This is a genomic window from Pseudomonas sp. NPDC086112 (assembly GCF_044746425.1).
Taxonomy (GTDB): Bacteria; Pseudomonadota; Gammaproteobacteria; order Pseudomonadales; family Pseudomonadaceae; genus Aquipseudomonas.
On sequence record NZ_JBIVCD010000002.1, the window covers coordinates 173015 to 275189 of the forward strand.

The 102175-nt window shown below is 60.1% G+C and carries 86 protein-coding genes, 1 tRNA gene and 3 riboswitches (1 of these 90 only partly in view); of the genes, 42 read left to right on the forward strand and 45 right to left on the reverse strand.

Annotated elements, in window-relative coordinates; genetic code table 11:
* A protein-coding gene (locus tag ACIPLA_RS02725) for a transporter substrate-binding domain-containing protein (protein ID WP_218395943.1) crosses the window boundary here: on the reverse strand, positions 1–667 show its 5' portion. Its footprint begins 182 nt before the window's first position; the window shows 667 of its 849 coding nt (coding positions 1–667); its start codon is at positions 665–667; its stop codon lies beyond the left edge, outside the window.
* Positions 668–1009: 342 nt separating this feature from the next.
* Here ACIPLA_RS02725 and ACIPLA_RS02730 point away from each other — a divergent pair, with 342 nt between their 5' ends.
* Positions 1010–1459 carry a co-chaperone YbbN gene (locus tag ACIPLA_RS02730; RefSeq protein ID WP_218395945.1) on the forward strand — a complete coding sequence of 150 codons (450 nt, stop codon included), beginning with the start codon at positions 1010–1012 and terminating at the stop codon, positions 1457–1459.
* A 66-nt stretch (positions 1460–1525) separates the two neighbouring features.
* Here the strand turns inward: ACIPLA_RS02730 and ACIPLA_RS02735 are convergent, their stop codons facing one another.
* Positions 1526–1942 carry a MerR family transcriptional regulator gene (locus ACIPLA_RS02735; RefSeq protein ID WP_401171235.1) on the reverse strand — a complete coding sequence of 139 codons (417 nt, stop codon included), beginning with the start codon at positions 1940–1942 and terminating at the stop codon, positions 1526–1528.
* A 77-nt stretch (positions 1943–2019) separates the two neighbouring features.
* Here ACIPLA_RS02735 and ACIPLA_RS02740 point away from each other — a divergent pair, with 77 nt between their 5' ends.
* Entirely contained in the window at positions 2020–3243 is a 1224-nt protein-coding gene (locus ACIPLA_RS02740) for an NADH:flavin oxidoreductase/NADH oxidase family protein (protein WP_218395949.1), read from the forward strand.
* Between the two features lie 131 nt (positions 3244–3374).
* Here ACIPLA_RS02740 and ACIPLA_RS02745 read toward each other — a convergent pair whose 3' ends face one another.
* The 5 genes from ACIPLA_RS02745 to cobW form a co-directional block, all read right to left on the reverse strand.
* Positions 3375–5021 (reverse strand): phospholipase D-like domain-containing protein, encoded by a 1647-nt coding sequence (locus tag ACIPLA_RS02745; protein ID WP_401171238.1) that lies wholly within the window; start codon positions 5019–5021, stop codon positions 3375–3377.
* A gap of 184 nt (positions 5022–5205) precedes the next feature.
* Positions 5206–5751: a VWA domain-containing protein gene (locus tag ACIPLA_RS02750; RefSeq protein WP_218395953.1), complete on the reverse strand. Its 546-nt coding sequence runs from the start codon at positions 5749–5751 to the stop codon at positions 5206–5208.
* Between the two features lie 119 nt (positions 5752–5870).
* A complete protein-coding gene (locus tag ACIPLA_RS02755) occupies positions 5871–6878 on the reverse strand; it encodes an ATP-binding protein (protein ID WP_401171242.1) in 1008 nt (335 codons plus the stop codon).
* A gap of 136 nt (positions 6879–7014) precedes the next feature.
* On the reverse strand, positions 7015–10881 hold the full coding sequence (gene cobN, locus ACIPLA_RS02760; RefSeq protein WP_401171245.1) for a cobaltochelatase subunit CobN: 3867 nt from the start codon (positions 10879–10881) through the stop codon (positions 7015–7017).
* A gap of 3 nt (positions 10882–10884) precedes the next feature.
* Positions 10885–11952, reverse strand: coding sequence for a cobalamin biosynthesis protein CobW (cobW, locus tag ACIPLA_RS02765; RefSeq protein WP_401171248.1), 1068 nt, complete (start codon positions 11950–11952; stop codon positions 10885–10887).
* Positions 11953–12052: 100 nt separating this feature from the next.
* A riboswitch (cobalamin riboswitch) is annotated at positions 12053–12267 on the reverse strand.
* 187 nt (positions 12268–12454) lie between these two features.
* Positions 12455–12683: riboswitch (cobalamin riboswitch) on the forward strand.
* A gap of 120 nt (positions 12684–12803) precedes the next feature.
* On the opposite strand from cobW, the gene ACIPLA_RS02770 reads away from it, so the two are divergent.
* The 4 genes from ACIPLA_RS02770 (at position 12804) to cobM (ending at position 14968) form a co-directional block, all read left to right on the forward strand.
* Complete coding sequence (locus ACIPLA_RS02770; protein ID WP_063340162.1) at positions 12804–13010, forward strand: CbtB domain-containing protein; 207 nt, start codon at positions 12804–12806, stop codon at positions 13008–13010.
* Positions 13011–13021: 11 nt separating this feature from the next.
* A complete protein-coding gene (locus ACIPLA_RS02775; protein WP_401171251.1) occupies positions 13022–13729 on the forward strand; it encodes a CbtA family protein in 708 nt (235 codons plus the stop codon).
* Positions 13726–14139, forward strand: coding sequence for a cobalamin biosynthesis protein (locus ACIPLA_RS02780; protein ID WP_007898224.1), 414 nt, complete (start codon positions 13726–13728; stop codon positions 14137–14139). Before ACIPLA_RS02775 ends, ACIPLA_RS02780 begins: the two co-directional genes overlap by 4 nt.
* Positions 14140–14221: 82 nt before the next feature.
* Positions 14222–14968: a precorrin-4 C(11)-methyltransferase gene (cobM, locus tag ACIPLA_RS02785; RefSeq protein ID WP_063340164.1), complete on the forward strand. Its 747-nt coding sequence runs from the start codon at positions 14222–14224 to the stop codon at positions 14966–14968.
* Between the two features lie 172 nt (positions 14969–15140).
* Here the strand turns inward: cobM and nfuA are convergent, their stop codons facing one another.
* Both nfuA and ACIPLA_RS02795 read right to left on the reverse strand, forming a co-directional pair.
* Entirely contained in the window at positions 15141–15725 is a 585-nt protein-coding gene (gene nfuA, locus ACIPLA_RS02790; RefSeq protein ID WP_007946504.1) for a Fe-S biogenesis protein NfuA, read from the reverse strand.
* Between the two features lie 198 nt (positions 15726–15923).
* Positions 15924–18209: a fatty acid cis/trans isomerase gene (locus tag ACIPLA_RS02795; protein WP_218395965.1), complete on the reverse strand. Its 2286-nt coding sequence runs from the start codon at positions 18207–18209 to the stop codon at positions 15924–15926.
* 155 nt (positions 18210–18364) lie between these two features.
* Between ACIPLA_RS02795 and metH the strand changes: the two genes are divergently transcribed.
* Both metH and ACIPLA_RS02805 read left to right on the forward strand, forming a co-directional pair.
* Complete coding sequence (gene metH / locus ACIPLA_RS02800) at positions 18365–22075, forward strand: methionine synthase (protein ID WP_401171256.1); 3711 nt, start codon at positions 18365–18367, stop codon at positions 22073–22075.
* A 155-nt stretch (positions 22076–22230) separates the two neighbouring features.
* A complete protein-coding gene (locus ACIPLA_RS02805) occupies positions 22231–22452 on the forward strand; it encodes a DUF2970 domain-containing protein (protein WP_123356846.1) in 222 nt (73 codons plus the stop codon).
* 6 nt (positions 22453–22458) lie between these two features.
* Here the strand turns inward: ACIPLA_RS02805 and ACIPLA_RS02810 are convergent, their stop codons facing one another.
* Positions 22459–23544: an ABC transporter substrate-binding protein gene (locus tag ACIPLA_RS02810; protein ID WP_218395969.1), complete on the reverse strand. Its 1086-nt coding sequence runs from the start codon at positions 23542–23544 to the stop codon at positions 22459–22461.
* A 520-nt stretch (positions 23545–24064) separates the two neighbouring features.
* Here ACIPLA_RS02810 and ACIPLA_RS02815 point away from each other — a divergent pair.
* Together ACIPLA_RS02815 and ACIPLA_RS02820 are read left to right on the forward strand one after the other, a co-directional pair.
* Positions 24065–25723 carry a nitrite/sulfite reductase gene (locus ACIPLA_RS02815; protein ID WP_123495034.1) on the forward strand — a complete coding sequence of 553 codons (1659 nt, stop codon included), beginning with the start codon at positions 24065–24067 and terminating at the stop codon, positions 25721–25723.
* Positions 25707–26201, forward strand: a complete 495-nt coding sequence (locus tag ACIPLA_RS02820; RefSeq protein ID WP_401171260.1) for a DUF934 domain-containing protein — start codon at positions 25707–25709, stop codon at positions 26199–26201. Before ACIPLA_RS02815 ends, ACIPLA_RS02820 begins: the two co-directional genes overlap by 17 nt.
* A 44-nt stretch (positions 26202–26245) precedes the next feature.
* Here the strand turns inward: ACIPLA_RS02820 and ACIPLA_RS02825 are convergent, their stop codons facing one another.
* Complete coding sequence (locus ACIPLA_RS02825; protein WP_401171263.1) at positions 26246–30187, reverse strand: dermonecrotic toxin domain-containing protein; 3942 nt, start codon at positions 30185–30187, stop codon at positions 26246–26248.
* Positions 30188–30377: 190 nt separating this feature from the next.
* The gene (gene sohB, locus ACIPLA_RS02830) at positions 30378–31400 is read right to left on the reverse strand and encodes a protease SohB (RefSeq protein ID WP_218395973.1); all 1023 of its coding nucleotides are present in this window, start codon (positions 31398–31400) and stop codon (positions 30378–30380) included.
* A gap of 202 nt (positions 31401–31602) precedes the next feature.
* On the opposite strand from sohB, the gene ACIPLA_RS02835 reads away from it, so the two are divergent.
* From ACIPLA_RS02835 to ACIPLA_RS02865, 7 genes are all read left to right on the forward strand, one after another.
* A complete protein-coding gene (locus ACIPLA_RS02835) occupies positions 31603–32313 on the forward strand; it encodes a histidine phosphatase family protein (RefSeq protein ID WP_123495038.1) in 711 nt (236 codons plus the stop codon).
* A gap of 64 nt (positions 32314–32377) precedes the next feature.
* Positions 32378–32692, forward strand: a complete 315-nt coding sequence (locus ACIPLA_RS02840) for an SCP2 sterol-binding domain-containing protein (protein WP_123495039.1) — start codon at positions 32378–32380, stop codon at positions 32690–32692.
* Between the two features lie 304 nt (positions 32693–32996).
* On the forward strand, positions 32997–34844 hold the full coding sequence (locus ACIPLA_RS02845) for an amidohydrolase (protein WP_401171381.1): 1848 nt from the start codon (positions 32997–32999) through the stop codon (positions 34842–34844).
* Positions 34845–35126: 282 nt separating this feature from the next.
* Positions 35127–36845 (forward strand): hydrogenase maturation protein, encoded by a 1719-nt coding sequence (locus ACIPLA_RS02850; protein ID WP_401171268.1) that lies wholly within the window; start codon positions 35127–35129, stop codon positions 36843–36845.
* 186 nt (positions 36846–37031) lie between these two features.
* Positions 37032–37895: a LysR family transcriptional regulator gene (locus ACIPLA_RS02855; RefSeq protein WP_008066951.1), complete on the forward strand. Its 864-nt coding sequence runs from the start codon at positions 37032–37034 to the stop codon at positions 37893–37895.
* Between the two features lie 110 nt (positions 37896–38005).
* On the forward strand, positions 38006–39148 hold the full coding sequence (locus ACIPLA_RS02860; RefSeq protein ID WP_401171271.1) for an SRPBCC family protein: 1143 nt from the start codon (positions 38006–38008) through the stop codon (positions 39146–39148).
* Positions 39145–40233: an SMP-30/gluconolactonase/LRE family protein gene (locus ACIPLA_RS02865; protein ID WP_401171274.1), complete on the forward strand. Its 1089-nt coding sequence runs from the start codon at positions 39145–39147 to the stop codon at positions 40231–40233. The genes ACIPLA_RS02860 and ACIPLA_RS02865 overlap by 4 nt, the downstream gene beginning before the upstream one ends.
* Before the next feature lie 148 nt (positions 40234–40381).
* Here the strand turns inward: ACIPLA_RS02865 and ACIPLA_RS02870 are convergent, their stop codons facing one another.
* Both ACIPLA_RS02870 and ACIPLA_RS02875 read right to left on the reverse strand, forming a co-directional pair.
* Positions 40382–40642 carry a hypothetical protein gene (locus ACIPLA_RS02870; protein WP_401171277.1) on the reverse strand — a complete coding sequence of 87 codons (261 nt, stop codon included), beginning with the start codon at positions 40640–40642 and terminating at the stop codon, positions 40382–40384.
* Between the two features lie 110 nt (positions 40643–40752).
* Complete coding sequence (locus ACIPLA_RS02875; RefSeq protein WP_401171279.1) at positions 40753–40995, reverse strand: hypothetical protein; 243 nt, start codon at positions 40993–40995, stop codon at positions 40753–40755.
* 218 nt (positions 40996–41213) lie between these two features.
* On the opposite strand from ACIPLA_RS02875, the gene ACIPLA_RS02880 reads away from it, so the two are divergent.
* Complete coding sequence (locus ACIPLA_RS02880) at positions 41214–41735, forward strand: DUF4142 domain-containing protein (protein ID WP_007898201.1); 522 nt, start codon at positions 41214–41216, stop codon at positions 41733–41735.
* Between the two features lie 179 nt (positions 41736–41914).
* Here ACIPLA_RS02880 and ACIPLA_RS02885 read toward each other — a convergent pair whose 3' ends face one another.
* The 6 genes from ACIPLA_RS02885 to ACIPLA_RS02910 form a co-directional block, all read right to left on the reverse strand.
* A complete protein-coding gene (locus tag ACIPLA_RS02885) occupies positions 41915–44026 on the reverse strand; it encodes an ATP-binding protein (protein WP_401171282.1) in 2112 nt (703 codons plus the stop codon).
* Between the two features lie 131 nt (positions 44027–44157).
* Positions 44158–47256 (reverse strand): error-prone DNA polymerase, encoded by a 3099-nt coding sequence (locus ACIPLA_RS02890; protein ID WP_401171285.1) that lies wholly within the window; start codon positions 47254–47256, stop codon positions 44158–44160.
* Positions 47232–48647 carry a Y-family DNA polymerase gene (locus ACIPLA_RS02895; protein ID WP_401171288.1) on the reverse strand — a complete coding sequence of 472 codons (1416 nt, stop codon included), beginning with the start codon at positions 48645–48647 and terminating at the stop codon, positions 47232–47234. The genes ACIPLA_RS02890 and ACIPLA_RS02895 overlap by 25 nt, the downstream gene beginning before the upstream one ends.
* 7 nt (positions 48648–48654) lie before the next feature.
* Entirely contained in the window at positions 48655–49272 is a 618-nt protein-coding gene (gene imuA / locus ACIPLA_RS02900) for a translesion DNA synthesis-associated protein ImuA (protein WP_401171290.1), read from the reverse strand.
* On the reverse strand, positions 49272–49889 hold the full coding sequence (gene lexA, locus ACIPLA_RS02905; RefSeq protein ID WP_218395991.1) for a transcriptional repressor LexA: 618 nt from the start codon (positions 49887–49889) through the stop codon (positions 49272–49274). Before lexA ends, imuA begins: the two co-directional genes overlap by 1 nt.
* Positions 49890–50084: 195 nt before the next feature.
* Positions 50085–50972: a Dyp-type peroxidase gene (locus ACIPLA_RS02910; protein ID WP_218395993.1), complete on the reverse strand. Its 888-nt coding sequence runs from the start codon at positions 50970–50972 to the stop codon at positions 50085–50087.
* A 212-nt stretch (positions 50973–51184) separates the two neighbouring features.
* Here ACIPLA_RS02910 and ACIPLA_RS02915 point away from each other — a divergent pair, with 212 nt between their 5' ends.
* Entirely contained in the window at positions 51185–52810 is a 1626-nt protein-coding gene (locus ACIPLA_RS02915) for an NADP-dependent glyceraldehyde-3-phosphate dehydrogenase (RefSeq protein ID WP_401171293.1), read from the forward strand.
* Between the two features lie 7 nt (positions 52811–52817).
* Here ACIPLA_RS02915 and ACIPLA_RS02920 read toward each other — a convergent pair whose 3' ends face one another.
* On the reverse strand, positions 52818–53711 hold the full coding sequence (locus tag ACIPLA_RS02920; protein WP_192343720.1) for a DMT family transporter: 894 nt from the start codon (positions 53709–53711) through the stop codon (positions 52818–52820).
* A gap of 135 nt (positions 53712–53846) precedes the next feature.
* On the opposite strand from ACIPLA_RS02920, the gene ACIPLA_RS02925 reads away from it, so the two are divergent.
* From ACIPLA_RS02925 to ACIPLA_RS02935, 3 genes are read left to right on the forward strand one after another with little or no spacing between them, the layout of a single operon-like run.
* Entirely contained in the window at positions 53847–54284 is a 438-nt protein-coding gene (locus ACIPLA_RS02925; RefSeq protein WP_008006559.1) for an Lrp/AsnC family transcriptional regulator, read from the forward strand.
* A 57-nt stretch (positions 54285–54341) separates the two neighbouring features.
* The gene (locus ACIPLA_RS02930) at positions 54342–54671 is read left to right on the forward strand and encodes a YceK/YidQ family lipoprotein (RefSeq protein ID WP_218395997.1); all 330 of its coding nucleotides are present in this window, start codon (positions 54342–54344) and stop codon (positions 54669–54671) included.
* Between the two features lie 11 nt (positions 54672–54682).
* Positions 54683–55087 (forward strand): VOC family protein, encoded by a 405-nt coding sequence (locus tag ACIPLA_RS02935; protein ID WP_401171298.1) that lies wholly within the window; start codon positions 54683–54685, stop codon positions 55085–55087.
* Positions 55088–55145: 58 nt separating this feature from the next.
* Here ACIPLA_RS02935 and ACIPLA_RS02940 read toward each other — a convergent pair whose 3' ends face one another.
* The gene (locus tag ACIPLA_RS02940) at positions 55146–55817 is read right to left on the reverse strand and encodes a Bax inhibitor-1/YccA family protein (RefSeq protein ID WP_007898177.1); all 672 of its coding nucleotides are present in this window, start codon (positions 55815–55817) and stop codon (positions 55146–55148) included.
* A 124-nt stretch (positions 55818–55941) separates the two neighbouring features.
* Between ACIPLA_RS02940 and ACIPLA_RS02945 the strand changes: the two genes are divergently transcribed.
* Positions 55942–56029, forward strand: a tRNA-Ser gene (locus tag ACIPLA_RS02945).
* Between the two features lie 279 nt (positions 56030–56308).
* Here the strand turns inward: ACIPLA_RS02945 and ACIPLA_RS02950 are convergent.
* The 3 genes from ACIPLA_RS02950 to ACIPLA_RS02960 all read right to left on the reverse strand — a co-directional run bounded on the left by ACIPLA_RS02950 (position 56309) and on the right by ACIPLA_RS02960 (position 58585).
* Positions 56309–56650: a DUF190 domain-containing protein gene (locus tag ACIPLA_RS02950; RefSeq protein ID WP_401171301.1), complete on the reverse strand. Its 342-nt coding sequence runs from the start codon at positions 56648–56650 to the stop codon at positions 56309–56311.
* 14 nt (positions 56651–56664) lie between these two features.
* Positions 56665–57048, reverse strand: a complete 384-nt coding sequence (crcB, locus tag ACIPLA_RS02955) for a fluoride efflux transporter CrcB (protein WP_401171304.1) — start codon at positions 57046–57048, stop codon at positions 56665–56667.
* Positions 57049–57190: 142 nt separating this feature from the next.
* Positions 57191–57251: riboswitch (Fluoride riboswitch) on the reverse strand.
* Between the two features lie 392 nt (positions 57252–57643).
* Complete coding sequence (locus tag ACIPLA_RS02960) at positions 57644–58585, reverse strand: LysR family transcriptional regulator (RefSeq protein ID WP_401171307.1); 942 nt, start codon at positions 58583–58585, stop codon at positions 57644–57646.
* Between the two features lie 127 nt (positions 58586–58712).
* Between ACIPLA_RS02960 and ACIPLA_RS02965 the strand changes: the two genes are divergently transcribed.
* From ACIPLA_RS02965 to ACIPLA_RS02990, 6 genes are all read left to right on the forward strand, one after another.
* Entirely contained in the window at positions 58713–60008 is a 1296-nt protein-coding gene (locus ACIPLA_RS02965; protein ID WP_401171310.1) for an MFS transporter, read from the forward strand.
* Between the two features lie 17 nt (positions 60009–60025).
* A complete protein-coding gene (rhmD, locus tag ACIPLA_RS02970; protein WP_401171312.1) occupies positions 60026–61210 on the forward strand; it encodes an L-rhamnonate dehydratase in 1185 nt (394 codons plus the stop codon).
* Between the two features lie 14 nt (positions 61211–61224).
* On the forward strand, positions 61225–62025 hold the full coding sequence (locus ACIPLA_RS02975) for an aldolase/citrate lyase family protein (RefSeq protein ID WP_401171313.1): 801 nt from the start codon (positions 61225–61227) through the stop codon (positions 62023–62025).
* 20 nt (positions 62026–62045) lie between these two features.
* Positions 62046–63479, forward strand: coding sequence for an aldehyde dehydrogenase (gene aldA / locus ACIPLA_RS02980; RefSeq protein ID WP_401171316.1), 1434 nt, complete (start codon positions 62046–62048; stop codon positions 63477–63479).
* A 565-nt stretch (positions 63480–64044) separates the two neighbouring features.
* Positions 64045–64611, forward strand: a complete 567-nt coding sequence (locus ACIPLA_RS02985; protein ID WP_401171319.1) for a hypothetical protein — start codon at positions 64045–64047, stop codon at positions 64609–64611.
* 49 nt (positions 64612–64660) lie between these two features.
* Positions 64661–65335, forward strand: coding sequence for a MarC family NAAT transporter (locus ACIPLA_RS02990; RefSeq protein WP_401171322.1), 675 nt, complete (start codon positions 64661–64663; stop codon positions 65333–65335).
* A 142-nt stretch (positions 65336–65477) separates the two neighbouring features.
* Here ACIPLA_RS02990 and ACIPLA_RS02995 read toward each other — a convergent pair whose 3' ends face one another.
* The 3 genes from ACIPLA_RS02995 to ACIPLA_RS03005 all read right to left on the reverse strand — a co-directional run bounded on the left by ACIPLA_RS02995 (position 65478) and on the right by ACIPLA_RS03005 (position 67253).
* Positions 65478–66080 (reverse strand): DUF4157 domain-containing protein, encoded by a 603-nt coding sequence (locus ACIPLA_RS02995; RefSeq protein ID WP_401171325.1) that lies wholly within the window; start codon positions 66078–66080, stop codon positions 65478–65480.
* Between the two features lie 164 nt (positions 66081–66244).
* Positions 66245–66940 carry a tRNA (adenine(22)-N(1))-methyltransferase TrmK gene (locus tag ACIPLA_RS03000; protein WP_305729665.1) on the reverse strand — a complete coding sequence of 232 codons (696 nt, stop codon included), beginning with the start codon at positions 66938–66940 and terminating at the stop codon, positions 66245–66247.
* Positions 66941–67091: 151 nt separating this feature from the next.
* On the reverse strand, positions 67092–67253 hold the full coding sequence (locus ACIPLA_RS03005) for a DUF2986 domain-containing protein (protein WP_218396186.1): 162 nt from the start codon (positions 67251–67253) through the stop codon (positions 67092–67094).
* Between the two features lie 153 nt (positions 67254–67406).
* Here ACIPLA_RS03005 and ACIPLA_RS03010 point away from each other — a divergent pair, with 153 nt between their 5' ends.
* Positions 67407–68117 carry a class I SAM-dependent methyltransferase gene (locus tag ACIPLA_RS03010; RefSeq protein WP_401171328.1) on the forward strand — a complete coding sequence of 237 codons (711 nt, stop codon included), beginning with the start codon at positions 67407–67409 and terminating at the stop codon, positions 68115–68117.
* An 82-nt stretch (positions 68118–68199) separates the two neighbouring features.
* Here the strand turns inward: ACIPLA_RS03010 and ACIPLA_RS03015 are convergent, their stop codons facing one another.
* From ACIPLA_RS03015 to ACIPLA_RS03035, 5 genes are all read right to left on the reverse strand, one after another.
* Positions 68200–69519 (reverse strand): outer membrane protein transport protein, encoded by a 1320-nt coding sequence (locus ACIPLA_RS03015; protein WP_123495065.1) that lies wholly within the window; start codon positions 69517–69519, stop codon positions 68200–68202.
* Between the two features lie 162 nt (positions 69520–69681).
* On the reverse strand, positions 69682–71583 hold the full coding sequence (locus ACIPLA_RS03020) for an acyl-CoA synthetase (RefSeq protein ID WP_401171331.1): 1902 nt from the start codon (positions 71581–71583) through the stop codon (positions 69682–69684).
* The gene (locus ACIPLA_RS03025; RefSeq protein ID WP_401171332.1) at positions 71583–72539 is read right to left on the reverse strand and encodes a fumarylacetoacetate hydrolase family protein; all 957 of its coding nucleotides are present in this window, start codon (positions 72537–72539) and stop codon (positions 71583–71585) included. The genes ACIPLA_RS03020 and ACIPLA_RS03025 overlap by 1 nt, the downstream gene beginning before the upstream one ends.
* 175 nt (positions 72540–72714) lie before the next feature.
* Positions 72715–73806 carry a VOC family protein gene (locus tag ACIPLA_RS03030; protein ID WP_218396197.1) on the reverse strand — a complete coding sequence of 364 codons (1092 nt, stop codon included), beginning with the start codon at positions 73804–73806 and terminating at the stop codon, positions 72715–72717.
* A gap of 84 nt (positions 73807–73890) precedes the next feature.
* Positions 73891–74505, reverse strand: a complete 615-nt coding sequence (locus tag ACIPLA_RS03035; protein ID WP_192343706.1) for a TetR/AcrR family transcriptional regulator — start codon at positions 74503–74505, stop codon at positions 73891–73893.
* Between the two features lie 354 nt (positions 74506–74859).
* Between ACIPLA_RS03035 and ACIPLA_RS03040 the strand changes: the two genes are divergently transcribed.
* On the forward strand, positions 74860–76095 hold the full coding sequence (locus ACIPLA_RS03040) for an NADH:flavin oxidoreductase/NADH oxidase family protein (protein WP_401171335.1): 1236 nt from the start codon (positions 74860–74862) through the stop codon (positions 76093–76095).
* Between the two features lie 22 nt (positions 76096–76117).
* Here ACIPLA_RS03040 and ACIPLA_RS03045 read toward each other — a convergent pair whose 3' ends face one another.
* On the reverse strand, positions 76118–76762 hold the full coding sequence (locus ACIPLA_RS03045) for a TetR/AcrR family transcriptional regulator (protein WP_192343704.1): 645 nt from the start codon (positions 76760–76762) through the stop codon (positions 76118–76120).
* 2 nt (positions 76763–76764) lie between these two features.
* Positions 76765–78423 carry a bifunctional 3-(3-hydroxy-phenyl)propionate/3-hydroxycinnamic acid hydroxylase gene (locus tag ACIPLA_RS03050; protein WP_401171337.1) on the reverse strand — a complete coding sequence of 553 codons (1659 nt, stop codon included), beginning with the start codon at positions 78421–78423 and terminating at the stop codon, positions 76765–76767.
* Positions 78424–78759: 336 nt separating this feature from the next.
* Here ACIPLA_RS03050 and ACIPLA_RS03055 point away from each other — a divergent pair, with 336 nt between their 5' ends.
* From ACIPLA_RS03055 to ACIPLA_RS03085, 7 genes are all read left to right on the forward strand, one after another.
* A complete protein-coding gene (locus ACIPLA_RS03055) occupies positions 78760–81657 on the forward strand; it encodes an AAA family ATPase (RefSeq protein ID WP_401171340.1) in 2898 nt (965 codons plus the stop codon).
* A gap of 255 nt (positions 81658–81912) precedes the next feature.
* Positions 81913–82128 carry a hypothetical protein gene (locus tag ACIPLA_RS03060; protein WP_123495075.1) on the forward strand — a complete coding sequence of 72 codons (216 nt, stop codon included), beginning with the start codon at positions 81913–81915 and terminating at the stop codon, positions 82126–82128.
* A gap of 117 nt (positions 82129–82245) precedes the next feature.
* Positions 82246–83760: an efflux transporter outer membrane subunit gene (locus tag ACIPLA_RS03065; protein WP_401171384.1), complete on the forward strand. Its 1515-nt coding sequence runs from the start codon at positions 82246–82248 to the stop codon at positions 83758–83760.
* Between the two features lie 30 nt (positions 83761–83790).
* Positions 83791–84903 carry an efflux RND transporter periplasmic adaptor subunit gene (locus ACIPLA_RS03070; RefSeq protein WP_123495076.1) on the forward strand — a complete coding sequence of 371 codons (1113 nt, stop codon included), beginning with the start codon at positions 83791–83793 and terminating at the stop codon, positions 84901–84903.
* Complete coding sequence (locus tag ACIPLA_RS03075) at positions 84900–87995, forward strand: efflux RND transporter permease subunit (RefSeq protein WP_401171343.1); 3096 nt, start codon at positions 84900–84902, stop codon at positions 87993–87995. The genes ACIPLA_RS03070 and ACIPLA_RS03075 overlap by 4 nt, the downstream gene beginning before the upstream one ends.
* A gap of 312 nt (positions 87996–88307) precedes the next feature.
* Positions 88308–89099: an XRE family transcriptional regulator gene (locus ACIPLA_RS03080; protein ID WP_401171345.1), complete on the forward strand. Its 792-nt coding sequence runs from the start codon at positions 88308–88310 to the stop codon at positions 89097–89099.
* Between the two features lie 354 nt (positions 89100–89453).
* Positions 89454–90128, forward strand: coding sequence for a polysaccharide lyase family 7 protein (locus ACIPLA_RS03085; RefSeq protein ID WP_401171346.1), 675 nt, complete (start codon positions 89454–89456; stop codon positions 90126–90128).
* 110 nt (positions 90129–90238) lie between these two features.
* Here the strand turns inward: ACIPLA_RS03085 and ACIPLA_RS03090 are convergent, their stop codons facing one another.
* Positions 90239–90484, reverse strand: a complete 246-nt coding sequence (locus ACIPLA_RS03090; RefSeq protein WP_401171348.1) for a DUF3079 domain-containing protein — start codon at positions 90482–90484, stop codon at positions 90239–90241.
* A 206-nt stretch (positions 90485–90690) separates the two neighbouring features.
* On the opposite strand from ACIPLA_RS03090, the gene ACIPLA_RS03095 reads away from it, so the two are divergent.
* Genes ACIPLA_RS03095 through ACIPLA_RS03110 form a run of 4 tightly spaced genes read left to right on the forward strand, consistent with a single transcriptional unit; the run spans position 90691 to position 93798 of the window.
* On the forward strand, positions 90691–91221 hold the full coding sequence (locus tag ACIPLA_RS03095) for an iron transporter (RefSeq protein ID WP_401171351.1): 531 nt from the start codon (positions 90691–90693) through the stop codon (positions 91219–91221).
* On the forward strand, positions 91222–91554 hold the full coding sequence (locus ACIPLA_RS03100; protein WP_218396222.1) for a cupredoxin domain-containing protein: 333 nt from the start codon (positions 91222–91224) through the stop codon (positions 91552–91554).
* A 22-nt stretch (positions 91555–91576) separates the two neighbouring features.
* Positions 91577–92431, forward strand: coding sequence for an FTR1 family protein (locus tag ACIPLA_RS03105; RefSeq protein WP_401171354.1), 855 nt, complete (start codon positions 91577–91579; stop codon positions 92429–92431).
* The gene (locus ACIPLA_RS03110; protein WP_401171357.1) at positions 92419–93798 is read left to right on the forward strand and encodes a 4Fe-4S binding protein; all 1380 of its coding nucleotides are present in this window, start codon (positions 92419–92421) and stop codon (positions 93796–93798) included. The genes ACIPLA_RS03105 and ACIPLA_RS03110 overlap by 13 nt, the downstream gene beginning before the upstream one ends.
* Positions 93799–93813: 15 nt before the next feature.
* On the opposite strand, the gene ACIPLA_RS03115 is transcribed toward ACIPLA_RS03110, so the two are convergent.
* The 9 genes from ACIPLA_RS03115 to ACIPLA_RS03155 form a co-directional block, all read right to left on the reverse strand.
* Positions 93814–94509 carry an anaerobic ribonucleoside-triphosphate reductase activating protein gene (locus tag ACIPLA_RS03115; RefSeq protein ID WP_176466953.1) on the reverse strand — a complete coding sequence of 232 codons (696 nt, stop codon included), beginning with the start codon at positions 94507–94509 and terminating at the stop codon, positions 93814–93816.
* The gene (gene nrdD, locus ACIPLA_RS03120; protein WP_017338867.1) at positions 94506–94673 is read right to left on the reverse strand and encodes an anaerobic ribonucleoside-triphosphate reductase; all 168 of its coding nucleotides are present in this window, start codon (positions 94671–94673) and stop codon (positions 94506–94508) included. Before nrdD ends, ACIPLA_RS03115 begins: the two co-directional genes overlap by 4 nt.
* Before the next feature lie 32 nt (positions 94674–94705).
* Positions 94706–96721, reverse strand: coding sequence for a ribonucleoside triphosphate reductase (locus tag ACIPLA_RS03125; protein WP_218396230.1), 2016 nt, complete (start codon positions 96719–96721; stop codon positions 94706–94708).
* Positions 96722–97010: 289 nt separating this feature from the next.
* On the reverse strand, positions 97011–98003 hold the full coding sequence (gene moaA / locus ACIPLA_RS03130; protein WP_123495087.1) for a GTP 3',8-cyclase MoaA: 993 nt from the start codon (positions 98001–98003) through the stop codon (positions 97011–97013).
* A 25-nt stretch (positions 98004–98028) separates the two neighbouring features.
* Positions 98029–98988, reverse strand: coding sequence for a peptidylprolyl isomerase (locus ACIPLA_RS03135; protein WP_401171363.1), 960 nt, complete (start codon positions 98986–98988; stop codon positions 98029–98031).
* 10 nt (positions 98989–98998) lie between these two features.
* Positions 98999–99679 carry a respiratory nitrate reductase subunit gamma gene (gene narI, locus ACIPLA_RS03140; RefSeq protein ID WP_192343689.1) on the reverse strand — a complete coding sequence of 227 codons (681 nt, stop codon included), beginning with the start codon at positions 99677–99679 and terminating at the stop codon, positions 98999–99001.
* Positions 99672–100427 (reverse strand): nitrate reductase molybdenum cofactor assembly chaperone, encoded by a 756-nt coding sequence (gene narJ / locus ACIPLA_RS03145; protein ID WP_192343688.1) that lies wholly within the window; start codon positions 100425–100427, stop codon positions 99672–99674. The genes narI and narJ overlap by 8 nt, the downstream gene beginning before the upstream one ends.
* Positions 100428–100429: 2 nt before the next feature.
* Positions 100430–101968: a nitrate reductase subunit beta gene (gene narH, locus ACIPLA_RS03150; RefSeq protein WP_038982852.1), complete on the reverse strand. Its 1539-nt coding sequence runs from the start codon at positions 101966–101968 to the stop codon at positions 100430–100432.
* 1 nt (position 101969) lies between these two features.
* On the reverse strand, positions 101970–102175 hold a 206-nt coding region (locus tag ACIPLA_RS03155; protein WP_401171368.1), incomplete at its 5' end, for a hypothetical protein.

A 102175-nucleotide genomic window follows, 5' to 3' on the forward strand; every position in this document is an offset into this window, starting at 1 on the left:
TCCAGGCATAAGCCGGGCTACGATAGCGACCAGGGTTCTGCACCATCAGGTATTTCACCGACGACTGATCGGTGGCCGCCGCGTCGGCACGGCCGGAGTTCACGGCCTGATACATCAAGTCCACGCTGTCGTACTGATCGACCTTGGCCTTGGGCAACGCCTGATGCACCAGTTCCTCGGCGTACACGTTCTGCAGGACCGCCACGATGACGCCATCGCCGGCGGCCTTCAGGTCGTCGATTTCCTTGTACTTGCTGTTGGCCGGCAACAACAGGCCGACGCCTTCGCGGTAGTACGGCAGGGTGAACGCCACTTGCTGTGCGCGGCTGGCGGTCACGGTGATGAACTGGCAACTCATGTCGACCTTGTCGGTCAGCAGATTGGGAATCCGCGCATCGGACGACTGCACCACGAACTCGACCTTGCTCGGGTCGTTGAACAACCCTTTGGCCACCATGCGCGCGATATCAATATCGAATCCCTGCAACTTGCCATCCGCGCCCTGGAAGTGCCACGGCGCATTGGTACTGCCCGTGCCCACGATCAATTTCCCACGGGCCAGCACGCTGTCGAGCTTGCTGTCTGCCGCTTGGGCGACACCCATGACAACGGCCGAAGCCGCGAACAGAAAAACACACGCTTTAAACAACGAAGGTCGGCGATGCATGGCAAGCACTCCAGGGTGATGTTTATTCCGCTATACCGGAAACAGGTATGTAACAACGGAATAGACAGCAGAAAGTGTGCCACAGGTTGTGGGCGGAATCTCGGGGAGTCTGGAAAGTGTTTTGAATCAGATGGATGCGCGTGAGCGCGAGGAAGGCGTTACGAAACGCACAAATAAGAGAACGCTACCGTGGGACACAACGCTCGAGTACTTGCACCACATCTGAAGCCATAGCGATTCAAAATGAAGCAGAGCCCTACCTGTAATTTCTGACAGTAGACCCACCTGCTTGCCTCCTTTAACGTCAACAGGCCTTCGATAGTCTTTGAAAAGGAGATTTCAATGAGTTCGATGACTCACCCATCAACGCTGGCTCCGGCCTATCGCAAAGCCCTGAAAACCTGGCGCCCGGTCATTCTGTATTTCGGCAATAAAAACTGTTACGCCTGCGAAATGGCCGAGCCGGTTTTCCGCACGATTGCCGAGCAGTATAAGGAGCATGCGCAGGTCTACATGCTGAGCACGAGCGAGTCCCCTCGGCATCCGGAAGTCACCGGCACACCCACTGTGCTGTTCTACAAGGAGGGGAAGTTGCTGAAGAAGCTCAAGGGAATTGGAACCCGGGAAACCCTGGAAGAAAATTTCAAAAAGCACATCGGCAAGCTCAGGCCCAAACAGGTTGCCCGCAAACCTCACCATGACTTGCCGTGGTTGCAGAAAACCCTTCGATCGTTATGCACCGCGCCTCGGGCACGAGAGCTGTTGAATGTACGTTCAATGAGTACCCTGTAGGAGCGAGGCTTGCCCGCGAAGAACGATGACGCGTAACGCCTGAAAAACCACGGGCAAGCCTCGCTCCTACAGGTTCTGCGAATGCTTGAGCGACGCCAGCACCCGCTCGGCATTCGCACCGCACCCCATGCCCTCGGGTCGCACCTGGATATTCTCGATCACCTCCAGTAACTGCGCCTTGCTCTGGGCCAGGTGCAGTTGCATCGCTTCGATCTGTTCGACCTTGCGTCCAAGGCTCGCCACCAGTTCGTCGTGATTGACCTCACCCGTCGTGGCATCCGGTAGCAGCAACTTCAGCTCTTCGAGGGTGAAACCGGCCTGTTGGGCGCACTGGATGATTTTCAGGGTTTGCAACACTTGCGGCGGGTAACGCCGATAGCCGTTGGCCTGCCGCTCGACCTGGCGGATCAGGCCCTGAGCCTCGTAAAAACGAATGCGCGAGGCGTTCAACCCGCTCTGTTGCGCCAATTCACCAATCTTCATCACGGCCTCGTTTGCACGCTTGACATTAAAGTTAACTTTAAGCTTAGCCTCTACGCTTCACTGATGAGGAGTCAAGCATGTCGCCCTTCCAAGCGTTGAATTTGCCCAACGGCCAGACCATCGGCAATCGTATCGCCAAAGCCGCGATGGAAGAGAACCTCGCCGATACCGGGCAGGCGCCTTCCGGCGAGTTGTTTCGGCTGTATCAAGCCTGGGCCGACGGCGAAGCCGGGTTGTTGCTGACCGGCAACGTGATGATCGACCGCCGCGCCATGACCGGCCCCGGTGGCGTGGTGCTGGAAGACGAGCGAGACCTGGAACGCTTTCGTCAGTGGGCAACCATCGGCCGGGCCGGTGGCGCGCAGTTCTGGGTGCAACTCAATCATCCCGGCCGCCAGACCATGGCCAACCTCGGCCAGCAAGCCTGGGCACCTTCGGCGGTCGCGCTGGATCTGGGCGGGTTTTCGAAGATGTTTGCCGAACCCAAACCCATGGGCGAAAACGACATTGCAGAGGTCATTCAACGCTTCGCCACCAGCGCCTCCCTGGCGGAAAAGGCCGGCTTTACCGGGGTGCAGATCCATGCCGCGCACGGGTATCTGATCAGCCAGTTTCTCTCACCATTGACCAATCGCCGCACCGACCGCTGGGGCGGTTCTCTGGAAAATCGCGCGCGCCTGCTGCTGGAAGTGCTCAGCGCTGTTCGCAAGTGCGTATCGCCGCAGTTTTGTGTGGGGGTGAAGCTCAATTCCGCGGACTTCCAGCGCGGCGGTTTCGACGCCGACGACGCCCGGCAAGTGATCCAGTGGCTCAACGACCAGCAAATCGATTTGCTGGAACTCTCCGGCGGCAGTTACGAAGCCCCGGCCATGCAAGGCGAGGCACGCGACGGTCGGACCCTGGCGCGAGAAGCGTACTTTCTGGAAATGGCCGGTGAACTGGCCAGTGTGGCGAGCATGCCGGTCATGGTGACTGGCGGCATACGGCGATTGGCGATCGTCGAACAAGTGCTCGACAGCGGTATCGCCATGGCCGGCATCGGCACGGCAATGGCCATCGAACCTAACCTGGTCAAACGCTGGCGTGAAGGCCAGAACAGTCACCCGCAGTTGCCACCGATTCGCTGGAAACGCAAACCTCTGGCGGCGCTGGCAAACATGGCCGTGGTGAAGTTTCAGCTTCATCGATTGAGCCGCGGGCACAAGCCCAGGCCGCAAGTCTCGGCGGTATGGGCATTGATCCTCGATCAGTTGTACATCGCTCGACGTACCCGTCAGTACCGCCAGGCGATGGGTAAATAGTCAGTTAGATGCAATCCCTGTGGGAGCGGGCTTGCTCGCGAAGACGGCGGCACAGTCACCATTAATGTCGTCTGACACACCGCTTTCGCGAGCAAGCCCGCTCCCACAGGTACCATTCCTTGCCAAGTTGTTTATCGTCCGGCAAAGCGCAACCGCGACAACATGCGCAGATCGCCCTCGCGGTAATAGTCATCGGTCCAGCTGTCATCCGGCGCCAACGGTCGGACCTGCTTGAGCGCCAGTTTTTTTGCGAAGTAGCGGAACCGGTAATGCTCGTAAAAGCGCAGCAGTTCCAACCCGTAACGATCGGCCAGGTCGGTGTCGCCACGGATGATCAGAAAGTTCTCATCATTGCCGTTACTGGCCGCCTCACTCAGGTTGTGGCTGCCGCTGATGATCGTCGGTGCGTCGCTGGTGAAGTCGACGACGATGGCTTTGGTGTGCACCAGCAGTCTGCCCTTCTGGCCTTTCATGTTTTCCTTGAGCCAGCCTTCCAGGCCGGTATTGAGCAGCGCGGTGGCGGCAAATTGAGCGGTGCGGTCGGCGTGGAAACCGGTGATGCTGCTGACGGTGTTTTGCAGGCCGTAACGCAAGATGTCGTCGTGGGGCAGGCCGAGCAACGCGTTGAGCACTTCGTCCGGCAAGGCGAACGCGGTGACAAACAGCAGGTCTTTTTTGGCGGCGTTGATGATGTCGACGAACTCACGCAAGTCGCCCTGGCCCGAGCGCGGTGAGAAGCCGGCGAACAGTGCCTGTTCCGGTTGCATCGGATTGTTTTCCGTGAGCCATTCCCGTGTGGCGCCGACATCCGTCGGGTCGGCCCAGACCTGCTCGAAGGTTTGCAGATAACTGGCGCCGATCCGGGCGTCGTCCAGCACATGCACCACGTTGGCCTGACGATAAACACCGTTGGGAGTGAAGTTGGTGCTGCCACAGAGCACCGCTTCGGGCTGATGCTGCCCCGCTGCGTCGAGCCGGCTGAGGACCATGAACTTGTTGTGGAATATGTTATGCGTGACTCGCCCGCGCTTGTTCGCCGCCGGGATTTTTTCCAGGCTGGCTTCGTTCATCGCCGTGGTGTCTTCGTCGGGTTGGGCGTGGTACAGGACCCGAACCTTTACGCCGCGCTCAAACGCAGCGTTCACCGCATCGACAATCACCTTCAACTGATATTCATAGATCGCGATGTCCAGCGCCCACCGGCCATCCTCGGCCCGTTCGATGAACCCCAGCAAGCGTGCGAGCAGACCGTTTTCCAGCCATTGCCGTGGAGCGTCGGGCCATTCTTCGATGGGCAGTTTTTTGTTGGCGCTGAGCTGCGCATCGAGGTCGGCGAATTTGCGCTGGAAGGCCTGACTCGCCGCCACCGCCCGGTTGAAGATGACGCTCTGGCCCGCTGGAAGGCCATTGTCGGTGGTGAGCGTCACTTCCAGAAACTCACCCAGCTGCGGTGCATCGGCGGTGCCGTAGGCCAGGTGAACCCGATAATGGATCGTCACGCCCGGATTGACCGCGTAATCGGCCCAGCGAAATTTTTGCAATGGCGCGGTATCGCTGGGGGTAGCGTGAAACTGGGGGAACGTATGAGCCTTGCCGGGGAAGGTCAGGCTGTTGAACAGAAACAGCCAGGGTTTGCTGCCTTGCTTTTTTTCGATGGCGAAACCCAGCAGGCCTTTGCGGCGGGGTTCGGCCAGGTCGATCGCCAGCAACACGCCGTTGGTGCCCGCGTAGGCTTTGACGCGGAAATCGTCCTGATCGTTGCGGGCTAGAACGCGCATGGGTCACTCCTGTGATTGTCTTGCTTACAGAGCATAGGGCAGCGATGCGGACTAACCGCACTTATCCGATTCCGAGGTGATGCCTTCGCGAGCAAGCCCGCTCCCACATGGGATTTGTGAACGCAACAGATTAAATGTGGGAGCGGGCTTGCTCGCAAAGGGGCCAGCACTATCAATACCAAACTCAACCTGAAATCAGCTCATCGATATGTCGATAATCAACCTGCAACTGCGTCGCCAACACCTTTGCCCGACCAAGATGAATCGGCCCGCGCTCGATGTCGATCAGCAGCCCGGGGCAATCCAGTGTTGGCAGCGCTGACCATTCCTTCACCCGTCCATCCGTCACCAGCAACAGCCTTTGCTGTTCAGCAGGAAAACGTTTTTGCCGAGCCGCCAACCAGCGCCCTGCCTCGCCCAACGCCGCCAGCATCGGCGTACCGCCGCCAGCCCCGAGCCCGTCGAGCCAGTCGCGCAAGCCAGCGGAGGCTTTCAACCCTTGCACTTGCCACTTCGGCACATGACCACTGGCGGTCAGCAACGCCAGGCGCGCACGCTGTCGATAGGCATCGTCGAATAGTTGCGCCAACAAGCCCTTGGCATCGCTCAACGCTTGATGACGTCGGGTCGAGGCCGAGGCATCGACGATCACCAGCCATAATTCATGAGGGCTGCGGGTGCGCAGGTGAAACAGCACATCGTCGCGTTGACGCGGTCGGCCATTGAGCAAGGTGCCGGGCCAATTGATCGATCCGCTCAGGGCTGCGTGACGCTTGCCCTGTTTACCGTGATCCAGCCGTCCTGCACGGGGTCTGGCATTCGCCCCCGCGTCCGATCGAGGGCGAATGCCTAGGGCTTTTTTGGCCAGCTCGGCACTTCACGTCGTGCGCCGACCGGCAGCGCTTGGGCGGGCATTTCGCCCCACTGGCCCTGACCTTCGCTCGGGTTGGCGTTCTGATTGGAAGGCGGCTGCGCTGCGGGTGATTGGTGCGGCGCCGGTGGCGAGTGTTCGCGACGACGATGGCGCAAGGCAAACTCGGCGACCGCGTCGATATCTTCTTCGCCAATGGCATTCGCTCCGCGCCAGGCGGCATGAGCCCGAGCTGCACGTAGCCAGACCAGATCGGCTCGCAGGCCATCGACGCCGGCAGCAAAGCAGCGCTCGGTGATCTGCGCCAGCGCGGCATCGTCGAGGGGAATGTTCGCCAGTGCCGAACGCGCCTTTTGGCAGCGCTCGCGCAGTGCGTGTTGCTGGCTTTCCCACTCGGCGCAGAACCCTTGCGGGTCGCTGTCGAAATCCAGTCGGCGACGGATGATCTGACCGCGCTCGGCGGGTGCGGTGTGGCCACTGAGGGCGACGTTCAGGCCAAAGCGGTCGAGCAATTGCGGACGCAGCTCACCCTCTTCGGGGTTCATGGTGCCGATCAGCACAAACTTCGCCGAATGCCGATGGGAAATCCCGTCGCGCTCGATCAGGTTGGTGCCGCTGGCGGCCACGTCGAGCAGCAAGTCCACGAGGTGATCGGGCAGCAGATTGACTTCATCGACATACAACACGCCGCCGTCGGCCTTGGCCAGTACGCCGGGGGAAAACTGTGCGCGACCTTCGCTCAAGGCCGCATCGAGATCGAGGGTGCCCACCAATCGTTCTTCGGTGGCGCCCAGGGGCAAGGTGACGAATTGACCGCTGGCCAACAGGTCCGCCAAGCCTCGGGCCAGGGTCGATTTGGCCATGCCGCGCGGGCCTTCGATCAGTACGCCACCGATTTTTGGATCGATGGCGGTCAGGTACAGCGCGAGCTTCAAGTCATCGGCGCCGACCACGGCGGAGAGCGGGAAATGGGGGGTGTCGGTCATGTGGCATTACTCATTGTGGTCGGTGGTGTTTGTCAGTACGTCTTCGCGGGCAAGCCTCGCTCCTACAAGTGCGCCGCCGTCCTGTAGGAGCGAGGCTTGCCCGCGATCGAGGACGAAGTCCTCGCACCTCTTATGGTTACCCGTCTTCTTCTATGTCCAGCAACAAATTTTCCAGCGCCTCGCGGTACTCGCCCGGCTCTTTCCACAGACCCCGCTGCTGCGCCTCCAGCATGCGTTCGGTCATGTCGCGCAAGGCATGGGGATTGTGTTCGCGGACAAACTCCCGGGTCGCTGGATCGAGCAAATAGGCGTCCGCCAGCAACGCATATTGGTGATCGTCGATCAACTGAGTCGTCGCGTCGAACGCAAACAGGTTGTCGACCGTCGCCGCCAATTCGAACGCGCCTTTATAGCCATGGCGCTTGACCCCGTCGATCCATTTCGGGTTGGCCGCACGGGAACGAATCACCCGGTTAAGCTCTTCCTTCAACGTGCGAATCTTGGGCAAGTCCGGCTGACTGTGGTCGCCGTGATAACTGGCCGCCGCTTCACCGCTGAGGCTTTCGACGGCTGCCAGCATGCCTCCCTGGAACTGGTAATAGTCGTTGGAATCGAGCAAGTCGTGCTCGCGGTTGTCCTGGTTTTGCAGCACTGCCTGCACCTGGCTCAGACGCTGGGCGAACTGTTCGCGGGCGGCGGTGCCTTCGTCAGAGCCGCCGTAAGCGTAGCCGCCCCAGTTCAGGTAAACCTCGGCCAAATCTTCACGGCTTTGCCACAAACGACCGTCGATGGCGCCCTGCACGCCCGCTCCGTAAGCACCCGGTTTGGCCCCGAAGATGCGCCAGCCGGCTTGCCGCCGCGCAGCGTCTTCATCCAGACCGGATTCCAGCAACGCTTGCCGCTCGGCGCGGACCTTGGCCGCCAACGGGTTGAGATCATCCGGCTCATCCAGTGCGGCGACCGCTTGCACGGCGGCGTCGAACAGCCGGATCAGGTTGGCAAAGGCATCGCGGAAAAATCCGGAGACGCGCAAGGTCACGTCCACCCGTGGACGGTCCAGCAAACTCAACGGCAGAATCTCGAAATCGTCGACCCGCTGGCTGCCCGTCGCCCAGACCGGACGCACGCCCATCAGCGCCATAGCCTGGGCGATGTCATCGCCGCCGGTGCGCATGGTCGCGGTGCCCCAAACCGACAGACCGAGCTGACGCAGGTGATCGCCGTGGTCCTGCAAGTGACGCTCAAGAATCAGGTTCGCGGACTGGAAACCGATGCGCCACGCGGTGGTGGTTGGCAGGTTGCGCACATCCACCGAATAGAAATTGCGCCCGGTGGGCAGCACGTCCAGACGGCCGCGACTCGGCGCGCCGCTAGGCCCGGCGGGGACGAATCGACCACTGAGGGCGTCCAGCAGGCCGCGCATTTCCGCCGGGCCGCAGGCGTCCAGGCGTGGGGCAACGACTTCGCGCAGGCTGTCGATGATGGCGTTCACTTCAGACCAACCTGCCTCCTGTGGGAGCGGGCTTGCTCGCGAAAGCGGAGTGCCAGTCGACATTGATTTGCCTGACACACCGCTTTCGCGAGCAAGCCCGCTCCCACAGGGGCCGGGTTGGGCTTGAGGCTGGTCTAACGTGTATGAAATCAGTTGAGTGGCGAACAGCTCCAGACGTTCACGGGTATCCCCCGCCGTACGCCACAGTTCATCGCTGACCGACAGCAATGCCTCCGGTCGAGGTCCGCTCCAAGGCTCGGCCAAAACGCAATCCAGCGGGTCGAAACCCAACGCAAACGCCTTGGCCAGCGCCCGCAACAAACTCGATTGCGCCCCACGACCATCGCCGCGAGGAATACGCAGCAAAGCTAACAAAGTGTCGATGCGCAACCGCCCCACTGGCGACTCGCCAAACACGTGCAGGCCGTCGCGGATCTGCGACTCCTTCAAGTCGCACAGGTACGTGTCCAGGCGCGGCAACCAGATCGCCGCATCGGCATCGCTGTCGAGTCTCTCGTCCAGTTGCAGTTCACGGTCGATGTGCGTGTCACGCACCAATTGCAGAATGTCGCGCTGCAGTTCCCGGGCGCGGCGCGGATCGAGCAATTGTGCTTCGTAATATTCGTCGGCCAACAATTCGAGATTGCGCAGCGGACCGTAGGTTTCGGCGCGGGTCAGCGGCGGCATCAGGTGATCGATGATCACCGCTTGGGTGCGGCGCTTGGCCTGGGCGCCCTCACCCGGGTCGTTGACGATGAACGGATAGATGTTCGGCAGCGGCCCGAGCAACGCATCCGGCCAGCAGTTTTCCGACAGCCCGACGCCCTTGCCCGGCAGCCATTCGAGGTTGCCGTGCTTGCCCACATGGATCACGCCGTGAGCGCCATAGGTGTTGCGCAACCAGAAGTAGAACGCCAGATAACCGTGAGGAGGCACCAGGTCCGGGTCGTGATAGACAGCACTTGGATCGACCTGATACCCCCGGGCCGGCTGAATGCCAACAAAGGTCAGGCCGAAGCGCAGACCGGCAATCATCATTCGTCCGCCACGGAACATCGGATCGTTTTCGGCCGAGCCCCAACGCTCCAGCACCGCCTGACGATTGGCCTCGGGCAGCGCGTTGAACATCAGGTTGTAGTCGTCCAGCGCGAGGCTTTGATGACAGGGACGCTGATCGAGGGTGTCGAGGTCGTTGCTGACGCCGCCGAGCAATTGCTGGATCAGCGCGGTGCCGCTGTCCGGCAACTCGGCCGGCAGCGGATAACCTTCGGCGCGCAGCGCGCGGAGGATGTTCAATGCCGCAGCCGGAGTATCAAGGCCAACGCCATTGCCGATGCGCCCATCGCGAGTCGGGTAGTTGGCGAGGATCAGGGCGATGCGTTTTTCGCCGTTGGGCACCCGCGCCAGATCGATCCAGCGCCGCGCCAGTTCGGCGACAAAATCCATGCGCTCAGGTTGCGGCCGGTAGCAGACCACGTCTGACTGACTGCGCTCACTGCGCCAGGCCAGGTCCTTGAAACTGATCGGCCGGCTGATGATCCGCCCGTCCAGCTCCGGCAGCGCGATGTGCATCGCCAGGTCGCGGGGACCGAGGCCTTGTTCGCTGGCGCGCCAACCGGGTTCATTGTCTTGGGCGCAGATCGCCTGGATCACTGGAATGTTGCGGCGAAACGGTCGCAGATGCGGCGCTTCGGGGCTGGACTGGGCGAAACCGGTGGTGTTGAGAATCACCCCCGCTTCGACTTCATCCAGCAAGTCCTCGACCATCGTCAGGCAGCCGGGCTCTTTCAAACTGGCCAGCGCAATCGGCAACGGGTTCAACCCCGCCGCCTGCAAACGCTGGCAGAAAATATCGATGAAACCGGTGTTCGCCGCCTGCAAATGCGAGCGGTAAAACAGCACCGCCGCCACCGGCTGATCAGCTTGCCAGTCGGCTTGCCAATCACTCAACTCAGCGGGGCTTTTGTGCGGGTGGTAGATCGCCGTGCGTGGCAGGGTTTGCGGCTCGGACCATGAGTAGTCGCGATCCAGCCAACGACTGGCGAGGCAGCGAAACAGGTCGAGCGCGTTGGCCATGCCGCCCTGACGCAGGAAGTGCCAGAGCCGGTCGCGGTCTTGCGCGGTTACGGTGCTCAGGTCACTGAGTTCCGGGTCCGGGCGATCGTCCCCCGGCACCAGAATCAGCTGCACACCGCGCTCGGACAATTCCACCAGCCGCTCAATGCCGTAACGCCAATAGGCGATGCCGCCGTGCAGCGAGATCAGAATCACCTTGGCGTGGCGCAGCACTTCGTCGACGTAGAGATCGACCGAGGCGTGATTCTGCACCTGCATCGGGTTGGCCAGGCGTACGCTCGGGTAATCGTCGGGCAACTGCTGCGCCGCTTCGGCAAGCAACGCCAGGCTGGAATCGCCGCTGCACAGAATCACCAGCTCGGCGGGGGTTTGTCCAAGGTCGGCAATGTTGTCATCCGACACGAAACCGCCGGGCTGGGTCCTGAGCAGGTGCATGGTTTAAACGCTGAGCGCAGCGCGCAATTGCGCTTCGAGCGCCGCAGCATCCAGCGCCTGACCGATCAACACCAGACGGGTGGTGCGCGCTTCTTCAGCGCCCCACTGACGGTCGAAGTGCTTGTCGAAACGCGTGCCCACACCCTGGATCAACAGGCGCATCGGCTTGTTCGGTACCGCCGCGAAACCTTTGACCCGCAGGATGCCGTGCTGGACCACCAGTTGCGTCAGCGCGTCCATCAGCAGGCTTTCGTCGGCTTGTGGCAGCTCGATGGAGATGGAATCGAACGCGTCATGGTCATGATCGTGATCGTCTTCGCCTTCATGGTGATGATCGTGATGGCTGTGGCGGCTGTCGATGTGTTCTTCGGAGCCGGCACCGAGGCCGATCAGCACGTCCAGTGGCAGACGACCGCTGCTGGCCTCGATCACTTTCACCGCTGGCGGCAGTTCTTCGGCGACTTCCAGGCGCACGCGGGCCAGGTCTGCGGCGCTGATCAGGTCGGCCTTGTTGAGGATCACCAGATCGGCGCTGGCCAGTTGGTCGGCGAACAGCTCGTGCAGCGGCGATTCGTGGTCCAGGTTCGGGTCGAGTTTGCGCTGGGCATCGACCTGGTCCGGGAACGCCGCGAAGGTACCAGCAGCGACGGCCGGGCTGTCGACCACGGTGATCACCGCGTCAACCGTGCAGGCGCTGCGGATTTCTGGCCACTGGAAGGCTTGAACCAAAGGCTTCGGCAGGGCCAGGCCGGACGTTTCGATCAGGATGTGGTCGAGGTCGCCACGACGGGCCACCAGTTGGCGCATCACCGGGAAGAATTCTTCCTGAACCGTGCAGCATAGGCAGCCGTTGGCCAGTTCGTAAACGCGTCCGTTGGCTTCTTCTTCGGTGCAGCCGATCGAGCACTGTTTGAGGATTTCACCGTCGATGCCCAGCTCGCCGAACTCGTTGACGATCACCGCGATACGGCGGCCCTGGGCGTTGTCGAGCATGTGGCGCAGCAAGGTGGTTTTGCCCGAGCCGAGGAAGCCGGTAACGATGGTGACGGGGAGTTTGGCCAGTGTTTTCATCGGATGCCCTTTGGCAAGGTGGCGGGCATACGGGACGACAATCGCAGCGGCGGATGCACGCGCGCAAGAGTTCCGCCACCGGATCACCCCGCCCGGTTGTAGTGAGAATCTGTATCGAGGCAGGTCTCCTGGCTGACGGTGTGCCAATCGTTCGACTGGCGTTTGCTGCGCCTTCCCGCGAACCTGATAGATCAGTGTTTGCAGTGGCGTGGCAGCGAACATCACCGTTCACAGTTGCGGGGGCAGCCGCGGCATCGACCGCGTTCCCTTCTTAGCTTCGGCAGACGCCGAAGAACCTCGAAAGCGCAAGGCTACGCATCGTGTGGGGGCGGGTCAATGTCCACCTGAGTTCTGTGGCGCCTGAGCCGACGCCTTCGCGAGCAAGCCCGCTCCCACATTTGAAATGCGTTCCCCTGTGGGAGCGGGCTTGCTCGCGAAAGGAGCGACTCGGTATCCAAGTGAGAACCCATGCCAATTGACGCCCAACCCCCGCCCATGCTCTCCTACACGCCTTGTTACGGGTGCCCTTCACAGGGTGAAACGGGAAACCGGTGAATCATGTGCTTTACTCTAAAGCCATGTCAGTCCGGTGCTGCCCCCGCAACGGTAAGCGAGTGAAGCGTCAAATCCACTGTGCCCGTCATACGGCATGGGAAGGTGATGCTTGCAGGTTTGGGCACAAGCCCTGCCCCTCGCGAGCCCGGAGACCGGCCCGCAACACAAAGTGACTTTTACGTTCACTGAATAACAAACCCGCGGTGGGCGGGCGCTGTTCGAAATCTCTGCGTGCCACGGCGTACGGAGGTTTTCATGCGCTCTATTCACCCGCTGACAGACCAGAGGGAAGCGCCATGTCGATCATCAGCAGCACCGCCAGCAACACCGATAAAAAGAGCACGATCAGCACCACCACTACCCTGAGCCAACGCCTGACCGCCGCTTTTTGTGCGTCGATTCTTGGCGCCAGCCTTGTGTATTTCGCCGGTTTCTCGCACATCGAAGCGGTACACAACGCCGCGCACGATACCCGTCACAGCGCCGCATTCCCGTGCCATTGAGACCTGCTGACATGATCAAGCGTATTGCGCAAACCGCAGGTTTCACCGGGCTGCTGGCCGCCCTGCTGCTGACCCTGCTGCAAAGCTTCTGGGTGGCTCCGCTGATTCTGCAGGCCGAGACCTACGAAAAATCCGAGCCGGCCGCGGTTGAAATCCACGAGCACGCCGCGGGAGCTGTCACCGCTCACACCCACGATGCCGAAGCCTGGGAGCCGGAAGACGGCTGGCAGCGCGTGCTGTCGACCACCGGCGGCAATCTGGTGGTAGCGGTGGGTTTCGCCCTGATGCTCGCGGGCCTCTACACCTTGCGCGCTCCACGCCGCACCTCTCAGGGCCTGCTCTGGGGTCTGGCCGGTTACGCGACGTTCGTGCTGGCGCCCACCCTCGGCCTGCCACCTGAGCTGCCGGGCACTGCCGCGGCGGATCTGGCGCAACGGCAGATCTGGTGGATTGGCACTGCCGCCTCCACCGCTGTCGGCATCGCGCTGATCGTGTTCAGCCGCCACTGGCTGATGAAGATCCTTGGTGTGGCGATCCTGGCCGTGCCTCATGTGATTGGCGCGCCGCAACCGGAAGTCCATTCGATGCTCGCGCCGCAAGCCCTGGAAGCGCAGTTCAAAATCGCTTCGCAGCTGACCAACATGGCGTTCTGGCTGGCCTTGGGCCTGATCAGCGCCTGGTTGTTCCGCCGCAAAAGCGATGGCCAATACTGCGCATGACTGACGTCAGCGCAGCGCCGACCCTGGTGGTCGGCCTGGGCTGCCAGCGCGGCTGCCCCGTCAGCACGCTGCGGGCGCTGCTTGATCAAGCGTTACAGGCCCATCAAATCGAGCTCCGTGAGATCAAGGCCCTGGCCAGTATCGACCTGAAGCGCGAAGAACCCGCCCTGATCGAACTGGCCGAACAGCTGGCATTGCCGTTGATGTATTTCAGCAGCGAACAATTGGCCGGTTATGAACCGCAACTCAGCCACCACTCGGACATCGCGTTCGAACGCACCGGCTGTTACGGCGTAGCGGAAAGTGCCGCGCTGGCACTGGCCGAACAATTGGCTCAGGCACCGGCAAAGTTGCTGATTCCGCGACAAAAATACGCCCAGGCCACCCTCGCATTGGCCAGCGCCGCGTAAAATCCCCGATAATCCCCGCCTTCGATCATGAGCAATCTTCATCTGAAGCGTGCCCATACCCTTTTTCTGACAGGAAACGACGATGACCGTCTACTTCATTGGCGCAGGCCCCGGCGACCCGGAACTGATCACCGTCAAAGGCCAGCGGCTGATTCGTAGCTGCCCGGTCATCATCTATGCAGGCTCCCTGGTCCCCGCCGCTGTACTGGACGGCCACCGCGCCGAACAGGTGGTCAACAGCGCCGAATTGCACCTGGAACAGATCATCGAGCTGATCAAGACCGCCCATGCCAACGGCCAGGACGTAGCCCGGGTGCACTCCGGCGATCCGAGCCTGTACGGGGCGATTGGCGAGCAGATTCGCTACTTGCGTGAACTCGACATCCCTTTCGAGATCATTCCCGGCGTCACCGCCACCGCCGCCTGCGCGGCGCTTTTGGGTGCTGAACTGACCCTGCCGGACGTGTCACAAAGCGTGATTCTGACCCGCTACGCCGACAAGACCGCGATGCCGGCCGGTGAAGAACTGGGCAGTCTGGCGCAGCATGGGGCGACCATGGCGATCCACTTGGGGGTCAATCATCTGGAGAAAATCCTTGCTGAATTGCTGCCGCACTACGGCGCCGATTGCCCGATCGCGGTGATTCATCGGGCGACCTGGCCGGATCAGGATTGGGTGGTGGGGACGCTGGCGGATATTGCCGGGAAGGTTCAAGCCAAGGGATTTCGCCGGACGGCGCTGATTCTGGTGGGCCGGGTGTTGGGCAGCGATCACTTCAGTGAATCATCGTTGTATCGCGCGGGGCATGCGCATTTGTATCGCCCATAGGCCCTATTCGCGAGCAAGCCCGCTCCCACAGTGGATCTGCTTCGAACACCAATACTGTGTCCAGTGAAGATCTAATGTGGGAGCGGGCTTGCTCGCGAAGGCGTCAGTGAACTTCACCCCAAAAAAAAACGGTGCTCACGGGCACCGTTTTTTTAGGTTTGCAGCGAACACCTTAGTAGTAGGCGTTTTCTTTCTGCGTATGGTCGGTCACGTCACGAACGCCCTTGAGCTCAGGAATACGCTCAAGCAAGGTGCGCTCGATGCCTTCCTTCAAGGTGACGTCTGCCTGGCCGCAGCCCTGGCAACCGCCGCCGAATTTCAGCACAGCGATGCCGTCTTCGACCACATCGATCAGGCTGACCTGACCGCCGTGACTGGCCAGCCCCGGGTTGATTTCGGTTTGCAGATAGTAGTTGATGCGCTCGTTGACCGGGCTGTCGGCGTTGACCATCGGTACTTTGGCGTTTGGCGCCTTGATGGTCAGTTGGCCGCCCATGCGGTCGGTGGCGTAGTCGACTACCGCATCGTCCAGAAATGCTTCGCTGAACGAGTCGATGTAAGCGGTGAAGCTTTTGAGCCCCAGCGCCGTGTCTTCAGGTTTTTCTTCGCCCGGCTTGCAGTAGGCAATGCAGGTTTCGGCGTACTGGGTGCCAGGCTGGGTGATAAAGACGCGGATGCCGATACCCGGGGTGTTCTGCTTGGAGAGCAGATCAGCCAGATAATCGTGGGCGGCGTCGGTAATGGTAATAGCGGTCATGGAAACTCCTCGCAGGCTTGGACGCAGTTTACGCCAATCATCGCGCCGGACAAAGTCCTAGTATTTTTGTCGGGAAAGATGCGCTGATCCAATGTGGGAGCGGGCTTGCTCGCGAAGGCGACGGCACCGTCAACATTGATGTTGCCTGACACACCGCTTTCGCGAGCAAGCCCGCTCCCACACTGAATCGCAGGCACCTCAGAGATTCTCATAGCGGTTCATGTCCAGCACGCCCTCTTCCACCGGGTCGGTGTCGTGGATGTAGCGGCTCAGATCATGGAAATATTGCCAGAACTGCGGATGACTGCGGCGAATGCCCCAGCGTTCGACGATTTTCTCGAAACTGGCAGCGTCCTTCGCGGTTTCCATCGCATCAACGAAAGCGGGCACTTGGCCGGCCGGAATGTTGAACATGAAGTTCGGGTAGCTGCTGAGTACACCCGGATAAATCGTCAACGTATCGAGCCCCGGCTGATAGCGCCGCGACTCACCCAGCAGGAACGCCACGTTGCTGTGGGCCCGGTTGCGCAGCAGGCTATAGACCCCGCGCTTGCCGCTTTGAGTCTCGATGCGCAGCATCGTGGCTTCTGGCAATTGATCGATGACCTTCAGCCCCGCAGACGGACGTGAAGTCAGGCGGCTCAAGGCCTGTTCGGCGTTCTGCAAGGCCAGATCGATGTTCGGCCGCGAGCAGTAGGCACCGTCGCAGCGGTTGATCGGGTCGGGGTTGGCGTTGAGTTCGCCGTACCGGGCCAGCAATTGCAGGGCGAAATCGCGTTTCGGGTCCTTTTCGTCCAGCGTCAGTGCCGTGGGTTTGTCGTTGTCGATGTACTCGTAATCCAGCCACATCTTGAGCTTGCCGCCGTTCTGGTACCAATCGTCGAGGTAGCCGTCCCGCGAGTCGGCTGGCATCAAGCGCAAGAAGTTCTGCTCGGCACCGTTGCGAATCAGGTCGAAGTACAACCGGGTCTGGGCCTGATGGGATACATTGCCGAACACATCGAAGTTGACTGCCAACTGGTAATACGTGCGTTCCAGCAACGGGAAATCGAACAGCCAAATGGTTTGCGGGACGTCACCGATCAGGCCTTTGTTCACCGAGGCGCTGTCGAAATGCCGGAAAATACTCAGCAAAGCGTTGTCATTGCCGGCCCACAGGGTCGACCAGCTCGGTGCCGGCAGGTCGGCGTAGCTGTCCCGGCGCAAGGCTTCGTATTCGTTGCGTTTGTCACGGTAGTCGCGCCATAGGCTCAGGACACTGCCAACATCATCGTTCTGCCCTGGCATCGCCAGCAACGGCGTGGCCTGGCCGCGATAATTCGGGTCGGTGATATAGAGGTCATGCTCCGGGGCCTGGAACAACGCCCAGAAGTTGTCGCGAATCACGTCGGTGGCGATCTGGCCGCGGCAGACCGGGCCACGAATAAAGGTGCGCACAAAGTATTCGGCGTTATCGAGCATGAACTGGTAACGCGCCTGAGCCGGGATAGCCTCAAAGGTCGTGAACGGATTGGCCCGTCGCTCCGGCCCATAACCTGGCAGCGCGTTGACCTGCCAGTTGCCGCTGTAGAACAGGCTTTTGATCCGCGCCATCTTCGCCGCGCTGAGCGGATAGGTGATGTGGGTCTTGTGCACGATCACGCCTTGCACCGGCCACAAACGGTAGTAGACCTGAGTGCCCGGATCGTCATTCGGGCGGCGAGTGTTGATCAAGTCAATGGGCTGTCCCGTCGGTGTGCGCGAACGTACCCACTGAAAGAAATGCCCCGGCTCGCCGTCCTTGAAATAGAGGTGCGCCAAAAACCAGTGCTCGAACAGCCAGCGCCCGACCAGACTCTCCCGGGCACCCGGCGCGTTGAGCAGGTTTTCCCACTGCACCACCTGCAAGGCTTCCTTGGCGCTGGGCACCAGGCCCTGTTCATCGATTGGCGCGCCGGAGGCCAGCCAACGTTGCAACGTCTGGTATTGCTGATCGGTCAGGCCGGTGACCGCCAACGGCATGCCTTCTTTCGGGTGGGAGCTGGCGTAGCCGTCGAACTCCGCCGGCATGGCGCACATATTTTCCCTATTCAGGCCAAGGACGATGTCTTCCGGCAATTTGGCGTTGGGTTGCAACGGCGTTTTGTGGCCCAGTTCGAGCATGCGCGCCATCAGCGCCGCCTGGCTGCCTTGGGCGTCGAGCACAGAATAAAAGCCTTTTTGCTGCCAGGCGCGTTTGCCAAAGGCGTCATAAAACAGCCGGGTCGGCGCTGCGGCCTGTCTGCGTTCGCCATCATAAACGGGCGCCTTGGTTGCACCTCGGGCCGCCCCTTCACCACTGCCCAGATTGAGCTGACAGGCGGAGTCGTAGCAGGCATGGCAGGCCACGCACTTTTCAGTGAAGATCGGTTGGATGTCCCGGGCGTAGGAAATGTCCGGACCTTGCGCAGCGGCGCCCCCGCTTAAAAACAGCATCAATAGGCTGGTGACGACGCGATACGACATATCCCTGGTCCTGATCATGAGAAAACGCCGCGATTCTACCGGTCTGGCCTGCGCACCAACATGAACGATATTCATGCAAAACCCGTACATGCTCCAAAAGCGCACAGGTTTGTTATCATTCCGGCCCTTCGTCATGGCCTTACCGAGTAGTCCAAATGTCCGATCGCAGCGTTCGCCTTCAAGCTCTCAAGCACGCCCTCAAAGAGCGCATCCTGATTCTCGATGGCGGCATGGGTACGATGATCCAGAGCTACAAGCTCGAGGAGCAGGATTACCGTGGCAAACGCTTCGCCGACTGGCCGAGCGATGTCAAAGGCAACAACGACTTGTTGGTGCTGACACGTCCTGACGTGATTGGCGGCATCGAGAAGGCCTATCTGGACGCCGGCGCCGACATACTGGAAACCAACACCTTCAACGCCACCCGGATTTCCATGGCCGATTACGGCATGGAAGAACTCGCCTACGAATTGAACGTAGAAGGCGCTCGCCTGGCCCGCAAGATTGCCGATGCGAAAACTCTCGAGAACCCGGACAAGCCGCGTTTCGTCGCTGGCGTACTCGGCCCGACCAGCCGCACCTGCTCGCTGTCGCCGGACGTGAACAACCCTGGCTACCGCAACGTGACCTTCGATGAGCTGGTGGAGAACTACACCGAAGCCACCAAAGGCCTGATCGAAGGCGGCGCCGACCTGATCCTGATCGAAACCATCTTCGATACCCTCAACGCCAAAGCGGCGATCTTCGCCGTGCAAGGCGTGTTCGAAGAACTGGGCGTCGAGTTGCCGATCATGATCTCCGGCACCATCACCGATGCCTCCGGCCGCACCCTGTCGGGCCAGACCACCGAAGCGTTCTGGAACTCCGTGGCCCACGCCAAACCGATTTCGGTCGGCCTGAACTGCGCCCTCGGGGCCAGCGAGTTGCGCCCGTACCTGGAAGAACTGTCGAACAAGGCCAACACCCACGTTTCCGCGCACCCGAACGCCGGCCTGCCAAACGAATTCGGCGAGTACGACGAGCTGCCGGCCCAAACCGCCAAGGTCATCGAAGAATTCGCCCAAAGCGGCTTCCTGAACATCGTCGGCGGCTGCTGCGGCACCACGCCGGGGCACATCGAAGCCATCGCCAAAGCGGTGGCCGGCTATGCGCCGCGCGAGATTCCGGACATTCCCAAGGCTTGCCGCCTGTCGGGCCTGGAACCGTTCACCATTGATCGCAGCTCGTTGTTCGTCAACGTCGGCGAGCGGACCAACATCACCGGTTCCGCCAAGTTCGCCCGTCTGATCCGTGAAGACAACTACACCGAAGCCCTGGAAGTCGCCCTGCAGCAGGTCGAAGCCGGCGCCCAGGTGATCGACATCTACATGGTCGAAGGTATGCTCGTTTCGAAGATGGCCATGGTGACCTTCCTCAATCTGATTGCCGGTGAACCGGACATCTCCCGCGTGCCGATCATGATCGACTCCTCCAAATGGGAAGTGATCGAAGCCGGCCTCAAGTGCATCCAGGGCAAGGGCATCGTCAACTCGATCAGCATGAAAGAAGGCGTCGAGCAGTTCATTCATCACGCCAAACTGTGCAAACGCTACGGCGCCGCGGTGGTGGTGATGGCCTTCGACGAAGCTGGCCAGGCCGACACCGAAGCGCGCAAGAAAGAAATCTGCAAACGCTCCTACGATATTCTGGTCAACGAAGTCGGCTTCCCGCCGGAAGACATCATCTTCGACCCGAACATCTTCGCCGTGGCCACTGGTATCGAAGAACACAACAACTACGCTGTGGACTTCATCAACGCCTGCGCCTACATCCGCGACGAACTGCCGTACGCCCTGACTTCCGGCGGCGTGTCGAACGTGTCGTTCTCGTTCCGTGGCAACAACCCGGTGCGCGAGGCAATTCACTCGGTGTTCCTGCTGTATGCGATCCGTAATGGCCTGACCATGGGTATCGTCAACGCCGGCCAACTGGAGATCTACGACCAGATCCCTGCCGAGCTGCGCGACGCCGTCGAAGACGTGATCCTCAACCGCACTCCGGAAGGCACCGACGCCCTCCTCGCCATCGCCGACAAGTACAAGGGCGACGGCAGCGTCAAGGAAGCCGAGACCGAAGAGTGGCGCAACTGGGACGTCAACAAGCGTCTGGAACATGCACTGGTCAAAGGCATTACCACCCACATCGTCGAAGACACCGAAGAGTCGCGTCAGTCCTTTGCACGCCCGATCGAAGTGATCGAAGGGCCGCTGATGTCCGGTATGAACATCGTCGGCGACCTGTTCGGTGCCGGTAAAATGTTCCTGCCGCAGGTAGTGAAGTCCGCCCGCGTGATGAAGCAGGCCGTGGCCCACTTGATCCCGTTCATCGAGCTGGAAAAAGGTGACAAGCCGGAAGCCAAGGGCAAGATCCTGATGGCCACGGTCAAGGGCGACGTACACGACATCGGCAAGAACATCGTCGGCGTGGTGCTGGGCTGCAACGGCTACGACATCGTCGACCTTGGCGTGATGGTGCCGGCGGAGAAGATCCTGCAAGTCGCCAAAGAACAGAAATGCGACATCATCGGCCTGTCCGGCTTGATCACGCCTTCACTGGACGAGATGGTTCACGTGGCCCGCGAGATGCAGCGTCAGGACTTCCATTTGCCGCTGATGATCGGTGGCGCGACCACGTCCAAGGCGCACACGGCGGTGAAGATCGAGCCCAAGTACAGCAACGACGCGGTGATCTACGTCACCGACGCCTCCCGCGCTGTGGGCGTGGCGACGCAACTGCTGTCCAAGGAATTGAAGGCCGGTTTCGTCGAGAAGACTCGCCTGGAATACATCGACGTTCGCGAGCGCACCGCCAACCGCAGCGCCCGCACCGAACGCCTGAGCTACCCGGTGGCCATCGCCAAGAAGCCGCAGTTCGACTGGGGCAGCTACGAACCTGTCAAACCGACGTTCACCGGCGCCAAGGTGCTGGATAACATCGACCTGAAGGTGCTGGCCGAGTACATCGACTGGACACCGTTCTTCATCTCCTGGGACCTGGCCGGTAAATTCCCGCGCATCCTCAAGGATGAAGTGGTCGGTGAAGCCGCCACCGCGCTGTACGCCGATGCCCAGGAAATGCTCGCCAAGCTGATCGACGAAAAACTCATCAGCGCCCGTGCGGTGTTCGGTTTCTGGCCGGCCAATCAGGTGCGCGACGATGACATCGAAGTCTACGGCGATGACGGCAAGCCATTGGCCAAGCTGCACCACTTGCGCCAGCAGATCATCAAGACCGACGGCAAACCGAACTTCTCCCTGGCCGACTTCGTTGCGCCCAAGGACAGCGGCGTGACCGACTACGTGGGGGGCTTCATCACCACCGCCGGGATCGGCGCCGAAGAAGTGGCCAAGGCCTATCAGGATGCGGGCGACGACTACAACTCGATCATGGTCAAGGCCCTGGCCGACCGCCTGGCCGAGGCCTGTGCCGAGTGGCTGCACCAACAGGTGCGTAAAGATTACTGGGGCTACGCCAAGGACGAGACGCTGGACAACGAGGCGCTGATCAAAGAGCAATACACCGGCATCCGCCCTGCTCCAGGCTACCCGGCCTGCCCGGATCACACCGAGAAAGCCACGCTGTTCAAACTGCTGGACCCGGAAGCGGAAGAACTCAAAGCCGGCCGCAGCGGCGTGTTCCTCACCGAGCACTACGCCATGTTCCCGGCGGCAGCGGTCAGCGGCTGGTACTTCGCTCACCCGCAGGCGCAGTATTTCGCCGTGGGCAAGATCGACAAGGATCAGGTGCAGAGCTACACCTCGCGCAAAGGCCAGGAGCTGAGCGTGACCGAGCGTTGGCTGGCGCCTAACCTGGGTTACGACAACTAACCCCCCATCCCCTGTAGGAGCGAGGCTTGCCCGCGAAGAACGATAACGCGGTCTCACAGGGAACCGCATTATCGTTCTTCGCGGGCAAGCCTCGCTCCTACAGGACTGCGTGGATTGTCTATGCTTGCTTTACATGCATGCGTGACGGGGGATTTATGGACGATCCAGTCGACAACAACAAGCCACCGACCTTCTGGCAGATGCTGCACAGCGTCTTGGCGGCGGCGTTCGGGGTGCAGAGCGGGAAGAACCGGGCCCGGGATTTCACCCACGGTAAGCCGAGTCATTTCGTGATTTTGGGGATTCTGTTCACGGCAGTGTTCGCGTTGACGCTGTTTGGCATCGTCAAACTGGTGGTGTACCTGGCGGGTATCTGAACCGGCTCAGTGCATCAGGGCTTGCAAGCTGAACGGGTAGCGATACGACGTCGGTCGCCCCTTGGCGGAGAGCTTCTGGAAATCCACGCCATAATCCTGAGTCGCACTCAACGCCAGCAACCGCTTGGCTTGTGCGTGATTGATCAGCTGCAACAATGGAATCTGCCGGTCGCGCCCGCCGTACTGGCTGACGTCCACGCCCTGCTCGTAGTCATGCAGTTGCACCAAGGCCCAACCACCCAGAGTGAAGTGCCCGCCCAACAGCACACTCAACCGCCCTTCCAACAGCGCCTGTAACGCAGTCGGTGAATTGTTGACGGCGCTGAACAGCGCGTCCTTGCCGGGTTGGCCGCCCGTTTCGGCGTAGGCCTGCATGGCACCAAAGGCCATTTCATCGTTGGCCGACCAGACCAGCGACGTTTGCGGATAACGCTTGAACAATAACCGGGCCTGTTCATAGGCGCGCTCGCGGGTCCAGCCGCCATAGACCAACTGGCGCAACCGCACTTCAGGGTGTTCGGCCAATGCCCGCATCATGCCCTTCTCACGCTGTTGCGCGGCTGGCGTGATCTTCAGGCCGGAGAAGGCCACGAGATCAATGACCTGACCGGGCGCGACCGGTCGATGCAGGCGAATCAGCTCCTTGAGCATCAAGTAGCCGCCCTCCTCATTGTTGGGCACCAGGCTGCCCAACCAGTCGGGATACTTCTGCGGCTGGGCGCCGAGCAAGCGCATCTGGTCTGCGGTCAGGCCGTTGTTGACCAAAAACAGCTTCACACCGCTGCCTTGAGCCAGGCGCAGGATTTCGGGCGCAACATACAGTTCGTTGACGAACACCAGATAATCCGGTCGATTCGGCCCTTGCAGGGCTTCGCGGGCTTGCTTGAGTGTGGTTTCAGCGTTTCGCTCGGAATACTGGATGCGCAAATCCATGCCCAGGTTCTTGGCTGCGGCCTGCATGAACTGCGAGTAACTGACCCAGAACACCTCTTGGGTAGTCCCGGGATTGAGGAACAATACGGACGCGGCCTGGGCACACGGTCCCAAGACCGTACCAAGCGCCAGCACTACACCACAGAAGAACTTCAACATTAATCGTCCGAGCCCCGAAAATCCGCTGCGCATTATAGCCAGCGAATTCCCTTGGAACGGCGCTTATTCCGGCTTCTGTCCGACAATCGTCGGCGCCGGGCCCGGACGGGGTCGTTTATTGATGACTGACCCAGAACACCGCTGTGCCCACGACCAGGATGATCAGGAACAAAATCGCCCAGGCATCGACCGTGCTATCGCTTTTCCCTGCTTTGGTTGGGTTGCTCATTGCATCGCCTCTTGTCGGTTTTATCGGTGATTGCATAAAGACTCGACCACAGTTAAGACGATGATTGCCCGCACCACAAATGTGGGTTTTACCCCCATGAGTTTCATTAGTCGTTTTGGTTCTTTGCATATACTCAAACATCACTTTTGCGCATAACTGCAAACTGGTATCTTGCGTCGGCTCCGTTGGGAGTGCGCGGCCGTGCGCGCAGAATTGCCGAGGCTGTATCGGATGAAAGCTAGCGAAAACGCAGCTGTATCCAACCGGCCCAAGCCTGAGAACAGGACTTATATGTACGTATACGACGAGTACGATCAGCGGATCATCGAGGACCGCGTCAAGCAGTTCCGTGATCAGACCCGACGCTATCTGGCAGGCGAGCTGAGCGAAGAAGAATTCCGCCCCCTGCGCCTGCAAAATGGCCTTTACATCCAGCGCTTTGCCCCGATGCTGCGGGTGGCGGTGCCTTATGGCCAACTGACTTCGCGCCAGACGCGAATGATGGCCAAAATTGCCCGCGACTACGACAAGGGCTACGCCCACATCAGTACCCGGCAAAACGTGCAGTTCAACTGGCCGGCCCTGGAAGATATCCCGGACATCCTGGCTGAACTGGCGACCGTGCAGATGCATGCGATCCAGACCAGCGGCAACTGCCTGCGCAACGTCACCACCGACCAGTTCGCCGGTGTCGCGGCCGACGAATTGATCGACCCGCGTCCATGGTGCGAAATCGTCCGCCAGTGGACCACGTTCCACCCGGAATTCGCCTACCTGCCGCGTAAATTCAAAATCGCCATCAACGGTTCGACGTCCGACCGTGCGGCCATTGAAGTCCATGACATTGGCCTTGAACCAGTGCACAACGCCGCGGGCGAACTGGGGTTCCGTGTGCTGGTCGGTGGCGGCCTGGGCCGTACGCCGGTGGTGGGCGCGTTCATCAACGAGTTCCTGCCGTGGCAGGACTTGCTGAGCTATCTCGACGCCATCCTGCGGGTTTACAACCGCTACGGCCGTCGCGACAACAAATACAAGGCGCGGATCAAGATTCTGGTCAAGGCCCTGACGCCTGAAGTGTTCGCGCAGAAAGTCGACGCGGAAATGGAACACCTTCGCGGTGGCCAGACCACGCTGACCGAGGCCGAAGTGCATCGCGTGGCCAAACACTTCGTTGATCCGGAGTACAAGGCGCTGGACAACCAGACCTTGGCGTTGGCCGAACTCGATAAAGAACACCCGGGCTTCGCGCGCTGGCGCACCCGCAACACCCTGACCCACAAGAAACCGGGTTACGTAGCCGTGACCCTGTCCCTGAAGCCGACCGGTGTTGCACCGGGCGACATCACCGACAAGCAGCTCGACGCCGTTGCCGACCTGGCCGATCGTTACAGCTTCGGTCAGCTGCGCACTTCCCACGAGCAGAACATTATTCTGGCCGACGTTGAACAGTCCCAACTGTTCGCGATGTGGGGCGAGTTGCGCGAGCAAGGTTTCGCCACACCGAACATCGGCTTGCTGACCGACATCATCTGCTGCCCTGGCGGTGATTTCTGCTCGCTGGCCAACGCCAAATCGATCCCGATCGCAGAGTCGATCCAGCGCCGTTTCGACGACCTGGACTACCTGTTCGACATTGGCGAACTGGACCTGAACATCTCTGGGTGCATGAACGCCTGTGGTCACCACCACGTCGGCCACATCGGCATTCTCGGGGTCGACAAGAAAGGCGAAGAGTTCTACCAGGTGTCCCTGGGTGGCAGCGCCAGTCGCGATGCAAGCCTGGGCAAGATCCTCGGCCCGTCCTTCGCACAGGAAGCCATGCCTGACGTGATCGAGAAGCTGATCGACGTGTACATCGAACAACGTACCGAAGACGAACGCTTCATCGACACCTATCAGCGTATCGGCATCGACCTCTTCAAGGAGCGCGTCTATGCAGCGAATAATTAAGAACAACGAAGTCGTCGACGAAACCTGGCACTTGCTGCCGAAAGATTTCAACATCGACGAGATCAGCAACTGCGACGACCTGATCGTCCCGCTGCAACTGTGGCGCGAACACAGCCGTATGCTCAAGGCTCGCGATGGCGGCCTGGGTGTGTGGCTGGATGCCGATGAAGAAGCCGAAGAAATCGGTGACGACGTAGATAATTTCCAGGTCATCGCCTTGAACTTTCCGGCCTTCACTGATGGGCGCAACTACTCCAACGCTCGCTTGCTGCGTGACCGTTACGGTTTCAAAGGCGAATTGAGGGCGATTGGCGATGTGCTGCGTGACCAGTTGTTCTACCTGCACCGCTGCGGTTTTGACGCGTTTGCGATTCGCGCCGATAAAGACCCGTACGAAGCCCTTGAAGGCCTCAAGGACTTCTCTGTGACCTATCAGGCCGCCACCGACGAACCGCTGCCGCTGTTCCGTCGCCGTTGATGTCCTGGCCTTGAACCCTTTGCGGGGTTCAAGGCCATCCTCTTCTAGGCCTGCTCGGTGATCACCGGAAAGGGCCGCCCCATCGCTACCCAATCGCGATAAAGCCTGGCCCGATCCTCCAGCGACATGAAAATCCCCAACGGATTTTCAGCATCGACCTCTGTGACCTCGACCACCCGGTTCAGCCAGTTCCACAACTCGTCCGATGCCTGCGCCTCGCTCAACAGTTGCCAGACCCTCGCTTGCAACGCCAGATAGTCGATCTGAAAGTCCGCCGTCAGGCTGAGCCCGTCGATGAGCCTCAGGAAACGATTGCCTGACGGCTTGACCGCCAGTTGCTGCCAGATCGTTCGCCTGACCTGCTGCAGCGCTTCTTCCCCCTGTTGTAACCACGCCTCTGGATTGCCATAACCGGGACCCGGCGCGTTCAACCACAGGTTGATCCCTGTGCGCTGTCGATGGCTGATCAGGCGCCGCAATGTGTCTTCGTCCGTTAACGGGCTGCCCCAAAGCTGCACTCGCCCCCGAACAATGGCCTGGCTCAACACCGCCGACGGAACCCGGGTGATCCGGTTGTCACGCAGGTCCAGCGACGTCAGGTAGGGCTCGTCCCTAATCCCGATCGGGCACGTACTGATCCCTGTTTTCCTCAAATTCACCTCGCGCAGGTTGTCCATCCCTAACAACACAGGCGAAACACTCAGGGGGTTTTCACTCAGGTCCAGTGATTGCAAGTTAATCAAGTCACTCAGTTGCGACGCCGTGTTCTCCCTGAATTTGAGAAACGTGTCTTTCAGATTCAGCGTTGTGAGATGGCTCATTCGCGGGATCGCAGGCGGCAAAACACTCTCCAGCTCCCCCATGGCGTTAGATAGCCGCAGATCGACTTTCTCCAGATTCAATACCCGCAGATTGGGGAAAGACTCCAGGAACCCGTTCAAGCTCTCACGCTCCGTCAGCTGAAATCCGCGCATCGACAACTCGATCACCTCGTTGAACTTGATGTTCATGATCGGCAAGCGGTGGTAGTCCTCGAAATCCAGATCCAGTTTGTATCCCGCTAACGCTTCGCCGGAATAAAGGCGATTGGCCTGCGGCGGACACTTTTGCCAGATTGAGATCAGCTCGTCAGCCAGTTCTATCCGGGTGTCGCGCTCGAGTTCCATCGTGTGCTGCACCAGCGCGACGTTATGCTCCGCGATTTGCGCATGAGTCATGCCCACAGCGTCCTCGTCGCCAGCGGCCAGAAAGTCGATGTCCATGTCATCGATATCCTGCAGGGACCGGTCGATCCAACTGGTCAAATCCGTACTCAATTGCTCAGACTGTTGCTTCAGACCATCGAGGCGTGATTGAGCGCTTGCTCCGGCATGTTGCAGCCATTCATCGGCCTGCGCGTTGCCGAAGTCGGGATAGAGGTCCTTGACTTGCAGTCTCATCGTCTCGTGAGTCAACGCTGCAGCCTGGAGGGTCGTCGGAAAGCCGCCGCCCCTCAAACCCTGCATTTCGAAAGGCAGCCCCCCGTCCATTCTGCCCAGGCCCAGGCCGAACTCGGCGCGCGATAGCGTCCGGTCACGAAGGTTGAGCTTCAGTTCGTTGGCCGGGCTCAGCGACTGCAACTGCAGCGCCGCCCGTTCATCCGCAGACAACACCCCGATGACGGCCCCGTAAAAGTCCGTGCGAGCGATGGCCTGGGCGGCCACATCGACGTATTGATAGTGGTCGCCGATTTTGATCAAGCGACGACAATCAGCCGCATCAAGCGAACCGCAACGATCCAGCAGCCGACCTTGCAGCGAGCCGTCTAGCACCTCGATTCGCAGGCCTTTTGGCCATCCGGGCAAGTTTCTCAGCGAATGCAAGGCCAGCGTGTCCGAATCGGAATGGGCCACGGATCGCAGATAAAGGCCTTCGTAAGCACGGGTCAGCCTCACATGCTGCTGATACTGGCGGGCCTTGCCATCCAGCTGCCTGAATACCCCCTTGATCTCGATCGCATCCGGCGTCTCTGTGAACGCTATGCCACAGCGATCAAGCATCTGCTCCACCGCACTTTTCGGCAGGCCGGGATATTGCTGTTGAAACAATCGGACCCATTCATGCTCCGAGTGCTGGAGTGCCTGATAACGCGTGTTGAACAACTCCACTCGCCGGGCCTGCAATGCCTCGTTCCCGTCAGCCTGCGCTTTATCGATGGCCTCCACGACGTCCTGATCGATTTTGAAGCGGCTGATAGTGTCGGCCAACACAGGCGTGGGTTGACGACCGGCCTGCATCATTCGCAGCAGATCGTCATCAACGGCGCTGACCTTGCCGATTTGCGTCAGCACTTCGTCGCTGAAGGCGTCCACCGGGGCGCCGATCCCTCGCAGCAGGCTCAGACGGGTCGGCATCTGCGCGGCCGACTCCAGAGGGGCGACATGAACGGGTGGAGCGTCCACCGGCATACCATCGAGCTGCACAGCGGGCTCCTCGGCCCCGTGCTCGGCCCTGGCCAGCGCGGCGGCCTCGGCGCCTTCGCCTTTTAACGAAGCGCCAGCCCCGGCCAGCGGCAGTGCATTGAGCAAGCCGAACACGGTTCGCGTCACGCCTTCAGAACGCTCACTGGCCGTTTTCCCCTCGATGGCCTCATCCAGACCGTAACCGGCGTCAATAAGCCCGGCCAGCACCAACAATCCCTCACCTCCGGGCACAAACAACGCCAATGGCCCGAACCGGTTGATCCATTGCACGATCGGCTCGACGAAAGCGCTCAGATTGTCACGGTTGACCTGGGCATCGTCGCGGATGGTCTTGACGCTGTCCTGGGCGGCCTGCTTCATGGAACTCACCAACTGCGCAAAAGGGTCGGATGCGCTGGGTGAGCGATCAAAATTGATGTAGTCGTCCGGATCCCAATGTCCATCATCGTTGAAGAACCCGGCATTCTTCGTCAGCTTGTGCATCCTGGGATAAACCGCCATGCCCTCCAGCGCGGTCAGTACCCCCGCATGAAAGGTGCCGTCCTCGCGATCCTCTTCGCAAAAGTGAGCCGCCAGTGCCTGTTTCGTATCGGCCTCCCTGCCCTGAGCCACGATCCATTGACGCAACTGCCGGCTATCGGTGAATTCGTGCAGCGGTGAAGAATTGCCGGGGATGTACAGCAGCACCCTGGCGCCTGATCGCGCTCGAAAACACCAGATATCGGTTGCCGTATAACGGTACAGTTTCAACCGACTCGCCTCGACGCTCGAAGGCATCCTTGTAGGCGCTTGCAGTTGCTCGATTGTCAGCGTTTCCCAAGTCTGCGCGGCAGGCAACCCGGCGGCTTGCATGGCGAGTTCCAGCCCCTTTCGGGACAGGCACCGTTCTTGATATTGCAGCCGGGCCGCCATGACGAAAGCCGCCTTGACTGATGTCCTCAGGGCATAAGGACCGGGAGCAGCAATGACCGCGTCCGACGGCCAGGCCTGATCAAGATAAGCCTGGTATCGACGGGAAAGAAACAACCCCCAGACCCACTGCTTGAAATCGGCAGGCCGCAGATTGATTTGCGTGTGCGGGCCATAGGATTGCGGAACCGTGGCGCGGTAAATGCCTTCATAGGTGTCGTGATTGCCGTTGCCTACATAGGCAAACTCATCGACCTTCTCGACAATGCGCACCGATGGCCCGATGTCGGGCGGTGTGTACAGCCCAAACGCGGTTTCGACGAAGCGCCCGTCGCCCACCGTCTGATAATTGCCAAGCAGCGCCTGGATCAGGGTGCGAGAACTTCCCACCCGCCCCTGGTGGACGCCGTTCTCAGGAGGATGCCCATGGTAGTTATAGTCGAGCGTTACCAGCAGGGCTGTCTGCGGATCAATGTCGGCTCCCCACTTCTCCTTGATCAAGCGCTCACCAAACTGAGCGGGGGTTTGCGCAAGTGCAGTCTCCACCGCGGCCTTCAGTTCGTTACGCATCAGGACATTGCGCGTTGGGGCGTCGCCATGGGCGTGATCATTCATGTACATTCCATTGCAAACTATTGGGAGCCACCAGAATATCCAGCCGCAACTCAAGCGTAAGTCGGAATGATCGGCAGGCCAGTTAGGACGTTTCGCAGAGTCCGCAGGAAAGTGAACAGTCTGAAATGCCGGACAAAAAAAACCGCGGAAATCCGCGGTTTGATTTTTTCCGGAGACGCCTGCCAGAGGCTTACCAGAAGCGTTGCTGAGTCAAGCGGCTCCACCAGCTCAGCAATACACGATCGACCGAACCGCTGGCCGCGATACCGATGCGCTCCTGCAGGCTTTTGCGTTCGGCGTAATGCAAGTGATAGAGCTCGGACTGTTTGGCGCGTTCGGCAAGGTATTCATCGCTGGTCTTGAGTTCATCCACCAGTTGCTTGTCGAGCGCCGCAATGCCCAGCCAGATTTCACCGGTGGCCACTTCGTCGATGGCCAATTGCGGGCGATAGCGGGAAACGAAATTCTTGAACAGCTGGTGGGTGATGTCCAGGTCTTCCTGGAATTTCTCCCGGCCCTTCTCGGTGTTTTCGCCAAACACTGTCAGGGTGCGCTTGTACTCGCCAGCCGTCAGTACTTCGAAGTCGATGTCGTGTTTTTTCAGCAGGCGATTGACGTTGGGCAACTGCGCCACAACACCGATCGAGCCGAGGATCGCGAATGGCGCACTGATAATCTTCTCGCCGATGCACGCCATCATGTAGCCGCCGCTGGCCGCGACCTTGTCGATGCACACGGTCAACGGCACGCCGGCTTCACGAATCCGCGCCAGTTGCGAAGACGCCAGGCCATAGCTGTGGACCATGCCGCCGCCGCTTTCCAGGCGCAGCACCACTTCATCCTTGGGCGTGGCGAGGGTCAGCAGCGCGGTGATTTCGTGGCGCAGGCTCTCAGTGGCTGACGCCCTGATGTCACCATCGAAATCCAGCACGAACACCCGTGGTTTGACCTCGGGTTTCTTCTTTTGCTTTTTCTCGGTTTTAGCCTGGGACTTGCGCAAGGCCTTGAGCTGATCCTTGTCGAGCAAGGTTTGCTCCAGGCGTTCGCGCAGCCCTTTGTAGAAATCATTGAGTTTGCTGACCTGCAGCTGACCGGCCGACTTGCGCCGACCTTTGCTGCGCAACGCCGCAAAACTGGCCAGGACCACCAGGATGGCAATCACCAGAGTCACGGTCTTGGCCAGAAAAATGGCGTACTCGAACAAAAGCTCCACAGGGACTCCTTCAATCAATGCGCGGGGTAAACACACGCGGGATACCTCCAGCATACCCATCCGCCGGCCCGACGGCCAGCCGTGAAACCTCTGGCAACAGGCCTGTAACGGGCATTTCAAACAAGCGTATGTTTTTTCATTGACAGCTCACCGCCATCCTCATAACCTCGCCAAACCTTCAACGTACCGGGATGACGCGGACGTGGGCAGCATCTACTTGATTCGACATGGCCAGGCCTCCTTTGGTGCAGACGACTATGACGTCCTGTCGCCGACCGGTATTCGCCAGGCAGAACTCCTCGGCCAGCACTTGGCCGAACTCGGTGTCAGCTTTGATCGCTGCCTGTCGGGTGACCTGCGCCGCCAGCAACACACCGCCAACAGCGCGCTGGAACAATTCGCCGCCGTCGGGATGCCGGTGCCGGCCCTGGAAATCGATTCCGCTTTCAATGAATTCGATGCCGACGCGGTGATCCGTGCCCTGCTGCCGGCGATGCTGGAGGACGAGCCTCAAGCGCTGGATATCCTGCGCAACGCCGCACAAAACCGTGCTGAATTCCAACGCATCTTTGCCTTGATCATCGAGCGCTGGCTTGCCGGCACCTACGACACACCGGGACTGGAAAGCTGGCTGGGCTTCGTCGAACGCGTACAGAGCGGTCTGCATCGATTGCTCGAACAAGCCGACAATACCCAGAAAATCGCTGTGTTCACCTCCGGCGGCACTATCACTGCCCTGCTCCACCTCATTACGCAAATGCCCGCAAAGCAGGCCTTTGAACTGAACTGGCAAATCGTCAACACCTCGCTCAACCTGCTCAAGTTTCGCGGGCGCGAGGTGGCCCTGGCTTCCTTCAACAGTCATGCACACCTGCAACTGCTGAAGGCCCCGGAACTCATCACGTTTCGCTGAGTCCGGATTATTGTGACCCTGGCTGTAATCACCCAGCTCTTATTACCCAAGAAAGGATCGAACCATGACCTCCGTAGCTGATGCCGTACAAGCAATGAAAGCCAAGTTCAACCCAGCCGCTGCTGCCGGTCTGGACCTGGTATTCGGTTTTCGCATCGACGACACCAAGAATTTCTCGCTGATCGTCAAAGACGGCACCTGCGAACTGCAAGAAGGCGAGAACCCGGACGCCCAGGTGACTCTGGTCATGGACGGCGAAACCCTGCAAGGCATCGTCGACGGTTCGACCGACGGCATGCAAGCGTTCATGGGCGGCAAACTGCGCGCTGAAGGCGACATGATGCTGGCCATGAAACTGTCCGAGCTGTTCCCGGGCTAAGCACGCCGCTCCCGTCTTTCGGGAGTACGTCTGGCTGCAAACGAATCCCGCCCCTCGTGGCGGGATTCGTCGTTTTTCGCCCTCGGAAACGGCTATCTGTGGATTTGCCGACTATATTCCTTCTGGCCGCATGCGTCAGACATCGGCTGTTGATCCCCGCTTCTTTGTGAAGAACTTTGTGGAGAGCGCTGCCATGAGCCCACCTGACGAGCACAACGACTTCAGCCGTCGCCGTGTACTGCAAGGCCTCTCGGCAGGCGCCGTCGGTGCCTGGGTCAGCCCACTATTCGCAGGGAGTAAAGCCATGCCCGATACCCCAGCCGACCTGATTTTGTACAACGGACGCCTGCACACCGTTGACCGCAAGAAACCCCAGGCCAGTGCCGTCGCGATCAAGGACGGACGCTTCGTGGTGGTCGGCAGCGACGCCCAGGCCATGGCCCTGCAAGGCCCCGGCAGCCAAATCATCGACCTGCATGGCCGCACGGTGATTCCCGGTCTCAACGACTCTCACCTGCACTTGATCCGTGGCGGCCTGAACTACAACCTTGAGCTGCGTTGGGAAGGCGTGCCATCTCTGGCCGATGCCTTGCGCATGCTCAAGGATCAAGCCGATCGCACACCGACGCCGCAATGGGTGCGGGTGGTCGGTGGCTGGAACGAGTTCCAGTTTGCCGAAAAGCGCTTGCCGACGATTGAAGAACTGAACAAGGCCGCGCCGGACACCCCGGTATTCGTTCTGCATCTTTATGATCGCGCCCTGCTCAATCGCGCGGCGTTGAAAGTGGTCGGCTATACCCGCGACACGCCAAACCCGCCGGGCGGCGAGATCCAGCGCGATGCCAATGGCGACCCCACCGGCATGCTGATCGCCCGGCCCAATGCGATGATCCTCTACTCGACCCTGGCCAAGGGACCGAAATTACCGCTGGAGTATCAAGTCAACTCGACCCGCCAGTTCATGCGTGAACTCAATCGGCTGGGCGTCACCAGCGCCATCGATGCCGGCGGCGGTTATCAGAATTACCCGGACGATTATCAAGTCATCCAGCAACTGGCCAAAGACCAACAGCTCACGGTGCGCATTGCCTACAACCTGTTCACCCAAAAACCCAAGGAAGAGCTGACCGATTTCAAAAACTGGACCAGCAGCTCCCATTACGGTCAGGGCGATGACTTCCTGCGGCACAACGGTGCCGGGGAAATGCTGGTGTTCTCGGCAGCCGATTTCGAAGACTTCCTCGAACCTCGCCCAGACTTGCCGCAGACCATGGAGCAGGAGCTGGAGCCGGTGGTGCGACATCTGGTGGAACAGCGTTGGCCCTTCCGTCTGCATGCCACCTACAACGAATCCATCAGCCGCATGCTCGACGTGTTCGAGAAGGTCAACCGGGATATTCCGTTCGACGGTTTGCCATGGTTCTTCGATCACGCCGAAACCATCAGCCCACTGAACATCGAGCGGGTCAAAGCGCTCGGTGGCGGCATCGCCATCCAGGACCGCATGGCATTTCAGGGCGAGTACTTTGTCGACCGTTACGGCGCGAAGGCGGCCGAAGCGACACCACCGATCGCACGCATGCTGGCCGAGGGTGTGCCAGTGGGCGCCGGCACCGATGCCACGCGAGTCTCCAGCTACAACCCCTGGACTTCCCTGTACTGGCTGGTCAGCGGCCGCACCGTCGGCGGGCTGGCGCTGTACCCGCAAGGTTTGAGCCGTGATACGGCGCTGGAACTGTTCACCCACGGCAGCGCCTGGTTTTCCTCCGAACAAGGCAAGAAAGGCCAGATCAAAGTCGGGCAACTGGCGGACCTGATTGCGCTGTCGGCGGACTACTTCCACATCGAAGACGAAGCCATCAAATGGATCGAGTCGGTGCTGACCATTGTCGACGGCAAGATCGTCTACGGCAGCGTCGAGTTCGAAAAACTGGGGCCTACGCCGATTCCGGTAGTGCCTGAATGGTCGCCGGTGGTGAACGTACCGGGGCATTGGAAACCCCTGGCGCCGCTGACGGCTCAGGTTCATCAATGCGTGGGCGCTTGCGCGGTGCATGCCCACAGCCATGAGCGGGCACGGTTGTCGTCGGCGCCGGTCAGTGACTTCCAAGGGTTCTGGGGGGCGTTTGGCTGTTCGTGTTTTGCGTTTTGAACAAAATATTTCCAAACACCATCCATCTAATGTGGGAGCGGGCTTGCTCGCGAAAGCGGACTGACAGTCAACATCACTGTTGAATGTTGAACCGTCTTCGCGAGCAAGCCCGCTCCCACATTGAATCGCTGTTCAACCTTCTGTCCCGTAACACCCACTGACACAAGCTTGACCTCGATCAGTTGCTCCCCCCCTCGCAATCACTACTATCGCGCTTCCATCGAAGGCCACGGACGGCTCATTGGGAGCCTGCGGCCCGTCATTCTCAAGGAAGAGTCAATCGTGCGGTCATTGAAAATCATTCTGCTGGCGTCAGCGTTCAACGGCCTGACCCAGCGGGCCTGGCTAGACTTGCGTCACGCCGGTCATTCGCCCAGCGTGGTGCTGTTCACCGATGAAGAGGCGGTATGCGAGCAAATCGAACACTCCGGCGCCGACCTGGTGATCTGCCCGTTCCTCAAGGACCGGGTACCGCAACAGTTGTGGAGCAACCGCCAGCGTCCCATGGTGATCATTCATCCGGGCATTGTCGGCGACCGTGGCGCCAGTGCGCTGGACTGGGCGATCACCCGCGAACTCAGCCGCTGGGGCGTGACCGCGTTGCAAGCGGTGGAGGAAATGGATGCCGGGCCGGTCTGGGCCACCTGTGAATTCAATTTGCCCCAAGGCCTGCGTAAATCCGAGTTGTACAACGGGCGCGTCAGCGATGCGGCGATCTCCTGCATCCGCGAAGTGGTGGAAAAATTCATCGACGGTTTCGTGCCGGTGCCCTTGGATTACAACCAGCGCCACGTGATTGGCCGTTTGCAGCCGAACATGAAGCAGGCCGACCGATCCTTCAGCTGGCAAGACAGCTCTCACTTCATCAAACGCCGTATCGACGCTGCCGACGGCCAGCCCGGCGTATTGGCGAGCCTGGCCGGCGGTCAGTATTACCTCTACGACGCTCACCTGGATTCACGCAGCGGCACGCCGGGGGAGATTCTCGCGGTGCATGACGATGCAGTGCTGGTGGCGACCGGCGATACCAGTCTGTGGATCGGTTCGTTGCGACATAAACCCAGGCCCGGTGAAGAAACCTTCAAGCGCCCGGCCCGGCATGTGCTCGCCGAACAGCTGGCGCAAATACCTACCCTTGATTGGTCGATCGCCTCCCAGCCCTTCAGCAATGAAAGCTATCAACCGCTCCGCTATCGCGAATCGGGGCATGTCGGCGAACTGACCTTCGAGTTTTATAACGGCGCAATGAGCACCGAACAGTGCCAACGACTGGTTGAGGCCCTGCGCTGGGTCAAGTCCCGGGACACCCAGGTGCTGCTGATCAAGGGTGGGCGCGGCAGTTTCTCCAACGGCGTGCACCTCAACGTGATCCAGGCCGCAGCGGTTCCGGGGCTGGAAGCCTGGGCCAATATTCAGGCGATCGATGACGTCTGCCAGGAACTGCTCAGCGCCCGGCAACTGGTGGTCAGCGGCTTGACCGGGAATGCCGGGGCCGGCGGCGTGATGCTGGCGCTGACTGCCGATATTGTCTTCGCCCGGTCCGGTATCGTGCTCAACCCTCATTACAAAACCATGGGCCTGTACGGCTCCGAGTACTGGACCTACAGCCTGCCCCGTGCCGTCGGCCAGGCAAAGGCGAAAAAACTCACTGAAGACTGTCTGCCGATCAGCGCCACCCAAGCCTTGCAACTGGGCATGGTCCAGGAAATCGGCCCGCGCTGCCCCGACGAGTTTGGTTTGTGGTTGTTGCAGCGGGCCAATGGTGCGTTGAGTGATCCGGCGTATCAGGCGGTGCGTGAACGCAAAAGCCAGCTCGAGACTCAGCTGATGCAGCACTGTCGCAATGCCGAGCTGGAAGAGATGCTGCTGGACATGGTGCAGAACCGCAAACAATTTGCCGAGAAGTGCCGAAATTTTGTGTTCAAGCGTAGGGTGTGTGGCACGCCGCAGCGGTTGGTGGCGCAGTGGGCCACTGTTCAGGAAATCGAGTTAACCGATTGATTTGCGGTGCCTGACAGGGCCTCTTCGCGAGCAAGCCCGCTCCCACATTGAATGGGTGTTGGGCATAGATTTTTGTAACACCGCAGATCGAATGTGGGAGCGGGCTTGCTCGCGAAGAACGATAACGCGGTATCGGAAGACAAATGCTGCTCTTACAATGCCCGCACCTCCCGTATCGGCCTGCCCATGGACATCGACCTCGCCCGCACCTTTCTGGAAATCGTCCGCCACGGCAGCCTGGCCGCGGCGGCTGAAAAGCTGCACGTCACTCAGACCGCGATCACCGCCCGCGTGCAGAAACTCGAAAGCCAGCTCGGCAGCACGCTGTTCGTGCGCAACCGCGCCGGGGCACGCCTGACGCCGAACGGTGAGGCCTTCGTGGTGTACGCCAATCAACTGGTGCAGACCTGGGAAGCGGCGCGTCGTGACTTGCCGCTGCCCGAGGGCTACCGCGACGTGCTGCACATCGGTGGCGAGGTCAGCCTGTGCAACCCGTTGATGCTCAGCTGGGCCGGCGAGTTGCGCGAGAAAATTCCCAGCCACGCATTGCGCATGGAAATCCGCGACGGCGAAAACCTGCTGCGGCAACTGGAGCTGGGGGTGCTGGATGCGGCGCTGGTCTATCAGCCCGAGTACTGGCCACGCCTGCAAGTCGAGCAGGTGCTGGAAGAAAAACTCATCCTGGTACGCTTGGCCGGCCAGCCCGAGCCTTACGTGTATATCGACTGGGGCCCGGACTTCCGTCGTCAGCACGATGCCGCGTTGCCGGAAAAGGCCAAGGCAGCCCTGAGCTTCAACCTCGGACCGTTGGCCTTGCAATACATCCTGGAAAACGGCGGCAGCGGCTATTTCCGCACCCGCGTGGTCCAGAGCTACCTGGAAAGCGGCGTGCTGGAGCCAGTGCCCAAAGCTCCGGAGTTCAGCTACCCGACCTACCTGGTTTACTCCCGGGACCGCGACTCGGCGACCTTGCAACGAGCCTTTGATTTGCTGCGCGAAGTGATCAAGACGGACGACGACTGGTCCCAGCGCTGGAACCCCTTGACCTGACGCCAGGCGTCTTGCACCGGAGCATGGCGCATGTGGCCTCAAGGTTGGGCCAGCCTCTGCGGCGGGATCGGCTAATCTGCTGGTTATAACAATAACCACAGGTGAACGCAGTGAGGCAGACCACCGAAGCATTCCGCGCGCGCTACCGTGCCGACATTCATCCGCTCTACAACCCTTGGTTGCACGGCGTGTTTGTGCTGCTGTTCGGGTTGCTGGCCATCGGCGCGTTCTGGAGCACCGTGCATCAGGTACACCCCCTGGAATGGCTGGCGGTGCCGCTGACCCTGCTGTTCTTCAACTTCGGCGTCTACGTCGTGCATCGGCATCTGGGGCACCACAAAAAGCGCTTGGCGCGAATGTTCTACGCCCGTCACGCCGGTGACCATCACAGCTTTTTCACCCCCGGCCACATGACCTACGACAGCGCCAGGGACTGGCGGGTGATTCTGTTTCCGGCCTGGCTGATTGTGTTGCACACCCTCGTCATTACCGCGCCCGCGTGGTGGCTGCTGGCTCAGCTCAATGGCAACGTCGCGGGGCTGTTCGGCGGTTGCATGGTCCTCGGTTACCTGACTTATGAAGTGTTCCATGCCTGCGAACATCTACCGCCCGGCAACCCGCTGACACGTCTGCCGTGGATTCGCCAGATGCGCCGTCTGCATGAACTGCACCACCGCCGTGAACTGATGCAGGAGCGCAATTTCAATATCGTGTTTCCACTGATGGACTACCTGTTCGGCACCCTGCACTGGGAGCCGGAACAAGCGCCTCCACACCTGACGAGAACGCCCACCCGCCTGCAGCACGTGGTCGATATCGCTGGAAATCCGCTCGCCGTGCTCGCCTACGCCAGCACCGCGACACGTTGGCCGGAGTGGCATCCGTCCTCCCTCAAGGTCGATGGCCAGAGCGGCCCGTTGTACGCCGGGGCGCGGTTCGAGGAAGACATTCGGGCCGGCGGACGCGAGGGGCATTTGCGCTGGGAGGTCAGCGAATACCTGCCCGGTCGCCGCTGGAGCGCTCGGGCCCGGGGCGATCATGGACTGTCGCTGGTGGTGACTTACGAGTGCGAGGCTTTTGGCGACAGCACGCGGTTTGTCCGCACCCTGGAATATTGCTTTAGCGGTGTACTGATGCGCATCGCCAATCGATTGTTGCTCAAACGGCGCATTGAGCATGAATCGGCGCAATCGATGCTGGCGTTACGCGAGATGGCGCAAAGACATCTGGCCTCGACAGGAGTCACCGCGTGAAAAGAGCCTTCAGGTTTCGGCATTTATTGTTGCTGCTGATCATCGTGATTGGCGGCTTCCTGTTGTTATTACCCACCAAGGTCCAGCCGATCGCCTGGACACCGTCACCAGCGCCCTCCCTCATCGATGGCATCTACACAGACAATCAGCGCCTCAAAGGCGTGGAACGTGTCGGTGCCGCTGACATCGACGGCCCGGAAGCATTGCTTCTGGAAGAAAACATCCTCATCACCGGCCTGCATGACGGCCGGTTGATTAGCACCAGCCTCGACGGCAATACCACCAGGGTGCTGGCCGATACCGGTGGCAGGCCATTGGGCCTGGCGCGCCATCCCAATGGTTTGCTGGTGATCGCCGACGGGGTCAAGGGTTTGCTATCGCTCGATGCTCAAGGCCGGTTGATTGCATTGAGCACCACGGCCAACAACGTGCCCTTCGGTTTTACCGATGACGTGGCCATCGACAAGCCCGGGCATTACGCCTATTTCAGCGATGCTTCCAGCCGTTGGGGTTATGGCAAGGATGGCGAGGCGATCATCGAGCACGGCGGCGACGGCCGATTGCTGCGTTATGACTTCCAGACCGGCAAAACGACGGTTCTGCTGGACAAACTGGAGTTCGCCAACGGAGTGACCCTGGGGCCTGATGATGCGTTTGTGCTGGTCAACGAAACCGGTGCCTATCGCATCAGCCGCTATTGGCTGACCGGGCCAAAAGCCGGAACCCACGATCTGTTCATCGACAATTTGCCAGGGCTGCCGGACAACCTGGCATTCAATGGTCGCGACCGTTTCTGGGTGGCGCTGTATGCACCGCGCAATGCACTGCTCGACGCCACGGCGCCCTACCCTCTGGTACGCAAAATGATCGTGCGCGCGATGACGGTCCTGCCCAAACCGGTGGAGAAACGCGCCTTCGCCCTTGGCCTGGACCTCGACGGTAAAGTGATTGCCAATCTGCAGGACGCCAGCAGCGGCAACTACTCCCCCATCACCACCGTGCGCGAGTATGGGGACTGGTTGTATCTGGGATCGCTGAAAGCGCGGCACATGGCGCGGTTGCCGTTGAGCACGGCATTGCAGTAGTAACGATGATCAACCTGTGGGAGCGGGCTTGCTCGCGAAGGCGGACTGACATTCAACATTGATGTCGACTGGCATGGCCTCATTCGCGAGCAAGCCCGCTCCCACAGTTGATCGGGGTGCCGCCAGATTTGCGATCAACACTCGTGAATCAACGCGGATCCATCTCACCATCACGAACCGAATTGTCTGTCTCTTCGCGCACTCGCTCCGGGTCGATGTCAGTGACGTCATCCTGTTCCAGAGGCGTTATGTCCTCATTGTCCGGCAATTCATCGATGCCCGGTTCATCCTCGGGGTTGACGGTGGTGCGTCCCGGGCTCGGGGGTTCGGGATGAGTCGGGATCGGGTCGTAGCCGCCCTGTTCTTCGCTGGGATACTTTTCTTTATGAGGAAAGGCTGAATGGGGCATGAGGCACCTCGCATGGAGCCGTAACGTCGGGCTCTGATCGTTCGAGGTGCCGGTATTTATCCCCGTTCCAATTTTTCAGTCACCGGTCGTCGGTGGCTTGGTACAGAGTGTCAGGACGGCGTCTGGAGTCGTTCAACTATCTTGTTCTTGACCTGCACGCGCTTCTCTTTGAGCCTCTTCAGTGCGTCATCGCTGGGCGCATCCGATTGTGCGGACTCGGCCTTCAACACCTCCGCGTCTGCCTGAGAATATTTGTTTATCAGTGAATCCAGTAACGGATCCTTGGTGCGTTTTTGCTGGATCTCTTCCTTTGAAAGTTTCAGATCCTGATACAGATCATGAGTCACCGGCATGGAACACCTCCGTTTGTTAATCGGTAGCAAACGCGATCGATTGCGCTCACCAGCTATCAGAATGGCCTTGCTTACCGTGTTCTGTCGACCGTCTATCAGACCAGCGGTGTCCGTTCGTCGTCCTGTCGCAAACGCGATAAAACCTTTGCCCGAGCGCCCGCCTCCATTGAATAACGATCACCCGGATCGCCCATAGAAACCTGTGTGGAGAATGATCAATGGACGGCTTCAATCTGCGTCACCTCGCCTTGGCCGTTGCCTTGAGCACCAGCATGGGCACAGCTTTTGCCGCCGATTCCAACGACTTCGTCGATGACGCGGTCGCGGGCGGCATCGCGGAAGTCGAGACCAGCAAACTGGCCCTGGAAAAAAGCTCATCGGCCGACATCAAGGCGTTCGCCAACATGATGGTCACCGATCATTCCAAAGCCAATGAAGAACTGGCGGCACTGGCGAAAAAGCATGACATCGAAGTGCCGGACACGACGACGATGGTTAAACAGGCCAAGGAAAAAATTCTCGACCTGCGCGATGAATCCTTCGACACGGCCTATGCCAACAATCAGGTGAAGGCTCATGAAGAAGCCATTGAACGGTTCAAGAAAGAAGCCAATACGGTGACGGACGACAAGACCAAAGGCGCCACCGACCTCAAGGCCTTTGCACAAAAAATGCTGCCGGCGCTGGAAAAACACCTGGATATGGCGAAAAAACTCCAGGCGGCTCATCCCGACAAATAACCCCCACAGGAACAAGGCTTGCCCGGCGCGGGTAAGCCTTGATGCCGGCCGGTTAGCCCCTGTAGGAGCGAGGCTTGCCCGCGAAGAACGATGACGCGGGGTACCTGATACACCGCGGGGTTCTTGTTCGCGGGCAAGCCTCGCTCCTACAGGGGCGATCGCATTACAGCCTACAGGTCTCAACCACCCAGCACATTGCGGATCTTACTCAACAGCGCTTCAGGGCCATAAGGTTTGCTCAGCAGATAAGTGTCGGGGCTGAGTTGGTGATTGCGCGAAATAATGTCCCGGGTGTGGCCGGAGGTAAACAGCACCGCCACCGGTGGATTCTGTACCTTGGCCCAGGCGGCCAGGTCCGCGCTTTTGATCAGACCGGGCATCACCACATCGGTGAAGATCAGATCCACTGCCACGCCATCGAGCAACATCTGCATGGCCAGGTCACCGTTGGCCGCGGTCAGAACTTGATAGCCCTCTTCACGCAACAAATCCACCGCCGAGCCACGCACCGCTTCGTTGTCCTCGACCACCAGAATGGTTTCGTGCCCGCCACGGTGCTGCGGATCATGGCGCGTTGTTTCACCGGGCAACGGGCGCAAGCTGCGCGGGAAATACAGCTGCACCCGAGTGCCCTGCCCGACGACGCTGGAAATCTCGATATGCCCGTCGCTCTGTTTGACGAAACCGAACACCATACTCAAACCCAGGCCGGTGCCCTGGCCGTCGGCCTTGGTGGTGAAAAACGGTTCAAAGGCCTGTGCGAGCACTTGAGGCGACATGCCGACACCCGTGTCAGCCACCGCGACGCAAACATAGTCGCCGGCGACGATGCCCTTGCCTGCGCAAAACTTGCGGTCGAGGGCAATGTTCTCGGCACTCAGGGCAATGGTCCCCTCGCCGTTCATGGCGTCTCGGGCGTTGATCGCGAGGTTGAGAATGGCGTTTTCCAGTTGATTGCGGTCCACGTAGAGATGCCATGGAGCGTCAGGCGCCGTCACCTTGATCTGGATAGTTTCCCCCAGCGCCCGCTGCAACAGTTCTCCCAGTCCTTCGAAGATCTGCCGTGGATCGCAGACCGCCGGCGACAAAGGCTGACGACGGGCGAATGCGAGCAATTGCGACGACAATTTGGCACCGCGCTCGACCGCGGCAATCGACGCGCTGACCCGGCGTTGCACATTGGCGTTGTCCGGCTCGTGACGCGCCAGCAAATGCAGGTTGCCGGCGATCACCTGCAACAGATTATTGAAGTCATGGGCCACGCCGCCGGTGAGACCGCCGATGGCTTCGAGTTTCTGTGACTGGCGCAACTGCTCTTCAGCCGCCAGCCGCGCCTCGACTTCGTCGGCGACTCGCTGCTCCAGGTTGCGGGTGAATTTGAGCAAAGATTCTTCGGCGGTCTTGCGTTCGTGGATGTCGATCAACACCCCGGGAAAGCGGAACGCCTCGCCTTGCTCATTGAACTCGCAACACCCGCTGGCCAGCACCCACAGGTAACTGCCATCGGGGCGCAGGACCCGGTATTCGGCGTTATAGGGTATGCCGGTTTCCACCGACTGATTGATCCGTTCCTGAACCCAACTGCGGTCGTCGGGATGGATCTGCATTTCGGCGATGAGCGGTGACAGGTTGGCCAGGTCCTGGTCGGGCGGATAGGAAAACGTGCGGGCGAAGCGTTCGTCGGCAGACAGTACATCAGCCTTGATATCCCAGACGAATGAGCCGAGCAAAGCCCCGGCATTAAGAGCCAGGCGAACTCTTTCGTTGTCGGCGCGATAAGCGCTTTCGGCTTCCTGGCGGCGGCGCTCGGAAATCACATGGTCAGTGGTGTCGACCACCATTGCCATGACCCCGGCGGGGTGCCCGTCATCATCGGCGACGGGGCTGTAGTAAAGATCCATCCAGACGTCTTCGGGTACGCCATCACGCAACAGCACCAAAGCTTTGTTGTGATAGGACAAGGTGCCACCCGCAAGGCAGGTGTCCACCACATGCCGATTGAATTCGGCGACCTCTGGCCAGCCCAACTCCACCGGGGAACCTAGCAGGTAAGGATGGCGCCCACCGGCAAATCTCGAGTAGGCATCGTTATAGATCATGTAACCGGGCCGGCCCCACAGCATCACCATCGGCAGGGGTGAGGCGAGCAATAATTGCACCGTGCTGCACAGGCTCCCGGGCCAGGTATCGATGCTCCCGAGCTCGGTCAGGCTCCAGTCGAACGCGCGAATGCGTCCAGCCATTTCGCCGCTCCAGCCGGTACATCCGTGGCTATTGTCTAGAAACTGCATCGACTGGCCTATGTCTTGTGAATGACATGTTTTCAGGCAGTGCAACGGCGTGAGGAGACGGTGCGTGCCCGTTTGTTTCGAGCACCGCCGACGCCAATGGTTTCATAGAGGTATAGCTGAATGTCGCCGGTTCAGCGGAAATCCCGGCTGCGCACATGGATACCGTCGAGCAGTGAACTCAGGTCGCTCAAGCGCCCGGCAATCAAATGCCGCACCTCCCCTTCCTTTTCCCAGCGCCCATCGACCTTGAGCAATTGCGAGCCGACCAGTACCTGCCGTTGCCGTTCGGCCAGGTCGCGCCAGACCACCACATTGACGTTGCCGAACTCGTCTTCAAGCGTCACGAAGGTCACGCCGCTGGCGGTGCCCGGGCGTTGCCGACCGGTCACCAACCCGGCGACGCTGACCGGTCGGCCGTGCTCGACATCCATAAGTTCTTTCGAACTGCGGCAACGCCGGGCTTTCAATTCACCCCGCAGCAATGCCAGCGGATGCGGGCCGAGGGTGGTGCCGACACTGTTGTAATCGGCTTGCAGGTCCTCGCCCACGGTGGGTTTGGGCAGAGACACCGTCGGCTCTTCCTGACTCGGCAAACCGGCAAACAAGCCGAGCTGCTTTTGCACACCCGCCACTTCCCAGCGCGCCCGATGCCGGTCACCGGCCAGCCCGCGCAATGCACCGGCATCGGCCAGTTGCTCCTGGGCACGGGCATCGAGTCGCGCCCGTTCGCCAAGGTCGGCGATGTCGGCAAACGCCCCTTTCGACCGTGCAACTTCAATGCGCCTGGCATCGTCCTCGCGAAAGCCTTTGATCATCCGCAACCCCATGCGAATGGCCGGCTGCGCGCCGATGATCGGTTCCAGGCTGCAATCCCAGTCACTGGCCCGCACGTCCACCGGACGAATCTGCAAATGATGTCGGCGGGCGTCCTGAAGAATCTGGTCCGGGCTGTAGAAACCCATGGGCCAGCTGTTGATCAGCGCACAGGCGAAGGCCGCCGGCTCGTGGCATTTCAACCAGCAACTGGCATAGGTCAGCAAGGCGAAACTGGCGGCGTGGGATTCGGGAAAGCCGTAATTGCCAAAGCCTTTGATCTGCTCGAATATCTGCGCGGCGAACTCCGCCGTGTAGCCGTTTTTCTTCATTCCGTCGGCCAGACGTTCCTTGTGCGGTTCCAGTCCGCCGTGGCGTTTCCAGGCGGCCATGGAGCGGCGCAATTGATCGGCCTCGCCGGGGCTGTAGTCGGCGGCGACAATCGCGATCTGCATCACCTGTTCCTGGAACAGTGGCACGCCCAACGTACGCTCCAGCACCGCTTCGAGTTCTTTCGACGGGTAGATCACCTCTTCTTCGCCCTTACGCCGCCGCAGATAGGGATGCACCATCCCACCCTGAATCGGCCCCGGACGAACGATTGCCACCTCAATCACCAGGTCATAGAAGGTCGTGGGCTTGAGCCTTGGCAGCATCGACATCTGAGCCCGGGATTCAATCTGGAACACCCCGATGGTATCGGCACGTCCGATCATCTCGTAGGTTTGCGGATCTTCGGCCGGCACCGTTGCCAGACTCAGGTCCCGGCCACGGTGCCGACGCAGCAGATCGAAACAACGGCGAATCGCGCTGAGCATGCCCAGCGCCAGAATATCGACCTTGAGCAGCCCGACCGCATCCAGATCGTCCTTGTCCCACTGAATGATGGTGCGCTCGGCCATGGCGGCGTTTTCCACCGGCACCAGGCTGTCCAGGGGCTGCTCGGAAATCACGAAACCGCCAGGGTGCTGGGACAGGTGCCGAGGGAAACCGATCAACTGCCCCGTCAGGCTCAGCACCCGGCGCAACACCGGGCTGTCGGGATCGAAACCACCTTCACGCAGGCGCTCGACGGGAGGCGCCTGATCACTCCAGTGACCGCAGCAGTCGGCCAGGGCGTTGACCTGATCGGGCGGCAAACCCAGCGCCTTGGCCACATCGCGGACTGCGCCGGCACCATGGTAAGTGCTGACCACCGCCGTCAGCGCCGCGCGGGTCCGACCATAACGCTGAAACACGTATTGCAGGACTTCTTCACGCCGCTCGTGCTCGAAATCCACATCAATGTCTGGCGGCTCGTTGCGCTCTTTGGAGAGAAAACGTTCGAACAGCAACGTGCTCCGCTCCGGGTCGATCTCCGTGATCCCCAGTACGTAGCACACCGCCGAGTTGGCCGCAGAACCGCGCCCCTGACACAGAATGTGTTGCTTGCGGGCGAAATTGACAATGTCGTGAACGGTCAGGAAATAGCTTTCGTACCCCAGCTCGGCAATCAGCTGCAGTTCCTTGTCGATCTGCGCCAACACCTCGGCTTTAGGGCCTTTTTCCCAGCGCCATCGAACACCCTTCTCGGCCAACTCCCGCAGCCAGGACGTGGCCGTGCGCCCCTCAGGCACCAGCTCCCGGGGATATTGATAGCGCAACTGACCGAGGTTGAACGTGCAGCGCCGGGCGATGCTCAGCGTTTCGTCGAGCAGTGCCTGCGGATAGAGCTCGCGCAAGGCGTCGAGGCTGCGCAAATGCCGTTCGCCATTGGGGTGCAGGCGCAACCCGGCCTCGGCCACCGGCAAGTGATGACGAATCGCAGTCATGGTGTCCTGCAAGGCGCGACGGCCACGGGCATGCATGTGCACATCGCCGCTGGCCACCGCCGGGATCCGCAATTCCCGCGCCAGGGTCAGCAGCGCCGCCAGTCGCCGGGTGTCGTCCTGCCCGCGATGTAACTGAACGCTCAGCCACAGGCGCTCGGCGAAGGCCTGCTTCAGCCAGTGACCCTGCTCAACGTCATCGACGGCGTCCGGCACCCACAACGCCAACAGCCCCGGCAACGGCTCGCCGAAATCCTCCCACAGCACCTGATACTGGCCTTTCTGCGTACGGCGTCTGGCGCGGGTAATCAGGCGGCACAGGGTTTGGTAACCCTCGAGGCTTTCCACCAGCAGCACCAGTTTCGGGCCGTCTTCGATGCGTATTTCACTGCCGATGATCAGCGGCAATTCCACGGCCTTGGCCGCCTGCCAGGCGCGGACGATGCCCGCCAGGGTACATTCGTCGGTGATCGCCAACGCTCGATAGCCCTGCTTTTTCGCCCGTTGAAAAAGCTCGAGCGCACTGGAAGCACCGCGCTGGAAACTGAAGTTCGACAGGCAGTGCAGCTCGGCATAATCGACACTCATGCGAACCAGCCTTGCAGCCACAACGGACCGCCTTCGCCTACCGCCCGATAGGCCCAGCCCTGCTGACCGGAACGGGTTTCGATCAGGTAATAATCGCGGCGCACGTCGTCGCCGTCCCACCAGCCCGACTCGATGCGTTCCGGCCCCATGAGGATGCGCGTCGAACCTTCGTGTACTGCCTGCGGCTCCGTCAGCAACCAGCCCGGACGTTGCACGGCAGGCAATACTTCACAGGTCTGGCTGTCGACACTGGCCTGCCACGCGCATTCCGGCCGGTGATCGGCCTGGAACCGCAAGCCTTGCACCGCGTCATCCCCCAGCCGTGCGCGCAAGCGTTCGCGCAGTTGCTCCCAAGGCAAGGATTGCTGCGGACGATCATCGAACAGTTCCTGGTACTGGGGCACAAAGGTCGGCAAGTCTTCGGCGCGCAGACGAAAACCGCGCACCGGCGCCTCGACCTGAACCTGCTCCAGCCTCCCCCGGGCCAGTTCGAACACCATCGCCGGATCGCGCTCGGCGCTGAGCAGGCCGACCTTGATCAGCGTGTCTGGCAACCCGGCGTGCTCCAGATGCAGGTCAAAACGCTGCACACCGCTATCCCGCCCGCAGAGGAACGCCGCCAGATCGCCGGTCAGCCTGCGCAATGGAAACAGCAATGCCTGATGGGATTGCACATCGAAGTTGAGTTCGATGCGCACATCGAAACGGTCCGGCGGCAGGTAAAACGCCAGCGCCAAATGTCGTAAACCGAACAGGGTGTCCAGATGCTTGAGCACCTGGGCTTCGAAACGCCGGGCCAGGCTATGTCGTGGCAGCGCCTGCACCTGACTCAAGGTGCGCAGCCCCATGCGCGACAGTGCCGTGGCAACGCTTGGCTCCAGGGCGATCCGGTCAACGGGCAACTGCCCGAGATGGTGCTGCAAAGCGTCATTGTCCGGCACCACCAGACCGTCATAAACGTTGGCCAATACCCGCGCCGCCACCGGGTTGGGCGCGGCGACAATCCGGTGACGAAACCCCAGTTCGCCAAGTTCCGCCCGCAACCGCGCCTCGAACTGCGGCCAGGGCCCGAACAAGCCCAGGCTGGATTCGATTTCAAACACCACGGCGCGCGGGTAATGCACGCTGACCTGAGAGCTGAACCGATAGGCCCAGGCAGCCAGGAACTGCTGCCAGTGCTCGATCTCGGCGGCATCGTATTCGGCGGTGACAAACCCTTTGCTCAGGGCCTGAGCGGCGGTCATCGACTGACCGGGACGCAAGCCCAGCGCCCGCGCCGAACCGTTGACCGCTTGCAGCACCCGACGCTGGGCCGGACCGGTCAGCAGCGCCAGCGGCTCATCGGGGTCGGGCCGCTGACGCAGTACCGCGTCCAGTGCCAATTGCGGGAAGAGAATGCAAACCCAGCGCATGGCAACCTCAATGCCCGACGGCAAAGGCAATCGGCGCCGAACGGGCCAGCCCGCCCCGGCACTTGAGCACTCGCAATTGCGCAGGTTTGGCGTCGATGGCGATGCGCAGGGCCGCTGGCGACGGGTTGATGGCTTCACTGATCGAGCGATAGACGAACGCCAGGGTCTGACCGGTTTCCGCCGCCACCTGCAAACGTCGCAATGCCCGATCGTCGGCTTTGTGCGGCCAGCACAATACCGCCCCGCAACTGCCCGAACGCAGGCATTGTTCCGCCGCCCACAGCGCATCGCGCTCACTGGCCTGGATGATCGACAGTTGCCGCAAATCGACCCCGGCGTTCTGCCAGGCCTGGGGATACGGCACGTAAGGCGGTGCCACCAGCACGATGCGTTCACCTGCCGCCGACAGCCGCGCCAGCGCCGGCCACACCAGTTGCAACTCACCCACGCCCTGCCCGGCCAACAGGATTTCAGTCAGCGCCGCTTCCGGCCAGCCACCTGTGGGCAATGCCGCATCCAGCGCCGCATGCCCGGTGGGTTGCGGGCTGACGGCCGGTGGAACAGGCCGGCCCTTCCAGACCTGGCCGCCATTGAACAGCGTATCCAACGCAACGACGGCGCCCATTACCCTTGCCTCACCAGACCGCAGAACACGCCTTCGATGGCCAGATCCTGATCGGCTCGAACAATGATCGGCTTGTAAGCCGGATTGCGTGGTAACAGCCGAACAGAATCGCCGACCCGCTCGAAACGCTTGATGGTGACTTCGCCGTCGAGCCGCGCCACGACGATCTGGCCGTTGACCGCTTCGGGATTGCGCCGCACGCCCACCAGATCGCCGTCGAGAATGCCGTCCTCGATCATCGAATCGCCCTGCACCCGCAGCATGTAATCCGGTAGCCGCGAGAAGATCGACGGATCGAGCAGCAAACGGCTGTGGACCTCGGCATCGGCATCGATCGGCGCACCGGCCGCCACTCGACCGAGTACCGGAACGTCCAGCAGCTCGGGCCGCGGCGGTTGATTCAGCAGCCGGATACCTCGCGCCTGATGCGCATTGACCTCGATAAAACCGGCCTCGGTCAGCGCCAGCACATGCTTGCGCGCCACGCTGCGGGAGGCGAAGCCAAAGGCCTCGCTGATTTCAGCGAGGCTCGGGGGCTGACCGTGCTCGGCGATTCGATCGCGGATAAAGGTCAGGATGGCGGTACGGCGGGGAGTTAAAGTCGTCATGGAGTACATTTGTACTCTTTTGAGCTTTTCCTGACAAGGACCTGTAGGAGCTGTGTAGGAGCTGTCGAGTGAAACGAGGCTGCGATCTTTTGATCTTGCTCTTTAAAAACAACATCAAAAGATCGCAGCCTCGTTTCACTCGTCAGCTCCTACATCTTCAACCAAGGCAGAACCGGCATCGGCGTGTCCGACTTTACTCGAGGTTTAGCCGACACGCAGTGCGCGCAGGTCAAGGCGATCGTCCTTGAGCGGTGGGCACCAGTAGTAGCCGCCGGTGATCGGTCGGCTGATGCGATACAGGCCGTCGGTAATGCCGTCTTCCAGACCACTCATGCGCCGCAACTGGGATTCGAACGCATCGAGGGAAAAACCGAAGGCCAGGAACATCAGGCCGGCACGATCGCCTTCGATCCACGGCATCGAGCGACGGACCACGAAGGCTTCAGGTGTGAAGCTTTCCTGGGCGGTGCGCTTGACGTGAGCGGAGATCGGCGCGTCATCGAGTTCTTCGTTGTCGCTCAAGCGACGACCCATGATGTTGTCTTTCTCATGGGGCGGCATTGCGTGAAAGCCTTTCAAATCATGCTGCCACTGCTGGATCGCGGCGAAGCTGCCACCGACCAGACCGTCCGCGCCGTCGCTCAACAATGCAGCGGCGACAGCAGCTTCATCGTGAGGGTTTTCGGTGCCGTCTTCGTAACCGGTCAAGTCGTGCCCGGTCATGTGGCGGAAGGTTTCGTTCATCTGCACCAGACGCAGGGCCGGTGCCAGCGCGGCTTCGAGCGCACGGCTGCGATTGAGCAGTTCGCCACGGTCAACCCCGTGCAGCCAGCACCAGAGCGCGTGTTGGGTGGACGGGTTGTCGACACCGACACCGACCAGCGCAGGAAAGGCGCGCAGCCCATCGATCTGTGCGTGCAGCGCCTTGACCAGGGATTCACCAAAACCGACTACAGCCGACTTGCCGTCCACCAGGCGCATCAGGTTATCCAGCGCAGCCGGCAGTGCCTCAACGGATTCAAGGGCGAAGAACATATGACGAGCTTGAGGCGGAACAGGGGTGGCAAGAATGCCCGGCTGGTAATAACTCATATGAACTCCTTTGAGAAAGAGCCTGAAGTTTAACCGGGGGATCGTTACTTGTGTGTTTTCAGGGCAAAAGATAGCAGCCCCGTAACCCGGCAGCTGCTACGACGATCCATAACGCCGAGCAAAAAAAATCATAAGATGAGCCATGACAAGCGAGTCCGAGGTCTGCTAAAACGATTCATCAGTGCATCACCCAATCCAGACGGGGTAGCGATATGACCACAGCACAAATCCTTGGCAACCTGTTTCCCACCGCCGACAACGTCCCGGAAAAGTACCGCCTCAACGGCCCGACCGAGCAGCGCGAGTATCTGGTCGATGGCGAACTGAAAACCTGGTCCGGGCCCCTCGCTCAAGTCCGCAGCCCGGTGTACCTGAGCGGTGCGAATGGTGATGAACAGGTGATCCTCGGCAGCACACCGCTGCTTGATGCCGATACTGCACTGACCGCGCTCGACGCCGCCGTCCGCGCCTACGACCGCGGCCAGGGCCTGTGGCCGACCATGCGCGTGGCCGAGCGCATCCAGCACGTCGAAACCTTCCTGGCTCGCATGCGCGAACAGCGCGAGGCGGTGGTCAAATTGCTGATGTGGGAGATCGGTAAAAACCTCAAGGACTCGGAAAAAGAGTTCGACCGCACCTGCGACTACATCGTCGACACCATCAATGCCCTCAAGGAACTCGACCGCCGCTCCAGCCGCTTCGAACTGGAGCAGGACACTCTCGGCCAGATCCGCCGCGTACCATTGGGCGTGGCGTTGTGCATGGGACCTTACAATTACCCGCTGAACGAAACCTTCACCACGCTGATTCCCGCGCTGATCATGGGCAACACCGTGGTATTCAAACCGGCCAAGCTTGGGGTGCTGTTGATTCGCCCGTTGCTGGAAGCCTTTCGCGACAGCTTCCCCGCCGGAGTAATCAACGTCATTTACGGCAGCGGCCGCGAGACGGTCAGCGCACTGATGGCCAGCGGCAAGATCGATATCTTTGCATTCATCGGCACCAACAAGGCCGCCAGCGACCTGAAAAAACTCCACCCAAGGCCTCACCGCTTGCGCGCGGCGCTGGGCCTGGATGCGAAGAACCCCGGTATCGTTCTGCCGGAGGTCGATCTGGACAATGCGGTCAGCGAAGCCGTCACCGGCTCGCTGTCGTTCAACGGTCAACGCTGCACCGCGCTGAAAATCCTCTTCGTCCATGAAGACGTGGTCGAAGCGTTCATCGAGAAGTTCAACGCCAAACTCGCCAGCCTCAAACCCGGCATGCCGTGGGACAGTGGCGTGGCCCTGACGCCATTGCCGGAATCAGGCAAGGTCGATTATCTGCACACCCTGGTGGCGGACGCGGTCAGCAAAGGCGCAGCCGTGGTCAACCCCAATGGCGGTGAGTCCCGCGCATCGTTCTTCTACCCGGCCGTGTTGTACCCGGTGACACCGCAGATGCGCGTCTACCAGGAAGAACAGTTCGGGCCGGTCGTGCCGATCGTGCCTTACCGTCATCTGGACACCGTGATCGATTACGTCCTGGAATCCGACTTCGGCCAGCAACTGAGCATCTTCGGCACCAACCCGGTGGCAGTCGGCAGGCTGGTGGACACGTTCGCCAACCAGGTCGGCCGGATCAACCTCAACGCCCAGTGCCAGCGCGGTCCGGACACCTATCCGTTCAACGGTCGCAAGAACTCCGCCGAGGGCACGCTGTCGGTGCACGATGCGCTGCGGGTATTTTCGATTCGGACTCTGGTGGCGACCAAGTTCCAGGAAAGCAGCAAAGAGCTTCTCAGCGAGATCATCAGCGGACGCAACTCGAGCTTCCTGACCACTGACTACATTTTCTGAGGCCTGTTTACTGCGCCGCCACCCGCCGAAGCTTCAGGCTCCAACCCTGTTGCATCCCGGCGGCGGCCAACAGAATCGCGGCGACACCGATCCATTGCAGCGGCTCCAGGCGATGGCCGAAGGCGAACCAGTCAACGAAAATCGCCGCAATCGGGTAGATGAACGACAACGCGCCGGTCAGCGCTGTCGGCAGTTTTTGAATCGCGCCGTAAAGCAGCACATACATCAAACCGGTATGCACGATGCCCAGGGTCACCAGACTGGCCCAGGCATCGGGCGTTTGCGGTATCGCCGAGAAGTGCGCAAAGGGCGCGAGCAATAGCACGCCGGTGCACACCTGGATCAATGCGATCAGATGCGGAGGTGTGCCGGTCAGGCGTTTGATGATCAACGCGGCAATCGCGTACAGAAAGGCAGCCCCTAGCGCCAGACCAATCCCCATCAGGTAATCGTTGCCACCCTCGCCCTGCTCACCATGTGCGCTGACAATCGCCAGCATTCCTAGAAACGAAATGCCCAGCCAGAACAACTTCTGCAGGGTGATCTTCTCCCCCAGGAACAACGCGGCTAGCCCCACCAGCATGAATGGTTGAACGTTATAAACCGCCGTGCCAATGGCAATCGAGGCGCGGGAATAGGACGCGAACAACAGCACCCAGTTGCCGACAATCGCCACCCCGCTCAGTACGGCCAGCAAAAAAGTGGTGGACGTCAAAATGCCAGGACGCAGAAAGCCGAACGCCGCGCAGATCAGCAATAAGGTGGCGGCACCGAACACGCAGCGCCAGAACACCACGTCCAGTACCGGTTGCCCTGACACCAGCACGAACCAGCCAATGGTCCCGGAAATCAGCATGGCGGCGGTCATTTCGAATGAGCCGCGACGTAATGTTTTGTCCATCATCCACCTCCTGTATTTGAGCCCAAAGTATGCCAACCACCCGAGGGCCTACTCCAGCGCAAAAAGCAGGCTAAACTCGGCTTCTGCCTTTTTTATCAAGGCTAATTCAGCCGATTGCCTAACAGGGGATTCGCCATGACCGACGACATCGACCAAGTGCTGATTAGCGCGTTGATGGAAGACTCACGCCGCTCGCTCAAGGCCCTGGCACAGATCAGCGGCCTGTCCTCGCCCAGTGTCGCCGAGCGCCTGCGCCGCCTCGAAGAACGTGGCGTGCTCAAAGGCTACACCGTCGAGATCGACCCCAAATGCTTCGGTTACCAACTCCAGGCCATCGTCCGTATTCGCCCGTTGCCGGGCCAGTTACAGGAAGTGGAGCGACAGATTCAGGCCATCCCCGAATTCACCGAGTGCGACAAAGTCACCGGCGACGACTGCTTCATCGCCCGCCTGCATGTGCGCTCGATGGAACAACTGGACACCCTCCTCGATCGCCTCAACAGCCACGCCGAAACCAACACCGCCATCGTCAAGAAGACCCCGGTCAAGCGCCGGCTGCCACCGATGGCTTGAGTGTTGTTTTGTTCACAAAGGGGTAGATTGGGGTTTTTCCGGCGAAGGATTGACGGTATGAAAACTCAAGTCATGTTACTGGCGGTAATGATACTCACTGGTTGCGGCACGTTTCAGACCGTGGTGCGCAGTGACGAGGCAGCGGCGAAGAGTCTCAAGGAACAGAAAACCTACTGCGGTGCGGTTCCACGGATCTATAGCGGCGTGACGTATGACTTTTGCAGTCTGCATGCGCCTCCAGGCCCGGGCATCGATGAGTACAAATACAACAACGGCACGCCCTTTGTACTGATCGACGTAGTGATTTCCGGCGTTCTCGACACCATGCTGCTGCCCTACACCATTTATCGGCAACAGGCTGATGGCAGCATCATTGTGGCCGAATAAGGAGCAGGTGAATGTTGTCTCACGTTTTTATCGGCATCACCGATTTCGATCGTGCATTAGCGTTCTACCGACCGATCATGGATGCACTGCAGCTGCAGATGAAATTTTGCGATTCCGGCAAACCCTGGGCTGCATGGATGAGCAAGAATGCACCGCGTCCGCTGTTCGTCATTGGCACTGCGTTCGACGAACAGCCGGCCACACCGGGGAATGGGCAGATGATCGCCCTGCTTGCGCCGAGTCATGAGATCGTCAACCGCTGTCACGCACTGGCCATGGCTCATGGTGGATCCTGCGAGGGGCCACCGGGCCTGCGTCCGCACTACCATCCCGATTACTTCGGCGCCTATATGCGCGACCCGGACGGCAACAAACTCTGCGTGTGTTGCCACGAACCTGATCAAAACCAACGCTGAGCCAAATCACAGACAATAAAAAACCCGCCGAAGCGGGTTTTTTACTCAAGGCTGGCGATCAATCATCGCGGCTCATGATGCCGAACAGTTGCAGCAAGCTGACGAACAGGTTGTAGATCGATACATACAGGCTGATGGTCGCCATGATGTAGTTGCGCTCGCCGCCGTGAATGATGGCGCTGGTCTGGAACAGAATGCACACCGAGGAGAACAGCACGAAACCTGCGCTGATCGCCAGCTGCAGACCGCTGATCTGGAAGAACAAGCTCGCCAGAGTCGCGCCCAACAGCACAAAGAAACCGGCGGTGATGAAACCACCGAGGAAACTCATGTCCTTACGGGTGATCAGCACATAAGCCGACAGGCCGCCAAACACCAGCGCGGTCATCGCGAAGGCCGAGCTGACGACTTCTGCGCCGCCCTGCATACCCAGGTAACGGTTGAGAATCGGGCCGAGCAGGAAACCCATGAAACCGGTCAGCGCGAACGCAGAAACCAGGCCCCATGCCGAATCACGGAGTTTGTTGGTGAGAAAGAAAAGGCCGTAGAAGCCGATCAGCACCACGAAGATATTCGGGTAGCCGACACGCATCTGCTGCGCGACAAACGCCATCACGCCGCTGAATGCGAGGGTGAGGGCGAGTAAGCCGTAAGTGTTGCGCAGGACGCGGCTAACCTCTAGCTGCTCAGCCTGCACGCTGTTATTAACTGCGTAATCCTGTTCGCGCATGGCGACACTCCTGTTGGGTTTGAAACGTTCAGTCGCAAAGATCATAACAGACGCTCTGTAACAAGCCATGCAGAGAGTTTGACAGTGTGTTTCATTCAGGTATTATGGCGCCCGCAACGCAAACGGAGGTGTGGCCGAGTGGTTTAAGGCAACGGTCTTGAAAACCGTCGACTGTAACAGGTCCATGAGTTCGAATCCCATCGCCTCCGCCATCTTGAGTACGTTAGAGCCCTGATTATTCAGGGCTTTGTCGTTTCTGGGGTCTGCGATTTTTATCCCTCTCTTTCTGGATCGTTTCCGCATCTTTTCAGCCATTTCCGCAACCCTTCCCTTCTGACAAGCGCGTTTTACTCAAATCAAATTGCTCCCGACCAAAAGTGTTTGGTCGTGCTCTTAAAGCTGCTCTCAGTCGAAAGGAGCAAGTCACGCTCGGCAGCTTTCCGCCAAAAGCGGGTGTTCGATTGCAGCAACACACCTACCTTCTTTGGGTTTCAAGGCTGGTGATTGGGCTGGTTGGCCTGTCTACCGACGACTCCGAATTCAACCGGGGTCTTTATGTAAAACAAGGAGATATCTTCGGCCTCAAGCCGCTCAAACAGGCGAACGAACTCTTCTTCAGTAATTGCCAAGCGGATTTCGGTAGGCTGATCGGCCAGCTCAAAAAAATGCGAGGAATGCAGTTTCCCTGAATGCCCGAAGCCTTCGATACCCGTTGCCAAGGTGGCACCGCGCAAACCCATCTCTTTGGCCAGATCGATGAGCCAATCACCCAGCATTTTTCCGCGATGTCGACGGTTCTGTTGGGTAAAGAAAATCACCAAAAAGCCTTTCATGACTCATCACCTCTCTAGCGTGTGCCAATCAATTGAAACGAAATAAGCCCTGCGACGGTCATCGCCAGTGAGCCGGCCACGTGTAGCAAAATGGCGCCAACTGCCCAAAGAAGCCTGCCTTCCTGAATCAAGGTGACAGTTTCGGCTGAGAATGTAGAAAAGGTTGTCAGGCCCCCACAGAAGCCGGTGATGATCAGAAGTCGCCATTCAGGACTCAGTGATGGCGTTGCGGCCAGAAAGGCAATCGTAAAACCGATGATGTATCCCCCGATCATGTTGGCGATCAGGGTTCCTGGCGGAACAGTCGGGAACAAGGCATTGAGTTTGATGCCCAGTAGCCAGCGTAACCAGGCCCCGAGGGATGCGCCGATAGCGATAACCAGTAGTGACTTCAGCATAGCTGTCCGTCTCCTCGCGGCATGAATAGGCGAGAAATCGCTAACAACTGGATGAGCAGATGGAGGATTAACGGGGATTTAGTAATCACGATCCTGTCCTGAGTAGGGGGACAGGGAGACACACCTACGCACCCTGTCCAGGGTTCACGTAGGCATCATCAGCACGAAGGCGGTTAAGGAGGTATGCCATCTCCTTTGGTCATCCTATGTCAGCCCTGCGAAAGGGTTCAAGGTGGTCATCCGATTCGTATGTAAATGCACTCGCCGCTTCGGATTATTTTGACTGTCCGCATTGGGTCGATTCTGTTGAAAAAGTCGGATTCAGATCGCCTGAACTCGGGCGCGACCACCACCGGAGAACCTACTCACCACATTGAGTGGTTTCTCGGCCCTTCGTTGACCTAATCGGGCCAGTTCGGCATCCTCTTCAGCCTTGACGCCGGGCCAGGACTTTTGCTGCAAACAGTATTTGCGACACGTTTTGCTCGCTCAGTAACGCCTTGGTTTGCATCTTTGCTCCGATCAATGAAGAGAACGGCAGCATGCTCAAGCATGTGTGCCGAAAGAACATCCGGTCATTACTCGCCGTGATAAATCAAAGCGCCCCGGCTTTTTGGCGCAACAGATCGATGAACACCTCCAACTCCCGACTGATGTGCTCGCCCTTGCGCAGCAGCAATCCGAATGGCGCCAGTTGCACATCCAGCTCCACCGGCAGCGCCACCACCAGCCCCATTTTCAGGTAGTCGCGCAAAGCGGTTTCCGAGAGCACCATGATCGCGTCGGTCAATTGAATCAGTTGCTGCATGGAGTACACCGAACTGCACTCAATGATGTCTGCCGGTGTCGGCAAGGCCAGGCGCTGCAAGGCTTGATCGAGGCCGATCCGCGCCGGGCTGGTTTCCGGTTGCAGGATCCACGGCCAACTGCTGACCAGTTCCGCCAGTTCCAGTTTTTTGCGCTGGGCCAAAGGATGACCGGCGTGCACCACCACCAGCAGGCGTTCGTTACCCAGTTGTTCGAAGGCGTAGTGCTCGCTGTCGGTGGCAGCATTGCGCCGTGCGATGGCCAAGTCGATGCGGCCCTGCTCCAGCAACTGGATCACCTGGTCGCTGGTGTCGCCCATGATGCGAATTCGCAGTTGCGGATTGAGCGCCTTGATCTCGGCAATCGAATCCATCACCAGATCCGGCGCCGCGCCCATGATGGTACCGATGGAAAGGTAACCGTAACCGCCCTGCTGCCGCGCGATCAGATCTTCGGCGCAGCGATCGAGGCCACTGATGGCGGATTCGGCGAAGCGAATCAACTCACTGCCCAGCGCCGTTGGCCGCATCCCGCGGGGCAGGCGCTCGAACAGATCGCAGCCGAACATGTCTTCAATCTCATGCAGCATCCGGGTTGCCGCCGGCTGCGACATGTTCAGGCTTTGCGAGGCGCGGTGCAGGTTCTGACTGCTACTGAGCGTCACCAGCAGGTGCAAATGCTTGTAGCGCAGTCGATTGAGCAGGCTGCGGGAGATGGTTGGCGTGGTCATGAGGGGGGCCTTCGCGATCGATACCTTCAGGGTATCAGTTATGAGCTAGATTCGATTTGTAACGCATCGCTCCACGGCCGTACAGTCTTTCCCATAAGAACAAATGCCCTACCAAAGGAAAACTGCGATGAAGACTCTACCCGCGCCTCTGCTCGCCAAAATTTCCTGGCGGCTGCTCCCCTTCCTGCTGTTGATGTACATCATGGCCTTCCTCGACCGCGCCAACGTCGGGTTCGCCAAGCAAGCCTTTCAAGCCGACACCAATATCAGTGACGCCGCCTTCGCCTTCGGCGCCGGGGTGTTTTTCGTCGGTTACGCGCTGCTCGAGGTCCCGAGCAATCTGATCCTGCACCGTGTCGGCGCCCGCCTGTGGATGTGCCGGATCATGGTCACCTGGGGCCTGGTCTCCGCCGCCATGGTCTTCGCCCACACCGAAACCAGCTTCTACATCCTGCGTTTTTTGCTGGGCGTGGCCGAAGCCGGATTCTTCCCCGGCGTCATCCTCTACCTCACCTACTGGTTCCCCAGCGCCGCGCGCGGCAAAGCCATGGGCTTCTTCTACTTCGGTGCGCCGCTGGCGTTCATCTTCGGCAGCCCGCTGTCCGGCCTGTTGCTGGAGCTGGACGGATTTGCCGGTGTCCACGGCTGGCAGTGGCTGTTCGCGGTTGAAGGCCTGATGGCCACGGCGGTGGGCGTCTGGGCCTATTGGTATCTGGACAATCGCCCGGCCGATGCCAAATGGCTGACGATTGAAGAACGCCAGCAAGTGCAAGGCATCCTCGATCAAGAAGACAGCCATAAACAGAACCACGGCCGCAGCCTGCTCAACGTCCTGTGCCAGCCGTCGGTACTGTACCTGTGCCTGATTTATCTGCTGATTCAGGCCAGTGTCTACGGCGTGGTGTTCTATCTGCCCACCCAGGTTGGCGGACTGTTGGGCACCAAGGTCGGGCTGATGGTCGGACTGGTCACGGCGATTCCGTGGATCTGCGCGATAGTCGCAGCGTACCTGATCCCCGGCTACAGCGACCGCACCGGCGAACGGCGCCGCACCGCCTGCCTGACCTTGCTGATGTCGGCAGCCGGGATCGCTTGCTCGGTGACCTTTAGCAGCCCCTTCCTGGGCATCGTCGCCCTGTGCTTTGCCGCTTCCGGTTTCATCGCCGTGCAACCGGTGTTCTGGACCTTCCCTTCCAGTTATCTCGCCGGCAGCGCCGCTGCTGCCGGGATTGCCTTGATCAACTCGTTCGGCGCCCTCGGCGGCTTCATCGCCCCGGTGCTGAAGAACTGGGCCGAAGGCGCCTTCCATTCACCAGCCGCCGGTTTGTACGTGCTGGCTGGCACCACTGTCATCGCCGCGTTGCTGGTCCTGGGCATCCGCTCACCCGTCCAGAAGCCTTCCAGCAAACCGGCCACCGTTTAAACCTGAGGAGTCACACCATGGGCATTCCAACCATCAAACACGTTCGCGCCTTCACCCTGCGAGGTGGCGGCGCGGATTATCACGATCAGGCGGACGGCCACTGGATCGACGATCACATCGCCACGCCGATGAGCAAATACCCCGAGTACCGCCAGAGCCGCCGCACCTTCGGCATCAACGTCCTCGGGACCCTGGTGGTCGAGATCGAAGCCAGCGACGGTACGGTCGGTTTCGCCGTGACCACCGGTGGTGAGCCTGCCGCCTACATCGTCGAGAAACATTTGGCGCGTTTCCTCGAAGGTGCACGGGTCACCGACATCGAAAAAATCTGGGACCAGATGTACCAATCGACGCTGTATTACGGCCGCAAAGGCATCGTCATCAACACGATTTCCGGTGTCGACCTGGCGCTGTGGGACTTGCTCGGCAAGATCCGCCAGGAGCCGGTGCACCAGTTGCTCGGCGGTGCGGTGCGTGACGAATTGCAGTTCTACGCCACCGGCGCCCGTCCGGACCTGGCGCAGAAAATGGGTTTCATCGGCGGCAAGATGCCGTTGCACCATGGCCCGGCCGAAGGTGAGGAAGGCCTGCGCAAGAACCTCGAAGAGCTGGCAACCATGCGCGAGCGGGTCGGCCCGGACTTCTGGCTGATGCTCGATTGCTGGATGAGCCTGGACCTCAACTATGCAACCAAACTTGCGGTCGGCGCCCACGCGTATGGGCTGAAGTGGATCGAGGAAGCCTTGCCGCCTGACGATTACTGGGGCTACGCAGCGCTGCGCAACAACGTACCCAAAGGCATGTTGGTCACCACCGGCGAACACGAAGCGACCCGCTGGGGTTTCCGCATGCTGCTGGAGATGGGTTGCTGCGACATCATCCAGCCGGACGTCGGCTGGTGCGGCGGGATCACCGAACTGGTGAAGATTTCGGCGTTGGCCGACGCCCACAACGCGCTGGTCATTCCCCACGGTTCTTCGGTCTACAGCTATCACTTTGTCGCCACCCGGCATAACAGCCCGTTCGCCGAGTTCCTGATGATGGCGCCCAAAGCCGATGAAGTGGTACCGATGTTCCACCCCCAATTGCTCGGTGAACCGGTGCCGGTGAACGGCCGTATGCGCCTGTCGGCACTCGACCAGCCTGGCTTCGGCGTCACCCTCAACCCGGAATGCCAACTGCATCGGCCGTATAACCACTGAGAAAGAACCCCGCCATGAACATTCCGCACAACGCTTTCAAGGCGGCGCTGAACAACAGCGCCACCCAATATGGAATCTGGGCCGGATTCGCTACCGGCTACGCCGCCGAGATCGTCGCCACCACCGGTTACGACTGGATGCTGATCGACGGCGAGCACGCGCCGAACACCGTGCCCGGTGTGCTGGCCCAGCTGCAGGCTGTCGCGCCCTACCCCACTGCACCGATCGTGCGCGCAGTGACTGGCGACGCCAACCTGATCAAGCAACTGCTAGATATCGGCGCACAGACGCTGATGATCCCGATGGTCGAAACCGCCGAGCAAGCCACAGCGTTGGTGCGCGCCATGCGTTACCCGCCGCACGGCATTCGTGGCGTCGGCGGCGGCCTGACCCGCGCCACACGCTGGGACGGCGTGCCGGATTACCTGACCACGGCCCACGAGCAGTTGTGCCTGATCGTGCAGGTGGAATCGCGGATTGGCGTGGAAAACGTCGAAGCGATTGCCGCCGTTGAAGGCGTGGACGCGGTGTTTATCGGCCCGGCGGATTTGTCCATTGGCCTCGGTCATGCCGGCAACCCTGGCCACCCCGAGGTTCAAGAACGCATTCAACACGCCGTCAAAGCCACCCTCGCGGCGGGCAAGGCTTGCGGAATCCTCGCACCGAACGAAGAAGACGCGCGCCGCTATCAGAGCTGGGGCTGCCAGTTCATTGCGGTGGCCATCGACATCAGCCTGCTGCGCCAAAGCGCCACGGCCACCCTCGCGCACTACCGCACACCGGCCACCGAACAAGCGCCGTCGCGCACCTATTGATCAGCCAAGGAGTCGTCCCAATGTCGTCCGTGCCTGTTTACAAAAACTTCATCAACGGCCAATTCGTGGCCAGCGCTGCCCATCTCGATGTGATCAACCCGGCCACCGGTGCCGTGTTGTCGAAAGTCCCGGCATCGACCGCCGACGACGTCGACCGCGCCCTCGCCGCTGCTCGCGCTGCGCAAAAAGACTGGTCGCGTAAACCGGCGATTGAACGCGCCGGGCATCTGCGCCGGATCGCCACGAAGCTGCGGGAAAACGTCGCCCATCTGGCGCGCACCATCACGCTGGAACAAGGCAAGGTCAGTGGCCTCGCCGAAGTCGAAGTCAACTTTACCGCCGACTACCTCGACTACATGGCCGAATGGGCGCGGCGCATTGAAGGCGAAATCATCACCAGCGACCGGCAGAACGAAAACATCTTCCTGTTCCGCAAACCCTTGGGCGTGGTGGCCGGGATTCTGCCGTGGAATTTCCCGTTCTTCCTGATCGCCCGCAAGATGGCGCCAGCCCTGCTGACCGGCAATACCATCGTGATCAAACCCAGCGAAGAAACCCCGAACAACTGCTTCGAATTCGCCCGACTGGTCGCTGAAACTGACCTGCCGGCCGGCGTGTTCAATGTGGTCTGCGGCGATGGCCGGGTGGGCGCGGCCTTGAGCGCGCACAAAGGCGTGGACATGATCAGCTTCACCGGCAGCGTCGACACCGGCTCGCGGATCATGGCCGCCGCTGCGCCGAACATCACCAAACTGAATCTGGAACTGGGTGGCAAGGCGCCGGCCATCGTCCTGGCGGATGCCGATCTGGATCTTGCGGTCAAAGCCATCCGTGACTCGCGCATCATCAATAGCGGCCAAGTGTGCAACTGTGCCGAGCGGGTCTACGTCGAGCGCAAGGTAGCCGATCAGTTCATCGAGCGCATCGCCGCGGCCATGAGCGCCACCCGTTATGGCGACCCGATTGCCCAGCCTGATGTGGAGATGGGCCCGCTGATCAACCGTCAGGGCCTGGACGGCGTCAACCAGAAAGTTCGCACCGCGCTGAGCCAGGGCGCGAGTCTGATCAGCGGTGGACAGGTTGCCGATCTGCCCAACGGCTACCACTTCCAGCCCACGGTGCTAGCAGGTTGCCGCGCCGACATGGAGATCATGCGCGAAGAGATTTTCGGCCCGGTGCTGCCGATCCAGATCGTCGATGACCTCGACGAAGCCATCGCCATGGCCAACGACTGCGACTATGGCCTGACGTCATCGATCTACACCCGCGACCTGAGCAAAACCATGCACGCGATGCGCGAGCTGGATTTTGGCGAAACCTACATCAATCGCGAGAACTTCGAAGCCATGCAGGGTTTCCACGCCGGCGTGCGCAAGTCAGGCATTGGCGGCGCGGATGGCAAGCACGGCTTGTACGAATACACCCATACCCATGCGGTGTATCTGCAAGGCTGAGCCAAGCACTTCCAGTGAGGGTCACGCACCATGCCGTTCCGCAGGCGCCTGACCCATCCCCTGACATAGACATCACTATGACGGTTACCCCCGCTCTATAACAGCACGATCATCGACAGCCATATTCACCTGTTCGATCCGCACCGCCCTCAAGGCGCTCCATGGCCCGAACCGGGGGGCACATTCCATGCGGCACATCTGACCGAACATTACTGGAAGCTCGCCGCCGAACATCACGTTATCGGCGCCATCACAGCCGAAGCCTGTCCCTGGCGCGGCGTCAACGCGTAGCTGCTGCAAACTCTGCGCGGCGATCCGCGAATGTTCGGCTTCGTCGGAAACCTCAATCGCTGGACGCGCACTTTGCTGCCGAGCCGCATCCGGCAACCAACTGGTGATCGCCCACGACAATGGTCCGCAGGTCCCAAGCCGACTGCGATTTTGCCCGCCATACTGGAAAAACCGCGGTGATCGGTCCACTCTCGGATATCGAAGCGATTGTCCAGAGCAAGGCTCTAGCGATCCCTGGATTCGTTCTGTCAACCATCTATGGAAAAGCAGACCCATGAAACCAATCCGCGCCGTTGCCCTCGCCTCACTCCTCTCAACCGCCTGCCTGACGGCCCATGCCGCCGATATACCGTTGGGCAGCAGTGCCATGGAAGGTCACATCGTTTCACGCGTACTGGCCGTTGATCCCGCCAACTACCAGGTCACCATCGAAGGTCGCGACAAGAGTCCAGTGCCTATCCAACTCACCGACCAGGCCAAAAACCTGCACAATTTGAAAGTCGGCGACACGGTCGATATTCATGTGATTCGCTCGGTCGCTTATAAGCTTGATACCAATGTTGGCGGTGCATCGGGCGTCACTGATGAATCCATGTCCATCCGCGCCACCAAGGACAACCCCAATCCCGGAGGTGAAGCGGTTCGCCAGGTCAAGGTCACGTCCAAGATCACTCGCATTGACCTGAAACAGCATGAGGTGACCTTGCTTCCGCCAGAGGGAGAAGCGACTGTCCTGAAAGTCGAAGACCCGAAGCTTCAGGAAAGAATGAAAAAACTCCAGGTGGGTCAGACGGTCGATGCCATTTATACCGAAGTGCTGAAGGTCAAAACTTCACGCTAACAACGTTCGCCGACAAACGTGGCCTCGAACAACAGGACTTGAGTTCGACATGACAGATCTGTTCAATGCAATCGGACTTGGGTTACTGGCGCTGCTGCCATTGACTAACCCCCCCACCACAGTTGCGCTGTTTCTCGCCTTGAGTAAGGGGCTGAGTCACAAGGAAAAAAAGTCACAGGCTTTTCTGACGTCATTCTATGTCTTTCTGATCATGACGTTCACTTACTATGTAGGCGCGTTTGTTATGGATGCGTTTAATATCTCCATACCGGGCTTGCGTATGGCCGGTGGCGGAATTCTCATCATCATGGGCTTGAAGATGCTGTTTCCACCGCCTCTTCAGCCCTCTGCTTCCAGCAACGGCGCAACCGAACAGCCGAACTTTGCGTTCATCCCGCTGGCCATGCCCAGTACGGCCGGACCTGGCACCATTGCGATGATCATAAGTTCCGCTGCCACTATCAAACACAGTACGTTGTTTCCTGCCTGGGTCTTATTAGTAGCCCCTCCGTTAATCTTCCTGTTTACCGCTCTTATCCTTTGGGTATGCCTGCTTGGCTCAGGAATAATCATGAGAATAATGGGACAGTCAGGCATTGATGCCATATCACGGCTGATGGGTTTCCTTCTGGTATGCATGGGCGCGCAATTCGCCATTAATGGCTCGGTGGAAATCATCCAAACCATCATCGACAGTAATGCTCACCTGCTCCGCCCTCAGTAATTTCAAGAGCGTTTTCTATGAGTACCACCTGGCTGGCTCTCGGCATCCGGTATGAGAAACCTGAGGTTCTGCTGTCGCGGATGCCAACCAGACGCGAGCCCAGCTTTGGCCCGCACCGATAGCTCCCCTCGGTGACAGGTCGCTATTTTTCAATAAGCCCTTCGCGCACCGACCGCCTGACCTCAGCCTGTATGGCATAAGCCGGCGCCTCTACAGCATTGAAATCCTGTGTATAGCGCTGGGCAAATCCTTCTACCCCCCACTCCTGATACTGCTGCACATGCTTTAACTCGTGAGCCCAGAGCGCGATGTTCTGTTCTGCGGTTTGAGCGTCCCGGAAAAGGATGATGTCGATCAGCGTCACGGCTCCGACATCGGGGTTTTGCAGCATGGCAGTGGCAGCGTTGAATTGACCGTCGTCGCTGACTTTGTAGCGCGCGGTATCGAGGACGCTGGGGTCGTACCAGCGCAGCAGTTGCTGCCGGATGTGCGGTGGAATGGGTTGGATGCCGGTGCTGGCTGCATCAGCGCGGGCTTGGGTCAACCATAGCGCCAGGGCAGGTGCCGCGACCTGGTGGACGTCATCAGGCAGGGAGCCGAGCATCGGCTCCAGGTCTGGCAGGCAGATGCAGCCGTTCAGGCACACTTCTTTTTCGCCAGCTGGGCAAGCGTTGGTCTGGGCTGGCACTTCAAGCGTCAGGCAAAGCACAAACAGCGCCACCAGGCGCGTGGTGATGGGTGGCATTGGCGCTCCAGGGACGGACGCAGCGCGAACAGGTCACAATTGATGGAGGATCAGCTAGCTTTAGCGTAGTCCCGAACCAGACGCTCCCAAGATAATTGCAGGGCAGACCATTTTTTCCGTGAATCCCTCGATAGGCGACTTAACGTACAGCCGCTGGAGCGTGTTCAAGCCAGCAGTTCGGTGATCCACCGGGCTTGCCGGGCGATGTCTTGCACCTTTTCCTCGGGCACAACCTGCCGAGCCCGGGCGAAGCTGGTCAGCGTCTGTTGCTTGTGGCGCAGAATGCGCTGCCACTTGATCAGGAACGCCGGGCTGCGTGCCTGCATCTGCAGTGGGCCGAAGTACAGCTCCTCGGCGGTATACAGCACTGGCCCGACGCGCTCGGCGACGATGATCTCGTAGTAGAAGCGGTTTTCCCGCAGCACTTCCTCGCAGAGGATACGGTAACCATGCTCCATCAGCCATTGGCGCAATGGCTGCTCGCCACCGTTGGGCTGCAGGATCAGTCGCTCACGGCCGTTCAGGCGCGCCTTGCCGTTGTCGAGGATGTCGCGGATCGTCTCGCCGCCCATGCCACAGATGCTGATCGCCGTGATCCCGTCTTCTGGCTCGATCGCCGCCAGGCCATTGGCCAGGCGCACGGTGATCCACTGGTCCAGGCCGTTCTCGCGCACAGTGCGTTCGGCCGAGCGCAATGGCGTCAATGCCACCTCGCCCGCCACCGCCGCCGCGATGGCGCCACGGCGCATCAACGCCACCGGCAGATAGCCGTGATCCGAGCCGATATCGGCCAGGCGCGCATCTGCTGGTACATGCGCCGCGACGCGTTCCAGGCGCATGGACAATGTGTGTTCGTTCAACAGCAGCCCCTTTTCACCACGAATATCCGACACCTTTGGCCGGATCGGGGCGCGATTCTGTCGAGTCACGCCATGCATTTCAAATTTATGCGACCAGGGCCATCTCGCCCCGACCTACCGCACACGTATCGACCCAAAAAAAATACCTGGATCAGCTCTCAGGGGAAATGATCGAGTCCAGACTGGGTTCAGCAGCCAGTTTCAATCGGTCAGCTTTACTGATGTATTTAGACTTACTGGGCGGTGCCAATTTGGCGCTGGCCTTTTTTGCGTGAGCCTTTAATAACTGCTTTATTTTTTTACGACGGTTCATATGTCCTGCTCGGCGTGTGAGTTCGTGAATGATGGCAGAGGTTCGGGTAACGGGACAATGGTTGATGGCTTCCAAGTGGTTCGCGACAACGCTTCTGCGACCTGCCAGCACTTGTCCTATCCTTCCATCTAACCCATGACTCCGGACATCGAAATGCCCGCCCTCGAATCCACCCTCCTCCAGAGCTGGCACCACAACGCCCAATCCTGGATCGAGGCCATCCGTACCGGCACCATTGAAAGTCGCCTGAAAGTCACCGACCAGGCCATCCTGCTGGCGGTACTCGGCCGCCAACCCGAGCACGTGCTCGACCTGGGCTGCGGCGAGGGCTGGCTGTTGCGTGCCCTGGCTGACCGCGCCATCCAGGCGGTTGGTGTGGATGGCGATGCAGCGCTGGTCGAGGCGGCGCGGGCGGCGGGCTCTTCGCGGGTGCATTTGGCGAGCTATGAAGAGTTGGTGGAGGCAAAGGTAGACATTGGCAGCAACTACGACCTGATCTGCGCCAACTTCGCCCTGTTGCACCAGGACATCATTCCCCTGCTCGCGGCCATGAACGCCCTGCTCGTCCCTGGTGGCACGCTGGTGATCCAGACGCTGCATCCGTGGACCGCGGCGGCGGGCGACTATCAAGATGGTTGGCGGGAGGAGACCTTCGCTGGGTTCAAGGGGCAGTGGCAACCCATGCCGTGGTACTTCCGAACGCTGTCCAGTTGGCTCAATGCTCTGGACATGGCCGGTTTTCGGCTGGCCGGCTTGCAGGAACCGCAGCACCCGCAAAGCCTTGTGCCGCAGTCATTGCTGCTGGTGGCTGAGCAAAACCCACCCACTGCCGCAAAAGTAGTCGCGGCAATGGGTACTGACTGACAGGCAGAACTGCATCACGCCCCATCGGGATAGTTGCTTTTCGATTAAAGGTGCAAGACTTGCAAAAATGGAGTCGTGTCGATCAGTACCGATAGGTTGCCTGCACTGAAATTCCATTCGCACTATTTTTGTAGTTGGCACTGTATTCCGGTTGAAGTCCGGAGTTGTTCGAATGCTGTACTGAGGCTTTTGAATCCCAGAGATAGCCATACGCAAAGTCTAACGTCAGATCGGCAGTCGGCGAATAAGCGCCGCCCAAGGTCACGGCCTGGCGATTCCCGACCGGAACGCGCACGCTGCGGTCGGCATTTCCAACGGGCGTCTGATCATAGGCGTAGCCTGCACGAATCAGCCATTGCGGGTTCAATTGATAGGATGCGCCAACCGCGGTGGACCAGGTGTCGTGCCAGTTCATCTCTTCGGCCACACGCCCCAGGCCAGCAGCCTGGCCCATGGCGGAAACACCGCTGTTGATTGCTTCGATCTTCTGAATCCGGCTCCAGCGTGTCCAGGTGGTCCCCAGGTATCCGGTCCAGCGACTATTGAATCGATGGGTGATGGACGTATCCACTGATTCGGGCATCGTAAGATCTATCTTGGTGTCATACTTTCCATCCAGCGGGATAACGCTCGGGGAGCCGGAAACCTCAGTGTGCCCTTTGAGCTGATAGTTCACCTTCGAGTGATAGGTAATCCCCCAACGGGTTGCCTCATTAAAGTCGACCAAGAGTCCGACGTTGTAGCCAATCGCCGTGTCATCGCCTTTGATGGTAACCAGTGTGTCCTGGCCGTTGTTCAGGGCGCCGGTTGCCATGTAATTCTGAAGCTTTGCATTGAAACGGTTCAGGGTCGGTCCACCCCCAATAGACACGTAATCATTGATTCGATAGGCAATGGTAGGCTGCAGCGTTATCTCCTTGGTCGTGCTGTAGGAGCCATGGTAGCGACCCTGAAAAGAGCCCTCGTAATCATTGATCAGACCACTCGGGGCATAGAGGCCCAGCCCCACCGAAAGACGCTCATCAAGCGGTGTCGACATATAGGCGAAAGGAACGGCCCCCAAAGGTACCGAGTCCCCCTCATTCGTGCCTGGGGCACTGCTCTGCGCATCACTGATGTCGTCGCTCACCGAAACGATCGCGGCACCGCCGGAAATTTCACTGCGCTTCAACTTGGTCAGGCCAGCAGGATTTCCATAGATGGTGCTGGCGTCCAGCGCGGAAGACGACCTTCCTGCATAAGCAGTTCCCGCACTGCTTGCACTTTGTTCGTTTAGAGCAATGCCATTGGCACCTGCAATAGAAGAGGCGCTGAGCAGGGCCATGGCACTGGTGACCTTAATCCAGACAGCATACTTTCGCTGAGCAGAGAGACACGGGATCACACGGCTATTCAGTTTCATTGTCCACCTCTTGTTTATTGTTTTTATTGATTGCACGCAGGCAAGGCTTCGCCTTCCTGTGCACTTTTCAGTGCCGGCTGGAATTGATCGAAGTTGTGTAAAAGGCCCTGACTGAACAACACCAGGGCACGACTGCCGCGATTACAGATGCGAATCAGAGACTCAATTAAGCCACTCGGTTTGAAAGCTATAACGCCCCAAAAGCGGAGCCAGGACTTCCTGGGCAGTTCCGGCCCGGATGCAGGCGACATGCCCACGGCGATTGTCCTGCACGACCTCAACAGCAATATTCGAAAGCCCCAGGCGTTCCACTTCTTCCTGGACTACTTTGGCAATCTCCCGCTGTTGCAAAGCGGGCTTGAATATCTTGCCCACGGCAGTCAGTGGCAACGCCTCGAGAATTTCAATGCGCTTGGGGACTGCTGCCCGCTCGCTGATATTGAGATGAGCGAATGCCTCAAGTTCTTCGGCGTTGCAAACTTGCCCGGGACGCAGTTGAACGTAGGCGACTGGCACCTCGCCCGAGTAGGCATTGGGGCTGCCGATTGCAGCGGCCAAGGCGACAGCGGGATGCGCCTGCAGAGCCTCCTCGATTTGCTTGGGATCAATGTTGTGGCCGCCGCGAATGATCAACTCCTTCTTGCGTCCGGTCAGCCAGAAGTACCCCTGTGCATCCTGACGGCCCAAATCGCCCGTATTCAGCCAGCGCTGACCTTCGATATCGATCCAAAGGCCCTGGTTATGACGCTCCTCCAGATAGCCCTCGAAGACATTCGGGCCACTGATCGTGATGAGGCCGATCTCATCCACATTGGCGTCGCGCAGGTACTCTCCAGAATCATCGAGCACGACCGCGCGCATATTCTGGTAGGCAATCCGCAGCCCGATGGAGCCGATACGGCGCTCGCCATGGGGCGGATTGATTGAGGAAACGCAGGTGCCCTCCGTCAGACCGTAACCTTCAAGGATCTTTACCCCGGTCCTGCGCTCGAACTCCCGGAAAAGCTCAGCCGGCATGGGTGCGGCGCCACACATTGCATAGCGAAGACTGGACAGGTCGCAGCCCTGCCATTCATTTTGCAGAAGTGCGGCATAGACAGTTGGCACGCCGGAAAAGAGGTTGATACCGAAGTGCTCGACCATCTCCCAGAATCGTGGGATCACCCCCTCGCCACGATACCCATGAGGCGTGCCGAGGATCACATGGTCGCCCTGAGTCCAAGGCACCAACCCCGTCACCAGTTGTCCATTGACATGAAACAGCGGCAGGCCACAAAAGATAACCTGGCCACCACTGCGTGGCTGCAAATGAGCGGCTACGGCCCATGCATTGAACACTTCAGAGCCATGGCTACGTGCGGCAATCTTGGGAAGCCCGGTGGTGCCGCCCGTACAGATGTAGGAGGAGCACTCGTCGTGGCGGATTTGCCGACCACTCTTCAGGTGTGTGTGCGGCTGAGTACTCATCAGCGATTGCCAATCGTGGATCGCGATATCTCGGTGTAAGTCTCGCTCCTTCAGTGCCGCTGCTTTCAGGGCCCCACGCACAGGTTCGGCGACATAGGGCTCCATGCTGACCCACACGACAGACCTGACCGTGGGCAACTGATCCAGTTGCGAAGCCAGTTTTGGCCACAGATCGCTGCCCGCCGTTGGCGCGAGCGTCACTACCACGGATGCCTTCGCAGCATCCAGCAAGCCAGCTATCTGCTTGGCCTCGAGCAGCGGATTGATTGCCATGACGATGCCCGCCGCCTCCCCGCCCCATATCGTGAAATGGGTTTCCGGCAGATTGGGCAAGATAAAGGCAAGCACCTCGCCCGGTTTGATACCCAAGTCATGGAAAGCATTCGCCGCGCGGGTGATATCCGCGAAGAGCTGGGAGTAGTTCCATTTGTAGGTGCGCTTGAAATCGGCGGCATCGGCGAAGAAGCTAAGCGCCGGTGCCTGGGGGGAGCACCGGGCTGCCTGTCGCAGCGCTTCATAAGTGCTGGATGCCAGGCCACGTTCCGACAGGGGGACTTGTTCGAGGCTTTCGATGTCACTCAGGGTCTGCACAACCATCAGGCTTCCTCCACGACTCGGTTGCGTTGCACGCCGAGGTCGATCACACCATCGGCGCTGCGAATGCGCGCCTCAACCACGTCACCTGGCTTGAGATATTGCGTCCGACCTTCCTGCGCCTTGAGGAAAAGCTTCCATTTGGTGGCTTCTGGCATCAGGGCCGCAATACGCTGTTTGCCAGGCGAAGGTACCGTGAGCGCACAGCCAGCAGGCGTACCGGTGGCGATCAGGTCTCCAGCGGCGAAATCTTGCAGGGCGGAAAGTTCGGTAAGGGTTTCAGCGGGGCCGTAAACCAGGTTGGCCGTGCTGTCGTTCTGTCGCACCTGGTCGTTGACCGTCAGGCGCAGTTGCAGCTCTTTGAGGTAACGAATGTTCGTGGCATCCAGAAGGCAGAGGTACGGGCCGACCGGACCGAAAGTGCGGAAGCTCTTGCCCTTGTAGAACTGCATCTGAGGAATCTGAATGTCACGAGCCGAGTAGTCGTTGACGATGACGACGCCTGCAATGAACTCATGCAGATTGGCGTCGGTGACAGCAACAGCGCCGTTGATCGCGCGTTTCATCACCAGCCCCAGTTCGATCTCGTAGTCGAGGAAGCGCACGGTGCGCGGCTTGATCAGGTCGCTGTCAGCCGCCACCAGGCAACTCGTCGCCTTGGTGAAGATCATGTTGAATTTCTTCGCATCCGGGTCCATGCCCGACTCGATCATGTGCTGGCGATAATTGGCGCCCTGGCAGACGAACTGCTGGTTGCGAGTCACCGGCGACAGCAGTTTCACTTCGCCCTCCGCAAGCTCCGTACCTGTTATTTGAGCGAGGTCGTCGATACTGTTTTCGCGAATGAAATCACCGGTGGTTTCAAAAGCGCCGGGGACAACCGTGATACGGCCCTGGCGTAGCACGCCCCAGTGGATACCGTTCTGAAATTCGAAGCGGACTACGTGTACAGCAGACATTGAAGGTACTCCTGGAGCGGCGTTTGTCTCGCGCTCGGCGGCGCGAGAACTGTGGTGTTGTTCTGAGAGGGGGCTGGCAACGCTGTAGACCAACGAGCCGCCGGCGATCAACGCGCCGGCTTTGAGCACATCCCGACGGCCATACCTGGTTGCATTGCCCGACATGGCGGCAGCTCTACCCGAACATCCGCATGAGTGTTATCAACTTGCGAATGCTCAAGTCCGGACTGCGTCGCAGGTTGCGCAACAGCGCACGCAGATTGGCCAGGCTCATCTTCGGTTTTGTAAAACGCTTGGGCATGCGCTGCCCCCACTGCGCCATTGCCTCGGGGCTCACGGGATGAATGCCCGTAGGCTGTGCAGCCGTGAAAATATCCCCGTCGCAGTAATGCTCGTGCTTATCGCCCCAAGGGTCTTGCCAGTAATCGAAGATCTGACTGCCCAGAATGTGTCGGCCGATGCCCCATGAGTGCACCCAACCGCGCTCGCGCAGGACGCGCTGCCCCATGCCCACAGCGTCTGCATCGACGACCTCATAGGCGCTATGGCTATAAGTCGCCATGAACCCTTGCGCTATCGCGAGCGTATGGTGATCCGCAGGAGTGTCACCAAGGTCAAGGCGCATAAAGGTGACAATAGGTGTGCCATCGGGGAGTACCTGTACGTCGCTGGGAATCAACCCGAAATGCTTCGTATACCAGGCGCAGGTCGCCTGGTAGTCGGCCACTTCGATGACGATGTGGCCCAGTTTGAGGACTTCAGCCGGAGCGATCGGCGGGCGCTGCGTGGCGTTGATTCGCGGTTGCTCCTGCGCCAGATTCCAGGAAAGAGGAGCTCTGTGTCCCAGCGTTATACCTGCCGTCTGGTCGCAAACAGCTTCCACGATGAATCCGGAAGGATCGGTGAGTTTGACGCAATACCCACCACCAGGATGTTCTGATTTTTCTACCAATGACGCGCCTGGGATGCGCGTCAGTTTTTCCAGATCCTTGAGCGACTGGACTGCCAGTCCGAACCCGACAAAACGTGCATGTTCTGCACGATGGACACGGTAACAGTAAGCAGCGGGGACGGTGGCGCGCAGGTAAAGCGTATCGGCGTCCTGCTGACTTACCGACAGGCCGAAGTCAGTCAGGAACCGCGCCGCCTCGTTCAAATCCGGCCGTTGAAAGATCAGGTGCGTCAGATCCTGGGCCTTCACCGTCGGTTGCGGATGCCGGGCAGGTTGTGGTGTCGCTAACCGGGGCATTTCATTTTTGTGGGTCATTGTTCTTGTTTTCCGGGTTTTCAGGGTAAAGCCGTCCCCGCACCCCTGAAAATCCAGGGGTGTCTGGTTGACTCGGTTAATGAATCAGTCGAGGGAAGGCAGTGCTGGCAACTCGCTGGTCGCCAGCGCTCTAGCCTCTTCAGGCGGGACGCCCAATGCCCGCAGCACCAGCTCGGCCGTGTCAGAGCCCGATTCGCGCCACGTCCTGTGGCCTTCCAGCACCAGGAAAATCGAGCCCAGGACACTGCTCGATATCAGCGTCATTACCGAGAGCAATTGCCCCTTTTCAAACGTGTACCGCCCACTGGACAGTCCGCTCAGAAGATCGGTCGTCGCTTGGCTGCTGAACATTTCGCGCAACGAAGCATTGCTCATGGCGAATTTATGGATGAACGCCCCCCACTGAGAGTCTTCGTGCGCTCGACGAATGAACAATCGAATGCCATTGGCAAGGCGCTGAGCCGGATCAGTGAGGGAGTTGAAGCTCTTGTTGACACGCTCATGCATCTCCTTGGCGAGATGGCTGGCGACCGCCTCGAACAGGCTTTCCATGTTGTCGATGTTGCTATAGACCGTTCCGCGCGCCACGCCTGCCTCTTGTGCGAGGTCAAGAATGTTCACTTGTGAGGTGCCTCTTTCAGCGAACAGGCGAAAGGCGGCTTGATGAATACGGCGCTGTGTTGGGTTCAGGGATTCCACGGTTCTCTCTCCAGGATTACCTTACGGCCCGATTGAACACTTGTGTTCAGTTTACGTCAACAACGTTTTTTGAATTAAATACGTTTTTCTCAATGAGATCCTTTCTATGGCTAAAAAAACCGGTAGAACGATTGGATATGGCAGGATCGTTGAAGGGCTCTACACATTGACACAACTGAACACGCGTGTTCAGCTATGTCGTGTTTCTGGCTCGCCGTCCCGGCAGGTCATCAAACCGGCCCCTCGATGCAAACCAGGAGCTCAACAACCTGAGCAAGCACTGTGCAGACGGTGCTCAAACGGTATGACCCTTAGCGATGGCTGGCCGAATTCTCATCAGCTGAAGGACAGAACATGACCGGCTCAAAGCTCTTCAAACCGCTTCGTTTGCCTAACGGCACGGTGATTCCCAACCGAATCGCCAAGGCTGCCATGGAGGAGAATCTTGCCAATGAGGATCACGCTCCAGGGGATGCGCTGGTTAAGCTCTACCGGCGTTGGGCGGACGGTGGGGCCGGCCTGATCATCACTGGCAACGTCATGGTTGACCGCCACGCCTTGACCGGACCCGCTGGTGTAGTGCTTGAGGACGATCGGAACCTGGGCCAGTTCAGGCTATGGGCCGATGCTTGCCGCAGTCGCGGAGCCCAGGCCTGGATGCAAATCAATCATCCCGGACGGCAGCTATTGGCCTCCATGGGGCAATCGGCACGGGGCCCCTCCGCGGTGGCTGTCGACATTCCCGGACTATCAAAGGCCTTTGTGCCGCCCAGAGCCTTGAATGAGCAGGAGATCGAAGAGCTGATTGAGCGCTATACCCGGGCCGCAGTGCTGGCTGAGCGTGCCGGATTCACCGGCGTGGAGATTCATGCAGCGCATGGTTACCTGTTCAGCCAATTCCTCTCCCCCTTGACCAACCGGCGTAGCGACCGCTGGGGCGGCAGCCTGGAAAGTCGTGCGCAAATTCTCCTGCAAACCATCGATGCAATACGCCGGCGAGTGGCACCGATCTTTTGCGTCGCTGTGAAGCTCAATTCCGCGGACTTTCAACGCGGTGGTTTCGATGCCGAGGATGCGGCGCGCGTGGTGGAAATGCTCAACGCCAAGGCGGTCGACCTGGTCGAGTTGTCCGGTGGCAGCTACGAAAGCCCGGCGATGCAGGGGCAAACCCGCGATGGCAGCCGCCTGGCTCGAGAAGCGTATTTTCTCGAGTGCGCGGAAAAAATAGGAGAAATCGCGCGCATGCCGCTGATGGTCACCGGCGGCGTGCGCAGAAAGGAGGTCGCGGAGCGAGTGGTGAGCGGTTCGGTGTCGATGGTGGGGCTTGCCACTGCGCTGGCAATCGAGCCGGCCCTGCCAAGCCAGTGGATGGCAGGTCAGGACACCGAAGTGGAGCCGATCGTCGTCCGCTGGAAGAATAAGGCGCTGGCGTCGCTTGCAGTGGCGTCGGTGGTCAAGAAGCAACTCGGCTTGTTGAGCCAAGGCAAACAGACAAAACCCAGGACGTCGCCACTCATGGCATTGATCGGCAATCAGCTGAAATCTCGTCGCCAAGCGAAGAACTATCGGCAATGGATTGGCCGGGCTTAGCCGGCTGAGGATGACATCAGGACTAGGGTAGCGGCTTACCGGCGATTTTCTTGGCTCTGGCAGGTGTTACGCCCAGCGCCTTGAGAATCATCTCGGCAACCTGCAGATCGTGCTCCGCCACCGCACGCCCTTCGACAACCGAGCGCATGGCGCCGGTTGTGCACGATACGACCATGTCCAGGGCGATCCCTTCGTCCTCGTAAGCGAAAGTCCCCGCGCGCAGCCCTTCACGCAAGTCGCCCAGCACATGGGCGGCCAAGCGCGAGCGCATGGTCTGATCGGAATGGATGATGCGCAGCAGTGCGTTAGCCCATTGATGGTCGTACGCGGCCCGGCAGATGAACATGCGCACGCCAATCGAAAGCCGCTGTGCACCACAGTGTACGTCCGAGCTCAGGGCGGAAATGGCATCGGAGAACTCGCTCGCCATGGCGATGCCAACCGCCTCGAGGACTTCATCGCGCGTTCGAAAATAGTTGTAGATGGTGCCGTTGGAGACCGCGGCCTCCGCGGCGACATCGAGCAGTGCAATCTCCCCCACTTCCTTGCGTGCGACCAGACGCAACGCCGCGTCCACCAGGCCGCGACGGGTGCGTTCCCGCTTCTTGTGGCCTCGAGTGAGAGGCTCTTGCTCAGTTGCTTCTGAAGGAAAAATGGGGGAAGGCATCTTCACGCTCTTAATCGAGGAGGCTCGTTTATGGTAATGGAAACGTTGTCGGCCGTGGAATCGGCGCTACCCATCAGGATCAGGCAGTCTCGAACCAGGCTGCCTGCCTGTGCGCCGGGAGCGTGGTGCATGATGATACGGTCGGGGCGGATCGCGACGAGCGTGCCTTTGGCAGCCAGCGGCAGGATGTCATGGTTCAGGTCTTCGATGAAGTCGCAAGCGCTGTCGGAGCGCTGACCGCAGGCTCCGATCTGCAAGAAGTGGCCTCCCATCTGTATCCAGGAAAAGACCTCGGCAGCGCTCAGCAGCGACAACGGGTCGACACCGAATCCGACCAGGGTCAGGTTGTGTCCAAGCGCATCGTCGCTCAGTTGGATCTGCTGTTGCGTGTTGCGTACCCAGGCCTGGGGAAACAGGCTGCCACGCACCAGTTTGTCGCCACGACGATGACGCATGAACAGACCGTTTTTGAAGATGTTCTTCGGTTTGATGTCCAGTTGTTCGAAGTACTTTCTGGAAGCGGGAGTCAACGCCAGCGCGCGCATCATTGCGTGGATGAAGAAAGCGGCGACCTTGTTTCTTGGCATCACCAGACGGCCCATGAGTTTTGCCAGATTGATCATCGCCTGGGCATGGGGGCGGCGCTCTACGTCATAGGTATCGAGTACTGAAGGCGCGGCTTGGCCGTGAAGGACCCAGGCCAGTTTCCAGGCGAGGTTGGCGCCATCTCGAAGCCCCGCTACGAGACCTTGCCCGACAAAGGGGGGAGTAATGTGGGCTGCATCCCCTACAAGGAAAACTCGCCCCTTGCTGAACCTGTTGCAGCAGCGCGCGTGGAATCGATACACCGCCTTGCGCTCGACTTCCAGCTCCTGCGGATTGATCCATGGCGCAATCAGCCGAGCGATGCTTTCCGGGCTTTCCAGCTCTTCCCGGGATTCGCCTGGGTGCAGCATGAACTCCCAGCGCTCCCTTCCGCCGGGCGCAGGCATGTGCGGCGTTGGGCGCTTTGGATCACAGAGAAACTCAACGTGATCAATGGCTGACTTATGCCGGTTTTTGGCATCGACAATCAGCCAATCCTCTGCATAGGTTTGTCCTTCGAATTCCTGGCCGATCAAGGCCCTGACCCTGGAGCTGGCACCATCCGCACCGATCAGGTATCGGGCGCGAATGAAATGCAGATGGCCGTCCTGGTCCCGAACGGAGGCGACGACACTCTCCGATTCCTCGACCAGATTCTCGAGCTCGAAGCCACCCAGGCTGGTCACCGACTTCAGCCCAGAAACCTGTTTACGCATCGCGTGTTCGAGGTCGGGTTGATAGAAAGTCACCAGTTTGGGGTGGCCGTCGATGCACCCGGCGGTGTTGGCCCGACTGAATTGCCCGAGGACCGGGGAGTGCATCTTCACTTCAGGGATAACGATCTTCTCGAAAGCATCTTCCGACAATCCGGCGAGTTGCAGGATGCGAAGCGCCTCGTTGTCCAGAGCGATGGCACGAGGCATTAGCAGGACCTCATGGGTCTTGTCCAATACCAGTGTCTTTACTCCATAGCGGCCGAGCAGCGCCGCGATTGTCGCCCCTACCGGGCCGTTACCGACGACCAGCACATCGACGGCGGCGGGAGGCAGTTGCGAAGCTTTTTTGTTGTTGTTCATCTCGAGCCCTTGTTGTGATTGAAGTGGTGAGACGCGCCGGTCTCATCGTCAGGCAAGGTCAAGGTATGTAAAATTGAGACATATTTCAATATTGAAATTTTCGTCATTACCATTTCAAGATCATTACCGCCTCGGAATGAGGCCCTATGTTCTGTGCCGAAGGTGTCAGGGGGCCATGCGCAGTCGCAACGTCTCATCGAATTGTCCTGCGATGGAGAGCGGGTAGCGTTTGCATCGATTTCCGACCGGCGAGGCTTGGCTTATGAGCCGATCAGCGTTGTTATTGGAGTAATGGCCCAGTGCTAGAAACTATGTTTTAGTCTTCAGGAATCCAACGTGGCGCGTCCGCAGCCTCATCCGAACCCAGTCCAGCTCTGCTTCGTCGAGTTCGAGCTCGACGAAGCCAATGCCTGCTTGTTACGTAACGGAGAAGCCGTGGCGTTGGCACCAACGCCCTTCACTCTGCTGTGCGCACTTGCACGCCAACCCGGATCGCTGGTGACCAAAGATGCTTTGCTTGATGCCGTGTGGGGGCATCGGTTCGTCAGCGATTCGGTGCTGAAGACAGCCATCAGCGATCTGCGCAAGGTGCTGGGCGATGACCCCAGGCAGCCCCGCTTCATTGAGACTGTGTCGCGGCGCGGCTATCGCTTCATCGCCGCGCCATCCCCTGCCCCTTCGATGCCGCCGGCATCCGCGACGGTGCCGGCGGCCGGTGCGTATCCGTCGCCGCCATTCATTGGTCGCACCGACAAACTTTCAAAACTGCAGCGCGCGTGGGAGCGGGCTTACGGAGGGCAACGCGCAGTGGTCTGGCTTGCCGGAGAGCCGGGGATTGGCAAGACCACGTTGATCGAACACTTCCTCGCCAGCCTTGGTGACATCGCCTGCGCACGTGGCCATTGCGTGGAGCACTACGGCACCGGCGAGCCATACCTGCCGGTGCTGGAAGCGTTGGCCGATCTGTGCCGCAGCGACCCCGCCCTGCCGACGCTGCTGCGCGCCGTGGCGCCAACCTGGCTGCTGCAACTGCCGTGGCTGAGCACCGCGCAAGAGCGAGACGCGTTGCGGCGCGAGCTTGCCGGCATCGGTCCGGATCGCATGCTGCGGGAAATGGGCGAACTGCTGGACCGCTACACTGAGCAGCGGCCGCTGTTGCTGGTAACCGAAGACCTGCATTGGAGCGATCGAGCGACGGTCCAGCTCATCGACTATGTGGCGCGGCGACGGGGCCGCACGCGGCTTATGTGGCTGGCGAGCTTCCGCGTCGCCGAAGTGGTGGCGCTTGATCATCCACTCAACTCGTTGCGCCACGAACTGCGCCTGCAACGTCTGTGCGAGGAAGTGGTGCTCGACCCGTTCTCGGAAACCGAGGTCTCTGACTATGTCGCGCTGCGCTCAGCCTCTCTGGCCCGCGATGAAACCTTCGTGCGTGCCCTGCACGAGCGCACCGACGGTGTGCCGCTGTTCGTCTCGTCAGTCATCAGCGAAGTGATGGACACAACGGGCGACGACGCCACCATCGAGGCCCGGCTGGCGGGGATGGCGGTTCCCGAGAACCTTGCGGCCATCATTGATCACTACATCACCAAGCTCGGGCCGGAGCAGCTTGCGCTGCTCTCGGCGGCAGCGGTATGCGGAGTCGAGTTCCGGGTCGAGACGGTTTCGCTGGCCCTCGAACGCGACCTCGCTTCGGTGGCCCACGCCTGCGAGGAACTGGTGCGCGAGCAGGTGTGGCTCACGCAGTCGCGGGCCGCTGAACTTGAAGAGACGGTGGAGCTACCCTACTCGTTCCGCCATGCCCTCTTCCGCCAGGTACTGTACGACCGCACGCCGCGCTCATTGCGTACCCACCTTCATCGCCAGGTTGGCACTGCGCTCGAACGCGAGCGCATGGCCGGCGTGCCGGTTGCTGCCTCGGAGCTGGCGACGCACTTCGACCGGGCCCGGCAGCCGATGATCGCGCTGCACTACTACGCCGAGGCCGCGGAAGCCGCGTTGCTGCACTTCAGCCCAGCCTTGTGCTTCGGTCTCACTGAGCGCGCGATGGTCCTGCTGTGGCAGGCGCCGGAAGGGATGGAGCGCGATACGCTCGAAATTACCTTGGCCACGCTGCAAGGCGTGTCGGCGTTCCATACGCTCGGTGTCGGCAGCGAAGCCAGGAACGCGTTCGAACGCGCGTACACGCGGCTAACGGATGTACCCGAGCATCCGATGCGCGGTCGCCTGCTGCACGGATTCGGCTATCTGCTCGGTCTGCGCGGCGACTATACATTGGCGCTGGCGGTCGCGGAACGCGCCGAAGCCCTCTCGACCCAAGCAAACGATCCAGCACTCATGCTGGTGGCGTGCATCGTGCAGGGCGAGGTTCATCATCTCCAGGGGCGCACGCAGGCAACCCGCCGATGGCTGGAGCGCGCACTCGCAATCGCCGAGCCGCTGGGCATCGGGGCGAACGAGATCTTTGCGGCCGATCCTCAGGTCATGCTGCACGGCATGCTGGCCATAGAACTCGTGCGTTCTGGCCTGGTTGAGCAAGGCCAAGCTCATATGCAACTGGCGCGAAACCGCGCACAAACGCTTCGCCAGCCTATGACCTGGCTGGTCGCCACCTGGCAGGAGGTGTTGATCGAAGTGCGAATGGGAAACCCTGTGCGTGTGGCAGCGCTGGCTGACGACATGCAGACATTGGTCGACGAGTATTCGCTCGCACTGGGGCGCACGGCTTGCCGCTGGTGGCACGGCTGGGCTGACGCGCGCAACGGCGCACCGCGCGACGGCTACCGCAGCATCCGCGAGGCCTACGAAGAACACACCGGACTCGGCATGCGCTCCGGAGCCAGCGAGGTGCTCGGCTACGCCGCCGAGGCGTTGCTGCTGGCGGGTGATTGCGATGCCGCGCGAGTCGAGCTACAGGAAGCCCTACACGTTGGGGAAGAACTGGGCGAGCGCGTGTACCTGCCGCAATTGTTGCTGCTGGAGGCAGCGATTGCGCGGACGCAGGGCCGGCTCGATGCCGGCAGCATTGCGGTGCGGCGTGCGGTTGAGGAGGCGCGCACCCAGGAAGCACCGTGGCTGGAGCTGCAGGCGTTAGTCGAGCTGTGTGGGCACCACGACGCTACGGCCGAGGACCGCCAGGCCCTGGCGGCGCTGCTTGACCAGTTGCCCGAAACGGAGGGAACCGAGCTGGTGAAACGTGCGCGCTCGCTGCTTCAGGGCGCAAAGTCTGATTGAAGAGTTAAGGGCGCAAACTTGTGGGAGTGAGCCTGCTCGCGATGACGGAGGTACATTCAGCATCAATATTGGCTGACCCGTCGCCATCGCGAGCAGGCTCGCTCCCACAGGGGCTGCGGTGTTCAAACCCTTAACTTACCGGCATTGATTTCTGTCGGAGCGGTGCTGTCCCGACCGAAGTCTGACCTTTCGCTTACGACTCGACCCAGGAGGCGGCCTACGCTGTCGTCGAACTTTCTTGCCCCCTGGTCTGTGATGAGTCTGAACCCTGAATCCAAGTACCCCAATCGTCGCTCGTATGTCCTGAAGCTGCGCAGCGATGCCACGCCCGGAGCCCTCGCGGGCCGCCTTGAAAACCTGGTCACCGGGCGTCAGCGCGAGTTTTCGTCTGCCGAAGAATTGCTGGAGTCGATTGACTCGGACCTCACGTCGGCGGCCGACGAGCACGCGGCAAATGCCGACGGCGAGTGACGCCTCCAACATGAATGAACGCTCGATATGGCGACCGAACGGCGATGTTTCGCTGACGACTTCGCGCATACCGGGCCCTACGCTGATGCCATCTCGAATCTATACGAGTCCAATCCGATGCTGCGATGTCCCCTTCCCCTTCCGTTGTCCCGCTACGCCGGGCAGACGCCCTTGCAACATGCCGAACGCCTGTTCGGCATCGTCGTGGGTGCGGCGCTCGCCGCGTCTATCGCGCTGGTCTTGACCGGTTGCTCTACTGAGGTCGCCAAGCCGTCGGTAGACCTGCCGGCCAAGTTCGCCGCAAGCACAGCCTCCGAAATGGAACCCGAAGCCGCGTGGTGGGAGACGTTCAACGACCCGGTGTTGACGGATCTGGTGCGCCGCGCGATGCGTGAAAACCGTGATATCAAGATCGCCGCCGAGCGTGTGCGCACCGCTCGCGCCGGTGAGACGATCAGTCGCTCCTGGCTCTTTCCGAGTGTCGGAATGTCCGCCTTCGGCTCCGACCGTAGCAGCGGCTACAGCACGGCCAAGAAGCAGGGTTATCCAGATACCGAGACCGTGGGCGCCGGTCTGGACGTCTCTTGGGAACTTGACCTCAGCGGACGCCTACGTGCTGGAGCAGCGGCGGCCGAGGCCGAGGCACTGGCCGCGGAGGACGGCGTGCGCGGCGTGCGTCTGCTGGTGATGAGCGACATCGCCAGCAACTACTTCACGCTGGTCGGCGCGCTGCGCCAGGCCGAAACATTACGCGCGATCTCGACGGCGCAAGACGAGACACTGCGCCTGGTTAACGCGCGCCACCGTGTAGGGCTGGCAACCTCCTTCGACGTCGAGCGTGCGCAAACCGATGCCGCATCGGCGCGCGCGCAAATCCCACCGTTGGAGACGCTGGCAGCCGTATCGCGACACCGCATCGCGGTACTGATCGGGGATCAGGCCTTTAACGCCACGAGCATCCAGCCCTCCCGTGGCAACGCGGTGGCGCCCGAGATCCGCAAGGGGCAGCCCGCCACCCTGCTACAGCGTCGGCCTGATGTATTGGCGCTGATGGCGCAGCTCGATGCCGCCAATGCGCGCCGTAAACAAGCTGCGGCTGAGTGGTTCCCGCGGCTGTTCCTCGGCGCATCCTACGGCCGCCAGGGCCTTGAGCTGAACGGTCTGGACCTGGGCGCCGCACGCTTCACCAACGTGGCCGGTCTGCTCGCGATGCCGATCTTCAACGCCGGGCGCACACGCGCGATCAACGAGGTTGCCGAGAGCGGCCAGCGTGAGGCGCTATTGCGCGCCGAGGACGGCATTGTGCGCGCACTCGAAGACGTGGAGAACGCCCTCGTCACGCAGACGCAAGAGCGTCAGCGCGCCCAGTCATTGCAGTCGGCCACCGAGTCTGCGGAGGCGGCACTGAGCCACGCGCAATCGCTCTACGACAGGGGGCAGATCGACCTGTTGCCGCTGCTCGACGCGCAACGGGCGCGCCTGGCGGTTCGCCTGAATGCCAACGACAGCAACACCCGGCTGCTGCTCGATAGCGTGCAGCTCTACAAGGCACTGGGCGGGGGCTGGCAGGTGTTCGAACAACCCGCTACTCCCACCGCAGCCACCACAGCCGACCGGCCACCACTTTCCTAAGAAACTGCCGTTTTTCAAAGAGGAACCGCCTTGAAAACCTCCCTTACTGCGGCCGGCGCTTTGGCCGTAGCCGTCATGCTGTCCGCGTGCAGCCCGGACCAGCCGACCGTTCAGGCACCACGACCGGTACGCACCGTTGAAATCAGCTACGACAATGCCCGCGACATCAGTCGCTACGTAGGCACCGTACAGTCGCGACATGAAGTCGACCAGGCCTTCCGCGTGGGCGGCAAAGTCGCCCAGCGCAACGTCGATGTAGGCCAGTTTGTACGCGAAGGCAGCATTTTGGCTGTGCTGGATGACAGCGACTACCGCCTCGCTGAAGAAGCGTCTCGACAACAGTGGGCGGTTGCCGCCGAGCAGACACGCCAGGCCGATTCGGACCGCCAGCGCCTGACCGCGCTGAAGGCTGACGGCTCGGTCAGTGCGGCCGACGACGAGCGCGCGCATACAAATGCCCAGACTGCGCATGCGACCGCCGAGGCCGAGGCGCGAAAGCTTGAGCTCGCACGCAACCGGCTCAAATACACCGTGCTGCGCGCCTCGCGTAGCGGCGTCGTCACGGCTGTTCGCGTTGAGACCGGGCAAGTCGTGGCTGAGGGCCAACCGGTTGTCTCGATCGCGAATCCCGATGAATCCGAGATCGTTGTCGATGTGCCCGAGGATCAGCTGTCCGTCTTCAAGGAGGCGCGTTTCAAGGCCTCGCTGGCCAGTGCGCCGAACGAGATCTTCGATGTCACGCTGCGTGAGCTGTCGCCCCAGGCTGCGGCGCAAACGCGCACCTATCGCGCGCGGCTCAAGCCGATGCAGGCGCTGCCGCTGGGTGCCACTGCCACGGTAACGGCCGAGCGCGTGATGACCAGTGTCTCGGTGGCAGCGGTGCCAGCCACGGCACTGACGCAAAGCGGCGGCCAGCCTGCCCTGTGGGTGGTCACGCCCGTGGGCAAGGATCCGGTCGGCGTCGTCGAATTGGTGCAGGTGGCGGTGTTGGGCTACCGCAACGACGAGGTGCTCGTCTCCGGGCCGCAGGCCGGTGCATTGGTCGTTACCGCCGGGGTACAGAAGATGGCATCCGGACTGAAGGTCGCGCTTCCCGGCGCGGCGATTGTTGACGCGAACATCACGCAGCAGGCCGCCCGATGAACAACTTCAACCTCACCGACTGGGCGCTGCGCCATCGCGCCATCGTCCTGTTCATGCTCCTCATTGTCGCAGTGGCCGGCGCCTTCAGCTTCACCAGGCTCGGTCAGCTCGAGGATCCGAACTTTTCCGTGCCCTCCATGACCGCCATGGTCATCTGGCCGGGCGCCACCGCTCAGCAGATGCAGGACCAGGTCCTCAACCGCATGGAGAAGAAATTCGAGCAGATCGACAACTTCGAGAAGGTGGTCACCTACGCGCGGCAAGGCTACGCGGGCATGACGCTCACCGTGCGCGGCGGCACCTCCAAGGCTGACCAGCGCGAGGCCTGGTATCAGGCGCGCAAGAAACTCAACGACCTGAGCCGCGAGCTGCCTGACGGTGTGATCGGCCCGATCGTAAACGACGAATACGGCGACGTGTATGGCCTGATGTACGCGGTCAAGGGCGACGGTGTCGGTCACGCCGACCTGTCGGACGCGGCCGAGGACATCAAGCGCCAGATGCTGAAGGTGCCGATGGTCAAGAAGATCGATCTCATCGGCAAGCAGGCCAAGCGCGTCTACGTTGAGTTCTCGCACGAGCGCCTGGCAGCGCTGGGCATTACACCGTTGGCCATCGCCGAAAGCCTCAAGAGCCAGAACGTCCTGTTGCCCGCAGGTCAGATCGACACCCGCGGCGACCGCGTCATGGTGCGCGTGAGCGGCCAGTTCGCCAGCGAAGAGGCTATCCGCAACGTGCCCATCTCCGCAGGCGGTCGGCTGATCAAGCTCGGCGACATTGCGACCGTTACACGTGACTTTGAGGATCCGCCGACCTACACAGTGCGCCACAACGGCCAGCCAGTGCTGATGCTCGGCATCACGATGACCAGCGACGGCAACATCGTGGACCTTGGCAAGGCGATGGACACGGCAGTCGCCAAGATCCAGTCGGAGCTACCACATGGCGTGGAGCTTGAGCTCGTGGCCGACCAGCCAACCACGGTGAAGGATGCTATCCACGACTTCGCGCACGCGCTGGCTGAGGCGCTGATCATCGTGATCGCAGTGAGCCTGGCCAGCCTGGGCTGGCGCGCTGGCCTTGTGGTCGCGACCACAGTGCCGCTGGTGTTGGGCGGCGTAGCGCTGGTGATGCTGGCGATGGGCTGGAACCTGGAGCGTATCTCGCTCGGCTCGCTGATTATCGCATTGGGCCTGCTGGTGGATGACGCCATCATCGCCATCGAGATGATGGTGGCGAAGATGGAAACCGGCATGGACCGCGTAAAGGCGGCCGCCTTCTCTTATCAGTCCACCGCCATGCCGCGCCTGACCGGCGCACTCATCACCGTCGTGGGCTTCCTGCCGATCGGCCTCTCGAAGTCCACCACCGGCGAGTACGCGGGTGGCATTTTCTGGATCGTCGGCGCCGCGGTGCTGTTCTCGTGGATCTGTTCCGGCATCTTCACGCCGTACCTGGCGGTCAAGATGCTGCCCAACGATTTAGGCAAGCACCAGCATGGTGATATGTATGACACGAAGTTCTACCGTACCCTGCGCCGCCTGATCGACGCCGCCATCGAGCGCCGGTGGGTGGTCATCGGTGCGACGTTTGGCGCTCTGGTGCTTGCTCTGGCCTGTATCAAGCTAGTGCCGCAGCAATTCTTCCCCAACAGTTCGCGACCTGAACTGGTCATTGACCTGCGCGTCAAGGAAGGTTCCTCGTTCGCCGCGACGACCGAGCAGGTCAAGCACATGGAGGAGATCCTGGCGAAGGACGAGGACGTGCGTTTCTATACCGCCTACACCGGCGCCGGCGCACCGCGCTTCTATCTCTCGCTCAACCCCGAGCTGCCGAATCCGGGATTCGCCCAGTTCGTTGTAATGACCAAGGACCTGGATGCACGCGAGCGGGTGCGTGAGCGGCTGGTGACCTCGGCCGACCAACAATTCCCGCAGGCGTGGGTGCGCGTGACCCGGCTCGAGTTGGGGCCGCCTGTCGGCTACCCGGTGCAGTTTCGCGTCGTCGGCCCCGATACTCAAGTGGTGCGCCGGATCGCCCGCGACGTGGAGAAGGTGGTTGCGTCCAACCCGAAGGTGCGCGACCTCCAGCTCGACTGGAACGACCCGGTGCGCACGCTGAAGGTCGAGCTTGATCAGGACAAGGCGAGCGCGCTTGGCCTCACGCCGGCCGACGTGTCGCTGGCGACCCAGACCGTGATGAACGGCGCAACCCTGTCGCAGCTGCGTGAGCATGAGGACCTGATCGACATCGTCGCCCGTGCCGTGCCTGAGGAGCGCTTGAGCCTCGACACACTGAAAGACATCAACCTTTACACCCGCCAGGGCACGGTGGTGCCGTTGTCGCAAGTCGCACAGGTGCGCTCCGAACTGGAAGAGCCAGTGCTGTGGCGCCGCAACCGCGATATGGCGATCACGGTGCGTGCCGACGTGAAGGATGGCGAACAAGGCGTATCGGTGACGCAGGAGCTCCAGCCGTTGCTTAAGGATATCGAAGCGAAGCTGCCGTCGGGCTACCGCATCGACGTGGGCGGCGCGGTGGAGGAAAGTGACAAAGCCAACAAGGCACTGCTGGCGGTGGCCCCGCTGATGCTGATCAGCATCCTGCTGTTGCTTATGCTGCAACTGCAGAGCTTCTCTCGCATGTGGATGGTGGTGCTGACCGCACCGCTGGGCCTGATCGGTGTGGTGCCGGCGCTGCTGGTGTTCCAGTCGCCGCTGGGCTTCGTCGCAATCCTGGGCATCATCGCATTGGGTGGCATGATCATGCGCAACTCGGTGATCCTGATCGACCAAGTGCAAACCGAGATCGCCGAAGGGCGCGACCCATGGAATGCTGTGCTGGATGCCGCCATTCACCGGGCCCGTCCGGTGATGCTGACGGCGCTGGCCACCGTGCTTGCAATGATCCCGCTAACGCGCAGTGTGTTCTGGGGGCCGATGGCAATTGCGATCATGGGCGGCCTTACCGTGGCGACGCTATTGACGATCTTCTTCGTCCCGGCGTTATACGCCGCATGGTTCAAGGTGGGTCGCCAGCCGGCCGCTGACAGCCAACAGGTACGGGAGGATGCCGCACTCGCTTCTGAGTGATGTGTGCCGTGACACTGTGTTCCCGACCTCACCGCTATTAGAAAGGCTTGCTCAGCGCCGTTTCTGAAAACAACAGAGGTCAGCCGCGAGGTTCAGCGAAACCTGCTTTCTTTCGCCTCCTCGCGGCTATTCCCACTGACAACGGCAAGCCCCCCGCTACCCCTGTTTATGGCGCGTTGACGGCTACAGGACGCACAAGGAGCGCCCCGAGCAGCCACCTGCCACGTAGAGCAGCAGAGTTGCTTTTATCAGTCGAAATCTACCAGCAGCGCTACTTGCAGAAATATCAGTTCTGCTAATACCCTTGTCACCATGAAAACACGCCGCCCCCTTACCCCTGAAGAAGTCGCCGAGAGCTCCAGGCTCAAGGCTATTTATGACCAGCGAAAGTCTGCCGCCAAAGCGGCTGGATCAAATCTCACTCAAGCGGATGTGGCCGAGGCCTGCGGATGGTCTGGCCAAAGCGCATTCAGTCAGTACGCAACCGGCAAGGTTCCACTGAACGTCGAGGCACTCCTGAAACTGGCAAAAGCCTTGCGCTTCGATGCCAGTGAAGTGAGCCAGCGCCTGATGTCGACCGTTGCCAGTGTCCAGCTTTCCGAGCGCATCCAGCCAAGCGTACTGATGTCGGACATCGAACCTTGGGATGACGACACGCCCCTGGATGACGATGAAGTTTACGTTCCCTTCCTGCGCGAAGTGGAACTGGCAGCCGGATCAGGCCGTTTCGTGATTGAGGAAAGCGACACTGCCCGGCTGCGTTTTTTCAAGAAGGACCTTCGCCATAACAGCGTTCAGTTCAGCAACGCGAAGTGCGTGGTTGTCAGCGGCAACAGCATGCTGCCAGTGCTGCGTGACGGCGCAACCGTGGGCATCAATGTCGGCAAGAGCTCACTGGGCGATATCGTTGACGGCGACATGTACGCCATCAACCACAACGGTCAGCTACGCGTGAAACAGGTTTACCGCCTGCCGACGGGCATCCGCCTGCGCAGCTTCAATCGCGACGAGCATCCGGATGAGGACTACACCTTTGCAGAAGTTCAGGAACAGCAGATCGTGATCCTGGGCCATGTGTTTTGGTGGGGGATGTTTGCCCGCTGATTGACGTTCACATGCCCGTCAGGCGATGAGGTTGCAGCTAAAAAGCCGAAACATCAAAAACCCGCCAGGTGCGGGTTTTTTTACGCCCCGCCAAAATATTATTAGCAGTGCTATTTACATTAAATATAAGCACTGCTACTTTTATCTCAAGAAATCAAATATCGAATCGCTTGTTAGATCTGACGGCCAGCGAGGTATTGACCGAACTGACGCATCGCCCGGAAGCGGCGCGAGCAACAACGAAAGCATCACTTCTGCCCATTCACTGAGTGGGCAGTGGGATGTAGGCCTACATCAAAAGCGAAAGGCTCAACGGAGCAAAAGGTGACATCAAATGAATTAAGGAAAATGACCATGACCGTAGATATCAGCAACTACACAATCGCTACACCGCTTCCGATCTCCGAGACCAACCCCATCGCACTTGAGCTCATCGGCTGGCGGGCGCTGCTTGAATGCCCGCAAGTCATTTCGATGCTTCCAGATGGCTCGCTGCAAATGACGGCACCGACCCTCGGCGCTTCGAGCAAGAGCACGCAGCGGACTCGCTGCGAGTGGAAAGAGCCGGGTTATTGGCTGTTCGCCAGCGCTGCTGACCATTGGAACCGACAAGAAATGCGCCTGACGAAGGTCAACTCGCTGCAGAAGGTCGTAATCGGCCAGATTCATGTGCAGGGTTCAGAGCGACCACCGGTGAAAGTGTTTTGGAACAAAGGCCGAATCACCATGGGGTTCCGGTCGAGTTATCTACAAGAAGACCCGGTGAATTCCACGGTTCTGGAAGACGTGCCGCTCGGGGCACTGTTCAAAATCAACATTCACGCCAATTCGAATGGCGCGGTCTCCGTTTCGGCGAGCTGTAACGGCGTCAAATCGACCTCCGCAATCATGCGCCTCGACAACACCTGGGACACGAAAACGCTGGCCTTCCACGGCGGTGTGTACAACCAGATCGATTACTCCGACACCACCGACCCCGAAGACGGTTCGGTGTGCATCATCAGCGACCTTTCCATCACCCATGCTTGATATTAAATCGGATCTGTAGGAGCCAGGCTTGCCGGCGAAGGCGTCCTCAAGGGCGCCTTCGCCGGCAAGTCGGATCGCCGCACCGCTGGCTCCTACGAAAAGCGGCCGGATCAACTCTTTACGTGCAGCGCATCATCGGGCAATGACTGGAGGTCATCCACCACATTGTCTGTAGTAATGACCGCATCAAGGCCCCAGTCGCCAGGCACGTGCCAATCCTCCCCAAACATCTCCGCCGGATGCATCGTCCGTTCGGAACCATTGCCGCATGCCAGGGACTTCGCCGGACAATACAGGTCGCATCCCCAACAGATCCGTTCGGGGTGCTTGGGGTTGACGGGGAAGTTCTTGGCCATACCGATCTCCGATCATTGAGTGGCGTTTTTCCAACCTACAGCCCTTGCGCAATGCCAGCCTTGATACATATCAAGAACCGGCATCGAGCCCCCTGCGCAATCCTGAGCCAACCGTTTAATTACTCAAAACTTGATAACAATCATTATTGTTCGCAGCAAAGCTTCCTAGACTCGGGCTCCTACTCATCGGTGTTCAGGAAGCTATTATGCGTACCCCTTTTTCGCTATCACTCGCCCTGCTCTTGCTCACACCACTGGCTCACGCCAAGGAATACCCGATCGGGGAACCACAGTTGTGTCCCGGGCTGGAAGTCGGGGCGGTGTATTTGCAGCCGATAGAAATGGCACCTACGGGGATGATGCGCGCCACCGCGGATTCCGACGTCCACCTGGAAGCTGACATTCGCGCCACTGCGGACAATCGGCAGGGCTTTCAGGAAGGCAGTTTCGTCCCCTACCTGAACGTCTCTTTCAACCTGAAAAAACACGGCAGCGACCCAGAGATCAAAGGCGATTTCCACGCCATGGTGGCCAACGACGGTCCGCACTATGGCGACAATGTGAAGCTGCTTGGCCCCGGTAAATATCAGCTGACGTTCACCGTCCTGCCACCTGGCGGTCATGGCTCCCTCGGGCGCCATACCGATAAGGAAACCGGTGTAGCGCCCTGGTTTGAACGCTGCGAACTGCACTACGAATTCATCTACGCCGGCATCGGTAAAAAAGGCGGTTATTGAATGAAGCGCCTGCATCTTGCCTGGCTGATTGTGGCCGGAACAGTTGCACCGTTGACGGCCCATGCCGAGTTGCCGAGCTACGAACTGGTTCTGCGCGATGGCCACTTCACCCCTGCCTTGCTGGAGGTGCCGGCCGGACAGCGCTTCAAGATCGTTCTGAAGAACGCCGGCCAAGGTCCGGCCGAGTTCGAGAGCACGCCGTTGCGGGTTGAAAAAGTCTTGTCGCCGGGCGTGACAACCTTCGTGGTCATTCACCCCCTGAGGCCCGGTCACTATCCCTTTTTTGACGAGTTCAATCCGCAATTGCCCGAGGGCGGCATCCTCGCGAAATAACCTGTTAGCGCACGGAGCTTCCATGAATCAATCAATGTTCATCGTCTGGCGCGAAAGCGTCGAGGCGTTGCTGGTGATCGGTATTCTCCAGGCCTGGGCCAGCCAGCAAGGCCAACGTAATCGTCTGTTCAAATTCCTTTGGGCAGGTGTAGTGCTGGGGTTGATGCTCTCGGGCCTGCTGGCGGTGTTGATTCTGTTTGCCGGTGAGGCCATGAACGGGTCGGCCAGCGAATGGTTCCAGGCCGCACTCGCACTGGTTGCAAGTTTGTTGATGGTGCAGATGGTGGGCTGGATGCATCGCCACGGACGCACCTTCAACCACGATTTGCGACGACACGCCGATAGCCACCTGGCTCGACAAGGGGGCGCAGGTCTATTACTGCTGGCCATGCTCGCGATCAGCCGTGAAGGCAGCGAAACGGTGGTTTTTCTCTATGGCGCCGGCGCCCGGTTGCGCGGTCCGCAGCTCGGTTTGTTTGCCGTCGGCGGCGTGTTGGGACTGGTGCTGTCGGCGCTGACCATCACGCTGCTGCACAGCAGTCGCCGATTCATTTCATGGCAGCGATTCTTTGCCATCAGCGAAGTCATCTTGCTCATGCTCGGCGCAGCGTTGCTGGTCAGCGGCACCGAACGAATCGGCGGCCAACTGCTCTCCCTGGATTTGCCGGACGTGGTTTACAGCCTCATTGGCGAAGCGCTTTGGGATAGCAGCACGTTGCTGAACGACAGCCACGGATTGGGTGGTTTTCTTGCCGGGTTCGCCGGTTATCGGGCAAGCCCCAGTGGCCTGACCTTGTTGGTGTGGATCGGTTATTGGCTGGCCGTCGGCGGCTGGCTACGGCAACGGACTGCGGAAAACCTGCCATGCCCGACCTGAGCCGGCGCAATCGATGGCTCCAACGCCTGGGCGACGGGATGCGTCGCCATGCGTCCGTCATCCGTGCGGTGCAGTGGGCTGTTGTAGTGTTTTATGCGGTGCTGTTGGTGACCCCGGCGCTGTTGCCGCTGCCAGACAGCCAGGCACGGATACTCGACAACCTGACCTTGCTCGCACAGCTTCTATTCTGGGGAATCTGGTGGCCGTTCGTGTTGCTGTCGATGGTGTTCTTCGGCCGACTCTGGTGCGGCGTTCTGTGCCCGGAAGGTTCGCTCAGCGAATGGGCCAGCCATTACGGTAAAGGCCTGGGTGTGCCGCGCTGGTTGCGTTGGGGCGGCTGGCCAACATTGGCGTTCTGCCTGACGACCCTCTACGGCCAGTTGATCAGCGTCTATGACTACGCCCAGGCCGCGCTGTTGATTCTGGGCGGTTCGACCGTCGCAGCGGTCATCGTCGGGTTGTTGTTCGCCCGGGGCAAGCGAGTCTGGTGCCGCTACCTGTGCCCGGTCAGCGGCGTTTTCGCCCTACTCGCCCGGCTGGCCCCTGTGCACTTTCAGGTCGATGAACAACGCTGGCTAGAAAATGCCGCACCGCGCCTGCCGCCGCCCAACTGCGCGCCCCTGCTCGATATCCGCCGCCTGCAAGGCGCCAGTGATTGCCACGCCTGCGGACGCTGCAGCGGGCAACGCGGTGCCGTTCAGCTGATCGCCCGCTCCAGCAATCAGGAGATTCTTCACGCAACAGCGCAAACCCTGTCCCCTTGGGATGCACGCTTGCTGCTGTTCGGCGTGATCGGCTTGGCCATGGGCGCGTTTCAGTGGACGGTCAGCCCATGGTTTGTCGCCCTCAAACAATCCCTGGCCCAGTGGCTGGTCGAACACAACCAGTTCTGGGCCCTGCAGGACAACGCTCGCTGGTGGCTGCTCACCCATTACCCGCAGCTCAACGACAGCTTCAGTTGGCTCGACGGTTTCAGCATCGTCGCTTACCTGAGTTTGAGTTCGATAGTGCTCGGCACGGCGTTGATGCTGCTTCTGCGTCTGACGGCCCGACTGGCGAGAGATCGCACACTGTATTGGCCCCTGGCGCTGACACTCACGCCCCTGGGGGGGGCCGGCCTGTTTCTCGGGCTGTCGGCCACCACCGTCAAATTACTGCGTTATGAAGGTCTGCTGCTGGAGTGGGTACAACCGGCCAGGGCCTGTCTGTTATTGGCCGCGATGGGCTGGAGCCTGCTACTGGGTTGGAAACGGCTGAGTCGCGAAGGTCTTTCCCAGGTGCGACGCGGGTCCGCCATCGCTTGCCTGCTCCTGGCCGAAGGCATGGTGGGATTTGGCTGGTGGTTGCAATTCTGGGGCTGGGCTTGAGTTCCCCAGCCCCCGTTACCCCCGCAACACGAAGGCTGGAAACAACTCGCGCATGGCCTCCCACAACTCTGGCAGCAACGCTTGAGCCGACACGCTCGGCAACAGCGGATCGAACATCCGTTCGGTGCGAACCAGTTGCACGGCAAAGCGTTTGACGCCGAGCGCATTCAAGCGTTTTGCCAGGATCAGCAGACGCGCCGGTTCGAACAGATGCCAATGCACGGTGGTGCGACATTCGTAGTCGACACCACTGGCCAGCAGATGCTCGAGGCTGCGCCAGTTGGCGGTGCCGCTGCCCTCGACCCGGGTGATGGCCTGGCAATCCTCGGGCAACGCCTTGACATCGAAACCGACCCAATCCGCCCCGGTCAATGCCTTGGCAAATGCAGCAGGCTTGATCCCGGCGCTGTGCAAGCCGATGCGAAACCCCATGTCCCGCACTTCATCCATGGCGCCGAGCAAACCGTCCTGCAAGGTTGGCTCACCACCGCTGAACACCACGGCATCGAGCAGGTCCTGACGACGTTGCAGAAACGCCAGCACCCGCCGCCAATCCACTTCCTCACTGCCACGAGGGGGAATCAGCTGCGGGTTATGACAATAACGACAACGCCAGGCGCAACCCTGGCAAAACAGCACGCAGGCGAGCTGTCCCGGATAGTCGATAGTGGTCAGGGGCACCATGCCCCCGACCCGAAGCATTCGACTCATTGGCGCCCGGCCAGTGCCGCGCTTTCAGTGAAGTGCACCCGCTCACGGTGCTCCGACTGTTTACCCGGATTGAACGCCGACACAGGACGGTGATAGCCCATCACCCGGGTCCAGACTTCGCAGCGTTGACGTTGAGCCTGGGGCAGTGTTTGCGATGCAGTCATGGTGAAGCTCCTTGCGGTTGAGTGGATCGAAATCAATGAACGGCGCCGGCTTTCTGCTCTTGCAGCAGCAGGACCTCGTCGCACTTAGGGCAGAACTCATGCTCGCCATCGAGGTAGCCGTGCACCGGGCAGATGGAGAACGTCGGGGTCACGGTCAGGTACGGCAGGCGGAAGCGGCCAAGGGCTTTTCGCACCAGTTGCTTGCAAGCCTGGGTCGAAGAAATTCGCTCGGCCATGTACAGGTGCAGGACCGTGCCGCCGGTGTATTTGCATTGCAGTTCGTCTTGAAGTTCCAGGGCCTCGAAGGGGTCTTCGGTGTAGCCCACCGGCAGTTGCGAGGAGTTGGTGTAATACGGCGCCTGCACACTGCCGGCCTGGAGAATGTCCGGATAGCGCTTGAGGTCTTCCTTGGCGAAGCGGTAAGTGGTGCCTTCTGCCGGTGTCGCTTCCAGGTTGTAGAGATGACCGGTTTCCTCCTGGAATCGCAGCAACGTGGCGCGCACATGGTCGAGCATATTCAGGGCAAACTTGCGGCCCTGTTCGGTGTGCATGCCCTCCTCGTCGCCGCTGAAATTGCGCAGCATTTCATGCAGGCCGTTGAGGCCGATGGTGGAAAAATGGTTGCGCAAGGTGCCCAGGTAACGCTTGGTGTACGGGTACAAACCGGCGTCCATGTGGTGCTGAATGACTTTGCGCTTGACCTCCAGGCTTTCCATCGCCAGCTCCATCAGCGTGTCCAGGCGCTGCAACAAACCACTGGTGTTGCCCTTGAACACATAACCCAGACGGGCGCAGTTGATAGTTACCACGCCAAGCGACCCGGTCTGTTCCGCCGAGCCGAACAAGCCGCCGCCGCGCTTGAGCAACTCCCGCACATCGAGTTGCAACCGGCAGCACATCGAACGCACTTGATTGGGCTGAAGATCCGAATTGAGGAAGTTCTGGAAGTACGGCAAACCGTAACGCGCGGTCATCTCGAACAGACGGTCGGCGTTTTCACTGTCCCACGGAAAATCATGGGTGATGTTGTAGGTCGGGATCGGAAAGGTGAACACTCGCCCTTTCGCATCGCCAGCCTGCATCACCTCGATGTAGGCGCGGTTGAGCAGGTCCATTTCGACTTGCAGGTCGCCATAGGCAAACGGCATTTCCTCCCCGCCGATGACGGGTATCTGCTCGCGTAAATCCTGCGGGCACACCCAGTCGAAAGTCAGGTTGGTGAACGGCGTCTGGGTGCCCCAGCGCGAGGGTACGTTGAGGTTGTAGATGAACTCCTGGATCGCCTGGCGCACCTCCTGATAACTCAGCTGGTCCTTGCGCACATAGGGCGCGAGGTAGGTATCGAAGGAGCTGAATGCCTGAGCACCGGCCCATTCGTTTTGCAGGGTGCCGAGGAAATTCACCATCTGCCCCAAAGCGCTGCTCAAGTGCTTCGGCGGACCGGCTTCAACACGCCCCGGCACACCGTTGAGCCCTTCGTGCAACAGGGTGCGCAGCGACCACCCGGCGCAGTAACCGGCGAGCATGTCCAGGTCGTGCACATGCAAGTCCGCCTCGCGGTGGGCCTGGCCGATGGCCTCGCTGTACACCTCGTCCAGCCAGTAGTTGGCAGTGACCTTGCCCGACACGTTCAACACCAGCCCACCCAGGGAATACCCCTGATTGGCGTTGGCCTGAACCCGCCAGTCTTCACGATCCAGGTACTCGTTCATCGAGGTCGCCACTTCGACCATGGTCCGGCGGTCCCGACGCAAACGCCCGTGTTGTTCGCGGTAGACGATGTAGGCCCGCATGGCGAAGAAGAAACCGGCGTCCATCAACACCCGTTCGACACGATCCTGGATCTGCTCGACATGCAGCCTTGGCAGTCCGTCCAGCCGGGCGAGTACCGCCTGAAGCAAGTCTTCAACCTCAACCTCGGTGTACTCCCCGGTTGCCTTGCCGGCAGCGATCAATGCTTGACGGATCTTGTCCGCATCGAAGGCGACCAGACTGCCATCGCGCTTGTGCAAGCGGTTACATCCTACTGCGATCAGCGTGCTCTGCATTTGGCCTCCAAACACTACATATAGACTTAAATAAACTTAAAACCACAACATGCAGTGAAGACTACGGACAAAGGGCTGATCTGCAATTGATCGATATCAAGATTTGGCGGTGAAAAAAACGTCCGATGACGACACAGATTCTGTGGCAAGCGAGGAGCCAATGTGGGAGCGGGCTTGCTCGCGAAGAGGCCATCACATTCAACATCATTGTTGACTGATAGACCGCTTTCGCGAGCAAACCCGCTCCCACATTTGATCATCTGTGTTCTTACAAACCGTGCAGAGCAGCTCAACCACCACTCATGTTCATGAACCGCACTATCTGCACCTCCCCTTCGGGACTGAAATCGTGGCGCAACGGCTTGCCGCGCAAGGCCTTCTGCACGGCATTGATCACGGGCTGATCATCCAGCGGATAACGCCGCAGCAATCCTCTTAAATCCAGCGCATCGTCCTGCCCCAGACAAAGCAACAGCTTCCCTTCAACCGTCATCCGTACCCGATTACAGCTGCCACAGAAGTTGTGACTGTTGGGTGAAATGAAACCGATCCGGGTATCGGGATGGCGTTCCAGGCGCACGTAGCGCGCCGGTCCGCCGCTGTTTTCAGTGCTATCGAGCAACCGATGCTGGCTGGCGATCAGCGCCCGCACTTCGTCGCTGGAACAAAACGATTCGCCCCGGGAACGCCCGACGTCGCCCAAGGGCATTTCTTCGATGAAACTGATATCGATGCGCTGATCGATGGCGTATTGCACCAACGCCGGGACTTCATCGAAGTTGCGCCCTTTCATCACCACGCAGTTGAGTTTGATCCGCTCAAACCCCGCGTCCCGCGCCGCTTCGATGCCGTTGAGCACCTGATCGAGATCGCCGATGCGGGTGATCGCACGAAACTTCTGCCCGTCCAGGCTATCGAGGCTGATGTTCATCCGCTTGACCCCCGCCTCTGCCAATGGCCGGGCCAGGCGGCTCAGTTGCGAGCCGTTGCTGGTCATGACCAGTTCGCGCAAACCGGGCAGCGCGGCGATGTTGCGGCACAGTTCGACAATGCCCGGACGAATCAGCGGCTCGCCGCCGGTCAGGCGGATTTTGCGTACACCCAACCCGACGAACAGCGTTGCCAGACGCTGCAACTCTTCCAGCGTGAGCACCTGCTGACGCGGCAGGAAGGTCATGTTTTTCGCCATGCAATACACACAGCGAAAATCACAACGGTCCGTCACCGACATCCGCAGATAATCGATCTGCCGTCCAAAGCCATCCTGCATTACAGCGTTCATCACATCTCCCGGTTTTCCTCGATGCTCACTGCACCAGCGGTGAGTCGGCACCCTGCAAGTGGATGCCGCGAATATCCGCCGCACCGATCAGGGTTTGCAGGTACTGCACCAGCGCTTTTTGCCAGACGCCTTGCTGCAACTGCGTGCGAATCGCCGTCGACACCACTTCATAGGGCAACGGCATACCTTCGATCCGCTGATCGACACTGACCACATGCCAGCCGTAGCGACTTTCCAGCGGTTTGCTGGCCAGGCCCGGCGCCAGGGTGAACAGCTGACGTTCCAGTTCGGGCACGGTCTGGCCCTTGCTGATTTGCCCCAGAGAACCGCCCTGAGCCTTCGACGGGCAGGCCGAATACTTCACGGCCAGCTCGGCGAAACTGCCGGGAAAGTCTTCCAGACGTTGCAGCAGAACTTCCGCCTGATCATGGGCAAGGGCGCGCGCCTCGACATCATCCGGCGCACACTCGAGCAGGATGTGCCGAACCGCCAGCAACGGTGCGCTGTGAAAGCGCCCGCGATTGTTTTCGTAGTAACGCAGACTGGTTTCCTCGTCGCACTGCGGTACGTGCACCTCGCGTTCGAGCAATAAGCGCGTGGCCGCTTCTTCTTCGTTCTCGCCAGCGCCAATCTCCATCGACACGCCGAGTTCGGCAATGCGCTGCTGCAACAACTCGCGGATCACCAACGCCCGGGCGGCCAGGTACACCGCTTCTTCGCGGCTTTCGGCCGGGTGATATTGCAGCTCCTGGGCCATCGCTTCCGGGGTGATCGAGACCTCGTTGACGCTGATGATCGGCCACTCCTGTTCGCTGCTGGCGATCAACTGCGCCGGGGCGTCATCGGCAGCTGCCGGCTCAACCGGGAGAGCTTCAAACTGCGCCTCTGCGACCGGCGCGATATCGAGAACGTCCTCGGCTTTTTTGGAAGACCCGCAGCCACCGCTGCCGCCGTTACCACCACCACATCCACATCCACCTGACATGATTGTCTCCTCAGTACTTCTGACGAACGATTTGATAACGACGCCCCAGGTACCAGATCGGTGCGCTGATCATGTGTACGAGACGGGTGAAGGGGAACAGCACAAACAGGGTCAAACCGAGAAACACGTGCAGCTTGTAGGTCAGCCCGACCGGCGCGATGGCCGCCGCCGCTTCCATCGGCCGCAACAGCACAGTGTTCTGCGCCCAATCGGCGAGCATCACCATCACCGAGCCGTCCATATGCGCGGTGGACGCCGCAATCGTCAGCAGCCCCAGCAGCAACTGCGCCAGCAGCACCAGCAGAATCAGGATGTCCGAAGGGCTGGAGGTGGCGCGTACCCGAGGATCGGTGAGCCGCCGATTGACCAGCATCAGCAAGCCGATCAAGCACAGCAGACCAAAGAACCCGCCGGACACCATCGCCAGCAACTGCTTGTTCTCGGTGCTGATGACATGGTGATAGACCGACGCTGGGGTCAGCAGGCCAACGAAGTGCCCGGCCAGCACGAACAACACACCGACGTGAAAGAGGTTGCTCGCCACGCGCATCCCGCGCTGATTGAGCATCTGGCTCGAACCTGCCTTCCAGCTGTATTGCGACAGGTCGAAGCGTGCCCAGCTGCCAATCAGGCAAATGGCCAAAGCGACGTAGGGATAGATCCCGAATAACAACAGATTCCATTTAGACATTACCGACCTCCTTGGCTGGCGCGGCGGCCAACCCTTCATGCTGAAAATCCACCCAGTGCAACGGCACCGCGCTTTCTTCCCGAGCCTTGCCCGGTGCGCTTGGCAGTCCACTGCAACGGTCCTGCTGTTCGGCCTGGAGAAAGTCAACGGCCTCCTCTTCCCAGATCTTGTCGAGGGCTTCGAGGGAGTCATCGCGTGGTTCCGCCGCCACCTGCGCCCGCAGATCGGCCACCGCCTGATGCGGTTCGGCCCCGGCGATTTGCAGCAGCGCCCGAAAACAACTGGCATAGGCGCTTTCGCGCTCTTCCAGGCGTGCGGCGAGCAAGGCCAGCAAGTGCGAAACATCCGCCAGGCCCTCGCGGGCCTCGATGTCTTCGCGGGTGGAGAGGAACTCCAGGTACAACGGGATGTAATCGGGCAGCTCTTTGACGCCGATGGCAAAACCGGCTTCTTCGTATTGCGCCATCATGTCGACCATCGCCTGGCCACGGTCGCGGGACTCGCCGTGCACATGCTCAAACAACAGCAACGACAGCGAACGACCCCGGCCGAACAGCGCACCGTAGTGCTCCTGCCCGTCCATCAGGTCATTGGCGCAGATCAGCTCGAGCAATTCGAACAACGCGCCGCGCTGTTTAGGGCTGATTTCCCGTGACTGGATGATCGCTTTCTCCAGTTCGTCGCGACCGCCAATCAGCGTCTCGGTCGGGTAATCGAGCAGCAGCGAAATCACTTTGAGAATTTGCATGCTCATTCCTCCCACAACTGGACGGTTTTCAGGATGTCGCGGCGGTTGGCTTTCTTCGCACCGAACATGTTGGTGTCGGAACTGCCGCTGCAGCCGCTGCCGAAACTGAAACCACAACCGGAGCGTTCGGCGAAGGCATCGCTCATGGCGTCTTCACGGTGCGCGCTCGGTACCACAAAGCGGTCTTCATAGTTGGCGATCGCCAGGTAGCGATACATCTCCTCGACCTGGGCCACGCTCAGGCCGACGTCCTTCAACACTTGCAGGTCCTGAACCCCGTCGACTTGCTCGGAACGTTTGTAGGCGCGCATCGCCAGCAAGCGTTTAAGCGCACGCTTGACCGGTTTTTCATCGCCCGCCGTCAGCAGGTTGGCCAGGTACTTCAGTGGAATACGCAGGCTGTCGACATCCGGGATCACCCCGTTCATACCGACGGTACCGGCAGTGGCGGCGTTCTGGATCGGCGACAGCGGCGGCACGTACCAAACCATCGGCAAGGTGCGGTATTCCGGGTGCAACGGCAGTGCGAGTTTCCAGTCCACGGCCATTTTGTAGACCGGCGAACGTTGCGCCGAGTCGATCACCGACTGCGGTACGCCATCGGCCAGGGCCTGACGAATCACTGCCGGGTCATTCGGATCGAGGAAGATCTCCAGTTGTTTCTCGTACAGATCCTGCTCATTGGCGGTGCTCGCCACTTCGCTGATGCGGTCGGCGTCATACAGCAGCACGCCGAGGTAACGGATGCGTCCGACACAGGTTTCGGCGCAAACGGTCGGCATCCCGGCTTCGATCCGCGGGTAGCAGAAGATGCACTTCTCGGACTTGCCGCTCTTCCAGTTGAAGTAGATTTTCTTGTACGGGCAGCCGCTGATGCACATCCGCCAGCCACGGCATTTCTCCTGGTCGATCAGGACAATCCCGTCTTCTTCACGCTTGTAGATCGCCCCGCTCGGGCACGACGCCGCGCACGTCGGGTTGAGGCAGTGCTCGCACAGGCGCGGCAAATACATCATGAAAGTGTTTTCGTATTCGCCGTAAATGTCCGCCTGGATCTTGTCGAAGTTCTTGTCCTTGCGACGCTTGGCGAATTCGGTGCCGAGGATTTCTTCCCAGTTCGGGCCCCACTCGATTTTTTCCATGCGCTTGCCGGAGATCAGCGAACGCGGACGCGCAGTGGGCTGATGCTCGCCCAGCGGCGCGGTGTGCAGGTGCTGGTAATCGAAGTCGAAGGGCTCGTAGTAATCGTCGAGGCTCGGCAGGTCCGGGTTGGCGAAAATGTTCGCCAACACGCGGAATTTACCGCCGATGCGCGGGTTGATCGTGCCGTTGGCGTTGCGGATCCAGCCGCCCTTCCACTTGTCCTGGTTTTCCCATTCTTTCGGGTAGCCGATCCCGGGTTTCGATTCGACGTTGTTGAACCAGGCGTATTCCATGCCTTCACGGCTGGTCCAGACGTTTTTGCAGGTGATCGAACAGGTGTGGCAACCGATGCACTTGTCCAGGTTCAGAACCATGCCGATTTGTGAGCGAATCTTCATCTCAGTTCTCCTCGATATCGGTCGGCAGCGGACGTGGCAGGTCATCGCCACTTGAACCATCGAGCCAGTCGACTTTGGACATTTTGCGCACCACGACGAATTCGTCGCGGTTACAACCGACCGTGCCGTAATAGTTGAAACCGTAGGCTTGCTGGGCATAGCCGCCGATCATGTGGGTCGGTTTGAGCACAACGCGGGTGACCGAGT

What these genes read in the sequence shown, in the direction of transcription:
- ACIPLA_RS02775 (WP_401171251.1), top strand. Translation starts at nt 13,022, where the DNA reads ATGATCAAGCGTATTGCGCAAACCGCAGGTTTCACCGGGCTGCTGGCC.
- ACIPLA_RS02915 (WP_401171293.1), top strand. Translation starts at nt 51,185, where the DNA reads ATGACCACAGCACAAATCCTTGGCAACCTGTTTCCCACCGCCGACAAC.
- ACIPLA_RS03040 (WP_401171335.1), top strand. Translation starts at nt 74,860, where the DNA reads ATGACCGGCTCAAAGCTCTTCAAACCGCTTCGTTTGCCTAACGGCACG.
- ACIPLA_RS02940 (WP_007898177.1), bottom strand. Translation starts at nt 55,817, where the DNA reads ATGCGCGAACAGGATTACGCAGTTAATAACAGCGTGCAGGCTGAGCAG.
- metH (WP_401171256.1), top strand. Translation starts at nt 18,365, where the DNA reads ATGTCCGATCGCAGCGTTCGCCTTCAAGCTCTCAAGCACGCCCTCAAA.
- nrdD (WP_017338867.1), bottom strand. Translation starts at nt 94,673, where the DNA reads ATGACTGCATCGCAAACACTGCCCCAGGCTCAACGTCAACGCTGCGAA.
- ACIPLA_RS02975 (WP_401171313.1), top strand. Translation starts at nt 61,225, where the DNA reads ATGAACATTCCGCACAACGCTTTCAAGGCGGCGCTGAACAACAGCGCC.
- ACIPLA_RS03125 (WP_218396230.1), bottom strand. Translation starts at nt 96,721, where the DNA reads ATGCAGAGCACGCTGATCGCAGTAGGATGTAACCGCTTGCACAAGCGC.
- ACIPLA_RS02740 (WP_218395949.1), top strand. Translation starts at nt 2,020, where the DNA reads ATGTCGCCCTTCCAAGCGTTGAATTTGCCCAACGGCCAGACCATCGGC.
- nfuA (WP_007946504.1), bottom strand. Translation starts at nt 15,725, where the DNA reads ATGACCGCTATTACCATTACCGACGCCGCCCACGATTATCTGGCTGAT.
- narJ (WP_192343688.1), bottom strand. Translation starts at nt 100,427, where the DNA reads ATGCAAATTCTCAAAGTGATTTCGCTGCTGCTCGATTACCCGACCGAG.
- ACIPLA_RS02895 (WP_401171288.1), bottom strand. Translation starts at nt 48,647, where the DNA reads ATGCGCTGGGTTTGCATTCTCTTCCCGCAATTGGCACTGGACGCGGTA.
- ACIPLA_RS03015 (WP_123495065.1), bottom strand. Translation starts at nt 69,519, where the DNA reads ATGAAACTGAATAGCCGTGTGATCCCGTGTCTCTCTGCTCAGCGAAAG.
- imuA (WP_401171290.1), bottom strand. Translation starts at nt 49,272, where the DNA reads ATGGGCGCCGTCGTTGCGTTGGATACGCTGTTCAATGGCGGCCAGGTC.
- ACIPLA_RS02780 (WP_007898224.1), top strand. Translation starts at nt 13,726, where the DNA reads ATGACTGACGTCAGCGCAGCGCCGACCCTGGTGGTCGGCCTGGGCTGC.
- ACIPLA_RS02805 (WP_123356846.1), top strand. Translation starts at nt 22,231, where the DNA reads ATGGACGATCCAGTCGACAACAACAAGCCACCGACCTTCTGGCAGATG.
- ACIPLA_RS02870 (WP_401171277.1), bottom strand. Translation starts at nt 40,642, where the DNA reads ATGCCCCATTCAGCCTTTCCTCATAAAGAAAAGTATCCCAGCGAAGAA.
- ACIPLA_RS02935 (WP_401171298.1), top strand. Translation starts at nt 54,683, where the DNA reads ATGTTGTCTCACGTTTTTATCGGCATCACCGATTTCGATCGTGCATTA.
- ACIPLA_RS02795 (WP_218395965.1), bottom strand. Translation starts at nt 18,209, where the DNA reads ATGTCGTATCGCGTCGTCACCAGCCTATTGATGCTGTTTTTAAGCGGG.
- ACIPLA_RS02745 (WP_401171238.1), bottom strand. Translation starts at nt 5,021, where the DNA reads ATGCGCGTTCTAGCCCGCAACGATCAGGACGATTTCCGCGTCAAAGCC.
- ACIPLA_RS02990 (WP_401171322.1), top strand. Translation starts at nt 64,661, where the DNA reads ATGACAGATCTGTTCAATGCAATCGGACTTGGGTTACTGGCGCTGCTG.
- crcB (WP_401171304.1), bottom strand. Translation starts at nt 57,048, where the DNA reads ATGCTGAAGTCACTACTGGTTATCGCTATCGGCGCATCCCTCGGGGCC.
- ACIPLA_RS03045 (WP_192343704.1), bottom strand. Translation starts at nt 76,762, where the DNA reads ATGCCTTCCCCCATTTTTCCTTCAGAAGCAACTGAGCAAGAGCCTCTC.
- moaA (WP_123495087.1), bottom strand. Translation starts at nt 98,003, where the DNA reads ATGAACGCTGTAATGCAGGATGGCTTTGGACGGCAGATCGATTATCTG.
- ACIPLA_RS03005 (WP_218396186.1), bottom strand. Translation starts at nt 67,253, where the DNA reads ATGAACCGTCGTAAAAAAATAAAGCAGTTATTAAAGGCTCACGCAAAA.
- ACIPLA_RS02730 (WP_218395945.1), top strand. Translation starts at nt 1,010, where the DNA reads ATGAGTTCGATGACTCACCCATCAACGCTGGCTCCGGCCTATCGCAAA.
- ACIPLA_RS03030 (WP_218396197.1), bottom strand. Translation starts at nt 73,806, where the DNA reads ATGACCCACAAAAATGAAATGCCCCGGTTAGCGACACCACAACCTGCC.
- ACIPLA_RS03095 (WP_401171351.1), top strand. Translation starts at nt 90,691, where the DNA reads ATGCGTACCCCTTTTTCGCTATCACTCGCCCTGCTCTTGCTCACACCA.
- ACIPLA_RS03025 (WP_401171332.1), bottom strand. Translation starts at nt 72,539, where the DNA reads ATGTCTGCTGTACACGTAGTCCGCTTCGAATTTCAGAACGGTATCCAC.
- ACIPLA_RS02985 (WP_401171319.1), top strand. Translation starts at nt 64,045, where the DNA reads ATGAAACCAATCCGCGCCGTTGCCCTCGCCTCACTCCTCTCAACCGCC.
- cobW (WP_401171248.1), bottom strand. Translation starts at nt 11,952, where the DNA reads ATGAAAACACTGGCCAAACTCCCCGTCACCATCGTTACCGGCTTCCTC.
- narI (WP_192343689.1), bottom strand. Translation starts at nt 99,679, where the DNA reads ATGTCTAAATGGAATCTGTTGTTATTCGGGATCTATCCCTACGTCGCT.
- aldA (WP_401171316.1), top strand. Translation starts at nt 62,046, where the DNA reads ATGTCGTCCGTGCCTGTTTACAAAAACTTCATCAACGGCCAATTCGTG.
- ACIPLA_RS03135 (WP_401171363.1), bottom strand. Translation starts at nt 98,988, where the DNA reads ATGTCAGGTGGATGTGGATGTGGTGGTGGTAACGGCGGCAGCGGTGGC.
- ACIPLA_RS02845 (WP_401171381.1), top strand. Translation starts at nt 32,997, where the DNA reads ATGCCCGATACCCCAGCCGACCTGATTTTGTACAACGGACGCCTGCAC.
- ACIPLA_RS03020 (WP_401171331.1), bottom strand. Translation starts at nt 71,583, where the DNA reads ATGGTTGTGCAGACCCTGAGTGACATCGAAAGCCTCGAACAAGTCCCC.
- ACIPLA_RS02960 (WP_401171307.1), bottom strand. Translation starts at nt 58,585, where the DNA reads ATGACCACGCCAACCATCTCCCGCAGCCTGCTCAATCGACTGCGCTAC.
- ACIPLA_RS02815 (WP_123495034.1), top strand. Translation starts at nt 24,065, where the DNA reads ATGTACGTATACGACGAGTACGATCAGCGGATCATCGAGGACCGCGTC.
- ACIPLA_RS02910 (WP_218395993.1), bottom strand. Translation starts at nt 50,972, where the DNA reads ATGAGTTATTACCAGCCGGGCATTCTTGCCACCCCTGTTCCGCCTCAA.
- ACIPLA_RS03105 (WP_401171354.1), top strand. Translation starts at nt 91,577, where the DNA reads ATGAATCAATCAATGTTCATCGTCTGGCGCGAAAGCGTCGAGGCGTTG.
- ACIPLA_RS02925 (WP_008006559.1), top strand. Translation starts at nt 53,847, where the DNA reads ATGACCGACGACATCGACCAAGTGCTGATTAGCGCGTTGATGGAAGAC.
- ACIPLA_RS02825 (WP_401171263.1), bottom strand. Translation starts at nt 30,187, where the DNA reads ATGAATGATCACGCCCATGGCGACGCCCCAACGCGCAATGTCCTGATG.
- ACIPLA_RS02920 (WP_192343720.1), bottom strand. Translation starts at nt 53,711, where the DNA reads ATGGACAAAACATTACGTCGCGGCTCATTCGAAATGACCGCCGCCATG.
- ACIPLA_RS03100 (WP_218396222.1), top strand. Translation starts at nt 91,222, where the DNA reads ATGAAGCGCCTGCATCTTGCCTGGCTGATTGTGGCCGGAACAGTTGCA.
- ACIPLA_RS02885 (WP_401171282.1), bottom strand. Translation starts at nt 44,026, where the DNA reads ATGCAGTTTCTAGACAATAGCCACGGATGTACCGGCTGGAGCGGCGAA.
- cobN (WP_401171245.1), bottom strand. Translation starts at nt 10,881, where the DNA reads ATGCACCTGCTCAGGACCCAGCCCGGCGGTTTCGTGTCGGATGACAAC.
- ACIPLA_RS03080 (WP_401171345.1), top strand. Translation starts at nt 88,308, where the DNA reads ATGAAAACACGCCGCCCCCTTACCCCTGAAGAAGTCGCCGAGAGCTCC.
- ACIPLA_RS02855 (WP_008066951.1), top strand. Translation starts at nt 37,032, where the DNA reads ATGGACATCGACCTCGCCCGCACCTTTCTGGAAATCGTCCGCCACGGC.
- ACIPLA_RS03090 (WP_401171348.1), bottom strand. Translation starts at nt 90,484, where the DNA reads ATGGCCAAGAACTTCCCCGTCAACCCCAAGCACCCCGAACGGATCTGT.
- ACIPLA_RS03110 (WP_401171357.1), top strand. Translation starts at nt 92,419, where the DNA reads ATGCCCGACCTGAGCCGGCGCAATCGATGGCTCCAACGCCTGGGCGAC.
- ACIPLA_RS03085 (WP_401171346.1), top strand. Translation starts at nt 89,454, where the DNA reads ATGACCGTAGATATCAGCAACTACACAATCGCTACACCGCTTCCGATC.
- ACIPLA_RS02875 (WP_401171279.1), bottom strand. Translation starts at nt 40,995, where the DNA reads ATGCCGGTGACTCATGATCTGTATCAGGATCTGAAACTTTCAAAGGAA.
- ACIPLA_RS02930 (WP_218395997.1), top strand. Translation starts at nt 54,342, where the DNA reads ATGAAAACTCAAGTCATGTTACTGGCGGTAATGATACTCACTGGTTGC.
- ACIPLA_RS02770 (WP_063340162.1), top strand. Translation starts at nt 12,804, where the DNA reads ATGTCGATCATCAGCAGCACCGCCAGCAACACCGATAAAAAGAGCACG.
- narH (WP_038982852.1), bottom strand. Translation starts at nt 101,968, where the DNA reads ATGAAGATTCGCTCACAAATCGGCATGGTTCTGAACCTGGACAAGTGC.
- ACIPLA_RS03115 (WP_176466953.1), bottom strand. Translation starts at nt 94,509, where the DNA reads ATGAGTCGAATGCTTCGGGTCGGGGGCATGGTGCCCCTGACCACTATC.
- ACIPLA_RS02820 (WP_401171260.1), top strand. Translation starts at nt 25,707, where the DNA reads ATGCAGCGAATAATTAAGAACAACGAAGTCGTCGACGAAACCTGGCAC.
- rhmD (WP_401171312.1), top strand. Translation starts at nt 60,026, where the DNA reads ATGGGCATTCCAACCATCAAACACGTTCGCGCCTTCACCCTGCGAGGT.
- ACIPLA_RS02840 (WP_123495039.1), top strand. Translation starts at nt 32,378, where the DNA reads ATGACCTCCGTAGCTGATGCCGTACAAGCAATGAAAGCCAAGTTCAAC.
- ACIPLA_RS03060 (WP_123495075.1), top strand. Translation starts at nt 81,913, where the DNA reads ATGAGTCTGAACCCTGAATCCAAGTACCCCAATCGTCGCTCGTATGTC.
- ACIPLA_RS02755 (WP_401171242.1), bottom strand. Translation starts at nt 6,878, where the DNA reads ATGACCGACACCCCCCATTTCCCGCTCTCCGCCGTGGTCGGCGCCGAT.
- ACIPLA_RS02735 (WP_401171235.1), bottom strand. Translation starts at nt 1,942, where the DNA reads ATGAAGATTGGTGAATTGGCGCAACAGAGCGGGTTGAACGCCTCGCGC.
- ACIPLA_RS03050 (WP_401171337.1), bottom strand. Translation starts at nt 78,423, where the DNA reads ATGAACAACAACAAAAAAGCTTCGCAACTGCCTCCCGCCGCCGTCGAT.
- ACIPLA_RS03075 (WP_401171343.1), top strand. Translation starts at nt 84,900, where the DNA reads ATGAACAACTTCAACCTCACCGACTGGGCGCTGCGCCATCGCGCCATC.
- ACIPLA_RS02810 (WP_218395969.1), bottom strand. Translation starts at nt 23,544, where the DNA reads ATGTTGAAGTTCTTCTGTGGTGTAGTGCTGGCGCTTGGTACGGTCTTG.
- ACIPLA_RS03065 (WP_401171384.1), top strand. Translation starts at nt 82,246, where the DNA reads ATGCTGCGATGTCCCCTTCCCCTTCCGTTGTCCCGCTACGCCGGGCAG.
- ACIPLA_RS02950 (WP_401171301.1), bottom strand. Translation starts at nt 56,650, where the DNA reads ATGAAAGGCTTTTTGGTGATTTTCTTTACCCAACAGAACCGTCGACAT.
- ACIPLA_RS03010 (WP_401171328.1), top strand. Translation starts at nt 67,407, where the DNA reads ATGCCCGCCCTCGAATCCACCCTCCTCCAGAGCTGGCACCACAACGCC.
- ACIPLA_RS02995 (WP_401171325.1), bottom strand. Translation starts at nt 66,080, where the DNA reads ATGCCACCCATCACCACGCGCCTGGTGGCGCTGTTTGTGCTTTGCCTG.
- ACIPLA_RS02965 (WP_401171310.1), top strand. Translation starts at nt 58,713, where the DNA reads ATGAAGACTCTACCCGCGCCTCTGCTCGCCAAAATTTCCTGGCGGCTG.
- cobM (WP_063340164.1), top strand. Translation starts at nt 14,222, where the DNA reads ATGACCGTCTACTTCATTGGCGCAGGCCCCGGCGACCCGGAACTGATC.
- ACIPLA_RS02880 (WP_007898201.1), top strand. Translation starts at nt 41,214, where the DNA reads ATGGACGGCTTCAATCTGCGTCACCTCGCCTTGGCCGTTGCCTTGAGC.
- lexA (WP_218395991.1), bottom strand. Translation starts at nt 49,889, where the DNA reads ATGTACTCCATGACGACTTTAACTCCCCGCCGTACCGCCATCCTGACC.